101 protein-coding genes and 1 riboswitch (2 of these 102 only partly in view) are annotated in these 114,833 nt (G+C 68.4%); of the genes, 50 read left to right on the top strand and 51 right to left on the bottom strand.

Going from position 1 to position 114,833, the window contains the following annotated elements:
- The 3 genes in view from WS64_RS31685 to WS64_RS31675 are tightly spaced (each overlapping or abutting the next) and all read right to left on the bottom strand, a layout consistent with a single transcriptional unit that may run on beyond the window.
- Positions 1–738: the 5' portion of a cytochrome c gene (locus tag WS64_RS31685; protein WP_060968902.1), read on the bottom strand. It extends 525 nt beyond the left edge of the window; 738 of the gene's 1,263 nt are visible here — the first part of the coding sequence; its start codon is at positions 736–738; its stop codon lies beyond the left edge, outside the window.
- Positions 735–1,433, bottom strand: coding sequence for a (2Fe-2S)-binding protein (locus tag WS64_RS31680; protein ID WP_060968901.1), 699 nt, complete (start codon positions 1,431–1,433; stop codon positions 735–737). Before WS64_RS31680 ends, WS64_RS31685 begins: the two co-directional genes overlap by 4 nt.
- Positions 1,430–4,306, bottom strand: a complete 2,877-nt coding sequence (locus WS64_RS31675) for a xanthine dehydrogenase family protein molybdopterin-binding subunit (RefSeq protein ID WP_060968900.1) — start codon at positions 4,304–4,306, stop codon at positions 1,430–1,432. The genes WS64_RS31680 and WS64_RS31675 overlap by 4 nt, the downstream gene beginning before the upstream one ends.
- A 466-nt stretch (positions 4,307–4,772) precedes the next feature.
- On the opposite strand from WS64_RS31675, the gene WS64_RS31670 reads away from it, so the two are divergent.
- The 3 genes from WS64_RS31670 (at position 4,773) to WS64_RS31660 (ending at position 8,119) form a co-directional block, all read left to right on the top strand.
- Positions 4,773–6,323 (top strand): sensor domain-containing diguanylate cyclase, encoded by a 1,551-nt coding sequence (locus tag WS64_RS31670; RefSeq protein ID WP_060968899.1) that lies wholly within the window; start codon positions 4,773–4,775, stop codon positions 6,321–6,323.
- A 242-nt stretch (positions 6,324–6,565) separates the two neighbouring features.
- On the top strand, positions 6,566–6,841 hold the full coding sequence (locus WS64_RS31665; protein WP_059574372.1) for a hypothetical protein: 276 nt from the start codon (positions 6,566–6,568) through the stop codon (positions 6,839–6,841).
- Between the two features lie 243 nt (positions 6,842–7,084).
- Complete coding sequence (locus WS64_RS31660) at positions 7,085–8,119, top strand: succinylglutamate desuccinylase/aspartoacylase family protein (RefSeq protein WP_060968898.1); 1,035 nt, start codon at positions 7,085–7,087, stop codon at positions 8,117–8,119.
- 61 nt (positions 8,120–8,180) lie between these two features.
- On the opposite strand, the gene WS64_RS31655 is transcribed toward WS64_RS31660, so the two are convergent.
- Together WS64_RS31655 and WS64_RS31650 are read right to left on the bottom strand one after the other, a co-directional pair.
- Positions 8,181–9,248: a zinc ribbon domain-containing protein gene (locus WS64_RS31655; RefSeq protein ID WP_060968969.1), complete on the bottom strand. Its 1,068-nt coding sequence runs from the start codon at positions 9,246–9,248 to the stop codon at positions 8,181–8,183.
- A gap of 454 nt (positions 9,249–9,702) precedes the next feature.
- The gene (locus WS64_RS31650) at positions 9,703–10,314 is read right to left on the bottom strand and encodes a C39 family peptidase (RefSeq protein WP_059639496.1); all 612 of its coding nucleotides are present in this window, start codon (positions 10,312–10,314) and stop codon (positions 9,703–9,705) included.
- Positions 10,315–10,599: 285 nt separating this feature from the next.
- Between WS64_RS31650 and WS64_RS31645 the strand changes: the two genes are divergently transcribed.
- Entirely contained in the window at positions 10,600–11,523 is a 924-nt protein-coding gene (locus WS64_RS31645) for a recombination-associated protein RdgC (RefSeq protein ID WP_059608908.1), read from the top strand.
- Here WS64_RS31645 and WS64_RS34790 read toward each other — a convergent pair.
- On the bottom strand, positions 11,502–11,711 hold the full coding sequence (locus tag WS64_RS34790) for a hypothetical protein (RefSeq protein WP_155720523.1): 210 nt from the start codon (positions 11,709–11,711) through the stop codon (positions 11,502–11,504). The genes WS64_RS31645 and WS64_RS34790 overlap by 22 nt on opposite strands.
- Before the next feature lie 295 nt (positions 11,712–12,006).
- Here WS64_RS34790 and WS64_RS31640 point away from each other — a divergent pair, with 295 nt between their 5' ends.
- The 6 genes from WS64_RS31640 (at position 12,007) to WS64_RS31610 (ending at position 18,884) form a co-directional block, all read left to right on the top strand.
- Positions 12,007–12,567 (top strand): GNAT family N-acetyltransferase, encoded by a 561-nt coding sequence (locus WS64_RS31640; RefSeq protein WP_059574368.1) that lies wholly within the window; start codon positions 12,007–12,009, stop codon positions 12,565–12,567.
- A gap of 66 nt (positions 12,568–12,633) precedes the next feature.
- A complete protein-coding gene (locus WS64_RS31635; RefSeq protein ID WP_060968897.1) occupies positions 12,634–13,587 on the top strand; it encodes an ABC transporter substrate-binding protein in 954 nt (317 codons plus the stop codon).
- Positions 13,588–13,640: 53 nt separating this feature from the next.
- Complete coding sequence (locus tag WS64_RS31630) at positions 13,641–14,690, top strand: LLM class flavin-dependent oxidoreductase (protein ID WP_060968896.1); 1,050 nt, start codon at positions 13,641–13,643, stop codon at positions 14,688–14,690.
- 10 nt (positions 14,691–14,700) lie between these two features.
- Complete coding sequence (locus tag WS64_RS31625; protein WP_060968895.1) at positions 14,701–16,056, top strand: LLM class flavin-dependent oxidoreductase; 1,356 nt, start codon at positions 14,701–14,703, stop codon at positions 16,054–16,056.
- Between the two features lie 61 nt (positions 16,057–16,117).
- Complete coding sequence (locus WS64_RS34070) at positions 16,118–17,917, top strand: amino acid ABC transporter permease/ATP-binding protein (protein ID WP_081103989.1); 1,800 nt, start codon at positions 16,118–16,120, stop codon at positions 17,915–17,917.
- Between the two features lie 34 nt (positions 17,918–17,951).
- Complete coding sequence (locus tag WS64_RS31610; protein ID WP_060968894.1) at positions 17,952–18,884, top strand: ABC transporter substrate-binding protein; 933 nt, start codon at positions 17,952–17,954, stop codon at positions 18,882–18,884.
- A gap of 75 nt (positions 18,885–18,959) precedes the next feature.
- Here WS64_RS31610 and WS64_RS31605 read toward each other — a convergent pair whose 3' ends face one another.
- Together WS64_RS31605 and WS64_RS31600 are read right to left on the bottom strand one after the other, a co-directional pair.
- On the bottom strand, positions 18,960–20,054 hold the full coding sequence (locus WS64_RS31605) for an LLM class flavin-dependent oxidoreductase (RefSeq protein ID WP_060968893.1): 1,095 nt from the start codon (positions 20,052–20,054) through the stop codon (positions 18,960–18,962).
- 70 nt (positions 20,055–20,124) lie between these two features.
- The gene (locus WS64_RS31600; protein WP_059574362.1) at positions 20,125–21,093 is read right to left on the bottom strand and encodes an ABC transporter substrate-binding protein; all 969 of its coding nucleotides are present in this window, start codon (positions 21,091–21,093) and stop codon (positions 20,125–20,127) included.
- 297 nt (positions 21,094–21,390) lie between these two features.
- Here WS64_RS31600 and WS64_RS31595 point away from each other — a divergent pair, with 297 nt between their 5' ends.
- The 3 genes from WS64_RS31595 to WS64_RS31585 all read left to right on the top strand — a co-directional run bounded on the left by WS64_RS31595 (position 21,391) and on the right by WS64_RS31585 (position 24,635).
- Positions 21,391–22,308, top strand: a complete 918-nt coding sequence (locus WS64_RS31595; RefSeq protein ID WP_060968892.1) for an alpha/beta hydrolase family protein — start codon at positions 21,391–21,393, stop codon at positions 22,306–22,308.
- Positions 22,305–22,736: a MarR family winged helix-turn-helix transcriptional regulator gene (locus WS64_RS31590; RefSeq protein ID WP_059574360.1), complete on the top strand. Its 432-nt coding sequence runs from the start codon at positions 22,305–22,307 to the stop codon at positions 22,734–22,736. Before WS64_RS31595 ends, WS64_RS31590 begins: the two co-directional genes overlap by 4 nt.
- 453 nt (positions 22,737–23,189) lie before the next feature.
- Positions 23,190–24,635 (top strand): sialidase family protein, encoded by a 1,446-nt coding sequence (locus WS64_RS31585; protein WP_059639505.1) that lies wholly within the window; start codon positions 23,190–23,192, stop codon positions 24,633–24,635.
- 60 nt (positions 24,636–24,695) lie between these two features.
- Here the strand turns inward: WS64_RS31585 and adhP are convergent, their stop codons facing one another.
- On the bottom strand, positions 24,696–25,724 hold the full coding sequence (gene adhP / locus WS64_RS31580; protein ID WP_060968891.1) for an alcohol dehydrogenase AdhP: 1,029 nt from the start codon (positions 25,722–25,724) through the stop codon (positions 24,696–24,698).
- A gap of 413 nt (positions 25,725–26,137) precedes the next feature.
- Here adhP and WS64_RS31575 point away from each other — a divergent pair, with 413 nt between their 5' ends.
- Entirely contained in the window at positions 26,138–28,222 is a 2,085-nt protein-coding gene (locus WS64_RS31575; RefSeq protein WP_244166691.1) for a TonB-dependent receptor, read from the top strand.
- Between the two features lie 432 nt (positions 28,223–28,654).
- Positions 28,655–30,061, top strand: a complete 1,407-nt coding sequence (gene otsA / locus WS64_RS31570) for an alpha,alpha-trehalose-phosphate synthase (UDP-forming) (protein ID WP_059574355.1) — start codon at positions 28,655–28,657, stop codon at positions 30,059–30,061.
- A 125-nt stretch (positions 30,062–30,186) separates the two neighbouring features.
- Here otsA and ftsH read toward each other — a convergent pair whose 3' ends face one another.
- Entirely contained in the window at positions 30,187–32,163 is a 1,977-nt protein-coding gene (ftsH, locus tag WS64_RS31565; RefSeq protein ID WP_060968889.1) for an ATP-dependent zinc metalloprotease FtsH, read from the bottom strand.
- Between the two features lie 472 nt (positions 32,164–32,635).
- Here ftsH and WS64_RS31560 point away from each other — a divergent pair, with 472 nt between their 5' ends.
- Positions 32,636–34,300, top strand: a complete 1,665-nt coding sequence (locus WS64_RS31560; RefSeq protein ID WP_060968888.1) for an acid phosphatase — start codon at positions 32,636–32,638, stop codon at positions 34,298–34,300.
- Positions 34,301–34,398: 98 nt separating this feature from the next.
- Here WS64_RS31560 and WS64_RS31555 read toward each other — a convergent pair whose 3' ends face one another.
- Positions 34,399–36,264 carry a phosphoenolpyruvate carboxykinase (GTP) gene (locus WS64_RS31555; RefSeq protein ID WP_060968887.1) on the bottom strand — a complete coding sequence of 622 codons (1,866 nt, stop codon included), beginning with the start codon at positions 36,262–36,264 and terminating at the stop codon, positions 34,399–34,401.
- Positions 36,265–36,887: 623 nt separating this feature from the next.
- Positions 36,888–38,474 (bottom strand): isocitrate lyase, encoded by a 1,587-nt coding sequence (locus tag WS64_RS31550; protein ID WP_059574351.1) that lies wholly within the window; start codon positions 38,472–38,474, stop codon positions 36,888–36,890.
- Positions 38,475–38,877: 403 nt separating this feature from the next.
- On the opposite strand from WS64_RS31550, the gene WS64_RS31545 reads away from it, so the two are divergent.
- The 7 genes from WS64_RS31545 (at position 38,878) to WS64_RS31520 (ending at position 45,404) form a co-directional block, all read left to right on the top strand.
- A complete protein-coding gene (locus WS64_RS31545; protein WP_060968886.1) occupies positions 38,878–39,399 on the top strand; it encodes a YbaK/prolyl-tRNA synthetase associated domain-containing protein in 522 nt (173 codons plus the stop codon).
- On the top strand, positions 39,396–40,034 hold the full coding sequence (locus WS64_RS31540) for a helix-turn-helix transcriptional regulator (protein ID WP_060310914.1): 639 nt from the start codon (positions 39,396–39,398) through the stop codon (positions 40,032–40,034). Before WS64_RS31545 ends, WS64_RS31540 begins: the two co-directional genes overlap by 4 nt.
- Positions 40,035–40,084: 50 nt before the next feature.
- Positions 40,085–41,059, top strand: coding sequence for a threo-3-hydroxy-L-aspartate ammonia-lyase (locus WS64_RS31535; protein ID WP_060968885.1), 975 nt, complete (start codon positions 40,085–40,087; stop codon positions 41,057–41,059).
- Between the two features lie 120 nt (positions 41,060–41,179).
- A complete protein-coding gene (locus tag WS64_RS34785) occupies positions 41,180–41,344 on the top strand; it encodes a hypothetical protein (protein ID WP_155720522.1) in 165 nt (54 codons plus the stop codon).
- A 19-nt stretch (positions 41,345–41,363) separates the two neighbouring features.
- A riboswitch (cobalamin riboswitch) is annotated at positions 41,364–41,556 on the top strand.
- Between the two features lie 215 nt (positions 41,557–41,771).
- Entirely contained in the window at positions 41,772–43,700 is a 1,929-nt protein-coding gene (locus tag WS64_RS31530) for a TonB-dependent receptor domain-containing protein (protein WP_060968884.1), read from the top strand.
- Between the two features lie 107 nt (positions 43,701–43,807).
- Positions 43,808–44,380, top strand: a complete 573-nt coding sequence (locus WS64_RS31525) for a TetR/AcrR family transcriptional regulator (RefSeq protein ID WP_060968883.1) — start codon at positions 43,808–43,810, stop codon at positions 44,378–44,380.
- A gap of 22 nt (positions 44,381–44,402) precedes the next feature.
- Positions 44,403–45,404 carry an alpha/beta hydrolase gene (locus WS64_RS31520; protein WP_060968882.1) on the top strand — a complete coding sequence of 334 codons (1,002 nt, stop codon included), beginning with the start codon at positions 44,403–44,405 and terminating at the stop codon, positions 45,402–45,404.
- A 125-nt stretch (positions 45,405–45,529) separates the two neighbouring features.
- Here the strand turns inward: WS64_RS31520 and WS64_RS31515 are convergent, their stop codons facing one another.
- Positions 45,530–46,162 (bottom strand): LysE family translocator, encoded by a 633-nt coding sequence (locus WS64_RS31515; protein ID WP_060968881.1) that lies wholly within the window; start codon positions 46,160–46,162, stop codon positions 45,530–45,532.
- Positions 46,163–46,278: 116 nt separating this feature from the next.
- Between WS64_RS31515 and WS64_RS31510 the strand changes: the two genes are divergently transcribed.
- A complete protein-coding gene (locus tag WS64_RS31510; protein WP_060968880.1) occupies positions 46,279–46,740 on the top strand; it encodes an Lrp/AsnC family transcriptional regulator in 462 nt (153 codons plus the stop codon).
- A gap of 173 nt (positions 46,741–46,913) precedes the next feature.
- Here the strand turns inward: WS64_RS31510 and WS64_RS31505 are convergent, their stop codons facing one another.
- From WS64_RS31505 to WS64_RS31490, 4 genes are all read right to left on the bottom strand, one after another.
- The gene (locus tag WS64_RS31505; protein WP_060968879.1) at positions 46,914–47,705 is read right to left on the bottom strand and encodes a DUF2182 domain-containing protein; all 792 of its coding nucleotides are present in this window, start codon (positions 47,703–47,705) and stop codon (positions 46,914–46,916) included.
- Complete coding sequence (locus tag WS64_RS31500; protein ID WP_060968878.1) at positions 47,702–48,346, bottom strand: DUF1326 domain-containing protein; 645 nt, start codon at positions 48,344–48,346, stop codon at positions 47,702–47,704. Before WS64_RS31500 ends, WS64_RS31505 begins: the two co-directional genes overlap by 4 nt.
- Positions 48,347–48,513: 167 nt before the next feature.
- Entirely contained in the window at positions 48,514–48,723 is a 210-nt protein-coding gene (locus WS64_RS31495; protein ID WP_060968877.1) for a hypothetical protein, read from the bottom strand.
- Positions 48,724–48,941: 218 nt separating this feature from the next.
- The gene (locus tag WS64_RS31490; RefSeq protein ID WP_059585077.1) at positions 48,942–49,190 is read right to left on the bottom strand and encodes a hypothetical protein; all 249 of its coding nucleotides are present in this window, start codon (positions 49,188–49,190) and stop codon (positions 48,942–48,944) included.
- A gap of 102 nt (positions 49,191–49,292) precedes the next feature.
- Here WS64_RS31490 and WS64_RS35735 point away from each other — a divergent pair, with 102 nt between their 5' ends.
- A complete protein-coding gene (locus WS64_RS35735; RefSeq protein ID WP_143328753.1) occupies positions 49,293–49,514 on the top strand; it encodes a hypothetical protein in 222 nt (73 codons plus the stop codon).
- Positions 49,515–49,685: 171 nt separating this feature from the next.
- Positions 49,686–51,056: an MFS transporter gene (locus WS64_RS31485; RefSeq protein ID WP_060968876.1), complete on the top strand. Its 1,371-nt coding sequence runs from the start codon at positions 49,686–49,688 to the stop codon at positions 51,054–51,056.
- A 185-nt stretch (positions 51,057–51,241) separates the two neighbouring features.
- Here the strand turns inward: WS64_RS31485 and infA are convergent, their stop codons facing one another.
- From infA to WS64_RS31470, 3 genes are all read right to left on the bottom strand, one after another.
- Entirely contained in the window at positions 51,242–51,505 is a 264-nt protein-coding gene (infA, locus tag WS64_RS31480) for a translation initiation factor IF-1 (RefSeq protein WP_006483034.1), read from the bottom strand.
- 464 nt (positions 51,506–51,969) lie between these two features.
- The gene (locus WS64_RS31475) at positions 51,970–52,173 is read right to left on the bottom strand and encodes a cold-shock protein (RefSeq protein WP_006483056.1); all 204 of its coding nucleotides are present in this window, start codon (positions 52,171–52,173) and stop codon (positions 51,970–51,972) included.
- A gap of 281 nt (positions 52,174–52,454) precedes the next feature.
- Positions 52,455–52,808 carry a type II toxin-antitoxin system VapC family toxin gene (locus WS64_RS31470; RefSeq protein ID WP_244166690.1) on the bottom strand — a complete coding sequence of 118 codons (354 nt, stop codon included), beginning with the start codon at positions 52,806–52,808 and terminating at the stop codon, positions 52,455–52,457.
- Positions 52,809–52,969: 161 nt separating this feature from the next.
- Here WS64_RS31470 and WS64_RS31465 point away from each other — a divergent pair, with 161 nt between their 5' ends.
- Complete coding sequence (locus WS64_RS31465) at positions 52,970–54,010, top strand: acyltransferase family protein (RefSeq protein ID WP_059585075.1); 1,041 nt, start codon at positions 52,970–52,972, stop codon at positions 54,008–54,010.
- Positions 54,011–54,328: 318 nt separating this feature from the next.
- Here WS64_RS31465 and WS64_RS31460 read toward each other — a convergent pair whose 3' ends face one another.
- Together WS64_RS31460 and WS64_RS31455 are read right to left on the bottom strand one after the other, a co-directional pair.
- Entirely contained in the window at positions 54,329–54,745 is a 417-nt protein-coding gene (locus WS64_RS31460; RefSeq protein WP_179231777.1) for a type II toxin-antitoxin system VapC family toxin, read from the bottom strand.
- Positions 54,732–54,968: a FitA-like ribbon-helix-helix domain-containing protein gene (locus WS64_RS31455; protein WP_059585143.1), complete on the bottom strand. Its 237-nt coding sequence runs from the start codon at positions 54,966–54,968 to the stop codon at positions 54,732–54,734. Before WS64_RS31455 ends, WS64_RS31460 begins: the two co-directional genes overlap by 14 nt.
- Positions 54,969–55,458: 490 nt before the next feature.
- Here WS64_RS31455 and WS64_RS31450 point away from each other — a divergent pair, with 490 nt between their 5' ends.
- Together WS64_RS31450 and WS64_RS31445 are read left to right on the top strand one after the other, a co-directional pair.
- Positions 55,459–56,736: an acyltransferase family protein gene (locus tag WS64_RS31450; RefSeq protein ID WP_060968875.1), complete on the top strand. Its 1,278-nt coding sequence runs from the start codon at positions 55,459–55,461 to the stop codon at positions 56,734–56,736.
- A gap of 100 nt (positions 56,737–56,836) precedes the next feature.
- Positions 56,837–58,225, top strand: coding sequence for a DHA2 family efflux MFS transporter permease subunit (locus WS64_RS31445; protein WP_060968966.1), 1,389 nt, complete (start codon positions 56,837–56,839; stop codon positions 58,223–58,225).
- A gap of 9 nt (positions 58,226–58,234) precedes the next feature.
- On the opposite strand, the gene WS64_RS31440 is transcribed toward WS64_RS31445, so the two are convergent.
- A complete protein-coding gene (locus WS64_RS31440; RefSeq protein WP_060968874.1) occupies positions 58,235–58,615 on the bottom strand; it encodes a DUF4377 domain-containing protein in 381 nt (126 codons plus the stop codon).
- Positions 58,616–58,911: 296 nt separating this feature from the next.
- Between WS64_RS31440 and WS64_RS31435 the strand changes: the two genes are divergently transcribed.
- Positions 58,912–60,108: a tyrosine-type recombinase/integrase gene (locus tag WS64_RS31435; protein WP_060968873.1), complete on the top strand. Its 1,197-nt coding sequence runs from the start codon at positions 58,912–58,914 to the stop codon at positions 60,106–60,108.
- Between the two features lie 133 nt (positions 60,109–60,241).
- Here the strand turns inward: WS64_RS31435 and WS64_RS31430 are convergent, their stop codons facing one another.
- The 7 genes from WS64_RS31430 to WS64_RS31400 form a co-directional block, all read right to left on the bottom strand.
- A complete protein-coding gene (locus WS64_RS31430; RefSeq protein ID WP_060968872.1) occupies positions 60,242–60,460 on the bottom strand; it encodes a YXWGXW repeat-containing protein in 219 nt (72 codons plus the stop codon).
- A gap of 58 nt (positions 60,461–60,518) precedes the next feature.
- Positions 60,519–61,676 carry a DUF1501 domain-containing protein gene (locus WS64_RS31425; RefSeq protein ID WP_060968871.1) on the bottom strand — a complete coding sequence of 386 codons (1,158 nt, stop codon included), beginning with the start codon at positions 61,674–61,676 and terminating at the stop codon, positions 60,519–60,521.
- Positions 61,677–61,678: 2 nt separating this feature from the next.
- Positions 61,679–63,073: a DUF1800 domain-containing protein gene (locus tag WS64_RS31420; RefSeq protein WP_060968870.1), complete on the bottom strand. Its 1,395-nt coding sequence runs from the start codon at positions 63,071–63,073 to the stop codon at positions 61,679–61,681.
- 219 nt (positions 63,074–63,292) lie between these two features.
- Positions 63,293–63,796, bottom strand: coding sequence for a periplasmic heavy metal sensor (locus WS64_RS31415; RefSeq protein ID WP_060310889.1), 504 nt, complete (start codon positions 63,794–63,796; stop codon positions 63,293–63,295).
- Positions 63,793–64,212, bottom strand: a complete 420-nt coding sequence (locus WS64_RS31410; protein ID WP_060310888.1) for a hypothetical protein — start codon at positions 64,210–64,212, stop codon at positions 63,793–63,795. Before WS64_RS31410 ends, WS64_RS31415 begins: the two co-directional genes overlap by 4 nt.
- Positions 64,209–64,994: an RNA polymerase sigma factor gene (locus WS64_RS31405; RefSeq protein WP_081059141.1), complete on the bottom strand. Its 786-nt coding sequence runs from the start codon at positions 64,992–64,994 to the stop codon at positions 64,209–64,211. The genes WS64_RS31410 and WS64_RS31405 overlap by 4 nt, the downstream gene beginning before the upstream one ends.
- Positions 64,995–65,220: 226 nt before the next feature.
- A complete protein-coding gene (locus WS64_RS31400) occupies positions 65,221–65,520 on the bottom strand; it encodes a YXWGXW repeat-containing protein (RefSeq protein ID WP_059639951.1) in 300 nt (99 codons plus the stop codon).
- Between the two features lie 320 nt (positions 65,521–65,840).
- Between WS64_RS31400 and WS64_RS31395 the strand changes: the two genes are divergently transcribed.
- Positions 65,841–67,526 carry a purple acid phosphatase family protein gene (locus WS64_RS31395; protein ID WP_060968869.1) on the top strand — a complete coding sequence of 562 codons (1,686 nt, stop codon included), beginning with the start codon at positions 65,841–65,843 and terminating at the stop codon, positions 67,524–67,526.
- 72 nt (positions 67,527–67,598) lie between these two features.
- Here WS64_RS31395 and WS64_RS34775 read toward each other — a convergent pair whose 3' ends face one another.
- Positions 67,599–67,931: a hypothetical protein gene (locus WS64_RS34775; RefSeq protein ID WP_155720521.1), complete on the bottom strand. Its 333-nt coding sequence runs from the start codon at positions 67,929–67,931 to the stop codon at positions 67,599–67,601.
- Positions 67,932–68,093: 162 nt separating this feature from the next.
- Here WS64_RS34775 and yddG point away from each other — a divergent pair, with 162 nt between their 5' ends.
- Positions 68,094–69,038: an aromatic amino acid DMT transporter YddG gene (yddG, locus tag WS64_RS31390; protein WP_060968868.1), complete on the top strand. Its 945-nt coding sequence runs from the start codon at positions 68,094–68,096 to the stop codon at positions 69,036–69,038.
- Positions 69,039–69,103: 65 nt separating this feature from the next.
- Here yddG and WS64_RS31385 read toward each other — a convergent pair whose 3' ends face one another.
- Entirely contained in the window at positions 69,104–69,736 is a 633-nt protein-coding gene (locus WS64_RS31385) for a LysE family translocator (protein ID WP_060968965.1), read from the bottom strand.
- 117 nt (positions 69,737–69,853) lie between these two features.
- Positions 69,854–70,750: a LysR family transcriptional regulator gene (locus WS64_RS31380; protein WP_060968964.1), complete on the bottom strand. Its 897-nt coding sequence runs from the start codon at positions 70,748–70,750 to the stop codon at positions 69,854–69,856.
- Between the two features lie 221 nt (positions 70,751–70,971).
- Between WS64_RS31380 and WS64_RS31375 the strand changes: the two genes are divergently transcribed.
- Both WS64_RS31375 and WS64_RS31370 read left to right on the top strand, forming a co-directional pair.
- Positions 70,972–71,229, top strand: coding sequence for a hypothetical protein (locus WS64_RS31375; RefSeq protein WP_006478949.1), 258 nt, complete (start codon positions 70,972–70,974; stop codon positions 71,227–71,229).
- Positions 71,230–71,518: 289 nt separating this feature from the next.
- Positions 71,519–71,818, top strand: a complete 300-nt coding sequence (locus WS64_RS31370) for a DUF4148 domain-containing protein (protein WP_059585061.1) — start codon at positions 71,519–71,521, stop codon at positions 71,816–71,818.
- A gap of 83 nt (positions 71,819–71,901) precedes the next feature.
- Here the strand turns inward: WS64_RS31370 and WS64_RS31365 are convergent, their stop codons facing one another.
- From WS64_RS31365 to WS64_RS31355, 3 genes are all read right to left on the bottom strand, one after another.
- Positions 71,902–73,671 carry a GGDEF domain-containing protein gene (locus WS64_RS31365; protein WP_060968867.1) on the bottom strand — a complete coding sequence of 590 codons (1,770 nt, stop codon included), beginning with the start codon at positions 73,669–73,671 and terminating at the stop codon, positions 71,902–71,904.
- Positions 73,668–74,798: an ABC transporter substrate-binding protein gene (locus tag WS64_RS31360; RefSeq protein ID WP_059585059.1), complete on the bottom strand. Its 1,131-nt coding sequence runs from the start codon at positions 74,796–74,798 to the stop codon at positions 73,668–73,670. The genes WS64_RS31365 and WS64_RS31360 overlap by 4 nt, the downstream gene beginning before the upstream one ends.
- Before the next feature lie 159 nt (positions 74,799–74,957).
- Positions 74,958–75,680 (bottom strand): FadR/GntR family transcriptional regulator, encoded by a 723-nt coding sequence (locus WS64_RS31355; RefSeq protein ID WP_059585058.1) that lies wholly within the window; start codon positions 75,678–75,680, stop codon positions 74,958–74,960.
- 269 nt (positions 75,681–75,949) lie between these two features.
- Between WS64_RS31355 and uxuA the strand changes: the two genes are divergently transcribed.
- The 4 genes from uxuA to WS64_RS31335 all read left to right on the top strand — a co-directional run bounded on the left by uxuA (position 75,950) and on the right by WS64_RS31335 (position 80,444).
- Complete coding sequence (uxuA, locus tag WS64_RS31350) at positions 75,950–77,011, top strand: mannonate dehydratase (RefSeq protein WP_179231779.1); 1,062 nt, start codon at positions 75,950–75,952, stop codon at positions 77,009–77,011.
- Positions 77,012–77,083: 72 nt separating this feature from the next.
- On the top strand, positions 77,084–78,394 hold the full coding sequence (locus WS64_RS31345; RefSeq protein ID WP_060968866.1) for an MFS transporter: 1,311 nt from the start codon (positions 77,084–77,086) through the stop codon (positions 78,392–78,394).
- A 129-nt stretch (positions 78,395–78,523) separates the two neighbouring features.
- Positions 78,524–79,957 carry an aminotransferase-like domain-containing protein gene (locus WS64_RS31340; RefSeq protein WP_060968963.1) on the top strand — a complete coding sequence of 478 codons (1,434 nt, stop codon included), beginning with the start codon at positions 78,524–78,526 and terminating at the stop codon, positions 79,955–79,957.
- A 97-nt stretch (positions 79,958–80,054) separates the two neighbouring features.
- A complete protein-coding gene (locus WS64_RS31335) occupies positions 80,055–80,444 on the top strand; it encodes a hypothetical protein (RefSeq protein ID WP_059639535.1) in 390 nt (129 codons plus the stop codon).
- A 66-nt stretch (positions 80,445–80,510) separates the two neighbouring features.
- On the opposite strand, the gene WS64_RS31330 is transcribed toward WS64_RS31335, so the two are convergent.
- The 4 genes from WS64_RS31330 to WS64_RS31315 all read right to left on the bottom strand — a co-directional run bounded on the left by WS64_RS31330 (position 80,511) and on the right by WS64_RS31315 (position 86,238).
- The gene (locus WS64_RS31330) at positions 80,511–81,791 is read right to left on the bottom strand and encodes a virulence factor family protein (RefSeq protein ID WP_060968865.1); all 1,281 of its coding nucleotides are present in this window, start codon (positions 81,789–81,791) and stop codon (positions 80,511–80,513) included.
- Positions 81,788–84,382, bottom strand: a complete 2,595-nt coding sequence (gene mprF, locus WS64_RS31325; RefSeq protein WP_060968864.1) for a bifunctional lysylphosphatidylglycerol flippase/synthetase MprF — start codon at positions 84,380–84,382, stop codon at positions 81,788–81,790. Before mprF ends, WS64_RS31330 begins: the two co-directional genes overlap by 4 nt.
- 426 nt (positions 84,383–84,808) lie before the next feature.
- Positions 84,809–85,243: a hypothetical protein gene (locus tag WS64_RS31320; protein WP_059639537.1), complete on the bottom strand. Its 435-nt coding sequence runs from the start codon at positions 85,241–85,243 to the stop codon at positions 84,809–84,811.
- Between the two features lie 80 nt (positions 85,244–85,323).
- The gene (locus WS64_RS31315; RefSeq protein ID WP_060968863.1) at positions 85,324–86,238 is read right to left on the bottom strand and encodes a LysR family transcriptional regulator; all 915 of its coding nucleotides are present in this window, start codon (positions 86,236–86,238) and stop codon (positions 85,324–85,326) included.
- Positions 86,239–86,345: 107 nt separating this feature from the next.
- On the opposite strand from WS64_RS31315, the gene WS64_RS31310 reads away from it, so the two are divergent.
- Entirely contained in the window at positions 86,346–86,783 is a 438-nt protein-coding gene (locus WS64_RS31310; RefSeq protein ID WP_059639538.1) for a GlcG/HbpS family heme-binding protein, read from the top strand.
- Positions 86,784–86,787: 4 nt separating this feature from the next.
- Complete coding sequence (locus tag WS64_RS31305; RefSeq protein ID WP_060968862.1) at positions 86,788–87,564, top strand: SDR family oxidoreductase; 777 nt, start codon at positions 86,788–86,790, stop codon at positions 87,562–87,564.
- 48 nt (positions 87,565–87,612) lie between these two features.
- Here WS64_RS31305 and WS64_RS31300 read toward each other — a convergent pair whose 3' ends face one another.
- Genes WS64_RS31300 through WS64_RS31285 form a run of 4 tightly spaced genes read right to left on the bottom strand, consistent with a single transcriptional unit; the run spans position 87,613 to position 96,122 of the window.
- Positions 87,613–91,800, bottom strand: a complete 4,188-nt coding sequence (locus WS64_RS31300) for a bifunctional nitrate reductase/sulfite reductase flavoprotein subunit alpha (protein ID WP_060968861.1) — start codon at positions 91,798–91,800, stop codon at positions 87,613–87,615.
- A 16-nt stretch (positions 91,801–91,816) separates the two neighbouring features.
- Complete coding sequence (nirD, locus tag WS64_RS31295) at positions 91,817–92,161, bottom strand: nitrite reductase small subunit NirD (protein ID WP_059585049.1); 345 nt, start codon at positions 92,159–92,161, stop codon at positions 91,817–91,819.
- Between the two features lie 37 nt (positions 92,162–92,198).
- Positions 92,199–94,772, bottom strand: coding sequence for a nitrite reductase large subunit NirB (nirB, locus tag WS64_RS31290; protein WP_060968860.1), 2,574 nt, complete (start codon positions 94,770–94,772; stop codon positions 92,199–92,201).
- A 21-nt stretch (positions 94,773–94,793) separates the two neighbouring features.
- Positions 94,794–96,122, bottom strand: a complete 1,329-nt coding sequence (locus WS64_RS31285; RefSeq protein ID WP_060968859.1) for an MFS transporter — start codon at positions 96,120–96,122, stop codon at positions 94,794–94,796.
- A gap of 655 nt (positions 96,123–96,777) precedes the next feature.
- Here WS64_RS31285 and cobA point away from each other — a divergent pair.
- The 6 genes from cobA to WS64_RS31255 all read left to right on the top strand — a co-directional run bounded on the left by cobA (position 96,778) and on the right by WS64_RS31255 (position 101,884).
- Positions 96,778–97,542: a uroporphyrinogen-III C-methyltransferase gene (gene cobA / locus WS64_RS31280; RefSeq protein WP_060968858.1), complete on the top strand. Its 765-nt coding sequence runs from the start codon at positions 96,778–96,780 to the stop codon at positions 97,540–97,542.
- 120 nt (positions 97,543–97,662) lie between these two features.
- Positions 97,663–98,259, top strand: coding sequence for an ANTAR domain-containing response regulator (locus WS64_RS31275; RefSeq protein WP_059639544.1), 597 nt, complete (start codon positions 97,663–97,665; stop codon positions 98,257–98,259).
- Between the two features lie 5 nt (positions 98,260–98,264).
- Positions 98,265–99,314: a CmpA/NrtA family ABC transporter substrate-binding protein gene (locus WS64_RS31270; RefSeq protein WP_060968857.1), complete on the top strand. Its 1,050-nt coding sequence runs from the start codon at positions 98,265–98,267 to the stop codon at positions 99,312–99,314.
- Between the two features lie 133 nt (positions 99,315–99,447).
- Positions 99,448–100,047: a uracil-DNA glycosylase family protein gene (locus WS64_RS31265; RefSeq protein ID WP_060968856.1), complete on the top strand. Its 600-nt coding sequence runs from the start codon at positions 99,448–99,450 to the stop codon at positions 100,045–100,047.
- 80 nt (positions 100,048–100,127) lie between these two features.
- Positions 100,128–101,069, top strand: a complete 942-nt coding sequence (locus WS64_RS31260; RefSeq protein ID WP_059585042.1) for a helix-turn-helix transcriptional regulator — start codon at positions 100,128–100,130, stop codon at positions 101,067–101,069.
- A 116-nt stretch (positions 101,070–101,185) separates the two neighbouring features.
- Entirely contained in the window at positions 101,186–101,884 is a 699-nt protein-coding gene (locus WS64_RS31255; RefSeq protein WP_060968855.1) for a fumarylacetoacetate hydrolase family protein, read from the top strand.
- 52 nt (positions 101,885–101,936) lie between these two features.
- Here the strand turns inward: WS64_RS31255 and WS64_RS31250 are convergent, their stop codons facing one another.
- From WS64_RS31250 to WS64_RS31225, 6 genes are all read right to left on the bottom strand, one after another.
- Positions 101,937–102,476 carry a DUF4303 domain-containing protein gene (locus WS64_RS31250; RefSeq protein ID WP_060968962.1) on the bottom strand — a complete coding sequence of 180 codons (540 nt, stop codon included), beginning with the start codon at positions 102,474–102,476 and terminating at the stop codon, positions 101,937–101,939.
- A gap of 126 nt (positions 102,477–102,602) precedes the next feature.
- Positions 102,603–103,814 carry an MFS transporter gene (locus tag WS64_RS31245; protein WP_060968854.1) on the bottom strand — a complete coding sequence of 404 codons (1,212 nt, stop codon included), beginning with the start codon at positions 103,812–103,814 and terminating at the stop codon, positions 102,603–102,605.
- Between the two features lie 240 nt (positions 103,815–104,054).
- Complete coding sequence (locus WS64_RS31240; RefSeq protein WP_060968853.1) at positions 104,055–105,641, bottom strand: trypsin-like peptidase domain-containing protein; 1,587 nt, start codon at positions 105,639–105,641, stop codon at positions 104,055–104,057.
- A 363-nt stretch (positions 105,642–106,004) separates the two neighbouring features.
- Positions 106,005–106,907 carry a hypothetical protein gene (locus WS64_RS31235; protein WP_060968852.1) on the bottom strand — a complete coding sequence of 301 codons (903 nt, stop codon included), beginning with the start codon at positions 106,905–106,907 and terminating at the stop codon, positions 106,005–106,007.
- 45 nt (positions 106,908–106,952) lie between these two features.
- Positions 106,953–107,798 (bottom strand): CPBP family intramembrane glutamic endopeptidase, encoded by an 846-nt coding sequence (locus WS64_RS31230; protein ID WP_060968851.1) that lies wholly within the window; start codon positions 107,796–107,798, stop codon positions 106,953–106,955.
- 367 nt (positions 107,799–108,165) lie between these two features.
- Complete coding sequence (locus WS64_RS31225) at positions 108,166–109,644, bottom strand: MocR-like pyridoxine biosynthesis transcription factor PdxR (protein WP_060968850.1); 1,479 nt, start codon at positions 109,642–109,644, stop codon at positions 108,166–108,168.
- Between the two features lie 180 nt (positions 109,645–109,824).
- Between WS64_RS31225 and WS64_RS31220 the strand changes: the two genes are divergently transcribed.
- On the top strand, positions 109,825–111,027 hold the full coding sequence (locus WS64_RS31220; protein WP_060968849.1) for a GNAT family N-acetyltransferase: 1,203 nt from the start codon (positions 109,825–109,827) through the stop codon (positions 111,025–111,027).
- A 23-nt stretch (positions 111,028–111,050) separates the two neighbouring features.
- Here WS64_RS31220 and WS64_RS31215 read toward each other — a convergent pair whose 3' ends face one another.
- Positions 111,051–111,533 carry a DUF3331 domain-containing protein gene (locus WS64_RS31215; protein ID WP_060968848.1) on the bottom strand — a complete coding sequence of 161 codons (483 nt, stop codon included), beginning with the start codon at positions 111,531–111,533 and terminating at the stop codon, positions 111,051–111,053.
- 201 nt (positions 111,534–111,734) lie between these two features.
- Between WS64_RS31215 and WS64_RS31210 the strand changes: the two genes are divergently transcribed.
- The 3 genes from WS64_RS31210 to WS64_RS31200 all read left to right on the top strand — a co-directional run.
- Positions 111,735–112,475, top strand: a complete 741-nt coding sequence (locus WS64_RS31210; RefSeq protein WP_060968847.1) for a GNAT family N-acetyltransferase — start codon at positions 111,735–111,737, stop codon at positions 112,473–112,475.
- Between the two features lie 345 nt (positions 112,476–112,820).
- Positions 112,821–113,885, top strand: coding sequence for a 2,3-butanediol dehydrogenase (locus WS64_RS31205; protein WP_059585032.1), 1,065 nt, complete (start codon positions 112,821–112,823; stop codon positions 113,883–113,885).
- A 331-nt stretch (positions 113,886–114,216) separates the two neighbouring features.
- Positions 114,217–114,833 carry the 5' portion of a VC0807 family protein gene (locus tag WS64_RS31200; protein ID WP_059585133.1) on the top strand. It continues 40 nt past the right edge of the window, so the window shows 617 of its 657 coding nt (coding positions 1–617); it begins with the start codon at positions 114,217–114,219; its stop codon lies beyond the right edge, outside the window.

Genomic DNA, 114,833 nt, shown 5'->3' with positions numbered 1-114,833 from the left:
GCGCGCGGCGAGGCCGCCCGGCGTGATGTCGGGCGCGGCCACGCGGCCGAGCGCGGCCCCCGCGAACGGCTTCGCCCCGTCGAGCTGGCCCGTGAACGCGCGCGGCGTGTGGCATTCCGCGCAATGGCCGAGCGCGCCCGCGAGATAGCGGCCGCGCCGCCAGTCGGCGGATTGCCCGGCCGACGCATCCGGCAGGCTGTCCTTCAGGAACAGCATGTCCCAGAAGACCATGCCGAAGCGCAGGTTGTACGGGAACTTCAGGTCGTGCGCGCGGTTTTCCTGCGCGACCGGCTTCACCGTCTTCAGGTATGCGTACATCGCATCGGCGTCGGCGCGCGTGAGCTGCCGGTACGACGTGTACGGCATCGACGGATACAGGCGCTTGCCCGGCGCCTTGCCGTCGTGCAGCGCGGCGTAGAAGTCGTCCGCGCTCCAGTTGCCGATTCCGTGTTCCTTGTCGGGCGTGATGTTCGAGCCGTAGAACGTGCCGAACGGAGATTCGAGCGCCGCGCCGCCGGCGAATGGCGCGCCGTCCTTCGCGGTGTGGCACGCTGCGCAGTCGGCAGCCTTGACGAGATAGCGGCCGCGCGCGACCGCATCGGCGCCGGGCGCGCCGGACGCCGCGCTCGACGCCGGCGCGTCGTGGCCGCCGCAGGCGGCGAGCAGCAGCGCGCAGGCCGCGGCGAGCGCGGGCAGGCCCGCGGCCCGCGCGACACGATGAGCGAGAGTGCGTTTCATGCGGCGTCCTTCACGAGTCCCGGCGTCGTCAGCACCACGTCCTTGACGGCTTGGTAGTAGCGGACGTAGCCCGTGCAGCGGCAGAGGTGCGCATCGAGCGCGTCGGTGATCGTGCGTTCCACGTCGGCCTTCGCAACCGGCTCGCGCTTCAGGCGTTCGATCAGCACGGTCGCCGCGTTGACGAAGCCGGGCGTGCAATAGCCGCACTGGAAGCTGAAGTGCTCGAGGAACTTCTGCTGGATCGGCGACAGCTCGACGACCTCGCCCGCCTCGTTGCGCTTCGCGTGGCCTTCGATCGTGCGGATCGAACGGCCATGAAAGAAGTGCGCGCCGGTGATGCAGGTACGCATTTCCTCGCTCGTGCCGTCCGGCTGGTCGACGATCACGACGCACGCGTGGCAGATGCCCTGCCCGCAGCCGAGCCGCGAACCGGTGAGGCCCACGTACTCGTGCAGGAACTCGATCATCATCAGCCCTTCCGGCACCTGCATCGGGCCGACGGCGTTGCCGTTGATCCTGACCGACAGCGGCTTCTGCTGGAACCGAACGAGCGGACGTTCGACGGCAGCCGGTGCCGGTGCAGCCGGCGTGGCGGGAGCGGACGCCGGGGCGGCCGAAGCCGCCGCCGGCACGGAAGCGCCGGTCGCAGCCGCGCTGGCGCTCGCGGCCGAAGCCGCGGTTTGGGCGGTCGTCATGCGAGCACCTCCTGAATCTTTTGCGGGGTCACCGGCAAGTCGGTGAAACGATGGCCGATCGCGTGCGCGATGCCGTTCACGATCGCGCCGACGACGGGGATCATCACCACTTCGGCGACACCCTTCGGCGGATCGGTCTCGGACAGCGGCGGCAGCACGTCGCCCGTTTGCGTCCAGACGGCGACGTCGGACGCGCGCGGCAACCGGTAACGGTTGAAGTTCCACGTGCCGTTGCCGGGGCCGTCCTCGTAGAGCGGCAGGTACTCGTGCAGCGCATGGCCGATGCCCATCGCGAGGCCGCCCTGCAACTGGCCCGACACGAGTTGCGGCGAAATCTGGTTGCCGCATTCCATGATCGAGTGGTGCGTGAGCAGTTCAACCTTGCCGGTCGCTTCGTGCACGGCCAGCTCGACGAGCGTGCCGACCGCCGTGTAGTACGTGACGGCCGCGTTGTTGCGGCTCGTCGGCGGGATGAACACGCGCTTGCGGTCCAGCACGCGGTAGCCGTTCGCGGTCGGCGGCAGCGTGCCACGCAACGCGGTCGCGCCGGCCGGGGCGGCGGTGCCCGGGATCGGGCCGTCGTCGCCCGTCTTCGGCGCGCCGACACGCAGCGACAGCCCGTCGATCGGCAGACGCTCGACCGTGCCGCCCACCTCGAACTCGGCGTCGGTCCACTGCCAGCGGTTGAACACGTGCACGACGGCGCCGGTCGGCAGGCCGAGCGCATGCGCCTGCTTCGCGAGCTGCTCGAACGTCAGCGGCTCGAGGCCGTCGGCGGTCAGCTTGCCGTCGACCCAGCGCGCATCCTCGATGCGGATCGTGTACGGCGCGGCCTGGCCGCCGCCGAGGCCGCGCGTCCAGATCGACATCGCGGCCGGCCACAGCCCGTAGCGGAACACGGCGCGCGCGGCTTCGCGCGTGCTGTGCGTGAAGTAGTACGCCGAGTTCGTCGCGCTCGACGGCGATGCATAGCCCGGCGACCAGCGCGGGTTCGCGCTCAGCCGATCCTGGTCGGCCTGCGACATCAGATACGGATCGCCGCTCGTCTCGATCGGCAGGTCCGGCCATTCGGTCAGCGCCACGCGGACGTCGGTCGCCGGGCGGCCGAGCCATTTCGCGACCGCGACGGCCTGTGACGTCGACATCCCCGTGCCGATCTCGGCCGCCGTATGCTGCAGCGACACCTTGCCGTGCTCGTCGAATTCGACTTTCGCGAACGACGCTTCCGCGCCCGTGCCGAAATCCTTCTGCACGCACGCGAAGCCGACGCCGTAGCGCTTGCCCGGATGCGCGGCCTCGAACTCGGCCTTGCGCGCGGCACGGCGCGTCCACAGCGGATGCTGCTTCGCCCGTTCGAGCACTTCGTCGACGCGCAGCGCGCCGGCGGGAATCGCGCCCTGCGTGTTCTTCATCCCCGAACGCAGCGCGTTGCGCAGCCGGAAGTCGATCGGGTCGATGTTCAGTTGCGCGGCGATCTCGTCGATCGCCATCTCGGTCGCGGCCATGCTCTGCAGCGTGCCGTAGCCGCGTGCGGAACCGGCGTCGATCGCGCGCGACGCGATCGCGACGGCCGCGAGATCGCTCTTCGGGAAGTAGTAGATCGATTGCGCGGCCGTGGCGCCGACCATCGCCACCGACGGCGAGAAGTTCGAGCGCCCGCCGCCGTTCGCCTCGAAATCGCCCTTGAACGACTGCAGCAGGCCCGTGTTGCGGTCGACCGCGATCCGGTAATGCATCTTGAACGCGTGACGCTTCAACGAGGTCTGGAACTGCTCGTAGCGGTCGTTCGCGAAACGCACCGGGCGGCCGTCCGCGTACAGCGCGCAGACGAGGCCGTAGAACGGCACGTTGAAGTGATCCTTCGAGCCGTAGCCGACCGTGTAGCACGGATGCACGAACAGCTTCTTCACCGGGAAGCGGCATTTCGCGACCATCGCGGCCGCGTTCTCCGACACCTCGAGCGGCGACTGGGTCGGCACGACGAGGTGCAGCGATTGCGTTGCAGCGTCGTACCAGCAGTTCGCGTTGTCCGGTTCGAGTGCGGCCGTATCGACCGACTGCGTGTTGTATTCGCGGTCGAACACGAGCCACTCGGCGGGCGGATGATCGAGTTCGGCACCGATCTGCCCGGCGAGGAACATGCCCTGCTCGTCCAGCTTGCCGTGCGCCTTGCCGTCCGGCCAGACCGGCAGGTGCTTGCGCATCATGCTCGGGAAGATCGGCGCGTCCTTCAGGCTCGAATAGACGTCGTCGTCATAGGCTGTCTTGCCGCCCACGCGCACATAGCGGAAGGTGCCCCACGGATCGCGTTCGAGCGGGCCCGTGACCGCGCCGTAGCGAATCACGTCGTCGCGAAACTTCAGCGCGTTCTTCGCGAAGCGGAAGCGCGCGAAGTCGTGATAGATCAGGATCGCGACCGCATGGCCGAGATACGCGGGCGTCTTGCCGGCCGGCAACAGCATGTCGTCGCCGTAGAACGCCGGGAATGCGACGCCGTCGCGCGCGAGATCGTCGGCCGTGACCACGCGGTCCGGTTTCAGCTCATCGCCGAGCAGCGACAGGTCGAAGCCCTCGTACGTGCGGTCGGCCTGCGTGACGCGCAGGATCAGCGCGTGCGACTGCTGGTGCGGCCAGTGCGGCATGTCGGCGGCGCGCACGTCGCGGGCAAACACTTTCGAGCCCGTGACCTTCGCGATTCCGTCGATGCGGAATTGGGGGATGCCGGTGACGCTATCCCATTTGACGGGGGTGAGGAGTTTTTCTTCGAAGAGCGCCGCGAACGCGCGGCTGCCGATGGGCGCGACATACACCGCGACGCCCGCCAGCACGCTGGCTTTCAGAAAACCCCGCCGTGACAGGCCGTGGTTTTTCATTTGGGGGGAACCTCCTGAGGCGGCTCGGACGGCGATCGGGTGTCGCGGCGTTCGGAGCGGCGCGCATTCTGGCATTGTTTTTGATATATCGCCTATAGTATTTCCCGCATGAAATACTTATTGAATTTCTTATAACGGGTTTCAGCCGGCCGCGCCGGGCAATCGCGGGGGCGATTCGCATGCCGTTTGCGTGCGGCTCGATACCGTTGTGCCGGCCTCGCCAGTTTCCGCGTGGCAGCCGCACATCGTTCCGTTCGCAACGATGCCGCCTCCGCGCCGCCGAATCCGCGGGCCGTTCGCAACCGGGGTTGACGACTCGTGCTCGCAGCGATGCGCCGGGGCTGCCCGCTGCCCCGCACTGCCGGTTTTTCATGGTAATGTCGTGCGCATCCGGCTAGGCCGGGCCTCCGCCACGTGCCGTGCGGGCGCCGCCAGCCATCGAGACATCGTGTCGAGGTCGACAACCATGGCAGTCAGGGCATCTCTCCTGAACTCCGTTCTCGCCACTCCCCCCTCCGGTAACCACCGCGTGACGGCCGCGCTGCGTCCGTCGATGCTCGTGACGCTGTTCGAGGACGTGCGCCCGATGGCGCTGTCCGGGCTCGCGAGCGGCTTCGTCGCGGCCGTTGCGCTGATCCGGCTGCAGCAGCTGTGGTGCCTCGCGTGGCTCGTCGTCGACGTCGGCCTGCTCATTGCGCGCCTGTCGATCGTACGGGCCTACACGGTGCGGCGCGACGCCGGCGACGATCGCACCGAATACTGGGCGAGTCGCTATGCGCCGGTGTCGCTCGTCGCGTGCTTCGTGCTCGGCCTCGGCGTGATGGGCTGCGTACAGGCCGCCGACGTCGAGCTCGGCACGCTGTCCGTGATGGTCGCGGGCGGCGTGTTCGGCGGGATCGCATCGCGCAATTCGGCGCTGCCGCGGCTCGCGATGACGCAGGTCGTGCTCGGCGTGCTGCCGATCGGCGTCGGCGCGCTGCTGGCCCCTCGGCCGGGCGCGTGGCTGCTGGTGCCGCCGATCGCGATCTATCTCGCGGCGATGCGCACGGTCGTGCAGCGCCACTACCGCGTGCTCGTCGCGCTGATCGCCGCGCGCCAGCGCAACGCCGAACTCGTCGCGCGCTTCGACGCCGCCCTCACCTACATGCCGCACGGCCTGTGCATGATCGACGGCGACAGCCGCGTGATCGTCGTGAACCGGCGCACCGCGCAACTGTTCGGCTCGGCGCGCGAGGTCATGCTCGATACGCCGCTGCCGGCCGTCGTCGCCGCGCTCGGCGCGAACGCGGCCACCGATCCCGCCGGCGCCGGCCTCGCCGCGCAATGTGCCGCGTGGCTGAGCCGCGCCGAGCCCGTGCCGCTCGACATCGCGCTCGCTGACGGGCGCCAGCTCGAACTGACGCGCCACCGCGTACCGGACGGCAACGCGGTGATCATCGTCGAGGACGTCACCGCGCGCCGCCAGACCGAACAGCACATCCGCCACCTCGCGCGGCACGACGCGCTGACGGGGTTGCCGAATCGCCATGAACTGCATGCGGAGCTCAAGCGGCTGCTCGCGCGCCGGCCGCGGCTGCCGAGCCCCGCGTTCGCCGTCATGTATCTCGACCTCGACGGCTTCAAGTCGATCAACGACCGCTTCGGCCACCAGGCCGGCGACGAAGTGCTCACGCAGGTCGCCGAGCGGCTCGGCAAGACGTTGCCGCGCGGCGAGCTCGCGGCGCGCATCGGCGGCGACGAGTTCGTCGTCGCGATCGACGACACGACGATGGACGCGTGCTCGATCCTCGCCGCGCGGATCATCCGGCAGATTTCGGCGCCGTACGTGCTGTCGATCGGCGAGACCGTCTGCATCGGCATCAGCATCGGCATCGCGCTCGACGACGGGCACGGCTCGCCCGACGAGCTGATCCGGCAGGCCGACAGCGCGCTGTACGACGCGAAGTCGGCCGGCAAGGGCATCTACTGCTTCTATTCGAGCGGCAGCCGCCGCGTGGCGCCGGTTGCCGCAAGCTGAGCCGATCGCGCGCCGCGCCGCGCATTCCTTTTTCCTACCCGCCGCATCTTCCCGACGATTCAATTCCGAAACGCTTTGCGGCGCCGCGCGTTCGCATGTCACGTGACGTGTTCCGTAACATCGCCGTCCGGCACGCAGCACGATGACGGCAGAAGCCCGCACGATCGAGGCCGGGAGCGGCGTTTCGCGACTGGCACCCTTATTGCTCCTTGATACGGAAAGAACGTTTCAGGGAGCCCAACATGAATACCGTCGACGTCCTCGCACGAACCGAAATCATCGACGAACAGGCGGTGATCGACGGCGCATCGCTGATCCGCCGGCTCGTGTCCGACCGCCGGATGCCGGCCGCATACGAAGCCGCATGCGTCGACAATCCGCCGCTTACGCTGTACGGCGCGTTTCGCCAGGGCATCGCCGATTACGCCGCGCGGCGCGCGAATCCGTATCGCGCCGGCAGCCGTTTCTGGGCGCTGTGGGAAGAAGGACGTCTCGAAGCTGAAACATCCGGCCGGTAAGCCGGTTGCACGCGCCGGCCCTGTCGCGACAAGGGCCCGGCGCGACATCCGGCGCAAGAACCGGCCGGCTGGCGCGCCGGCATGCGTTCATCGCTGCAACATCGCGCGCGGTCGCGCGTATCGGCACCGCAACGCACGACAACGCGCCCGTCCGCCGTCACGCGCACCCGGTTGAGCCCGCCCGCCGCGCGTTGCCGCTTTCCCCTATAAGATGGCAAATTCCGTTCATCGAACGATACCGCCATGACCGCCTCTTCCTCTTCCCGAAATCCCATTCACTGCGAAATCGATCTCGACGCGCAAGGCAAGCACGCGGGCTACCTGCGGCTGCCGCACTCCGTGCACCGCTCCGCGTACGGCTGGCTGCCGATCCCGATCGCGTCGATCCGCAACGGCGACGGCCCGGTCGCGCTCGTGATGGCCGGCAACCACGGCGACGAGTACGAAGGCCAGATCATCGTGTCGCAACTGATGCGCGAGATCGAGCCGGAGATGGTCAGCGGCCAGTTGATCCTGCTGCCGATGGCCAATTTCCCGGCGGCGGATGCGGGCCTGCGCGTGTCGCCGCTCGACGAGGGCAACCTGAACCGCAGCTTCCCCGGCGATCCGACCGGCACGCCGACGCAGATGATCGCCCACTACATCGAACACGCGCTGCTGTCGCGCGCGCAGTATCTGGTCGATCTGCATTCGGGCGGCAGCTCGCTGCTGTACCAGGGTGGCAACATGCTCGCGATCGATCCGCTCGACGCGGACGAAGCCGAGAAGCTCAACGGGCTGCTGGTCGCGTTCGGGTTGCAGAATGCGCTGCTGCACGCGCCGAATCCCGTGCATTCGGCGTCGGCCGCGCGTCGGCAAGGCGCGATCTCGATCGTGACCGAACTCGGCGGCGCCGGCATGGCCGATCCGTCGCTGATCCGGCTCGGCCGCCACGGGCTGCTGCATTACCTCGGCTATATCGGGCTGCTGCACGGCGCGCTCGTGCCCGACGCACCGCCCGCCGTCACGCGCTTCATGCGCGTCGACGGCGATCGTCATTTCGTCTATGCGTACGAGCGCGGGCTGTATGAGCCGCTCGTCGAACTCGGCGACCAGGTGAAGGCCGGGCAGCCGGCCGCGTGGGTGCATTTCCCCGATACGCCGTTGCGGGAACCGGTGCTGCACCGGTTCAACGGCGACGGCGAAGTGGTGTGCAAGCGCGTGCCTGCGCAGGTGCGGCGCGGGGATTGCCTGTTTCAGTTGGCGGAGCTGTCGACGCCGCCGCGTGTCATCCGGTGATGAACCCGACCGACGCGTTCACGACCGTCGTACGCCGATGCCGGTACGTACACTCGGGCCGTCAGTCGGATGACACCGGCGACGCGCTTCCCTGCGCAACGCCGCATTGATGGCAATGCGGGAAGAAGAAGAAATTCCGGCCGCCGCATTCGCAGACATTGAAAAGCCTCAATCCGCAATGCACGCAAAACGTGGAGTCGTCGCCGCCGAGATTCCACTGTTTGTCGCATGACGGGCAACGCTTTTTCTCGAGCGACCGAACGGCTTTTTCGTATCCGATCGTACGCGCGCGTTCGCCCTGATCCTGCTGCAATTCGAGCCGCTTGCGTTCGGCATAGCGCTGAAAGGCCTTCATCATGTAAAGACCGGCGAATACCGTGAGCACGATGCCGACCAGGACCCGGACATAGCCGCCGAAATTCGGCAAGTACGGAACCAGTTCAATGAAAAACGCACTCAACGCAAACAGGCCGAAACCGTACACGAACGGCCAATAACGCGCCTTGCGGTAGCGGATGAACAGCCAGGTCGCGACCAGCAGGATCGGTAACGTCAGCGCGAGCCGCAGCCCGAACACCTGCATCTCGTAGCGCCGGGTCGCCTGGTCGAAGCGCCGTTCGGCTGCTGCGTCCGCTTCGGCGATTTGCGTGTCGACTTGCGTCAGTTGCGATGCCAATGCCCGTTGCTGATCACCGACCGCATCGATCTGATGCTGCCAGTTGACCACGCCTGCCTGGAGCGTATCCAGCTTGCGCGTCCTCGCCACAATGTCCGGGTCCGTCGCACCGTCTCCCGTCACCGCGCGGGTGGCCAGCCAGTTGCGGAAACTTTCCTTCTCGGCCGCGTACTCCTTCGCGGCGCGGCCGCGCGCCACTTCCATCGTGTCGACCTTCTCGGCAAGCGCGTCGCGCTGCGCCTGCAGTTGACGTCGCGCCGCGTCCAGCCGCGCTTTTACCGGCGCATCGGCGAATTGCTCGACGACCGGCGGCCCGCCGCTCGGCGCGAACGCCATGTCGCGGATCACGAGGCTGCCGAGCATGTTCAGAAAGACCGCGAAAACGATCGCAATCGCCCAGGAGGCGAGCCGCAGGAGCCGCGCCGGGCTGGTCAGGCCGTCGCCGGAAGTCATCATTGTTTTTACCCTCTTGTTGGAATGGTTTCCATTGTCGTCAATCTTGATGCAACCGTCGATCGTCTCTATTTCGATGGCGGATAGTCACCTCGACATTTGCGGAGAAACGTGCGGGTTTAGCTCGATGAGGTCTCGGGCTAGCCTGATAGTCGGCACAACGCCGCAACCCGGACAAACGCTATTGTCGGTCTGCTCGCCACAACATGGACAAAACCACTACCCCACGTCGGACCGCGACGGTAGAACGGATGTTACGCCGGTGCCGAGTGCTTCGCACTGCATTCGAACGGAGCGGATAAAGAGTGCGCCCGTCAATGCACATTGAAGTTCTCCTCCCGCGACTATGACCCGTTCAGCGGAGCAACAGAGGCAATGCATTGGCTCGGTAGACTCCGGTTAATGTAGTGGCAACGTTAATACGTTCTACGCGAGCTGAGCGCCTTTTTCGCGTTTATGGCGCAATCAAAATCCCCCTGTTTGCGAAATAACGATCGAATGTACCGCGCTGCATCGCTACGTTCTCCTGCGTGTCAGGTTCAAAGCCTGACGGATTGTGGAAAATCCACTCGTCGGTCGCGGGATTGACGCCAAGCACCAGGACAAGGTGCCCGCCACGAGAGGGAGGCTCAAAACCGGCATGCCGGATGCCAGGATGAACGGACGCCATGAACATATATCCGTCACGCAAACTGCGCTCGACCGTGGACGATTCCATATGCTCGACGACACGACCTTCAATCTGAAAGCGTTCGCGGATCCAGTTTACGAATGGACGGTAGAGCAGGCGCTTTCCTTTGTCGCCCATCTCTGGTTGATAAACACCGAAGGTTACGGCGTCGCGCACGAGTTCCAACAGCGGGACCACTCGCGCGGTGCGATGCGCCAGCAACATCTTCAGGCACGCGATGCCGCAAATATGTGGGCTCCATTGCGCATATTCGTCCGGGCTGCTGGCACCAGAGTTACGCCAGAGCGGATCTTCCTCGGCGCGCAGTTCGCGCGATAGAAATCGTGAGATCAGGGCCCTGGATTCCCATTGGGAAAAATACGGTACATCAATCATTTGTCATCCCATGAACAAAAGTGCAACACCTACGGCCGCCACTGCGCCAAAAGCAAGTTGCTCGCGAAGCTTGCCTTCGTTGTAGAGAATGGCCGAGACGCCCAACAACAACGGAACACGGAGCGCAGCCAAATGCAACGGGCAGGATCGTCGGAGCGAGGCCATGGCCGTCTGCATTCGTTGATTGTGCGGAATTGTCGACGATCTGAATCAGGGTGTCGAACAGCTCTTCCTGCCCACCCGCCATCCGCGTCAGCTAGAATGACGCGCTTTGCCCGTCCTCCCATGTGGTTCAAGAACCTTCAGCTTCATCGTCTTCCGGCCCCTTGGGCCGTCACGCCCGACCAGATGGAAAAATGGCTGGCGCCTCACGCGTTCCAGCCCGGCAGCAGCGTCGAAATGCAGCGCGTCGGATGGGCGTCGCCGCGTGACGACGGCGCGCTCGTCTATTCGATCAACCGGCAGATGCTGCTGGTGTTTCGCGCCGAAAAGAAGCTGCTCCCGGCGTCGGTCGTCAATCAGGTCACCAAGGCGCGTGCGCTCGAGGTCGAGGAGCAGCAGGGCTTCAAGGTAGGCCGCAAACAACTGCGCGAACTCAAGGAGCAGGTGACCGACGAACTGCTGCCGCGCGCGTTCAGCATTCGCCGCGATACCCGCGTGTGGATCGACACGGCGAACGGCTGGCTCGTCATCGATGCGGCGGCACAAGCGCTTGCCGACGACGTTCGCAGCCTGCTCGTCAAGTCGATCGATCAACTGCCACTCGCCGGCGTTCAGGTGGCGCGTTCGCCTGTCGCCGCGATGACGGACTGGCTCCTGTCCGGGGAGGCGCCGGGCGGATTCACCGTCGACCAGGACGCCGAGTTGCGTTCGACCGGCGAAGGCGGCGCCACGGTGCGATACGTCGGCCACGCGCTGGAAGCGAGCGACATGCGCCGGCACATCGAAGCAGGCAAACAGTGCATGCGCCTCGCGATGACCTGGGATGATCGAATCTCGTTCGTGCTGACACCGTCGCTGACGATCAAGCGTGTCACGCCGCTCGACGTGATCAAGGAGGCGGCGGATCCCACCGCGCAGAATGACGACGAGCGCTTCGACTCGGACTTCACGCTGATGACGGGTGAACTGGCGCGGATGCTGACCGGTCTCGTCGATATTCTGGGTGGCGAACAGCACGACGCGATTCAGCAGGCGGCAGCGGCCTGAACGCCGTCGTTGTCGAGAATCGTCGCCCACGACGGCGGGGATTCGCGATGACGCGACCATTCGAGGAGGTCCGTCGCCACGCTGGCGGCGGGCCGCGACCGGCCGCTCGCGACCCTGACGAGCCAGCCGCGAATCGGCATGGCCCGTCGGCCATCGAAATGACAGTGCTCCCAATCCTCGGCGATCATCTACGTCGTACACACCTCGAACGGGCACCGCCCCCACCACGCCCGTTCGTCGACCCCACTCCCCCTGCAAGCCTTCTTCCACCGCCCGCGAAATCCTTATCGAAATTGCTTCGTTCGCCTTTCCCGGCCGCGCCGCTAACGTGTTCAAAACGGCGGCGGCGCGCCGAATGCCTCGCACGCAGCACGACAGCCGCCGCCATCACGACAACCGCGTCGCGATAACGGAACAGACCGGACGGGCCGCGTGCCCGCACCCCGCCGGGAACATCCGCATCGCGCGCCATTCGCGATGCCCATGGCCACGAACGACCGCATCATCGACACGACGCCGCTCGACGTCCGCGCGCAGCCGCTGATCGACGCGCTGATCGACGAATATTCGACCCGTTACGACGCGTACCGCCCGGACAGCCGAGCGTCGGCCCGCGACGAACTCGCGCGCTACCCGGCCGAATTGTTCGCGCCGCCCGAAGGCGCGTTCGTGCTCTTGCTGCGCGACGGCGAGACGATCGGCGGCGGCGCGTTCAAGCGCTACGACGCGCAAACCGCCGAACTGAAACGCATCTGGACGCGCACCGACCTGCGCCGCCAGGGCCTCGCGCGGCGCATCGTCGAAGCGCTCGAACTGCGCGCCGTGCAACAGGGCTATCGCCGCCTCTACCTGACCACCGGCTTTCGCCAGCCCGAAGCGTGGGCGCTGTACGACCGCACCGGCTATACGCGGCTGTTCGATTCGTCGATCGATCCCGAAGCGTATTTCCACCTGCGCTTCGGCAAGGATCTCGTCGATCCGTCGCGCACGTCGACGCTCACCGACTTGTGGGCGCCCGTGCCCGAAGCGGCGCTACCGCGCTGAGCGCACGGCGTCCCGCATTTCACCTCGCCCATTCCGCCTTCCACGCTTCCACGACAGGACGCTTTCATGCATCGAGCCGTATCGCTTTCCTCCCGTGCCGCGCGCACGCTGGCCGCCGCGCTGATCGGCCTGACAGCCTTCGCCGCCGCCACGGCCGCCGCCACCGCGACGTTCGACCTGAGCCCCGAGCAGCGCGGCCGGCCGCGTGGCACAGCCGATGCGGCAGTCGAGCGCGCGGTGCCCGCGTCGTTCAAGTTCGCCGAGCCCGGCACGCTGACGATCGGCATCGCACCGAGCCTGCCGCCGATCAGCTCGTATGCGACCGACGCGCGCACGGTGGTCGGCTTCGACGCCGATATTGGCCAGCTCGTGTCCGACAGCCTCGGCCGCAAGCTGAAGATCGTCGCGCTCGCATGGGCCGACTGGCCGCTGGCGCTCGAATCGGGGAAAGTCGACGCGGTGATCTCGAACGTGACCGTCACCGAGGAGCGCAAGCAGAAGTTCGATTTCTCGACCTACCGCAAGGATCAGGTCGGCTTCTACGTGCGCAACGACAGCAAGATCCAGGCGATCCGCGAGCCGAAGGACGTCGCCGGGCTGCGCATCGTGACCGATGCGGGCACCAACCAGGAAAAGATCCTGCTCGCGTGGGACCGCGAGAACGTCGCGCACGGGCTGAAACCGGTGCAGATCCAGTACTACGACGACCAGGCGATGCGCATCGTCGCCGTGCAGTCGGGCCGCGCCGACGCGGTGTTCAGCGTGAACTCGGTGCTCGCGTATCAAAGCGCGCAGCAAGGCAAGACGCGGCTCGTCGGTGCGATCAGCGGCGGCTGGCCGCGCACGGCCGACATCGCGATCGCGACGCGCCGCGGCAGCGGCCTCGCCGATCCACTGACCGTCGCGCTGAACGGGCTCATCAAAAGCGGCCGCTACCAGCAGGTGCTCGATCGCTGGAACCTCGCATCCGAAGCGATCGACCAGTCGCGCACGAATCCGCCCGGGCTGCCGAAGAGCTGAGCGCCGCGCGCCCGCAACCGTCCATCCACGCTCACGCAGGAACGTCGCTCACCATGTCTTATTCGCTTTCGCTGCTGGACAAGAGTCCGATTGCCGACGGCGCGACCGCCGCCGATGCGCTGCGCTTCACCACGGCGCTCGCGCAACGCGCGGAACAGCTCGGCTACGCGCGCTTCTGGGTCGCCGAGCATCACGGCACGCCGGGTTTCGCCAGCTCGGCGCCGGAGATCGTCGTCGCGCACCTGCTCGCGCACACCTCGCGCATCCGTATCGGCTCCGGCGGCGTGATGCTGCAGCACTACAGCCCGTTCAAGGTGGCCGAGACATTCAAGCTGCTGGCCGCACTCGCGCCGGGCCGCGTCGATCTCGGCATCGGCAAGGCGCCCGGCGGGCTGCCGCTGACCACGCGCGCGCTGCAGTGGTTCCACGACAAGGCGCGCAAGCCCGATTTCGCGGGGCAGCTCGCGGAGCTCGACGCGTTCCTCGGCTGGGGCGTGGCCGAAGATCATCCGCTCGCCGGCGCGGTGGCGATGCCGGCGCCGCCGCAGTTGCCCGAACGCATCCTGCTCGGCGGCTCGCCGGACAGCGGCGCGCTCGCCGCGCGCAACGGCTGGCGCTTCTGCTACGCAGGCCATTTCAACGGCGACGACGCGAATCTCGAACGCTCGCTCGACGCGTACCGCGGCGCGGGCGGCGAGAAGCCGCTCGTCGCGCTGTACGCGGTCGCCGCGCCGACGCGCGACGAGGCCGAGCAACTGATCGGGCCGCTGAAGATTTTCAAGCTGCAGTTCGCGGGCGGCCAGAGCTTCAACCTCGCCAGTGCACAGGCGGCCGCGGAATTCGCGCGGCAAAGCGGCGCGTCCGACTACCGGATCGACGAGTTGCGCCCGACGGTACTCGCCGATACGCCCGAGCGCATCCACCGCGCACTCGACGCATTGAGCCGGCGGCTCGACGTCGATGCGTTCGTGATCGATTCGCCGGTCACCGACTACGCGGCGCGGCTCGCGTCGGTCGAATGGCTGGGCGGCGCGCTGTCCACCACCCCGTTGCAGGCGGCCCTCACGGCCGACCGCTCCCTCTCCCCCGACCAGAACGCATGACGCTCCCATCATGACGACCCGACGATCGATCCCCTTCGGCCTGATGCTGCAAGGCGCAGGCAGCCACATGAACGCATGGCGGCATCCGAGCAACCCGCCGGATGCCAGCATCAACCTCGACTTCGCGATCGGCGTCGCGCGCAAGGCGGAAGCCGCCGGCATCGCGTTCGCGTTCGTCGCGGACGGCCTCTACATCAACGAGAAGTCGATCCCGCACTTCCTGAACCGCTTCGAGCCGCTGACGGTGCTGTCGGCGCTCGCGGTCGCGACGAAGAAGATCGGGCTCGCGGGCACGATCTCGACGTCGTACAGCGAGCCGTTCACGGTCGCGCGCCAGCTCGCGTCGCTCGACGCGATCAGCGGCGGGCGCGCGGGCTGGAACGTCGTGACGACGCCGCTCGAAGGCACCGCAAAGAATTACGGCAAGGCGCATCCCGATCACGAACTGCGCTACGAGATCGCCGACGAATATCTCGAGGTCGTGCAGGGGCTGTGGGACAGTTGGGACGACGATGCCTTCGTGCGCGACCGCGCGACCGGCCGCTTCTTCGATCGCGACAAGCTGCATACGCTCGATCATCACGGGCGCTTCTTCCAGGTCGCGGGCCCGCTGAACATCCAGCGCTCGCCGCAGGGGCAGCCGGTGATCTTCCAGGCCGGCTCGTCCGATACCGGCATCGGCCTCGCGGGCAAATACGCGGATGCCGTGTTCACGCATTCCCCGTCGATCGAGGAAACGGCCGCGTTCACGCGGCGCGTGAAACAGAGCGCGATCGAGCACGGGCGGCAGGCCGACGACGTGAAGATCTTCCCCGGCGTCGGGCCGATCGTCGGCCGCACGGCCGCCGAAGCGGAGGACAAATACCAGGCGATCCGCGACCTGCTGACGATCGACGAGGCGCTCGCGTACCTCGGCCGCTATTTCGATCACCACGATTTCACGCAGTACGCGCTCGACGCCCCGTTCCCGGAACTCGGCGAGCTCGGCCGCAACAGCTTCCGCTCGACCACCGACCGGATCAAGGCCGATGCGAAGCGCAAGGGCCTGTCGCTGCGCGAGACGGCGCTCGCGGTCGCGACGCCGCGCCCGAACTTCATCGGCACGGCGGAGCACGTCGCCGACGAGCTGATCCGCTGGCACGACGCAGGCGCGGGCGACGGCTTCATCCTCGGCTTTCCGGTGCAGGCGCAGGGCGTCGACGATTTCATCGAGCTCGTGATCCCGGTGCTCGAGGCGCGCGGCCGCTACAGCCGCGACCTGCCCGGCGCCACGCTGCGCGACCACCTCGGCCTGCCGCGCAAGGCGAGCCGCTACGCGACGCCCGGCACCGCCGCCCAGGAAACGGCCGCCGTAGCGCACGCCTGACGCGCCGCGCCGCCCGTGCGCGGCGCGCCCGCCGATCGACCGATTCGAGGATGCCAACGACATGAGCGACACGACCCACCTCGGCGGCGCGCTGCCGCCGCTCTCTTCCCCCGGCGCACGCGAGCCCGGCACGCGTTTGCGGATCGTGCCCGCGCGCCACCGGTCGCGCACGGCCGGCACCGTGCTCGCGCTCGCGCTGATCGCGATCACGCTGCATTCGATCCTCGGCAACCCGCAATGGGGCTGGCCGGTGTTCGCCGAATGGTTCCTGTCGCCGCCGGTGCTGTCGGGGCTCGCGCGCACGCTGGTGCTGACGCTGCTCGGCGCGGTGTTCGGCTTCGTGCTCGGCGCGTTCGTCGCGCTGGCGCGGCTGTCGCGTTCGCGCCTGCTGTCCGCCAGCGCGTGGACCTTCGTGTGGCTGTTCCGCTCGATTCCGCTGATCGTGCTGCTGCTGATCCTGAACAACCTCGGCTACCTGTACGAGCACGTGCGGCTCGGTGTGCCGTTCACCGACATCGTGTGGTTGGACACGCCGACGACCGACCTGATCAGCCCGTTCCTCGCGGCCGTGCTCGGCCTCACGCTGAACCACGCGGCGTTTTCCGCGGAAGTGATCCGCGGCGGCATTCTCGCGGTCGACCAGGGCCAGCTCGAAGCCGCCGCCGCGCTCGGTCTGCCGCGCGGCCGCCAGACCTCGCGGATCGTGCTGCCGCAGGCGATGCGCGCGATCCTGCCGACCGCGTTCAACGACCTGATCACGCTCGCGAAAGGCACGTCGATGGTGTACGTGCTCGCGATGCCCGAGCTGTTCTACACGGTGCAGGTGATCTATCGCCGCAACCTCGAAGTGATTCCGCTGCTGATGGTCGCGACCGTCTGGTACCTGATCATCCTGACCGTGCTGTCCACGATCCAGGTGCAGGTCGAGCGGCACTATGCACGCGGCGCGCTACGCAATCCGCCGCCGTCGGTGGTCACGTTCGCGCTCGCGCGCGTCGGCGGGCTGTGGCGGCGTGTCGCGTCGCGCCGCGCGGCGGCGATCGCTCGTGCACACAGCAATGCCGGCACGCCTGCCGATACCGCTGCGGCCGTCTCGCGCACCGGCGGCGAAGTGGTCGTGCATGGCGTGTCGAAGCAGTTCGGCATGCAGCGCGTGCTCGACAACGTGTCGTTCGTCGCGCCGCGCGGCAGCGTGACCGTGATCGTCGGGCCGTCGGGCTCCGGCAAATCGACGCTGCTGCGCACGATCAACCATCTCGAACGCGTCGACGACGGTTTCATCGACATCGACGGCGAACTGATCGGCTATCGCCGCGACGGCGACGTGCTGCACGAGCTGAAGGAGCGCGACGTGCTGAAGCGGCGTACGGCCGTCGGCATGGTGTTCCAGAACTTCAACCTGTTCCCGCACCTGACGGTGCTCGAGAACCTGATCGAAGCGCCGGTCGCCGTCGCCGGCGTGACGCGCGATGCGGCCGAGCACACCGCGCGTACGCTGCTCGCACGGGTCGGCCTCGCGGACAAGGCCGACGCGTACCCGCGCCAGTTGTCCGGCGGCCAGCAGCAACGCGTCGCGATCGCGCGGGCGCTTGCGTTGCGTCCGAAGGTGCTGCTGTTCGACGAGCCGACGTCGGCGCTCGATCCCGAACTCGTCAACGAAGTGCTCGACGTGATCAAGGAACTCGCGCGCTCGGGCACGACGCTCGTGATCGTCACGCACGAGATCGGCTTCGCGCGCGAAGTCGCGGACAACGTGCTGTTCATGGAGCGCGGGCGCATCGTCGAGGCCGGGCCACCCGCCGTCGTGCTCGACGCGCCGGCGCATGCGCGCACCCGCGCGTTCCTGTCGCGGGTGCTGTGATGCGCGCCGCTCCCGACTCGCGAGGTGCCGCACGATGACCGATCGACGCCAGTTCATCGTGGCCGCGCTGGCCGCGGCATCGGGCCTGCCGTGGCATGCGGCGCGCGCGGCGGCCGCCACGGCCGACTTCGACCCGCGCCAGGCCGGCCGGCTGCGCGCCGGCCCCGACGACGCGGCCATCCGCGCGGCCAGCGGCTACCGCTGGGTGCGCGACGGCGCGTTCACGGTCGCGATTTCACCGCACGCGCCGCCCGTGTCGACCTATGCGACCGACGCCCGCACCGTGGTCGGCGCCGATCCCGACTATGCGCAATTGGTCGCGGACACACTCGGCCGCACGCTCGTGCTGGTGCCGATCGCGTGGGCCGACTGGCCGCTCGGGCTGACGTCCGGCAAATACGATGCCGTGATCTCGAACGTCGGCGTGACCGAGAAGCGCAAGGAGAAATACGATTTCACGACCTACCGGCTCGGGCTGCACGGCTTCTACGTGCGCACCGGCAGCCCCATCGCGAAAATCGCGGAGCCGAAGGACGTCGCGGGTTTGCGCATCATCACCGGCGCCGGCACGAGCCAGGAGCGCATCCTGCTCGAATGGAGCAAGCGCAACGTCGCGCAGGGGTTGAAGCCGGCCGAGCTGCTCTATTTCGACGACGATGCGACCGCGCGCGTCGCGCTGCTGTCGGGCCGGGCCGATGCGGAGCTGAACCCGAACGCATCGCTCGCGTACGAGGCCGCGCGCACGGGCAAGATCCGTCGCGTCGGCGTCGTCAATGCGGGCTGGCCGGCGAATGCGGACGTCGCGATCGCGACGCGTCGCGGCAGCGGGCTCGCGCCCGCGCTGACGCTCGCGACCAACGCGCTGATCGGCAACGGCCGCTACGGACAGGCGCTCGCGCGCTGGGGTTTGCAGAGCGAGGCGATCGCGCGAGCGGAGACCAATCCGCCGGGGTTGCCGTCGTTCTGAGCGTTTCGTTCAAAACCATCGCCCCGGCATGTCGTCACGGACATACCGGGGCGATTCGATTGACTTGTCGTTCCCCTACGCGGGCACCGCGGACCGGGAGCGATCGAGTTTCGCAATGTGCGCGTGAATCGCCGGGATCAGGTCGCGCCCGTAGGCCAGCGCATCGTCGAGCGGATCGAAACCGCGAATCAGGAACGTCGAGACGCCGAGCCGGTAATACGCGCCCAGCGCTCGCGCAACCTGTTCCGGCGTGCCGACCAGCGCGGTCGAATTCCAGCGTGCGCCGGTCAGGTTCGCGACACCCATCCACAGCCGCTCGTCCAGCACGTCGCCCTGCGCGGCGGCCGCCATCAGCCGCTGCGAGCCCGCATTCTGCGGCGCGTGGCCGTCGATCGGCTGGCCGTTCGCGAGCCGCGCCGCACGCACGCGCTCGCGGATCGCCTCCGCTTTCTCCCACGCGGCCGTCTCGGTATCGGCGACGATCGGCCGGAACGACACGCTGATGCGCGGCACACGCCCGAACGGCGCGGCGGCGGCCCGCACGCGCGCGATCTGCTCGCGCACCGCGTCGAGCGGCTCGCCCCACGTCATGTAGACATCCGCATGCTCGCCCGCGACCGCGAGCGCAGCCGGCGACGAGCCGCCGAAATAGATCGGCACATGCGGTCGTTGCGTGCCTTTCACGACCGGCGACGCACCGCGCAGCCGATAGAACGGGCCGTCGTGATCGACCGGCGCATCGGCCAGCCAGATCCGTTTCAGCACGTCGAGATATTCGCCGGTGCGGCGGTAGCGCGCATCGTGCGGCACGAAATCGCCGTCGCGCTGCAGGTCCGCATCGTCGCCGCCGGACACCACGTTCAGCGCGAGCCTGCCGCCGCTGAACACGTCGAGCGTCGCTATCTGCCGCGCGGCGGCCGACGGCACGATCACGCCGGGCCGGTGCGCGAGCAGCAGGCGGATGCGTTCGGTCGCGGCGGCCGCGAACGACGCGACGATGAAGCCGTCCGCCGCGTTGCTGAAATGGCCGATCAGGATCTGGTCGAAACCGGCGGCCTCATGCGCCCGCGCGAAGCGGCGCACGTAGTCGGGCTGGACGGCCGCGCCGCCCGGTACGTCGACCTCCGCGCCGGGTGTCGCGGTGATCATGCCGATGATGTCGACTGGCATGTCGGGATGTCCTTGGGTATGTCGATCAGGAATCGCGGGAATCGCTGCAATCGTGAAGCGGTCCGCCCGGTCACTGCGCGGCGGCCGTCTTTTGCGCCGGCGCGGCGAACGCGCCCGCATACGAGCGATCGAGCAGCTTCGACGTGTCGTACGCGGCCGGAATCACGCCGGCCTTGTACAGGAAATCGGCCGTGTTCTGCGCATCCTTCGCGGCCGTTTCGTCGACCGGGCCGACGCGCTGTTTCGCGTTGTCGAGCCAGCGATACGCGACGTCGGGTTCGAGCTTCGCGCGTTTCGCCCACAGGTCCGCGTACTCGCGCGGATGAGTGTCGACCCACTGGCGCGCCACCACCACGCGCCGCAGGAAATCGGTGATCTCGGCGCGCTTGCCCGACGCTGCCTGCTCGTTCGCGGCGACGAAGCTCAGCGCCGGCATCAGCCCTTGCGCCGTGGCCACGGGGCGCGCGCCTTGCCGCAATGCGAGCGTGCTGACGAACGGCTCCCACAGCGACACCGCGTCGACCGAACCGTTCGCGAGCGCGTTCGTCGCGTCGATCGGCATCAGGTACGCGTACTTCACCGAATCGGCGCGCAGGCCCGCGTGTTCGAGCGCGCGCAGCACGAGCTGCTGGCTCCAGGCGCCGCGCCATACCGCGATGGTCTTGCCCTGCAGGTCGGCCACGGTCCGCACCGGCGAGTGCTTCGGCACGAGGATCGCGACGCCGTCGAGGCTCTGCCGCGACACCGCGACGACCTTGACCGGCGCGCCGCGCGCGGCCAGCGTGAGCAGCGCGGAATCGCCGAGGAAGCCGAGGTCGATCGCGTTGCCGTTCAGGCTTTCGGCCACCGGCGCGGCGGCCTGGAAGTGCTTCCACTCGATCGTGTAAGGCAGGTCCTTCAGCACGCCGGACGCCTCCATCGACGCCTGGATGTTGAAGTAGTTCTGTTCACCCACGCGCAGCGTGACGGTGTCTTTGGCGATGCCCGGCTGCGCGGCGAGCGCCAGCAAGAGCGCCGTGACGATTCGGCTCGGCAACATGATCTCCCGGAAGGTTGGCGGGCGGCCTTGCGACGGCGACGCCCTATGGTCCGCCGTGCGAAACCGCCGGCGCGACGGATGGAACCGGTGAAGATACGTCGATCTACTTCATGACACAAACGCAATATTCTTCTATGCAAAGATGCAAATATTTTATGAATTCCGCGTGCATGCCCGGGGCTCGCCGCACCACCGCCGCCACGTGAAGTTCGAATGATTCCTCGATAGATATTTCGTGCACGAAATAAATCCCGCACTATATTTCGCATCCGAAACAACTGCCCGAACGAGGACGCCATGACCGCCCGACCCATCGAGTTTTCCGCCGCCGACGGCTATGTGCTGCACGGCACGCTGTGGTCGCCGCATGCGCCGCCGCGCGCGCTGGTGTTGATCCATCCGGCGACGGCCGTGCCCGAGCGGCTGTATGCGGGCTTCGCGCGCTTCCTGACCGAGCGCGGTTTCGCGGCGCTGACGTACGACTATCGCGGCATCGGCGCATCGCGGCCCGCGCGTCTGGGCGCGCTGCAGGCCCGCATGCGCGACTGGATGGAGCTCGACGTCGGCGCGGCGACCGCTTGGGCCCGGCAGACGCATGAAGGGCTGCCGCTGCTGGCGGTCGGCCATAGCGTCGGCGGACATGCGATCGGGCTGTCCGGCGCGACGCCGCATCTGCGCGCGGCCGTGCTGGTCGCCGCGCACGCGGGCAGCACGCGGCTGATCGCGCGGGCGGCCGAACGCCTGAAGGTGCGGCTGATCCTGCGCGTGCTCGGCCCGCTGACGTCCGCGGTGCTCGGCTACGTGCCCGGCAAGCGGCTCGGGCTGGGCGAGGATCTGCCGGCCGGCGTGTTCCGCGAATGGAGCCGCTGGACGACGCTGCCGCACTACTTCTTCGACGATCCGACGCTCGGCGCGGCCGAGCGCTTCTCGAAGCAGCGCTTGCCGATCCTCGCGCTCGGCTTCGACGACGATCCGTGGGCGAATCCGGCCGCGATCGGCCTGCTGGTAAGCTATCTGACCCGCGCGAAGGTCGAACGCCGCCAGATCGATCCGCGCGCGGCGGGCAGCGGCCCGGTCGGGCACATGGGCTTCTTTCGGAGCCGGCCCGGCGCGGTGCTGTGGCCCGACGTCGCCGACTGGCTCGCGCAGGCGCTCGACACGCCGCGCACCGCGGGCCGCCCCTCCCTTTCCATTGCAGCCGGGAACCCAGCTTGAGCGAAGACCGACGACTGTTTTTCCTGTTGAACATCGGCCAGCGGCGCGTGCAGCGCTGGATCGACCGCAAGGCCGAAACCGACACGCGCGCGAGCGCCGCGCAGGCCGGCGCGCTGTTCTGCCTCGCGAAGCAGGACGGCGCGCTGATCGGCGAAGTCGGCGCCGCGCTGCAGCTCGCGCCATCCGCGATGACAGGGCTCGCCGACCGGATGGCGAAGGCCGGCCTCATCACGCGCCATGCCGATTCGGACGACGGCCGCGCGACGCGGCTGTACCTGACCGACGCAGGCCACGCGGCCCTCAAGCGTGCGCGCGTGCTGCTGCGCGAACTCAACGGCAAGCTCTGCGACGGGTTTTCCGATGACGAACTCGACGTCGTCGCGCGCTGGCTGCACGCATTGCAGGAGCGGTTTCCGGCGGAGCGCTGAACGGCGCTTCACGCGCGCGCGACCGGCTCGTGCCGGCATCGATCGCAAGCGATTGCGATTCGCGTTTTCGATTCGATTTTCATGCCGCCGCAACGGCAAATCTTGCGTGCCGGACGCCCGCTTCCGGCAACGCTTTCCGGCTACGTCCTGTTACAAAAAACCGCCTGTCGCGCGACATTCGAATCGCCTACATTGCAATCCACTTCGACACATTCGTCGCATGCCCGGACTGGCTTTCCCGACGGGTCGACATCGCAGACACAGCCGACAAGCAAGGAAAACGAAGAGGAGTCTTGACCGAAGCGCTGGCGGCATCCAGCGCACGCGGATCGCGATGGCTGAAACGGCATGCTGAACGGCACGTAACGACGCGTGCGGCACGACCGGCCGCACCGGTTCGCGTCGTCTCGTCGTGCCCCGCCATCGCCTCCGCACCTCACCGAGGAGTCGTCCATGCGACGCATGATCGTGTCCCATCCGCTTGTTACCCGCCTGTCCGCCGCGATGGCGCTGGCCGCCGCCGCCGCGGCGCACGCCGAGCCCGTCGTCGTGTCCGGGCCGAGCCCGTTCGCCGCGTGCACCATCGGCGGCCCGGGCACCAACTACGTGAATGCAGAAGTCGAACCGTGGCTCGCGGTCAATCCGGCGAACCCGAACAACATGATCGGCGTGTGGCAGCAGGACCGCTGGTCGAACGGCGGCGCCCACGGGCTCGTCGCCGGCTATACGTTCGACGCCGGCGCGACCTGGGCGCGCACGCCGCAGCCGTTCAGCGCCTGCGCGCCGGGCGGGCTCAAGTACGAACGCGCGTCCGATCCATGGGTCTCGTTCGGGCCGGACGGCACCGCGTACTCGGTGTCGATCTCGTTCAACCAGTCGAACAACGGCAACGCGGTGGGCGCGTCGGTGTCGACCGACGGCGGACAGACGTGGAGCAGCCCGGCCGTGCTGATCGCGAACGACGAGCCGACGACGCAGTTCTTCAACGACAAGGAATCGGTGACGGCCAACCCGGTGAAGGCCGGCACCGCATACGCGGTATGGGACCGTCTCGAACTGCCGAACGGCAACCCGTACGCGAACCTGCACACGCAGGCGTACCGCGGGCCCACGCTGTTCTCGAAGACGACCGACGGCGGCAAGACGTGGAGCGCCGCGAAGGTCATCGTCAACGTGCCGTCGCGCCAGCAGACGATCGGCAACCAGATCGTCGTCGATCCGAAGAGCGGCACGCTCTACGATTTCTTCGACCTGATCCAGCCGCCGTTCGGCAAGGCGGCCGGCAAGGTCGCGTTCGTCAAGTCGACCGACGACGGCGCGACGTGGACCAAGCCGCGGATCATCGCGGGGCTGCAGACGGTCGGCGTCACGGATCCGAACACCGGCGAACCCGTGCGCACCGGCGACATCATTCCGGAACCCGCGATCGACCCGGCATCGGGCCAGCTCTACGTCGTGTGGCAGGACAGCCGCTTCAATGGCGGCACGTACGACGAGATCGCGATATCGACGTCGAAGGATGGCGGCGCGACGTGGAGCGCCCCGCAACAGGTGAACACGCCGACCGGGCGCCCCGCGTTCAATCCGTCGGTGCGCGTCGACAATGCGGGGGCGGTCATGGTCACGTACTACGACTTCCGCGACCTGCAGGCCGGCAACACGACGACGCTGCCGACCGGCTTCTGGCGCAAGATCTCGCACGACGGCGGCGCCACGTTCGCCGACGAGCGGCGCGTCGGCGGTCCGTTCGACATGAAGCTCGCGCCCAACGCCGGCGGGTTCTTCATCGGCGACTACCAGGGGCTCGACGTCATGCCGTCGTCGTCGTTCCATCCGTTCTTCGTGCAGACGAGCGCGGGCAATCTGACGAACCGCACCGACGTGTTCTTCGCGCCGTGATGCGCGGATGACCGTCACGCCGCCGCGACGCGATGCGTCGCACGGCGGCGTGCGCGGGCATCAATGCATGTCGGTGAGCACGATGCGCCCGTCGACCTTCCCTTCCCGCAGCTTCGCGAACACGTCGTTGATGTTGCCGAGCCGATCGCGATGGATATGCGCGCGCACCAGGCCGTCCGCCGCGAAATCGAGCGACTCCTGCAGATCGCGGCGCGTACCGACGATCGACCCGCGCACGGTGATGCCGTTCAGCACGGTCGAGAAGATCGGCAGCGGGAAATCGCCGGGCGGCAGCCCGTTGAGCGCCACCGTACCGCCGCGGCGGACCATCCCGAGCGCCTGCGCGAACGCGCTGCGCGACACGGCCGTGACCAGCACGCCGTGCGCGCCGCCGATTTCCTTCTGGATCACTTTCGCGGGATCGTCGACCGACGCATCGATCGTCAGATGCGCACCCAGTTGCCGCGCCAGCGCGAGCTTGTCGGGTGAAATGTCGATCGCTGCGACGTGCAGGCCCATCGCACGCGCATACTGCACGGCCACGTGCCCGAGGCCGCCGATGCCGGAGATCGCGAGCCACTGGCCCGGGCGCGTATCGGTGACGCGAATGCCCTTGTAGACCGTGACGCCCGCGCACAGGATCGGCGCGATCTCGTCGAATGCCGCCTGCGCGGGCAACTGGCCGACGTAATCGGGATCGGCCAGCACGTATTCGGCGTAGCTGCCGTTCACCGAATAGCCGGTGTTCTGCTGGCCATGGCACAGCGTTTCCCAGCCCGTGCAGCAGTACTCGCAATGGCCGCAGGCCGTGTAGAGCCACGGCACGCCGACGCGATCGCCCTCGCGCACGTGCGTGACGCCCGCGCCGACCGCCGCGACGATCCCCACGCCTTCGTGGCCGGGGATGAACGGCAGCGACGGCTTGACGGGCCAGTCGCCGTCGGCCGCGTGCAGATCGGTATGGCAGACGCCCGACGCCTTGATGTTGACGAGAATCTGGCCGGGCCCCGGCGTCGGGACCGGCACCTCCTCGATGCGCAACGGCTCGCCGAACGCGTGTACCACGGCCGCTTTCATGGTCTGGGTCATGCGTTGCTCCTGTCTGGTCGATGAGCGACCCAGTATCCGGCTTCGGAATCGGAGCGCGTTGATACGCGTCAACGCATTGGAACGGATACAGCGGTCGACGCGGCTTCGGCACGATCGGCGTCGTTTGACGCGAAAGCGCGAGCCGGCGGTTGCACGCCGCCCGCCGCTCCCGCCGCGCTTTCACCGTTCCAACGGAAAGCCGACGAGATCCCGTCATCCGGCTTGGAATTTGACATGATATAACATATCATTTCGCGTGCTCGTCTCCCTGACACCGTTCCAGTCAGGGAGCCGCGCGTCGCCGAGCCATGTTCCAACGGGTCACTGCGCGTCACTGACGCAACAATATATCGTATCTATCCGTGACCTGCATCGCTCGTTATCCGATCCCGATTCCAACCGATTCACCGACCATGCGCGACCTCCCTCGCTTACCGCTTCGCCCGCTCTCGTCCCTGTCGCTGATGCTGTTCGCCGCCGTCGCCCACGCGCAGACCGATGCGCCCGCCGCATCCGGCGCGCCAGCCGCCTCATCGTCGCCGCTCGCGCCGATCTTCGTGACGGCGAACCCGCTCGGCGACGCCGAACCGATCGCACCGACCGTCCAGCTTTCCGGCGATGCGCTGACGCGCCGCCAGGCCGATTCGCTCGGCGAAACGCTCGACGGACTGCCCGGCGTGTCGACCACCACCTACGGGCCGATGGTCGGCCGTCCGATCATCCGCGGTATGGACGGCGACCGGATCCGGCTGCTGCAGAACGGCGTCGCGGCGTATGACGCGTCGTCGCTGTCGTACGACCACGCGGTGCCGCAGGATCCGCTGTCGATCGAGCGCGTCGAGATCGTGCGCGGCCCGGCCGCGCTGCTGTACGGCGGCAATGCGGTGGGCGGCGTGGTCAACACGATCGACAACCGGATTCCGCGCGAAGCGATCCGGGGCGTGACCGGCGCGCTCGACGCGCGCTATGGCGGCGCGAATTCCGTGCGCGCCGGCGCCGCGCAGGTCGAAGGCGGCAACGGCCGCTTCGCGTTCCACGTCGACGCATTCGATCGCGAAACGAGCAAGCTGCGGATTCCCGGCTACGCACGCAGCAGCCAGCAACGCGCGATCGACGGCCCCGACACGCCGCAGCCGGAAGGCAACGTGCCGAACAGCGACGGCCGCGTGCACGGCGGTGCGGTCGGCGCGTCGTATACGTGGGCGGACGGTTTCGCGGGCCTGTCGTACAGCGGCTACGAATCGAATTACGGCTCCGTCGCGGAGAGCGACGTGCGGCTGCGGATGCGCCAGGAACGCCTCGCGCTCGCATCCGAGGTGCGCAACCTGAGTGGGCCGTTCACGAAGCTGAAATTCGATTTCGCCTACACCGATTATCGCCACAAGGAAGTCGACAACGGCGAGACCGCGACCACCTTCCGCAATCGCGGCTACGAGGCGCGCATCGAGGCGCGCCATCGCAAGATCGGGCCGTTCGAAGGCGCGATCGGCGTGCAGTTCGGCCAGAACACGTTCTCGGCGCTGGGCGACGAAATGCTCGTGCCGTCCACGCGCACCAACAGCGTCGCGCTGTTCGGCCTCGAGGAATGGCAGGTCGTCCCGGCGCTGAAGCTGAGCTTCGGCGGCCGCTTCGAGCACGTGAAGGTCGATCCCGATCCGGCCGGCGTGGAGAAATTCGCGCTCGCGCAGCCGCGCGACTTCAACGCGGGCAGCCTGTCGGCCGGCGCGCTGTTCTCGCTGACGCCCGTATGGTCGGTCGCGGCGAACGTCGCGTACACCGAACGCGCGCCGACGTTCTACGAGCTGTATTCGAACGGCCCGCACGATGCGACCGGCCAGTTCCTGATCGGCAACCCGAACGCGTCGAAGGAAAAGGCCGTATCGACCGACCTGTCGCTGCGCTATGCGAGCGGACCGAACCGCGGCAGCGTCGGCGTGTTCTACAACCGCTTCTCGAACTACCTGACCGAATACAACACCGGCCGCGTGGTGGACGACGACGGCGAACCGGTCGCGCCCGGCACCGACGGCTCGCTCAACGAGGCGATCTATCGCGGCGTGCGCGCCGAGTTCTACGGCATCGAGCTGGACGGCAAGTGGCGTGCCTTCGCGCGACGCGGCCATACGGTCGATCTCGAACTGACGGCCGACTACACGCACGCGCGCAACGTCGATACGGGCCAGCCGCTGCCGCGCATCGCGCCGCTGCGCGCGACGCTGGCAGCCGACTACGGCTACGGCCCGTTCGGCGCGCGTGCGCAAGTCACGCACGCGTGGTCGCAGCATCGCGTACCCGACAACGACTTCTCCACCGACGGCTACACGTCGCTCGGCGTGATGGCGACGTACAAGTTCCGCGTCGGCCCGACGCACTGGCTCGCGTACCTGCGCGGCGACAACCTGACGAACCAGGAGATTCGCTACGCGACATCGGTCGTGCGCGGCTTCGCCCCGCAAGGCGGCCGCAGCGTGATGGCCGGACTGCGCACCACGTTCTGACCTTCGTACGGCCCGCGGCGGCGGCCGCCGCGGGCGAGCATCCCTGATTCGGGTCGCGCATTCGCGGCATGCGTACGGACACGCCGACGCATCGCGCGCGATTCACCCCCACCCGCCGCGGAGCCTTGCGCACACTGCGTTCGCCGTGCGGCGCAATTTTCGGTCCCGCTCGGGCATCGCCCGTTACCGTATCGCTGCCATGGATACCGCGCGGCAGGCACGCCCGCTCCGTCCGTCGACGCGGACTTTTAAAACGCACGAATGACGAGTATCCTAAAAAAAGCACTTTTCGACCGGACGGCGAATCGCGTGCCCTGACTCCCGTCCGATCGCCATGCGGCCCCGTCGTATGCGCACCGCGCGCCGACGGCGGCGTCTGCCTCTCGCGCCTTGGCCGCACGAACCTTCCCCCAACAATCGTCAGGAGAGCTGGTGAGCCGACTCGTCGTCGTATCCAATCGCATCGCGGACCCTCGTAAAGCCGCGGCCGGCGGCCTCGCCGTCGCCGTGAAGGACAGCCTGCAGGAAACCGGCGGCGTCTGGTTCGGCTGGAGCGGCAGGCTACGCGGCGGCGACGATCAGCCCACGCATGGCGACGACGTGCAGGTCCAGAACGTCGGCGGCATTCAGCTCGCGACGGTCGATCTCGATCCGCAGGACTACGACGCTTACTACCTCGGATACTCGAACAACGTGCTGTGGCCGGTGTTTCACTACCGGCTCGATCTCGCGCAGTTCGACCGGCGCTTCGCCGACGGCTACCGGCGCGTGAACCAGTTGTTCGCGCGCAAGCTGCGCACGCTGCTGCGGCCCGACGACGTGATCTGGGTGCACGACTATCAGCTGATTCCGCTCGCCGCCGAGCTGCGCGCGATGGGCTGCACGAATCCGATCGGCTTCTTCCTGCACATTCCGATGCCGCCGCCGCCGATCATGGCCGCGATCCCGGAACACGAATGGCTGATGCGCTCGCTGTTCGCGTACGACCTCGTCGGCTTCCAGACCGAATCGGATCTGCTCCACTTCGAGCATTACGTCGAGGCGGAAGCCGGCGCGGCGCGGCTGCCGGACGGACGGCTGCGGGCATTCGGCCGCACGCTGTCGGCCGGCGCGTTCCCGATCGGCATCAACGTCGACGAATTCGAGTCGCTCGCGCGCGATCGCGACGGCCTCGACATGTTCGAACGCATGCGCGACGAATATTCGCGCCGCCAGTTGCTGGTCGGCGTCGACCGGCTCGATTACACGAAAGGGCTGCCGCAGCGCGTGCATGCGTTCCGCGAGCTGCTCGAACAGTATCCGGAGAACCGCGACCGCGCGACGCTGATCCAGATCGCCGCGCCGAGCCGCGAGGATCTCGGCGCCTACGACGACCTGCGGCGCGAGATGGACAGCCTGTGCGGCGCGATCAACGGCGACTACGGCGAGCTCGAATGGATGCCGATGCGCTACATTCACCGCACCGTCGCGCGCAAGCGCCTGCCCGGCCTTTACCGCGCGAGCCGGGTCGCGCTCGTCACGCCGCTGCGCGACGGGATGAATCTCGTCGCGAAAGAGTTCCTCGCGGCTCAAGACGCGGCCGACCCGGGCGTGCTCGTGCTGTCGCGTTTCGCGGGTGCGGCCGAGCAACTGAAGTCGGCGCTGCTCGTCAATCCGTACGACACGCAAGGCACCGCGCAGGCGATCCAGCGCGCGCTCACGATGCCGCTCGAAGAGCGCCGCCAGCGTCACGCGGCGCTGATGGCGATCATGCGCAAGACCGACGTGCACTGGTGGCGCACGCGCTTTCTCGAAGCGCTCACCGAAGCGGCCGAAGTCGCGGCCGCGACCGAATCCTGACGCGCCGACGCGCGCTCACGCGCCTGCCGCCGCGCATGCGAGCACGACGCCGCTCGACCGATACGTGCGCGTCGCTCATGGCGACTCCGTGCCGGGAAAGAACGGAAAGAGAACGCGCGACGACTTTAGCGATCGGTTTCGTGCGGCCGGCCGTACGCGACGAAATCGCGCTCGACCGCCGACGCCTGCTCCGTTTCGATCGCACCGCCGCGCGCGCTCGTCTCGTCGCCGGGTAATACCGGCGTGGCCGACGACGGTTCGATGCGCGCGTCGATCAGCGCCTGCAGCACATCGCGTTCGAGCACCTCGCATTGCAGCAGCCGTCGCGCGATGCGTTCGAGCGCGTCGCGACGTTCGCCGAGCGTCGCCGCGACCCGCGCATGCGCATCGGCCAGCAGCGTGCGCACCTCGTCGTCGATCATCCGCGCGGTGTGCTCGCTGCAGCGGCCGTCGCCCGCATGCCATGCGCCGGGCAGCCCCTGGCGCGCGTCGCCGTCGTCGAACGTCGCGAGCCCGATCTTCTCGCTCATTCCATACTGCATGACCATGTGCCGCGCCATCGCGGTCGCGCGTTCGAGATCGTTCTGCGCGCCGGTCGACACATCGCCGAACACGAGTTCTTCCGCCACGCGCCCGCCGAGCAGCGCGTCGATCCGGTCGAGCAGCTCACTGCGGCGCAGGACGTAGCGATCCTCGGTCGGCACCTGCTGCGTGTAGCCGAGTGCGGCGACGCCGCGCGGAATGATCGACACCTTCTTCACCGGGTCGCAATGCGCGCGGCTTTCCGCGACGAGCGCATGGCCGGCTTCGTGATACGCGATGGTCAGCTTCTCCTGCCCGTTCATCACGCGGCTCTTGCGCTCGAGGCCCGTCAGCGCGCGGTCGATCGCCTCGTCGAAGTCGGCCATGCCGACTGCCGGCTTGCCGAGTTCGGCCGCATGCAGCGCGGCCTCGTTGACGACGTTCGCGAGATCGGCGCCGACGAAGCCCGGCGTGCGCGACGCGAGCTCGCCGAGATCGACGTCGGCCGCGAGCTTCACGCGCTTCACGTGCACGCCGAGGATCTGGCGGCGGCCGTTCACGTCGGGCCGGTCGATCGCGATGTGACGATCGAAACGCCCCGGCCTCAGCAGTGCAGGATCGAGGATCTCGGGCCGGTTCGTCGCGGCCATGATGATCACGCCGGAGCCGGCCTGGAAACCGTCCATCTCGACCAGCAACTGGTTGAGCGTCTGTTCGCGTTCGTCGTTGCCCGACATCGGGCCGACGCCGCGCACCTTGCCGAGCGCATCGAGCTCGTCGACGAACACGATGCACGGCGCCTTCTGCTGCGCCTGCTCGAACAGGTCGCGCACGCGCGCGGCGCCCACGCCGACGAACATCTCGACGAACGCCGAGCCGCTGATCGAGAAGAACGGCACGGCCGCCTCGCCCGCCACCGCGCGCGCGAGCAGCGTCTTGCCCGTACCCGGCGCGCCGACGACGAGCACGCCTTTCGGAATCTTGCCGCCGAGCCGCTGGTAGCGATCGGGGTTGCGCAGGAATGCGACGAGCTGCTGCAGTTCGGCCTTCGCTTCGTCGATGCCGGCGATGTCGTCGAACGTGATGCCGGTTTCCTGCTGCACGTACACGCGCGCGCGGCTCTTGCCCATGCCGGTGAAGTCCTGCAGCCCGCCGCGCTTGCGCAGCATCATGTTCCATACGAACACGAGCAGCATCAGCGGCAGCAGCCACGACGCGAGCGATGTGAGCCAGCCTGTGTCGGGCGTGCCGTGATAGCGGATGCCGGCGGCGGTCAGCGTGTCGATCAGGTGCTCGTCGGTCACGCGGCTGGTCGTGAAGCGCCACGGCGCGCCCGCCTGCCGCACGACCGCGGCGTCGGACGCAGGCAGGATCGTGCCGGCCTGCGGCATCTTCAGCGTGCCCGAGATCGACGCCGGGCCGACCTCGAGATCGTCGACGAGCCGCGCCGCGACGAGCCGGTGGAAATCGCTGTATGCAATCGGCGCCGAGGTTGGGCGCAGCATCAGCAACTGCGCGGCGAACAGCACGAAGAAGCCCGCCGCGATCAGCAATCCCGGGTAGTCGAATTTCCTGTCCATGGCATCGGGCCGGCCCTGCCTGCTGCGCGGCGTGCGCTCACGCCGGCACGCGCGCGCATCCGGTATGCGGCCGCGGCAGCCATGCGAAAACGGCATGCATCCGCGCCATCGTCGCCTCGCTGTGTCGCGTCGTTCGTCGCATCGATCCCGCCTCGGCAACCCATCGGCCGGCGTCGCCAGGCGGTCCTCGCCCGGGCAGCGCGCCGCGACGCACCGCCCATGGTTCAAGTCTAGTTCGCGCACGGACGTCGCGCATCGCTCGCCGCGCGAGCGTCGAATCGTCAGACGAACGGCTTTCATCCGCCCCCTTGCCGCGTTATAGTCGCGTGCATGACATTTTCGTGACAGCCGCAGTGCGCCGCCTCGCACGATGCCGGCCGTTGCATTTTTTCGCCCTGCGTCGCGGCAGTCCGCGCGATGCCGGCGCGCATCGAACGACAACACCCACCCGCCCACCCGAGGAGCCCACGACGTGAACGACACCCCCGATCGCCCCGACGACCTTCCCGCCGATCCCGACCGCCGCCGTGTGCTCGGCGGCCTCGCCGCGATCGGCGCCGGTGTCGCGCTCGCCGGCTGCGAAACCACCGCGGGCAACGCGCCGCGTTCGGCCGCCGACCTGCGCATCGACGAAGCGTTGCGCCAGCGCGTGCGCCACATCGTCGTGATCTATGCGGAAAACCGCAGCTTCGCGAACCTGTACGGCGATTTCCCCGGCGTGCGCTACCCGCTGAGCGAAGTGCGGCCCGAGCACGCGCAGCAGCTCGATCGCGACGGCAAGACGCCGCTGCCGGTGCTGCCGAAGATCTGGGGCGGGCTCGTGCCGCAGGCGCAGGAGGTGGACGGCAAGCGCTACGCGATCGCCGAGCGCGACATCGACAAGCTGCCGAACGCGCCGTTCCGGATTACCGACGCGCAGGGCCAGCCGCTGCCGAACGGCGTGATCACGCGCGACCTGTGGCATCGCTTCTACCAGAACCAGATGCAGATCGCGGGCGGGCGCAACAACCAGTTCGCCGCGTGGGCCGATTCGGGCGGCCTCGTGATGGGTCATTACCGCAATTCAGCCGACACGCTGCGGCTGTGGAATCTCGCACGGCAATACACGCTGTGCGACAACTTCTTCATGGCGGCCTTCGGCGGCTCGTGGATGAACCACATGTTCCTGATCTCCGCGCAGCCGCCGCTGTATCCGGACGCGCACAAGCATCCGCATGCGGCGAAGCTGTTGTCGAAGGTCGAAGGCGACGATCCGGCCGGCACGCGCCTGAAGCTCGCCGACGATTCGCCCGCGTCCGCGCTCGACGGCCCGCCGAAATTCGCGGTCGACGGCCCGCTGACGCCGGACGGGTACGGCGTGAACACGATGGCGCCGCCGTACCAGCCGAGCTACGTGCCGCCGCCCGATCCGGGCAACGCCGCGTATGCGGATCCGGCCGACCATCGCGTGATGCCGCCGCAGGGCTGCGCGACGATCGGCGACCGCCTGTCGGAGAAGAACATCGACTGGGCGTGGTACAGCGGCGCGTGGCAGTACGCGCTCGATCATCGCGACACCGGCACGGTGCCCGACTTCCAGTATCACCACCAGCCGTTCAACTACTTCGCGAACTACGCGCCCGGCACCGAAGCCCGCCGCAAGCATTTGCGCGACGCGGGGCTCGGCGACGAACCGTCGACCAACCACTTCATCGCCGACATCGACGCGGGGCGCCTGCCTGCCGTCACGTTCTACAAGCCGCAGGGCAACCTGAACATGCACGCGGGCTATGCGGACATCGAATCGGGCGACCGACACATCGCGACCGTGATCGACCATATCCGGCGCGGGCCGCAATGGGAACACACCGTGATCGTGATGACGCACGACGAGAACGGCGGCTGGTGGGATCACGTCGCGCCGCCGGTCGGCGATCGCTGGGGCCCCGGCTCGCGGATCCCGGCGCTCGTGATCTCGCCGTTCGCGAAAAAGGGCTTCGTCGATCACACGCTGTACGACACGAACTCGATCCTGCGCTTCATCAGCCGCGTGCACGGCCTCGCGCCGCTCGACGGCGTGGTCCGGCGCGACAACGCGTTTGCCGCGCGCGGCGCGACGCCGCCGGGCGATCTGACGAACGCGCTCGATCTCGGCTGACAACCGGTCGATCGCGTGAAACGACGACGCCCCGGGCCACGCGACGGTGGCCCGGGGCGTTCATGGCGCTTGCAGAGCGGTGACGTCGATGCCGCTCGTCAGCCGCCGATACGCTGCTCGATCCTCTTCATCGTGTCGGTCATCTCGGCGGGCAAGCGCAGCTTCAGCATGTCGAACAGCGCCGCGTGCAGCTTCAGCTCCTCGCGCCATTCGTCCGCGTTCATCGACGTCACCGCATCGAATTGCTCGCGCGTGAAATCGAGGCCGTCCCAGTGCAGGTCCTCATACGCAGGCGACACGCCGAACGCATGCTCGCCGCCACCGCCCGTGCCTTCGAGACGGTCGAGCATCCACTTCAGCACGCGCATGTTCTCGCCGAAGCCCGGCCACACGAACTTGCCGTTCGCATCCTTGCGGAACCAGTTCACGCAATAGATCTTCGGCAGCGTCGCGCCGGCGGCCTGGAGCTGCCGGCCGAGTTTGAGCCAGTGCGCGAAATAATCGCTGACGTTGTAGCCGCAGAACGGCAGCATCGCGAACGGATCGCGGCGCACGACGCCCTGCTCGCCAACGGCTGCCGCGGTCGTCTCGGAGCCCATCGTCGCGGCCATGTACACGCCTTCGACCCAGTCGCGCGCTTCCGTGACGAGCGGCACCGTCGTCGAGCGGCGGCCGCCGAAGATGAAGGCGTCGATCGGCACGCCGGCCGGGTTTTCCCAGTCGTCGTCGATCGACGGGCACTGCGCGGCCGGCGCGGTGAAGCGCGAATTCGGATGCGCGGCCTTGCGGCCGGTTTCCTTGCCAATCTCGGGCGTCCACGGATTGCCCTGCCAGTCGGTCAGCTTCGCGGGCGGCGTGTCGGTCAGCCCTTCCCACCACACGTCGCCGTCTTCCGTCAGCGCGACGTTCGTGAAGATCACGTTTTCCTTCAGCGTGGCGATCGCGTTCGGGTTGGTCTTCACGCCGGTACCCGGCGCCACGCCGAAGAAACCGGCTTCCGGATTGATCGCATACAGGCGGCCGTCGCGGCCCGGCTTCAGCCACGCGATGTCGTCGCCGATCGTCGTGACCTTCCAGCCGTCGAAGCCCTGCGGCGGGATCAGCATCGCGAAGTTGGTCTTGCCGCACGCGGACGGGAACGCGGCCGCGACGTGATACTTCTTGCCGGCCGGCGACGTCACGCCGAGGATCAGCATGTGTTCCGCGAGCCAGCCCTGATCGCGGCCCATCGTCGACGCGATGCGCAGTGCGAAGCACTTCTTGCCGAGCAGCGCATTGCCGCCGTAGCCCGAGCCGAAGCTCCAGATCTCGCGCGTTTCGGGAAAGTGCACGATGTACTTCACCGGATTGCACGGCCACGGCACGTCCTGCTGGCCGGCTTCGAGCGGATGGCCGACGCTGTGCACGCACGGCACGAAATCGCCGTCCTCGCCGAGCACGTCGTACACGTCGCGCCCCATGCGCGTCATGATCCGCATGTTCACCGCGACGTACGGGCTGTCGGACAACTCGACGCCGACGTGCGCGATCGGCGAGCCGAGCGGGCCCATCGAGAACGGCACGACGTACAGCGTGCGGCCGCGCATCGCGCCGCGGAACAGACCGTTGAGCGTCTCGCGCATTTCGGCCGGATCGATCCAGTTGTTGGTCGGGCCGACGTCGTCGCGCGAAGCCGCGCAAATGAACGTGCGATCCTCCACGCGCGCGACGTCCGACGGATCGGATTGCGCGAGATACGAGTTCGGGCGCTTCGCCGGGTTCAGGCGCGTGAGCGTGCCCTGGTCGACCATCGCCTGGCACAGCGCGTCGTATTCTTCCTGCGAACCGTCACACCACACGACGCGCTCGGGCTCCGTGAGCGCCGCGATGCGCGATACCCAGTCGATCAGCTCGCGATGCTTGACGAAGGCCGGCGGAGCGATCAGCTGGCCATGTGTTGCTTCGGCCAAAGTGTTTTGCGACATGGGGATGTCTCCAGATTATTGGGCAGGGAATGGGGGATGCGGGGTGAACCCGCGAGATGGGAATGCGTGCGGAGCGCAGGGAGCGGCAGCGCGCAGCAGAACGGGACGCGCGAGCGGAGCGCGCGTCGATGCCGCGATGCGGGCGAGAGAAGGTGATGTCTCGTATATAAGCGTGCGAACGCGAGTTTCGCCATGCAAGCAACCTGCCATACAACTCCATGTCGGCCAGCATACCATCGCCGTTATTGGGCGGGCGTTGCGTTGCAGCAAGAAACCCGCTGCGCCGGCGCGCCGGCATGCGCGTTGCAGGCAGGTTCTTTTTACGGCGTCGTCGCACACGCTTTGGGGACGAAACGCGTGTGACGACCGCCCTGCAAGGGTTTCGCACGAGCGGCAATTTCAACCTGCCGCTTGGGCAAACGAACAACGCGAACACACGCCGTGCGAATCAGCGTTTTCGCTACTCAGGCAAACCCTGAATCAGGTTGCGTACACAAACATCCTGTCCGAATCGCGATAGACGCCCCCGCTCGAAACGAGGTGCCGGGCAATCACGCGCTCCACGCGTCGAATGAAAAAAAGCCAACCCGTCACGGATTGGCTTTCTGCCGCGGATATGACGATTACGCGAACTGGTTCATCGTGTTGTCCTTGCCCGCCGCCTTCAGCGCCGCTTCGCCGCTGAAGTATTCCTTGTGATCGTCGCCGATGTCCGAACCGGACATGTTCTGGTGCTTCACGCACGCGATGCCCTGACGGATTTCCTTGCGCTGCACGCCGGCCACGTAGCCGAGCATGCCCTGGTCGCCGAAGTATTCCTTGGCCAGGTTGTCGGTCGACAGCGCGGCCGTGTGGTACGTCGGCAGCGTGATCAGATGGTGGAAGATGCCTGCTTCACGCGATGCATCGGCCTGGAACGTACGGATCTTCTCGTCGGCGAGCTTGGCCAGTTCGGTGTCGTCGTATTCGACGCTCATCAGTTGCGCACGGTCGTAAGCCGACACGTCCTTGCCTTCGGCCTTCATCGCGTCGTAGGCCTGCTGACGGAAATTCAGCGTCCAGTTGAACGACGGGCTGTTGTTGTACACCAGCTTCGCGTTCGGGATCACCTTGCGGATCTCGCTGACCATACCGCCGATCTGCGCGATATGCGGCTTTTCGGTTTCGATCCACAGCAGGTCGGCGCCGTTCTGCAGCGACGTGATGCAGTCGAGCACGCAACGCGCTTCACCCGTGCCGGCGCGGAACTGGAACAGGTTGCTCGGCAGGCGCTTCGGACGCAGCAGCTTGCCGTCGCGCTTGATGACGACGTCACCGTTGCCCAGCTGATCGGCCGACAGCTCCTCGCAGTCGAGGAACGAGTTGTATTGATCGCCCAGGTCGCCCGGCTGGTTCGTCACGGCGATCTGCTTGGTCAGGCCGGCGCCCAGCGAATCGGTACGCGCGACGATGATGCCGTCGTCCACGCCCAGCTCCAGGAACGCGTAGCGAATCGCGCGGATCTTCGCGAGGAAGTCCTCGTGCGGCACGGTGACCTTGCCGTCCTGGTGGCCGCACTGCTTCTCGTCCGACACCTGGTTCTCGATCTGGATGCAGCACGCACCCGCTTCGATGAACTGCTTGGCCAGCAGGTAGGTCGCCTCCGCGTTGCCGAAGCCGGCGTCGATGTCGGCGATGATCGGCACGACGTGCGTGACGTGGTTGTCGATCTTTTCCTGGATCGCGGCCTTGGCAGCCGGGTCCTTCGCCGCATCCAGCTCGCGGAACAGGCCGCCCAGCTCACGGGCGTCGGCCTGGCGCAGGAACGTGTACAGCTCGCGGATCAGCGCGCTGACCGAGGTCTTTTCGTGCATCGACTGGTCCGGCAGCGGGCCGAACTCCGAGCGCAGCGCGGCGACCATCCAGCCCGACAGATACAGATAGCGGCGTTCGGTGCTGTTGAAGTGCTTCTTGATCGAGATCATCTTCTGCTGACCGATGAAGCCGTGCCAGCAACCCAGCGACTGCGTGTACTTGGACGGATCGGCATCGTACGCGGCCATGTCGGCGCGCATGATCTTCGCGGTGTACTTCGCGATGTCCAGGCCGGTCTTGAACTTGTTCTGGGCACGCATGCGGGCCGCATACTCGGGGCTGATGGCGTTCCACGCGCTGCCGTGGTTTTCCTTCAAGCCAGCCACTGCCTTGATGTCGTCTTGATATTGGGACATGTCTATCTCCTGGGAACGAAGCGCATTTGAGTAAAGAGTTCAGCGTGCCCGCCGCGTGTGACGAAGCGAACTGCATGGACTCAATAGTAATCCCGTCCGGCAACATTTCGGTCAAGTCTTATATAAGACATAAGATATAAATTTTTGTTGGTTTTCAATGAGATAGCCACGCGTTTTTGCGATGCAAAACACGGTTTCAAGCGGCGGTAAAACGCGACGGCGGGAAACCGATGCGAATTCCGCGATATGAAATCTCCTTTCGGCTGCTGGAGAACGGGCCGCGTCGGCAAGGCCGGACAGCGATGACTGCTCTTCCCTTTGTCATGGCTGCGACAAAACGTCTATACTTGGACAATTCTTTGATTCACGCGCGTCTGCGCCTCTGCCCGCCTCCCGGAGCGCCATGAACGACTCTCCCGTTTTCGACACGCTTTGCGAACTGCTGACTACCTCCGGCGCGCGTTTCCGCGTGCTCGAGCATCCGGCGGAAGGCAAATCCGAAGCGATCGCCGCGCTGCGCGGCACGCGCCCCGAACAGGGCGCGAAGGCGATGCTCTGCACGTTCAAGGACGGCGGCGACGCCACCGCGCTCGCGGTGATTCCCGGCCACCTGAAGATCGACTTCCGCAAGGTCGCCGATGCGGTCGGCCGGCGCAAGGCGACGCTCGCCTCGCCCGACGTCGCGGCCGCCGTCACGCGCTGCGTGATGGGCGCCGTGCCGCCGTTCGTATTCGATGCGAACGTGACGCTCGTCGTCGATCCGGCGCTGGTCGAGCGCAACGCCGAGATCGCGTTCAACGCGGGCCGCCTCGACCGCTCGGTCGTGCTCGACACGGCCGACTACGTCCGGATCGCGCGCCCGCTGCTGGCCGACATCACGCGCCCCGAGACGACGGACGCCCCCGCCCCGCAGGAGCACGCATGAGCACGAACCGCAAACCGCTGCTGTCGGAGCAGGCATCGCTGATCGAGCAGGTGCAGCGCATCGCCGAAGGGCTCGGCGAGATGTTCGCGCCGTTCACCGAGGTCGTCGTGCACGACCTGCGCACGCCCGAGCACGCGATCCTCGCGATTCACAACAACCTGTCCGGGCGCGCGGTCGGCGACCCGGCGACCGAACTCGGCCTCGCGCGCATCGCCGACGACGATTTCCCGCAGGTGCTCGCGAACTATCCGAACCGCTTCGCCGACGGCCGCACTGCGAAAAGCACGTCGATCGGCATCAAGGATTCGACCGGGCGCTACGTGGCCGCGCTGTGCCTGAATGCCGACGTCACGCTGTTCCGCGGCTTCCAGGGCATGCTGAGCCAGTTCTGCCGCACGGACGGCGAAGCCGTCGTCGAGACGCTCGACCCGGCCGGCGCGGACGCGATCCGGCAGCGCATCGACGCCTTCGCGACACGCCTCGCGACGACGCCGCGCGAGCTGAAGACCGACCAGCGCCGCGAGCTGATGCAGACGCTGAAGGCGGACGGCTTCCTCGAGGTGCGCCGCGCGATGGAAATCGTGTCGCAGCATCTCGGCGTGTCGCGCGCCACCGTCTACAACGATGCGAAGTGACGCGGCGCGCCCGCATTCCAATTGACTGACTTTTTCGACCCCGAGCGACCATGAATTCTCCAACTCTCCCCACGTACGACGACGTCGCCGCCGCCGCGGCCCGGCTCGAAGGCCATGCGCACCGCACGCCGGTGATGACGTCGCGGACGATCGACGACGCGCTCGGCGCACAGGTGTTCTTCAAGTGCGAGAACCTGCAGCGCATGGGCGCGTTCAAGTTCCGCGGCGCGTTCAACGCGCTGTCGCGCTTCAACGCGGAACAGCGCCGCCACGGCGTCGTCGCGTTCTCGTCGGGCAACCATGCGCAGGCGATCGCGCTGTCGGCGCGCATCCTCGGCATTCCCGCGACGATCGTGATGCCGCAGGACGCGCCGGCCGCGAAGATGGCCGCGACGCGCGGCTACGGCGGCAACGTCGTGACCTACGACCGCTACACCGAGGATCGCGAGCAGATCGGGCGCGAGTTCGCGGAAAAGCACGGGCTCACGCTGGTTCCGCCCTACGATCACCCGGACGTGATCGCCGGCCAGGGCACCGCGGCCAAGGAACTGTTCGACGAAGTCGGCCCGCTCGACGCGGTGTTCACGCCGCTCGGCGGCGGCGGGCTGCTGTCGGGCACCGCGCTCGCCACGCGCGCGCTGTCGCCGCACGCGAAGCTGTACGGCGTCGAGCCCGAAGCCGGCAACGACGCGCAGCAATCGTTCCGGTCCGGCACGATCGTGCACATCGACACGCCGCGCACGATCGCCGACGGCGCGCAGACGCAGCACGTCGGCAACCTCACGTTCCCGATCCTGCGCCGCGACGTCGACGACATCCTGACCGCGACGGATGCGGAACTGGTCGACTGCATGCGCTTCTTCGCCACGCGCATGAAGCTCGTCGTCGAGCCGACCGGCTGCCTGGCGTTCGCCGCGGTGCGACGGATGAAGGACGCGCTGCAGGGCAAGCGCGTCGGCGTGGTGATCAGCGGCGGCAACGTCGATCTCGAGAACTTCTGCGCGCTGGTGTCGGCACCGGCCTGAGCGTCGCGGCGCGCATGAAGATCCTGTCATGCGCGCACCGCCCCGCCTCCACGTCGCGCCAGGTTTCGCGCCCCGGACTGATTACGTCGTCGTCCCGAAGTCGGTCGTGAAGGCGTCTTCATGAATACGCGCGCGATCGCCGCCGCCCGGGCGCGACGGCATGCGTTGGAACCCGACCGTTTCTTCAGACCTGAAACACCGCCCGGGCACCTCGAACGCAAGCATCCGGAAAGCCGACACCGGGTAATGACGTTTTTTCGCATCCGCGCGCGCCCGGACGATTGACGTGCCCGACCGCGCGCCATTACCCTTGCGCGCTGATGGTTCCCAGGGATGGGATCAAAAGGGAACGCAGGCGAGGCGACGTCTCGAATCTGCGGCTGCCCCCGCAACTGTGAGCGGCGAATCCGTGCCACCGCATGCCACTGGGAAACCGGGAAGGCCCGCACGGATGGCGACCCGCGAGCCAGGAGACCTGCCATCGACCCGAGGTCCAGCAGCCGCACCGGGCGGGGTGTCCCGATGTGCAAGCACCGCCGTTGGCGGCCGCCCGTTGCATGGACGACCCGACCTCAGGATCCGTCAGATGTCCATCGTTCCCGAATCCGCTTCCCGGCCGGAAGCGTCGCCCCGACACGCCGTCGGCATGCATCCCCTGCCGGCCCCCGGCTCACGGTCGCCGTACACGTCACACGCTTTGTCCCGCTGTCTCATGAACCTTCGTCACCTGCTTGCCACGTCCGCCGCCACCGCGCTGCTTTCCCCGCTCGCCCATGCGGCCGGCGACGCGGCGCCTGCGCAGCCCGCGGCACCGGCGTCAGGCGCGGACCTGCCCGCGATCAGCGTGACCGACACGCGGCACCTGCCCGAATCGTTCGACCGGCGCTATGCGTCGACGCAGGTGCTCACGCGCGAGGATCTCGACCGGCTGTCGCCGGCCGACCCGAGCATCACGCAAGCGCTCGCGACGCTGCCGGGCGTGACCGTCTCGCAAAACGGCGGGCCCGGCTCGTCCGCGTCGGTCAGCATCCGCGGCTCGTCGGCGAGCCAGGTCGCGGTGTTCATCGACGGCATCCGGATCGGCTCGCCGACCACCGGCATCGCGCCGTGGGCCGACCTGCCGACCGAAGCGTTCGAGCGCGTCGAGGTGATCTCCGGCCCGGCCGCCGCATCGTTCGGCAACAACGCGATGGGCGGCGTCGTGCAGCTCTTCACGCGCCGCGCCGCCAACCAGCCGAACCAGACCACCGTGTCGTTCGGCGGCGGTTCGAACAAGACGTTCGACACGCAGTTCCGCACGTCGGGCACGGTGCCGTCGACGGGGCCGCTGGCCGCGCTCGGCGGGCTCACCTATTCGCTCGGGCTGCACGACTACAACACGGCCGGCATCGATGCGACGCGGCCCTTCTTCTACGGCCACGAAGACGGCCGCAATCCGTATCACGCGCAGGATCTCGACGCGCGGCTCGGCTATGCGCGCGACAACTGGTCGATCTCGACGTTCGCGCTGTACCACCGCTCCGATCTGTCCTACGACAACAGTGGCTACGCGAATCGCGAGCGCGATCACCAGTTGACGACCGGCGTTGCATTCCATCTCGACATCACGCCCGATACGCAGTTCGACCAGTCGTTCGGCTATGCGAACGATCGCCAGTTCATCTACGCAGACAACCCGGCCCTCGCGACGGACCAGATCAATTCGCAGCGCATCAGCACGTCGACGTCGCTGACCCATCAGGCGCACGGTTTCCACCTGTTCGGGCTGCCGCTGGCGGGCGAATCGAAGCTCGCGTACGACTTCACGCGCGAACAGGCGTTCCTGCCGGTCGACATTCCCGGCGGCGTGCCGACGCGCAACGATTCCGCGTTCTCGCTGCACCAGTCGGCGACGCTCGGCAACGTGACGATGTTCGTCGCCGGCCGTCACGAGATCATCGCCGGGCAAGCGGTGAACACCGGCAACGCCGCGCTGTCGTGGGCGATCACGCCGGTGTACACGGCGCGCGTGTCGTACGGCAATGCGTTCCGCCTGCCGACGTTCAACGACCTGTACTACCCGGGCTACGGCAATCGGAACCTGAGCCCGGAACGCAGCACGTCGGTCGAGGCCGCGCTCGACGCGAACACGGCGTACGGCATGTTCACCGCGGCGATCTACGACACGCGCGTCAACAACCTGATCGCGTACAACCCGGCGACGTTCTCGCCGATGAACATCGGCCGTTCGCACATTCGCGGCATCGACCTGTCGTACAAGGGAACGATCGGCCGCTCGACGCCGGTGAGCGTCGCGGTCGGCATCCTGAATCCGCAGGACGAGACCAACCAGACCTGGCTCAGCCGCCGGCCGCGCCAGACGGTCAGCCTGAACGTCGACCACACGTGGGACGAACTGAAGCTGCACGCGCTGAGCACAGGCGCGTCGCTGCTGTACGGCGGCTCGACATTCGACGACCCGGCCAACCGGCAGTATCTGGCGTCGTACCTGACGGTGAGCCTGCGAGCGTCGTACCGGATCAATTCGCACTTGACGGTGTCGGCGTCGCTGTCGAACCTGTTCGACCGGCAATACATGACCGCGTACGGCTACAACACGCTCGGGCGCACCGCGTTCGGCAAGGTGAGCTATACGTTCTGACGGCCCCACGCAGCGGCGCGACGCACCACACCGGCACGCGCGGAAAATTGACAGCGCGGCAAAAGCTAATAGAATTAGTTTTTTGACTAACCCGCATAGCATTCGTCATGGCACGCGCCGGCATTACCGTGGACAAGCTCGTCGAAGCCGGCGCGCAGCTCGCCGATGAAACCGGCTTCGAGCAGCTCACCGGCGCGGCGCTCGCGCGGCATTTCGACGTCAAGCTGGCGAGCCTGTATTCCCATGTCGCGAGCTTCGACGATCTCAAGAGCCGGATCGCGCTGTTCGCACTGCAGGAGCTGGCCGAGCGCGCCGCCGACGCGCTGGCCGGCCGCACCGGCAAGGACGCGCTGGCCGCGCTCGCCAACGTCTATCGCGACTACGCACGTGCGCATCCGGGCCGCTTCGCGGCCGCGCGCCATCCGGTGAGCGGCGGGCGCGCCACGGCAAGCGCGGGCGGGCAACTCGTCAGGATGACGGCGGCGGTGCTGCGCAGCTACGGCTTGCCCGATAGCGAACAGGCGCATGCGATCCGCCTGCTCGGCGGTTTCTTCATGGGCTACGTGACGCTCGAAAGCGCCGGCGGCTTCTCGCACAGCGCGCCGGATTCGGACGTGTCGTGGGCACGCAGCCTCGATGCGCTCGACGTGATGCTGCGCCACTGGCCTTCGGCCGCATGACGTACCGAACGGAATCCAAGCAATGAAAGACAAACCCGACGGCGTCGTGCTGCCGAGCCGTGTCGTGCCCTTCCCGACCTCGATCAGCGACGAAGCACGCGCCGCGCTGCAACGCCTGACCGGCGACGACGGGGTGCCGCTGAATGCGTTGCACGTGATGCCGGCGCCGGACGACATCGACGCATGGATGCGCGTGAAGGCCGGTGCCGACGCGCATTACGCGGCCGCGGTCGAGCAGCTCGCCGGCTATTTGCGCTCGAGCGTCGAGACGATCCGCGTCGGCGATGCGGACGTGCATGTCGCGACACCCGACGCCGCGGCCTCCGGCGCCTGCGCGTACATCGATCTGCATGGCGGCGCGCTGGTCGTCGGCGGCGGCGCCGCGTGCCGCGCCGGCGCGCAGATGCAGGCTGACCGGCTCGGCGTCCGCTGCTACGGCGTCGACTACCGGATGCCGCCGGAACACCCGTATCCGGCCGCGCTCGACGACTGCATCGCCGGCTATGCTTACGTGCTGGCGCGTCACGCACCGGAAAACGTCGTCATCGGCGGCCGCTCCGCCGGCGGCAATCTCGCCGCCGCGATGGTGCTGCGTGCCCGCGACGAAGGCTTGCCGCTGCCTGCCGCCGTCGTGCTGCTGTCGCCGGAAGCCGACCTGACCGAATCCGGCGACAGCTTCGAGACCAACCGGCTCGTCGATGTCGTGCTGCCGGCGCCGCTGATGGCGAACAACCTGCTCTACGCGAACGGCGCCGATCTCGCGCATCCGTACCTGTCGCCGCTCTTCGGCGATTTCGCCGCCGGCTTCCCGCCGACCTTCATCCAGAGCGGCACGCGCGATCTGTTCCTGTCGAACGCCGTGCGCCTGCATCGCGCGTTGCGGCGCGCGCAGGTGCCGACGGAGCTGCACGTGTTCGAGGGCATGCCGCACGGCGGGTTCATGGGCGCGCCGGAGGACATCGAGCTGAGCCAGGAAATCGCGCGCTTCGTGCACGCGCACTTGAATCCGCACGGATCGAATTGAGCCGGCGATCGACGGGCGAGCACACAAGGACGACATCGGCATCGGCCGGATCGCTGGCTCCCCGGATCGAATGCGGCAAATCTGGCGGGTGACGCGATCCGGTCACCCCGCGCCGCGCCGTGCACCTAGATCAGCCCGCGCACGCCCGCGGCGAGCTGGATCGCGCCGAATACCGCGACGACGGCCGCCGACGCGCGCGACAGCCCGTGCATGAACGCGAACGACAGCTTCGTGCGCAGCGCGGCGGTCGCGCTGCTCAGGCACAGCCACCACGTGGCCGAGCCGACGAACACGCCGGCGACCATCCATGCCACCGTCGCCCACATCGCGCCTTCCCGCGCACCCGGCAGCGGGCCGAGCGCCGCGAAGATCCCGACGAACGACACGATCGTCATCGGGTTCGACAACGTGAGGCCGAACGTCGTCAGGAAATCGCGCAGGACGGTCGTCCGCGGCAAGTCGCGTGGCCCGGCCGGTGCGGCCGGCGCCTGGCGCGCGATGGTCCACGCGAGCCACACGAGAAACGCGCCGCCGCCGATTTTCAGGCCGACGGTCAGCATCGGAAATGCGGTGACGATGCCCGCGACGCCCAGCGCGCCGAGCAGGCCGTAAATCGCGTCGGCGCACGCGGCGCCGATGCCCGTCGCGAATCCCGCCTGGAAACCGCGGCTCAGGCTGCGCTGAATGCACAGCATGCCGATCGGGCCGACCGGCACCGCGATCGACAGCCCCATCACGACGGATTTGATGAACAGCATCGCCTGCTCCTTGCGACATTCGGTGGATCGAACAGGCATCGTAGGGAAAGTCCCGCCCTCGCTGAATGGGATTTTTAAGGAAAAATGGCGGCTCTACCTTAAAAACGCCCGCCGCGATGGACGATCTGGACTGGAAGATACTGGCGCTGTTGCAGGACAACGGGCGTATCAGCTATACGGAGCTCGCGCGCCGGGTTCACCTGTCGGTGCCGGCGGTGACGGAGCGCGTGAAGCGTCTTGAAGCAGCCGGCGTGGTCGAAGGCTACACGGCCCGGATCAATCCGTCCGCGGCCGGCTATCCGGTGAGCGCGCTGATCGGCATTACGGTGCCGCAACCGGCAAAAGCGAAGTTCCTCAAGCTGCTGGAGACGATTCCCGAAGTCGTCGAATGCCATCACGTGACGGGCGCGGATTCGTATGTGATGCGGTTCGTCGCCGTCAGCATGGCCCATCTCGAACAGTTGATCGAACGCATCAACCTGTACGGCGAAACGCGCACGTCGATCGTGATGTCGACGCCGCTGCCGGCGCGCGGGCTGGCACGGCCCGCGGCAAGGGCCGATATCGTCAGGAAGTGAACGAGCGCGGGCCGCCCCGCCGCCCGCGGCGGCTCCGGGACCGTTGACCACGGTCGCCGGTGTGGCACCGACGACACGGGCGACCATGCCGGAAATCGGCGCCGCGCTGGCCCTCGGTTACGTAGCACGTGCAGAGAAAAACCGACGGCGTCGCTCCGTGCACGCGCCGCACCTCACACGATCAACGTCACACCGGCCCACGCGATCAGCACGACACCCAGCACACGGCCGATACGATCGCCGCCGGGCAGGACCTTTTCCACGAACACGAACAGCGACAACGCGACGATCCACACGACGTTCATCACGCCGCCGACGAACAGCAGCGCCATCAGCAGCCAGCAGCAGCCCACGCAAACCGCACCATGCCGCGCGCCCAGCAGGAAACTGCCGGCAGCGCCCGGGCGCCAGTGCGCGACCAGGAACGCAGCCGGCGCGCGGCATTGCCGCAGACACGCGCGTTTCAGCGGGGAGAATTGATAGAGCCCGGCCAGCGCCAGCACGATGGCGGAAAGGCGCGCGCTCTTCGACCACAGCATCATCGCGGAGATCAGGCCAGCCGGCTGCAGCACCGCCTGCAGCAGCGCCGCGCCGATCGAGAACGCCAGCCACGTCGTCAGATAGCCGGCCAGCAGCGCCACGGACGTGAACGCCGATCCCGCCGCCCCGTCGCCGTGCTGCCGCAGCACGCGCCGGTACAGCATCACGAGCGGCGCGGCGCCGGGCGTCATCATCGCGATCATCATCACCCACCACATCGCGATCACGGTCGGCAGCGACGGATCCATGCTGCCCATGCCGTCCGCCAGCCGATGCGGAAACAGCGCGACGGCCGTCATCTCCCGCGCCGACATGCCGGTTCCCGCACCCGTCCACAGATAGAACCAGCACAGGCCGACGAGCGCGGCCATGCCGAGCAGCGTGACGGCTCGCTCGCGCGCGAGCCAGGTATCGACCGGCGTCATGCCGCGGCGCGATGCCGGACCAGCCCGTGGTTGTTCAGATGCAGCCGCGCGAATTGCGCATAGGTTCCGTCGAGATTCAGTGCGATGTTGCCCTGCGAGCGCCCCGTGCCCGAACCGATCTCGGCCAGCTCGTATTCGAAGCCGTGCGGCAGGTCGATCCGCACGCGGTGCTCGTCACCGGTCACCGGATTGCGGATGGGTTCGCCCGCGGCATCGAACACACCGTCCACGTGGATCCGGCCGCGCCGCGCATCGACATCGACGTCGAAATCGATCTTCGTGAAGATCGGCTCGAACGCGTGCTCGAGCGTCGACGCATACACGGAAAACATCGTCGCGAACGGATCGGTATCCTGACCGGTCATGATCCTCAACACGGCGTCGCGCTGCGCCGGACTGGTGCGCTCGTCGACGATCGGCTGGCACTTGCCGTGGCCTTCGTGAACGGCGCCCGGCCACTGGAACACCACCGCGATCCTGACGCCGTCGAGCACCACGTCGCCGTAATGTCCGCTGTCGATCGAAATTGCCCCCATCGCTTCGCAGTTGCCGTTGGTCGGCAGCGCATTGAACTGGCAAGGGCAACCGTATGAGCAATTGCAACTGATCATTTCGGTGCCCTGAATCTCCCACGGCGTCATGGCTCCACCTCGCGCTCTGAAACAAACGAACGCTTCGAATCTAGTGCACGCAATGGGGGAAAGCAACGCGGTCATGGCGGCGTGAAAACCCTGCGTTCCGGCCTCACGTAAGACGTTTCAAGAGGCACTCGCCGGGCTGTGCCGAGAGCCGTCGCGTCACCCCGTTCTCACACGAACAGCGACGCGGCGATCGCACACCACACCGCGCCCGCGCCGCACGGAAACATGCGTCGCGCGACGAACATTCGCGACTCGTCGTCGGGCGTCTTCATCGGCGATGTCGCGAGAAACGGCACGCGGGCGAGGCACGCGAAACCCGCGAGTGCGGGCACGATCACGACGAAGCCGCCGAATCGCCAGGGCAGCGCTTCGTGCAATCACGTCCCGTCGCGCAGTGCGCGATGCGACGCCCGTCGCCGAAGATCGCCACGATGTCGCCCGCCGGCCGCGGAATCAGGCGTTCGTTTCGGGCCCGAATGCGTCGAGCGCGCCGGCTTCGCTCGCGAGCCCATGCGCGTTGTCACGAATTGACAGATTCGATCCGGTCGAGCGAGATGTCGTGCCTGCTCGATCGAGCAGCACGTGCATGACGTCGCTAACCGGGCTTCTTCGCGCCCTGCGCAACGGAAATCCACCCGACCACCGCCGCGGCGACCCAGCAACAGGTGATCATCAGGTCCAGATCCATCCAGCCCTCGAAATTCGTGCTGTTTTCGAAACTGCAGCGCTGATGGCCCCTGACCCACATGCAGCCGCTGATCAACTGCTGGATGTGCATGTAGACGCTGTACACGGCAACGGCGGAAGCGATGACGGCGACCCGCAGGCTTATGCTCTTTTTCATTGACGCTGAAGGCGTGGGATGATCTCGCGACGATCTTAAGCCAATGGCGATGCGTGACGCAATCGATCGGTATCGGCGCCGGTGGTGTACGCGGTGTCATGCATGCAATCGGCCGCGTACGGCGAAATCGTCGCAACGGAGTCGTCGCGCGCGATCGAGCCGGTCACGCTCGGGAACATCGACGCATTCGCTGAAGCACGATTGCGCGTCCGACGGCAATCGCGCATCGTTGTTCATCAAAACCGATGGGCTCGGCGATTATCTTGCCGAAGTACGCGGACGACCATGCCGATGAAGCGCTCGCCGCGGTATGCGACCGGATGAGGATCGACGCAGGCCGTTGACGCACTCGCGACCCGAACGCGGAGTGGCGACCTGAGCGCATGCGCAGGTGCGGGCATGGCGCTTGCACCGCCTGATGCCCTCGCCTGCTGACATGACGCTGGCAGCAGGCGGCGCTCAAAGTTGCACGAGCGCCTGCCGAGGAACGCCGCCATGACCGATACCGCAGCACTCGCCGACCACGCCCTCAAACGCCGCGGCGTGACGCTGATCGCGCTATGCATCGCCGTGCTCGTCGCCCAGGTCGATACGGCCGTCGTCAATCTCGCGACGCGCGCGATCGGCGCCTATTTCCATGCCGGTGTCGGCGCATTGCAGTGGGTCGTCGACAGCTACAACCTCACTTACGCGGTGCTGCTGCTGACGGGTGGCCTGCTCGCCGACCTGTACGGGCGCCGCCGCATCTTCATGGCCGGCACGACGATCTTCACGATCGCGTCGCTGCTGTGCGCGTTGGCGCCGTCGGTGTCGGTGCTGATCGCCGCACGCGCGCTGGCCGGCGTCGGCGCCGCGTTGTTGCTGCCGGCATCGCTTGCGATCGTGCGCGTCGTGTGGCGCGACCCGGTCGAACGCGGACGCGCGCTCGGCATCTGGGCCGCATGCAATGGCGTCGCGATGGCGATCGGCCCGACGCTCGGTGGCGTGTTGATCCGGCACTTCGGCTGGCGCAGCATCTTTTTCGTCGTCGTGCCGCTGAGCATCGCCGCGATGCTGCTCGCGATCCCGGCCGTGCCCGAGTCGTCCGATCCGCACGGCCGGCATTTCGACGGCGCCGCGCAAGTCGCGGGCGCCCTCGCGCTCGGCGCGCTCGCGTATGCGGCGATCGTGTTCCGCGAAGCGCCGGCCGCATGCGCGATCGCCGGCTGCATCGCGATTGCGTCGTTCGTCGCGTTCGTGGCGATCGAGCGCCGCCACGGCGGAGCCGCCCTGGTACCGCTCGATATTTTCCGGATCGGCGCGTTTCGCGGCGCGATCGCCGCGACCACCGGCATGACGTTCGGAATGTACGGTGTGCTGTTTCTGCTGCCGCTGACGTGGCAGAGCGTCGGCCGCCTCGATTCGATCGGCGCGGGCCTTGCGCTGTTGCCGATGGCGCTCGTGTTCGTCGTCGTATCGCCGTGGTCGGGGCCGCTTTCCGAGCGCATCGGCACGCGCGCGACGACGGCCGGCGGTGTCGCGGTGATCGCAAGCGGACTCACCGCGATCGGCGCGTCGGCGGACGCGTCGAGCCTGTTCGGCGCAGAAATCGGCCTCGCGCTGACGGGGCTGGGGATGGGAATCGCGACGGGCCCGTTGATGACCGTTGCGGTCGGCGCCGTCGACGCGGCGCGCTCGGGCACCGCCAGCGCGCTCGTCAACGTCGCGCGGATGACTGGCGCGACGCTCGGGATCGCGGTGCTCGGCACGGCGTTCGCCGCCATGCACGGCGGCGCGACCGGCCTGCGGGTGGCGATGTTCGCCGGCGCGGCGGTTCAATTGACGGGCGCGGCGGTGGCGACAGTTGCCGTACAGCGGTCGGCATGACGCGTGACATGTGCGCTCGGCACACGCGGCGGCGGTAAAGGCGGGGGAAACAGAAGAAGCCGCGGCGCGACAGCGCCGCCGACTACCGACGAACGGCACACGATGTGCCGTTCAGCCGGTTCGTCCGGCCACGAGGCCGGACGGGGAACGATCGCTGCGCGCTGCCGCGCGCCGATCGTGGCCGCTTAGCGGCGCGGCTGGCCGCTTCGCGGCGGACGCGGGGAATTCGCGTCCTTGTGCCGGAAGTTGATGCGGCCCTTGGTAAGGTCGTACACCGACAGTTCCAGCGTCACGCGATCGCCCGCGAGAATGCGGATGTGGTTCTTGCGCATGCGGCCCGACGCGTACGCGCCGACCACGACACCGTTTTCCAGCGTGACACGGTATTTGCTGTCCGGCAGCACTTCGTCGACGATTCCGTCCAGTTCCAGCAGTTCTTCTTTTGCCAAACCAATTCCTCCAGACAAGGTGATTGACCGCGGCCGCGGCGACTGCCCGGCGCCGACTCCCGCAAACGGGACGGCGGCCGGCAAGCGGCCGGGATCGGTTCGTTCAGACGGGCCTCGGGCCAGTCTTGCGATCGGTGCCCGGCGCGTTGCGACGTTCGGGCGGTCGGTGGCTGCGGCGCCAGCGGCGCCGCGCAAGTCGGGACCGCGCCAGCTACGGCATGGCGGCGGTCTGCTCGGGTTGATGCGTTCAAGCGGTGATGCGCTCGCGAAACGGCATGCATTTCACGAGGGCGTTGCGTCGCATGCGGTCAGGCATGCGGTGAGGGAGGCGTCACGACCGATGCATCGTGAATGTCGCGATGCATCGGTCGTGCGCATCGGAACGCACAGGCTGCCGTCGAGCGGCGCCCGCGCGATACGCTATCCGGCAGCGGCCACCGATGGGCGGCCGATGCCGATGCGGCTTACTGCGGCGTGATGTTCGACGCTTGCAGACCCTTCGGGCCACGCTTCACTTCGAAGCTGACCTTCTGGCCTTCGGCCAGGGTCTTGAAGCCCGTGCCGCGAATTTCCGAGAAATGGGCGAACAGATCGTCGCCGCCGTTGTCCGGGGAAATGAAACCAAAGCCCTTGGTTTCGTTGAACCACTTGACGGTACCGGTATCCACAAATACTTCCTTAATACAAATGACGAATGATGAAGATGCGCCCGTGACGGGCACAGAAAGAATCAAAGAGGGAGAGACCAACGACTGCCGCACGGTGTGCGGCCAATGATGAGCAATCGAACTTCTTGACGACTTCGGTCTCGGACACTACGCGGTCGCGGCCGTTTCGTCAAGTTCTTTTGGTGCAGCGCACAAGCGCGGACCCTCGGGCGCTGCGCAGGATGCCGGCCGGCCAAGGGCGCTACATCGTCTGTTGGGACGGGAGGACCGCCCCTGCGACGCTAGTCGAATGGATTCAGCCGCCGGACGCCGGTGCGAGCGAAATCGTCGACGTTGCGCGTGACGACCGTCAGATCGTTGATCAGCGCGGTGGCCGCGATCAGCTTGTCGAGCTCATGCGTCGGATCCGGTACGCGCAAATGCCCCCACATCTGGCTGGTCTCGACATCGACCGGCAGGATGTTCGGCGCATAGCCGGACAGGATCATCGCCGCCCAGGCCTCGAGCGCCGACGCCTGACTGTGATCGCCGCGATGACGGATCAGGTCGACACCGCGCCGCAGTTCGGCCACCGTCACGACCGACAGGTAAAGCGGGCTCGCGTCGGCTTCGGCCTGCCTGAAGAACGCCCGCACGCCCCGGTTGGTTCGCTTGCCCTTCCTGTGATGTCGTCTTGGCTCAAAAATTCCAGTCGGACACTGCGCCTTGCAGTCAGTAAAATCAAGCATTTGTCATATGCTTCTGAACGGCATGCCTGCTGGTTACCATACGTGCCGGAAAGACCGGAAACCTTACCATGAGCTCCAATAACCAAAACGCCTTCACCTTCCTGCGTCTGTTGGCCGCATATGCAGTGATCGTCACCCACAGCTACGTCGTGCTCGGACTGCCGCATGACTGGCTTGAGGCGCATGGCTTCCCGCAGTTCAGTGAGTTCGGTGTGAGCGCGTTCTTCGCGATCAGCGGGTACCTTGTGTGTAAGTCGCTGCAACGGAACCCGAATTCGATCGTCTATCTGCGCAACCGCGCGCTGCGCATCTTCCCGGGCCTGGCGGTTTTGCTACTGCTGACGATCTTCGTCGCCGGCCCGATCATGACGCATACGTGGTTGCCCGAGTGGCTCGAATACATGACAAACCTGTCGATGTACCAGCTCGTCCCGACGCTCCCCCACTTCTTCGCGACGAACCCGGTTCCCGTCATCAACGGGTCACTCTGGACGTTGTCGCTCGAGGTAACGTGCTATCTGATGCTGCTTGGCGTATCGTGGGCCGGAGCATTGAACTGGAAGGGGCTATTGCTGATGCTGATCGGCTGTTACGTGGCGCTGATGGGTGATTTGCTCTGGCAAGGGAACAATCTGATCGGCGTGAACACCTTCCAGCTTTCTCGCCTTGGCGTGTTCTTCTGGGGAGGAGCGTTTCTCGCGACCGTAACCTTGCCGCGTAGCTGGATCCTGTGGACAGCTTCGGTCTTGCTGGCCCTGCTGCCCTTCTATCTGTTCGCGTCCCATTCAGACTGGAAGATCAGGGCGTACGCCTTCAACCTGCTGCTGCCGTTCGTTGTCATTTTCGCGGCGGAACGCCTGCCCAGGCTGGCCTTCCTGAACCGCTTCGACATTTCGTACGGCGTTTATATCTACGCGTTCCTCGTGCAACAGATTCTGGTATGGCACTTCGGAACCGGCATCGGCCCGACCAAGCTATCTCTTTTCACCGTCGCGATCGTCACCCCACTCGCCGCTGCTTCGTGGTTCCTCGTAGAGAAGCCAGCGCTCGCGCTGAAAAGCAGATTCGCCGGCTTTCGGAGGAAAGACGTGCAAACGTCTTCTGCATAGCAGTGCCACGCATTGACACGCGACACCTCGACGACATAACCCGCGCACGGACGTCGATCATGCCGGCCGCCTCCTGATTCATATCCGTTGTTCGTGAAGGATTCTGGCCGGGCCGATGCGGCGTTAGATCGTCTGTCGGGGACGAGGAAAGCGAGCGCTAAAAGACGAGGATTGCTGCGCGAAAGGCACGCCGGAGGCGTTTCGATGCTCGGAGCGTGACATGTAGCTGCCGTGTTGGCCCTGCCACGGGAGCCGGCGTCGGGCGGGCCGACCGCCGCCCGTCCCGGCTTCTCGGGATGGTGGACCGCCCCTGCTACGCTAGTCGAATGGATTCAGCAGCCGGACGCCGGTGCGAGCGAAATCGTCGACGTTGCGCGTGACGACCGTCAGATCGTTGATCAGCGCGGTGGCCGCGATCAGCTTGTCGAGCTCATGCGTCGGATCCGGCACGCGCAAATGCCCCCACATCTGACTGGTCTCGACATCGACCGGCAGGATGTTCGGCGCATAGCCGGACAGGATCATCGCCACCCAGGCCTCGAGCGCCGACGCCTGACTGTGATCGCCGCGATGACGGATCAGGTCGACACCGCGCCGCAACTCGGCCACCGTCACGACCGAGAGGTAAAGCGGGCTCGCGTCGGCTTCGGCCTGCCTGAAGAACGCCCGCACGCCCCGGTTGGTTCGCTTGCCCTTCCTGATTTCGCTGATGACGTTCGTATCAATCAAAAACACGCCCGACCTCGCCTGAATCCTGAACACGTTGGAAATCCGCGTCTTCGCCAACCTCCGGCATGCTCATCAGCACCTGCGCGAACGTCCGCCGCTTCGGCCGGCCGAGCGCTTCGGCCAGAATGGCTCGATGTTCGGCCTCGGCGCTCCTGCCGTTGGCCGCTGCCTGCTCACGCAGGCTTTGAACGATAGTGTCATCCACGTTACGCACCAGAAGATTTGCCATGAGTACCTCCATCCAGATTTGCTATCAATGATAGCGTCACGAGGGTAAATTGCAAGCATTGCTATCACCCTTGTAACCGGATGGACACGGGAGTCGACGCGAACCGGCGGCAACGGACGGCGAGCATCCGCCCCCTTTCGCCGCTGGCCCGACGCATCGACCTGCTGTCGCCCAAGGTAAGCCGGAGCGGGACGATGTGGAAGCCGGCCGAACGGCCAGTGTGGCGCCCATCGATCGCGACGCACGTCGGCCGGCGAGGAACGCGATTTGCGGCGCAGCCCCCGTCGGCGACATGCGCGACGACCGCGGCCGTCGCGCCGATTCGCGCTGAAACATCGTGTTGCATAACCGGCCGCGGGCATCGCTATCGTTTGATACCATCAGACCACAAGACCGGCGATCGAACGCCGTGCGAAGCGCGCAGAAGACCTTGCATCGACGCGGACCCTCCGTGCCTGAAATCCCGATCCAAGACACGAGACGCTCTTCAGTGGACCTTGTTACGCCAACGCTGGAAACCCTCTTCTCCCCGACACCCGACAAACTCTACTTCCCGGCCTGCCTTGCAGCCGTGGCAATCATCGCGTGGCTCGTCGCCCGACACGTACCGTTCTACCGATCGGCCGTCGACAAGTCGCTGTCGATGCGCTATCGCAATCTCGACGGTTTCCGCGGCATCCTGGCCACCTCCGTGGTCTTTCATCACTTCGCGTGCAACCAGGCGTTGCTGTCGACCGGCGTCTGGGGTGCCGGCACCGAATTCCTGCGCAATCTCGGGACGATCCCCGTCGCGATGTTCTTCATGGTCACCGGGCTGCTGTTCTGGGAACGTGCATGCCGAGGCACGCTCGACGTGCGGACTTTCTTCGTCGGACGCGTGCGGCGCCTCGCGCCGCTCTATCTGTTTTACGCGGCCGTCATCGTCGCATGCACGCTTTACTGGTTTCCCCGCAACGCCGTCGGCGCACCGACGCAGTTGCTGGCCGACCTGCTCAAGACCGTTTCGCTCGGCTGGTTCGGCGCGTTCCCGATCAACGGAGCGGAGCGCACGCCCTATCTGAGCGGCGTCTGGTGGACCCTCGCCTACGAATGGCGGTTCTACGTCGCCGTTCCGTTTCTCGCGTGGTTCGTCGCCACCCGTGCGTGGCGCAAGCTGCTCGCGCTCGCGATCGTCACGGCCTGCGCCGCGCTGTACGGGCCGCCGGGCGGCATGGCGCTGCTGTTCGCGTTCGGCGCCGTGGCCTACGAGGTGTCGCGACATCCCGCGATCCGCGCGCGGCTCGCCACGAAACCGGCGGCAACCGTCGCGCTACTGATCCTCGCGACGTCTCCGTCCCCGGCCGAACGCTATTCGATCGAAGGCGCGCTGCCGCTGCTTCCGGTGTTTCTCTGCATCGCCAGCGGAAACACGTTCTACGGCGTGCTCAAGACCCGGCCGCTCGCGCTGCTCGGCACCACCAGTTTCAGCATCTACATGATCCACATGGTGATCGTGTACATGATCATCCATGCGTTCAACAAGTTCGTTTTCCCGATCAATTCGGCCGGCGACTCGGGCATCTGGGCGCTCGCATTCGCATGCGCGCTGATTGCCGTCCTGTGTGCGCTGCTGACTTACCGCTACGTCGAGCATCCGTTCATCGCCACGCGCAACGACGCACGCCCGGCGCGCCGCGCGCCCGAGCGAACGCGCGTCCGCCGCGTCGAGCACCGTTCGTCCGACGAGGAACATGTCGTCGATGCAGTCGGCGAAACCGCTTCCCGATGACGAGCGGAATCGGTACCATCGGGCGATCGACGTCCGGCCGCCGCCGTCCGACCATGCAGCGGCGCCGCTCACGCCGGACTTCCGTACCACCGATTTCGCCATGTCCCGGGAACCCACACATTCCGCGCTGCTCTGGATCGTCGCTGCTGCCTTCTTCATGCAGTCGCTCGATACGACGATCGTCAACACGGCGCTGCCTTCGATCGCCCAAAGCCTGCATGCGTCGCCGCTCGCGATGCAGCCCGTCGTGGTCGTCTACACGCTGACGATGGCGATGCTCACACCGGCATCCGGCTGGCTCGCCGACCGGTTCGGCACGCGCCGCGTGTTCTCGGTCGCGATCCTCGTGTTCGTGCTCGCGTCGATCGGCTGCGCGGCGTCGCACACGCTCGGCCAGCTCGTCGTCGCGCGCGCCGTGCAGGGCATCGGCGGCTCGATGCTGCTGCCGATCGGGCGGCTCGCCGTGCTGCGCCGCGTGCCGGGCGAACAGTACGTCGCGGCCATCGCGTTCGTGTCGATCGCCGGGCAGCTCGGCCCGATCGTCGGGCCGACGCTCGGCGGCTGGCTCACACAGGCGATTTCGTGGCACTGGGTGTTCATCGTCAACGTGCCGGTCGGTGTGGTCGGCTTCATCGCCGTGCAGCGCTATCTGCCGCACGACCAGGCGACGCAGCCGCCGCCGTTCGACTTCGTCGGCTGTGCGTTGCTGTCGGCCGCGATGATCGCGCTGTCGCTGGCGATCGACCCGCCGATGTCCGCGCATCGCGCCGCGTGGGCGGCCGCGCTCGCCGGGCTCGGGCTGGCGAGCGCGCTCGCGTACCTGCCTCACGCGCGACGACGCACGCAGCCGCTGTTCCGCCTCGGGCTGTTCCGCGAGCCGAACTTCGGGTCGGGGCTGCTCGGCAACCTGCTGTGCCGGATCGGCACGAGCTCGGTGCCGTTCATGCTGCCGCTGCTGATGCAGGTGCAGCTTGGCTATACGCCGCTGCGATCGGGGCTGATGATGCTGCCGGCCGCGATCGCGGGCGTCATCGCGAAGCGGTGGATCGCGCCGCTCGTGAAGCGCTTCGGCTATGCGGCGTTTCTGGTCGTGAATACGGGGATCGTCGGCTGCGCGATCGCAGGGTTCGCGCTGGTGTCGGCGCGGCCCGCGCCGATGCTGGAAGGTGCGCTGCTGATCGTGTTCGGCGCCGCGAATTCGATGCAGTTCGCGGCGATGAACGGCGTGACGCTCAAGGGGCTGTCGCATGCCGACGCCGGCAGCGGCAACAGCCTGTTCACGATGATGCAGATGCTCGCGATGGGTTTGGGCGTGTCGATCGGGGGCGGGCTCGTCAACCTGTTCGCCACTTATCGGGGCTCGACGGCGCACGGGTTCATGCTGTCGTTTGCCTGCATGGGTGCGGTGACGCTGCTGTCGTCCGTCGTGTTCCGGCGGATCGATACGGCCGCGCCGGCGGCCGGTACCGCGGCGCGCCGTTCCGCGTGATCGCGGCCGTCAGTTCACCTGGCGGCGCTCGACGACGCGCTTGAGCACCCAGCGGATCGACGAAGCGTCGGCCGGCGGCCGCGCGACGCGGTATTCGTCCACTTCGAGCGTGTACAGGTAGCCGGGCTGGTACGCAAACCCCTCGATTCCCGCGTACCACAGGCTCCATGGTTCGCCCGGGCTGCCGCGCACCTGCAGACACTCCATCGGCGCGACGCCCGTGCAGCGCGCGGACTGCGGCGCGACATAGACGATTTTGGTCACCGGCTTGCCGTCGGCCGCGCGAGCGGCATTCGACGCGGTAGCCGCCGCGTCGGTCTGGCATCCGGCGACGAGCATGCTGCCGGCAATGGCGGCCGCGCCAAGCTGCGTTCGGGTCTTGTGAATCATCTGGCATGCCTCTGGGAGCGTTGGAGGGCCAATTAGACGAGCCACCCGGCGAGAAGGTTCACCAACACCTTGCAGAACGCGTTCGGCCATTCCGGTTTGTCGGATGTCGCGTGCGAGCCGATACGTTACCGTGTGCCGGCTCCGCGGCGTGCATCGTCACCGGCCACGCGATCGCCATCGACGGCCGCTTCACCGGGTAGTGATCGTGTACCATCGACGCTTCCCGATACGCTTTGGCGCGCTGCCTTCGTTCGCCCGGCCACGCCCGCGCGGCTCGCGCGGCGCGTTTCCTTCGCATGACGTCATCCGCTTCGTCCGACACCGCGCTGCGCCCGCTGCCGATCGATACGCTCGCCGTGCCGGCCGCACTCGACGGACGCACGGGCACCAACCGCTCGGGCAGCGCGCATCCGCAGATCGCCGCGACCAACGACCTCGACGCCGTGCGCGCGTGGCTCGCCCGCTTCGTCGATACGCCGACCACCTTCCAGAACTACCGCAAGGAAGCCGAGCGCCTGCTGTTGTGGGCCGTGATCGCGTGCGGCAAGCCGCTGTCGTCGCTCACGCACGAGGATCTCGTCGTCTACCGGCAATTCCTGCTCGCGCCTGCGCCGGCCGACCTGTGGTGCGCGAACGGCGGCCGCAAGCATCCGCGCGACGATCCGCGCTGGCGGCCGTTTTACGGGCCGCTGTCGGCGGCCAGCCAGCGACAGGCGCTGGTGATCCTGAACGTGATGTTCTCGTGGCTCGTGCAGGCCGGCTATCTGGCCGGCAACCCGCTCGCGTTGTCGCGACAGCGGCAGCGCCGGCCCGCGCCGCGGGTCACGCGTCATCTCGGGCAGCCGCTGTGGCAATCAGTGAAGGACGCGATCGCCGCGATGCCGCGCGACGATGCCCGCGCATGCGTCCATGCGGATCGCGCACGGTGGCTCTTCACGCTGCTGTATCTCGGCGGGCTGCGCATCACCGAAGCAGCCGATACGACGATGGGGCAGTTCTTCTGCCGGCGCGATGCGAGCGGGCACGAGCGCTGGTGGCTCGACGTGACGGGCAAAGGCGGCCGGCAGCGGCTCGTGCCGGCCACCGACGAGATGATGGCCGAGCTGGCGCGCTACCGGCGCACGCACGGCCTGCCCTCGCTGCCGTTCGACGGTGAGCCGACGCCGCTCGTGCTCCCGGTCGGCCAGACGCGCAAGCCGCTCACGCGCGCGGCGCTGCACCGGATCGTGAAGCAGGTGTTCCGGCACGCGGCCGACCGGCTGCGCGCGAACGGCGAAGCCGGCGAACAGGCGGCGCGCGTGCTCGAACAGGCGTCCGCGCACTGGCTGCGCCACAGTGCAGGCTCGCACATGGCCGACGGCCGCGTCGACCTGCGGCTCGTGCGCGACAACCTCGGGCATGTGTCGCTCGCGACGACGAGCCAGTATCTTCACGCGGACGACGACTGGCGGCATCGCGAGACGGAAGAGAAGCACCGGATCGGGTGGGACTGAACACCTGGCCGGCGCACCGCGACTCGGTGAACGAGGTCGAGCCCGCCCCAAACGCGTCGTGGCTGCACTTCGCACGATTGCTTGCCGCACGCATGTCGAGCTCGCCGCGCGACGCGTCGACACGCGTGCTGTGTCAGTACACGGCGACCCAGTGCCCCGGCACCCACGCCCAGTGATTGCCGGCCCACCGGTAATGCCCCTTCGCCCAGCGATAGCCGGGCGCGGGCGGCGGCGGCGCCACCTCGACGACGGGCGCGGGCTGGGGTGGCCGCACGGGCTCGACCACGCAGGCGGACATCAGCGCGGCACTTGCGCTCACCAGCATGGCCAGCGGAACGGATCGGATCTTCATTGTCGATTTCTCCCTGTTGTGTAATGAGTTGATCGGGCCGCGCACGGCATGCACCGCGTCACGCGACCCCGCGAATCAGGCCGCTCATCGGCCGTATCGCGCCGCTTTCCGCGAACAACGCGGACGCGGCGCGGCGCGGGTCGAGCCCAAGACTGTCGGCGGCCGCGCCCGCGATCAGCGCGTCGAGCGACGCGGTCGGTTTCAGGTCGCGCCCTTCGTACAGGTCGCCGGGCCGCAACCCCGGCCAGTCGGCGATCACACGCCCGCCTGCGACCGCGCCGCCCGCGAGCATCGCGACCGACGCCTGCCCATGATCGGTGCCGCCCGTGCCGTTCGCCGCGGCCGTGCGGCCGAACTCGGTCGCGACCAGCACCGTGGTCTGCTGCCATGCCGGCCCGAGGCCGTCGCGCAGTGCGGCGAGCATCGTATCGAGCGCCTTCAACTGATTCGCGAGCCGCGCGTTCTGCGCGCTGTGCGTATCCCAACCGCCCGTCTCGATCATCGCGATCCGCGGCCCGTCGTCGCGCGCGAGAAACGTCGCGGCGAGCTTGCCGACGCCGGCCGGGTCCTGCCGCGCATGCGCGTCGCCTGCGAGGCCGCGTGCTTCCATCGCCGATTGCCACAACGGGCCGAGCTGCGCGTCGGCTTCGTAGAGTGCCGACACGCGCGTCAGCAGATCGTCCGGCGCGGCCGGCAAGCCGGACGGCGCATACGACGCGGCCTGCACCGTGCCGCGCAGCGCGAGCGGCACGGTCGGCGCGAACGCGATTGCGCTGTCGCGCGTCGCCGGCAGCAGCGCGGCGAGCCGGTTCAGCCAGCCGTCCTTCACCTGGTACGGCGCACGGCCGCCCGTTTCGAGCACGTTCTGACCGTCGAAATGCGAGCGGTCGCGATACGGCGACGCGATCGCATGGACGAACAGCGCGTGGCCGTCGCGGTACAACTGCGCGGTCTGCGCGAGCGACGGATGCAGCGCGAACGTGCCGTCGAGCCGCGTTGCCGCCGCCGTGTCGATCGCAAGCGGGCCGCGCAGCGACGCATACGCGGGCTCCGCATACGGGACGACGATGTTCAGGCCGTCGGCCGCGCCGCGCTGGATCACGAACACGAAGCGCCGGTCGGTTTCGACATTCGCGAATACGATCCGCGGCGCGACGAGGATCGCGCCCGCGCCGGCGGCGGCAACGCTGAGGAATTGTCGGCGGGACAGTGCCATGGTCATCTCCGTTGGAAATCGGGCGACACGAGCAGCAGCGCGAGCGACGTCGTCGCGCTTTCGGCGCGCGCGAGCGCGGTCGCGGTCGGCGCGCTCATCGAACCGGCGAGCAGCGTGTCGCCGAGCGTGCGCGGGTCGAGCCGGTCGCCCGTACGCGCGGCGAGACGCTGCGCGATCTCGACGCGGCGCACGAGCGCGTCGGGCGCGGCCCAGCTCGCGGCGACGTCGTCGTAGCCGGCCGGCGAGCCCGGCCGCCACACCGGCTGGCCGAGCTGCGCGAGCAGCGGCGCGGCCTCGAGATCACCCGTGTCGCGCCACCCGAGCCCGCGCAGCGACGATACGGCCCACTCCCACGGCGTCTTGAACTTGCGGTTGACCGGCGCCCACGCATCGGGCGCATCGACGAGCGCGCGATAGACGGTCGGCAGATCGCCGCCGCTCGCGGCGAATGCGCGCGCGAGCCGGTCGGTCAGCGCGGGCGGCGGGTTGTCGGCGACGAAATGACGAGCAAGCTGGAACGCGATGTGCCGGCCCGTCGCCTCCGATCGCGCGAGGTCGTGCAGGATCGCGCGCGCCTGCGCTTCGCCCGGTTGATCGTAGGTGCGGCCCATCACCGTGCGCGTGCCCGGTTCGTGCAGATTCGGGCGAAACACGAATGCGCCGGGCGCCGCATCGCCCGGCTGCGGCCCGCGCCCGCCGGCGATGCTCCAGCCGGTCAACGCACGGGCGAATTCCGTCACGTCGGCTTGCGTGTAACCGGTACGCACGCCGAGCGTGTGCAGTTCCATGATTTCGCGCGCGAGGTTCTCGTTGAGCCCGCGCTTCGCCGACGGATTGCGTGCCTGCGCACGCAGCGCGGCGGGGCTGTCGGGGCCGACCGAGCGCGCCTGATCGAGGAACACCTGCATCGCGGGATGCTGCTCGACGGCGACGAGCATGTCCTCGAACCGGCCGAGCACGTGCGGACGGATCGCGTCGCGTTCGAACGCGCCCGCATACGCGGCCACCTGCCCCTTGTCGACCGATACCGCGAAATGGTTCGCCCAGAAATGCACGAGACGTTCGACGAACGGCGCGGACGTGGTCAGCGCGCTGTTCATGCGCGCGGCGACGGCACTGCGATACGCGTCGTAGCCGTCGCGGCGGATCGATTGCGCGGTCGCGCGCTTCGCGGCCGCGTCGTCGCCCGTCATCGCGTTGCGGATGTTCGCGAAGCGCGTGGCAAGCGTGACCGCGTCCGGCTCGCCGGCCCATGCGGCGGGCCGCGCGTCGTAGCGGTCGAATTGCGCGACGAGTGCCGCCTTCGGCTCGGCGGGCGGTGCTTCGTCGGCCCGTGCGCCGAGACCGAAACGGTTCAGCGCGATCGCGGCCGGCGTGGCGTCGTTCGGATGGTCCATGACGGGCTCTCATGCGGTGCGTACTCACGTTCAACGCAAGCGCACCGGGAAATCCGTCGCGGGGCGGGAAAATATTTTTCGTGATCGGGAAACGGCGGGCGGAAATCTCGCCGCACGGCGGCGCACATCGTCGACGGACAACGCCCGGGCGATGCGCCGGAACCGGCACACGCATGACGCGCAAGCAATACGCGGAGTCGCGTGCCGCCCGCGCGCGGCTTACTCGCTCGCCGATGCGTCCGGCTTCTTCCGCAGCTTCGGCGGCAGACGCCAGTTGCCGCTGTGCTGCAACCCGTCGACGAACTTCACGCGCTCGTCGGGCGTCAGCGTTGCCGCGAAATCGACGACGCTGCGCTCGACCTGCGCACGCATCGCGGTGTCGGCCGCGCGCGTGCGCTCGAGCGCCGCATCGATCGCCGCGCGATCGAGTTGCGGCGCGGCGAGCAGGTCCAGCACGGTAATCCGGCCGTCGCGCCCTTCGCGCGCGAAATCGCGGCCGCTCTTGCGCGCCGCCTTCAGCGCGGCGGCGAACTCGCGCTGCCGCGCATCGGGCAATTCGTCCGCCGCGAAACGCAACGCCGTGCGCTGCGCGGGCGTGCCGCCCGCATGCAGGTCGCGATGCGTCGAGAACCATTGATATGCGCCGCCGCCGATCGCGCCGAGCATGAACACGTTCAGCACGACCGAGCCGACGAGGGTGAGTTTCCAGCCGCGTTCGGTCATTCGTCGCTCCCGTCCACGCTAGGGCTGCCGAACGTCGTCGTCAGATAGCCCGGCTCGTGCGGCGCCGGCGGCGCGCTGCCGAGCATCAGCATCGACACGGCCACCGCGCCCGCGAGCGCACCGGCGAGGCCGACGCCCGCGAACGCCGCGCCCGACCACCATACGGCGCCGCGCCGGCGTGCGCGCCGCGGCGCGGGCGCCGTCGCGACGATGCGCTCGACGAGCGACGGCGCGGGCGGCTCGACCGTATCGCACGCGAGCCACGCATCGAGGTCGGCCGCATCGTCGAGCGCCAGCAGCGCGTCGCGCGGGTTCGCGTGCGCCCACGCCTCGGCGGCCGCGCGCTCGGCGGCCGGCCAGCGCCGCGCGTCCGAACCGTACGCGGCGACGATGGTGCGAAATCGTTCGGGTGTCATCGCTTGTCCTCGCTAGGTGGGTCGCCGGCCAGTTGCGCGCGCAGATTGCGCCGCGCACGGGCGAGCAGGCTTTCCAGCGCATCGACGGTGATGCCCATCAGGTTGGCCGCTTCCACGTTCGACATTTCCTGATAGTACTGGAGCACCAGCGCTTCCCGCTGCCTCGGCGGCAATGCAGCCAGGGCCTGGCGCACGCGCGCGTCGCGCGAACGCAGTTCCGCATGCGCGGCCGGCTCCGGTTGCGTGTCGGGCACGTCGGGCAGCGTATCGACGGGCTCCTCGCGCCGGCCGCGCAACCGGTCGTAGCACAGGTTCAGCACGACGCGATGCAACCACGTGTCGAAGCGGGCTTCGCCTTCGCGCCAGCGCGGCGCCTGATTCCAGATTCGCAAGAACGTCTCCTGCGCGACGTCCTCGGCTTCGTTCCGGTCGCCGAGCATGCGCGTCGCCAATGCGAGCAGCCGCGGTAGCTTGCGCGCGACGAGCACGCGCACCGCCGATGAATCGCGCGCGCCGACGCGCGCGACGAGTTCCGCGTCCGGATCGCGGTCGCCGCGATCGCTCAACGCCGCCGGCTCCGTCGACCGGCGCGCGAGCGCTGCACTGTCACGGCAGAGGGAACCGCCGCCCGGCTGAAGCTCATCGTGGTGCTCTCCTTGCATGCGTCGGGCCGGCGCCGGACGGCGCCATGCCGACCGTTCGTCAACGCCGCGCGCGTCGCGCCCGGCATGGCACACGGTGTCGGCCATATCCGTTTCATCGACGTCCGGTTCGCGCCGCATGTCGATCCCATCAGCCGGCCGCGCGAGCGTCGGCCGGCGCGCTCAATATACGACGACCGGCGCGGGCCGGTAATACACCGGACGGGCCGGCACCACGACGCAGCCGGCCAGCACGATGGCGGCCGCCGCCAGTATCACGATGGTTCGAAAAGGCATCGCTTCGACTCATGATGTTGCGTGAAAAATCCGCTGCGCCGCCATTGCGTGCCGCGCCGCTGCCTGCGCGTCAGGCCCAGTGCCCCGGCACCCAGCGCCAGGCCGGGCCGCGCGCGGCCCAGTGTCCGGGCACCCAGTGGTAACCGACCCGCACGACCTGCCAGTGGCCCGGAATCCATACGTAGCGGCCTTGCCGCCAGTGCCAGTGGCCCTGATCCCATACGTAACCCGCACGGGGCGCCGGCATCACTTCGACGCGCGGCGGTGGCGGCGCGTAAGGCGCGACGATGACGGCCTGCGCGAATGCCGCCGACGCCGCAAGCGCGGCCACGCATCCGGCAGCCAATCGCAACGGAACGGAAAGTTTCATGAAAGACTCCGAAATAACGGGCATCGACCAGAAGCGGTCGTTCATGCGTTAAACGGAGCAGGCAGGAGAAATCCGTCGCGGTGTCGTCAAATAAATTTCGGGTGCGCCCCGGCACCGATGGTGACTGGAGGCGCGCAACGCGCGGTTGTCCGCACCGGCCACCACGCATGCCGGGTCGCGGTACTGTCACACCGCGGCAAAACTGCCCTTCGACAATGCATGCGACCGGGATCCCGCTCGTTTCCGGCCCAGGCCCCGGCCGTGCTCGCGCATGGCCGCACGGTTCCCCACCTCGCGCCCCATCAACAAAAACACCGACCATGTCGAACCAGGACACTCTCCCTGACCAGCCGAACGAGCCGGCCGCGTCCGTGTCGCGTCGCGGCTTCCTGAAACTCGCCGGCGTGTCCGGCCTCGCCACCGCCGCCGGCGGGCTCGCGGCTGCCCGCGCCGCGGCGTCGAACCCGGACGGCACGCCCGAACAGGTTCACCTGACGTGGGGCAACGACCCGACGTCCGAAGTCGTGATCTCGTGGGCGTCGCTCGCGCCGGCCGTGAACCCGCGCGCGCGCATCGTCGCCGACGGCGAGCCGGCTCGCACCGTGCACGGCGTCCAGCGCCTGTACACCGACGGCCTGAACGGCGAAACGGTGTTCACGTACCACGCGCGCGTGCACGGGCTGAAGCCGGATACGCGCTACCGCTACGAGATCACGGCCGACAACGACAGCCATGCCGCACAGCCGTTCTCCGCGAATTTCTCGACCGCGCCGCGCGGCCGCGCACCGTTTCGTTTCACGAGCTACGGCGATCTCGCGACGCCGAACGGCGCGTGGGTGCTGTCGTCGCCGCAGAGCCGCTTCGCGGTGCAGGCCGTCGAGCAGTTCCAGCCGCTCTTTCACCTGCTGAACGGTGACCTCTGCTACGCGAACCTGAACCCCGCGCACCAGCCCGACGTGTGGCGCGATTTCGGCAACAACAACCAGACGTCGGCCGCGAATCGCCCGTGGATGCCGTGCCCCGGCAATCACGAGATCGAATTCAACAACGGTCCGCAGGGGCTCGACTCGTACCTCGCCCGCTACACGCTGCCGGAGAACGGCACGCACTTTCCGGGCCGCTGGTACAGCTTCCGCGTGAGCTCGGTGCTGTTCGTGTCGCTCGACGCCGACGACGTCGTGTACCAGGATGCCGCCGCGTTCGTCGGCGGCCCGGCGCCGCTCGTGCCGGCCGCGAGCACCGGCCGCCCGCCGATCGAGCCCGGTACGTCGTTCTATGTGCGCGGCTACAGCAACGGCGAGCAGACGCGCTGGCTCGAACGCACGCTGCGGCACGCCGCGCATGACGACGACATCGACTGGATCGTCGTGCAGATGCACCAGGACGCGCTCAGTTCGTCGAAGACGGGCAACGGGTCCGACAAGGGCATTCGCGAAGCGTGGCTGCCGCTGTTCGACCGCTACGGCGTCGATCTCGTACTGTGCGGCCACGATCACGACTACGAGCGCAGCTATCCGGTGCGCGGCTGCAATCACCGCGCGGGCGTCGACGCGAAGACCGGCGAAGTGGTCGAAACGCTGCAGCCGCGCCCGGTCGGCTCGAACGATCCCGACCGCACGACGTTCGACACGAGCCACGGCACGATCCACCTGATCCTCGGCGGCGGCGGCACCAGCGCGCCGCTCGACGTGTACGGCGAAAACCCGTCGACCGGCTTCGCGCAGGCAAAGGTGTTCACGAAGCCGAACCGGCCGGTGCCGGGCACCGCGCCGAACACGTTCGTGCGCCAGCCGGCCGATGCGCTCGAGGATGCGATCTGGTCCGCGCGCCGCGATACGGGCACCGGCTACGGCATCGCGGTGTTCGACCACGATCCGGGCAAGCCGGGCGGCCACACGACGATCACGATGCGCTACTACCACGCGCCGGGCGCCGATCAGCAGCCGACCGCGCAATACGAACTGTTCGAGACGATCGAGCTGAGCAAGAAGCGGCGCGAGCGGTGATCGACGCGTCGGGCGCCCGCTGCGGCGGGCGTCCGACGCGTCGCCGTCGAGAACGGAATACCCCGGCGCGGGTTAGACTGCCCGCCTCGCATACAGACCCATGCAGATGAGTTTCGAATACCGCATTCGCACGCCGCCTTCGGCCGCCGCATTCGATGCCATCGCCATGTGCCGCGACAAGCGCATGGCGACGTCGACGTCGATCCACACGAACGGCGGCTTGAAGTTCGCGATGCGGCCGGCGGCTGGCCGCTGATCGATCTGTCGATCGACGAAGCCGGTTTCCTCCTTGTCACCACGCTCGGCCCGATGCGGAACGCGATGCTCGACTCGATCGACCCGTGTTGTCGGAAATCGGCGCGCCGTGGCGCATCGACGACGCGTGATCGGTTCGCGCGACTGCATCGGTCATACAGGTGCGGCTGCAACGCCGCAACGGCCGCGCCCCCGTAAAATGCGCGTTTCCGGCGGAACCCCTCGCTTGGTACCGCTGCTCGCGACACCAGCACGCGCGAGCCGACCCGAATCATCCGAAATCGAATGGGCATGTTGAAACACGCAGCAAGCATGAAACGCAAGAACCAGGCAACGCTCATCGGGCTCGGCGCGGTGCTGTTGTGGGCCTCGGTGGTCGCGCTCGTTCGCGGGGTCAGCGAAAGCCTCGGCGCGACCGGCGGCGCGGCGATGATCTATACGGTGGCGTCCGTGCTGCTGCTGTTCTCGATCGGCTTCCCGGACCTGAGCCGATTTCCGAAAAACTATCTGCTCTGGGGCGGGCTGCTGTTCGTGTCGTACGAGGTATGCCTGTCGCTGTCGATCGGCTATGCGCGCAACGGTCAGCAAGCGATCGAAGTCGCGATGGTCAACTATCTGTGGCCGAGCCTCACGCTGGTCGCCGCCATCGTATTCAACAAGCAGCGCGCGAATCTGCTGGTCGTGCCCGGCGTCCTGCTGTCGATGCTCGGCATCTGCCGGGTGCTCGGCGGCGACCAGGGGCTCGATCCGGCCGGCATGCTGCGCAACGTCGCGGACAATCCGCTGAGTTACGGGCTGGCATTCTTCGGCGCGCTGATCTGGGCCGGTTATTGCACGGTGACCGCGCGCCTCGCCGACGGCAGGAACGGCGTCACGCCGTTCTTCATGCTGGTCGCCGCGGTGCTCTGGATCAAGTTCGCGATCGAAGGCGGCGGCGCCATGACGTTCAGCTGGCACGCGGTCGCGTATCTCGTGCTGGCGGCGTCGGCGCTCGGCTTGGGCTATGCGGCCTGGAACACCGGCATCATGCACGGCAACGTGACGGTCATCGTCGGCGCATCGTACTTCACGCCGGTGCTCGCCGCCGCCCTCGCCGCGATGCTGCTCGATGCGCCGCTGTCCGCCGAATTCTGGCAAGGCGCGTCGATGGTGTGCGGCGGGTCGATCCTGTGCTGGCTCGCGACACGCGGCCGGCGTCGTGACAAGGCCGAGCCCGTGCGGACGAGCAAGCAGGCCGAGGGCAATTGCCACGGGTGACGATGGCCTGGCATTGACGGCAGGCCGGATCGCGACCGGCCGTGCTCGGAGCCGCGTCCACCGCGCTAGCTTTGCGATTCGAGCGCGATCCGCATCGCCAGCCCGGCCAGCACCGTCCCCATCAGCCAGCGCTGAATCGCCGCCCAGAGCGGCCGCCCCGCGAGAAAGCCCGCGATCGAACCGGCCGCGCACGCGATCAGCGCGTTGACGCTGACGCTCACCGCGATCTGCACGCAGCCGAGCGCGAGCGATTGCGCGAGCACGCTGCCGTGCCCCGGCACGATGAACTGCGGCAGCAACGACAGGTACATCACCGCGATCTTCGGGTTCGCGAGGTTCGTGACGAAGCCCATCGCGAACAACCTGATGCGGCTGTCGTGCGGCAACTCCCTGACCTGAAACGCGGAGCGCCCGCCCGGCTTCAGCGCCTGCCACGCGAGGTAGGCGAGATACAGCGCGCCGGCAACGCGCAGCGCATCGTACGCATACGGCACGGTCATCACCAGCGCGGTAATGCCCACGGCCGCGCACACCATGTAGAACACGAATCCCAGCGCGACGCCGCCGAGCGACACCAGCCCGGCGCGGCGGCCCTGGCAGATCGAGCGCGAAACCAGGTAGATCATGTTCGGTCCGGGCGTCAGCACCATGCCGAGCGACACGAGTCCGAACGCAAACAGGGTGGGCAAGGCAGGCACGGCACGCTCCTTCAGGGCGACGATCACGAGGTGCGAACAATGTATTGCATCGCGGCCGTCATCGGCATGAAAAAACTGCAAGCGGCCCATGAGCGCCGTTCATCTTGCGGTCGGCCGCTACCTGCCCTTTTTCGCGCGCGTGCGAATCGTCTTTTCCGCTTTCGCACGTTGCGCGTCGACGAGCCGCACGAACGCGTCGGCGACCGCGTTGCCGGCGGTATTCCACGCCAGCCGCACGGACCGATGCAGCCGCGGCGACAGGGCCAGCACGCGGCCGCCGAACGGTGTGTACGTGAGCGTGATGCGCGGCACGATCGACACGCCCATGCCGGCTTCGGCCATCGACAGGATGGTGCGCATCTCGACCACGTTGAACGCCGCCCGAAGCGGCGCGCCGCCGCGCGCGAAGTAATCCGCGATCACCGGCCCGCACCCGGCCTTCGAGAAGATGAACGGCGCCGCGGCCAACTGCCTGGCCGACACGCTCTTGCGGCCGGCGAACATGTCGGCGGCCGCCACCGCGACGAAATCCTCGTCGAGCAGCGGCAGGTTGTGCGCGAACGTCTTCGTGCCGGCCACCACGCCGACGTCGGCCGTCCCGTCGTCGATCCACCCTTCGACTTCGCTGTCCGTGCCTTCGAGCAGCACCGCCGATACGCCCGGGTGCATCGCCTTCAACGCCTCGAGCGCGGGAACGACGAACGCCAGCGACACGCTCGGCAGCGACGCGACCACCAGCTTTCCTTCGAGCTTGCCGCGCGCCAGGCTGAACTGCTGACGCAGCAGCTGCGCTTCCCGCACCACGCTCTGCACATACGGCCACAGGCGTTCGCCGGCCGCCGTCAGGACGACCGGCTGCCGGTCGCGCCAGAGCAGCTTGACCTGCGTGATGTCCTCCAGCTCCGTCAGCGCGTGGCTGATCGCGGATTGGCTGCGGCTGAGCCGGTCTGCCGCGGCCGTCAGCGAGCCGAGTTCGACCACCGCAGCCAGGGCCTGCAACTGGGCAAGCGTCATCGGGTTTCCTTGTTCGAGGGCATGTACTTCGTGCATGGTGCGCCGCGTTCTCTTGAATTATATTGAACCGGCCCTGCGGTCAGGCAGCGGACACCCACGCGTCGCCACGCCGCACCATTCGATGATGCACTTCAATCCGACTGAAGGACTGCCACGCCCGGCGCCGCCGGCGTCCGGCACCACGTCCTGCTCCATTCCCGAAGACGCGCTAGACTAGCCGGATGGAACAATGCCGTTATTGCCAGAGAATCCGCGATGAATGGGATTGCCACGGCGACGAATGCCGCCGGGCAATCGCCAAGGCGCTGCGCCGGCAGCGCGCGGGCCTGCCGATGGTCCCCGATCGCATCCGCAACGAGTTGCCGTCCGGCGCGCCGACCCAGCAAGTGATCGCGGTCCTGTCGCGCCAGCGGCTGCGCGCGCGTCGCGGCAACGAGGAACGCCGCGAGCGCAAGGAAATCGACGACGACGGGGTCTGATCCGGCACCCTGGCGCGAGCCGTGCCGCCGCCCCGACGGTCGCCGGCCCTTCGACGCTCCGGCGCCCGCGGCTGCGGAGCATCCGGCCCTTTCACTCTCCCGCCACTCCGTTCAATCCCCGTAATACAGCATGGGGACAGAAGGCGTTCGGTCGCGGCATTGTTACCGCGAAAGCAACGATCTTTCGCTCAAATTCACGTTTACCCTAGGTGACCCGGCGCCTACGATGTATTCAACCGCTGACGACATGGCGTCGAACGCGGAAAGCCAATAAACACCGGAGGTCATCATGAAATCGCTCGTTTCCGCAGTCGCAGCCGCCGTCGCCCTGTCCGCCTCGTTCGGCGCATTCGCACAAAGCACCGTGACCCGCGCCCAGGTGCGCAACGAACTGGTCCAGCTCGAAAACGCCGGCTACAAGCCGAGCCAGTCGAGCCCGTACTACCCGGCCGACGTCCAGGCCGCGGAAGCCCGCGTGCGCGGCGTCGACAACAGCGGCTTCGGTTCGCAACCGGCCGCGACCGGCGAGAGCGGCGCACCGGCCGTGCGGGTGCAAAGCCGGCACGACTCGGTCTACTTCGGCCATTAAGCGCGCCGCCGCGCGCCCTGCGCGCGCAGCCCGCACGGCGAAGAGCCCGTCCCGCGACGGGCTCTTCGCGTTTCGGCCCGCCGTCAGCGGCCGCCCGACGCGACGCGGCCGGTCTCGTCCGGCGCGCTGCCCCGAATCAGATCCTGGTAGCGCACGCATGCGCGCTGCGCGGACGCCTTGGCCGCGTACATCGCCGCGTCGGCCTTGACGAGCAGTTCCTCGGCCGACGCGCCGTCCGCGGGGAACTCGCTGACACCGATGCTCGCCCCGACGGCCACGCGCCGTTCGTCGAACTCCAGTTCCTCGGCCATCACGATCTGGATGCGCGTCGCGACATCGCCGATCACCGCCGGCGAATGCACGTCCGAGAGCAGCACGATGAATTCGTCGCCGCCGAGCCGGGCCACCATGTCGCCGCTGCGCAGCACGTGGGTCAACCGCTTCGCAACGGTGACCAGCGTGCGATCGCCGGCCGAGTGTCCGAGCTGGTCGTTGATCTGCTTGAACCCGTCCAGGTCGACGAACATGACGGCCAGTCCTTCGCGTACCGCGGCCGCGTGCCGGATCGCGGCGTCCAGATGCTCCATGAACAGCATACGATTCGGCAGCGCGGTCAGCGGATCGTGGCCGGCGAGATGCGTGAGCTCCTGCTGCTTCGCGCGCAGCATCGCGACCTGCGTGCGGATCTCGACGCGCATGCTTTCGAAACAGCGCGCGAGCACGCCGATCTCGTCGGCACGCTCGACCGGCAGCCGTTCGGCGGCCGGATCGTCGAACACATGCGTCGCCGCGCGCGCAAGCGTCTGCAACGGCCGCGTGATCGCACGCGCGAACAGGATCGCAAGGATCACCGCGAGCATGCTCGATACGAGCACCATCCTGACGATCCGTTCGCCCAGCATGCCGGCCGGCGCGAGCACGTCGCCCAGCGGGCGGGCCATCCCGAGCACGACGAAGCGGTTGCCGTCGTCGTGCCCGAACGGCGTACGCACGAACGCGAACATCTGGCCCGGCGCCTCGTCGGGCTGCGCGAGGCCGTTGAGCGTCACGTTCGTGCGCGCACTGTCGAACAGCGCGCGCGTGGCCGCGAAGCGATCCTGCATCAGCACGCGCCGGCCGCGATCGAAGCCGAACGTCTGTGACGAATCGGGATGCACGAGAAAGTCGCCCCACTCGTTCGCGAGATAGACCCCGTAGTCTCGCGGCAGGTCGCGTTCGAGCCGGTCGAACACGCGCGACAGCTCGACGTCGACGACGAGCGCGCCGACCGTCTGGCCCGACGCGTCGACCACCGGCGTCCCCACGCGCAGGATCGGCAGCCCTTGCGCCGCATGCGCGCCCGTCTCGTGATTGATCGCGATCGGCGACAGGTAGATATGACCGGGCGCCATCGCGAGCGTATCGAATACGTAGGAAAACTGTCCTTTCTCCTGGAATACGCTTTCGGGCAGCACGACGATGCCGCGCGCATCGCGATCGAGGCGAATGCGTTCGATCCCGAAATGCCCGCTCGCGATCAGGCGGATCTGCAGGTATTCCGGATGATTCCTCATGAAGCTGTAATACACCTGCTCGAGCCGCATGCGGCTCGCGTTGTCCGGGTGGTCGGCGCCCGCGACGAACGCGGACGACGGCAACTGCGCGAGCACGAGCGCATCGTCGGCCACGTCGGCGAGCGCGGTCGTGAAGCGCTGGCCGAGCAATTGCGTCGACATCAGCAGGCTGTGCTGCGCTTCCTGCACGAGCATCGCGCGGTTGGCGCGATACGCGTAGTAGCCGGTCGTGCCGGACGCGATCACGCCGATGCATGCGAACAGCACCGACAGCTTCGACGTGAGCCCGAGCCGGATCATTTTCCGAACTGCTCCGGCCGGTCGCCCGACACGATGCGGCTCCACAGCGATTCGCGGCGCGCGATGTCCTCCACGGGCTGAATCCAGACGAGATGCTGGCGCCCGGTCTCCACGCCGCGAGGCGGCTCGAGCGTGTTCGCGAGACCCTGGCGCTCGGTGAGCAGCGTGCCGATCGCCGGTTCGAGCATGTAGTTGATCCACGCGAACGCGAGCTGGGGACGTTGCGCGCCGCGCGTGACGGCCCAGCAGTCGAGCCATGCCAGCGCGCCTTCGTCCGGGATCACGTAGCCGACGTCCGCGCCGGCGCGACGCAACTGCTCGACCTGCTGCGTGCCGTAGTTGCCGAACATCAGCGCTGCGCGATGCTGGACAAAGAGCGCGGTCGCCTCCTCGGGCAGCGTGTAGTACGTCAGCAGGTTGCGGCGCAGGTCGATCAGCTTGCGGGCGACGGCAAGCGTCTGCGCAGGCGACAGGCGGAACGGGTCGGGATAGCCGAGCGCCAGCGCCGTAAACGAGAAATTGTGCTGCGCGCTGTTGAAGTCGAGCACCTTGCCGCGATAGCGCGGATTCCACAACTCGCGCATCGAGCGCGGCGCGGCCGGCACCTGCTTGCGGTCGTAGATCAGCCCCATCGACGAATACGTGAACGGAATCGCGTAGGACGCGCCGTCCTGCACGAGGCCGCCGATCGTCGCGAGCTGCTGGAAATTCGGCAACTGCCGCCGCCGGTTCGGGACGCGCGGCAGGTCGATCGGTGCGAGCAGGTGTTCGTGCGCATAGCGCTGGATCTCGGCCGTATTCGCGGCCAGCACGTCGTACGGGGGCGGCGATGCGCTGTGCATGCGCGCCCACAGCGCTTCGTCGGAATCGACCAGCGTCACCTCGACGCGCACATGAAACTGCGCCTCGAATGCGCTGACGATATCGCTGTCCGCATAACCGGGCCACGCCAGCACGCGCAGCACGTTGTCGTTGGCGGTTTCGGGAGAGGCGGCGAAGGTGGGCGGCACGGGCGCCAGCAAGCCCAGCGTCAATATGACGAGCAGCGCGCGCACGGCGCCGCGTGCGCGCCTGGGTGCGCCAATTCCGCTGATCAATGGGACCCCGTGTGAATCGCCCGGCTGCATTCGACTGTCCTTTTTCGAGTCGATGCGATATCCCGCAACGAGACCATAAAACGCACGGTCGCGCAATTGGAACAAGCCGCACACGGCGCGCGTTCGCGGGCCGCGGACGGCAAATGCGACGCGATTACACAGGCCCGTGTCGGGTCGCGAAGACGAACGTCAGCGCCAGGCCTGCGTGAATTCCGCGATCACGCGCGACAGGTGCGCGCGCATCGCGTCGCGCGCACCGTCCGCGTCGCGCGCCATGATCGTCGCGAAGATGCGCTGGTGATCGTCCTGCGACGCCTCGCGCAGCGCGGTCGAGTGAAAGTGCTCCTCGATCTTGTCCCACAGCGGATCGCTGCGCGCACAATCCCACATCGCCGTGACCATGTGCAGCAGCACCGTATTGCCGGTCGATTCCGCGATTCGCAGATGGAACTGGCGATCGGCCGCGTCATAGGCGGCCTTGTCGTTCATCTGCTCGCGCATCGTCGTCAGCGAGAAAAACAGGCGGTCGAGATCGGCATCCTTGCGTTCGGTCGCCGCGAGCGCCGCGACTTCCGCCTCGATCAGCCCGCGCGCGCGCAGCGTCTCGATCGGCCCCGGGCCGCGCGGTACTTCGAACGTCACAGGCCGCGCGGCATCGGCCGCCGACACATAGATGCCCGAGCCGATCCGCACCTCGACGATTCCCTGCACCTCGAGCGCGATGATCGCCTCGCGCACCTGCGTGCGGCTCACGCCGAACTGGTCGGCCAGGCTGCGCTCCGACGGCAGCCGCGCGCCGGCTTCGAACGCGCCGGCGGCCACCATCGCGTGAATCTGTCGCGCGAGGCCGATATAGGAGCGGTCCGCGGCATCGGTGTCGCGGCTGGCGGGCAGGCTGGAAAGATCGGTCATCGGAAGGCTCGCAACAGGCTGGCCGGCGCCGCTGCGGCGCCGGATCGTCAAAATGGTACACCAATTTGTACGACACCCCCGGTTCGACCGTCGGCCGGCCTTGTCTGGCGCTTCCGGAAACGTCACACGGGCCAGCGTTCGCCCGAACAACTGGTAAACCACTATCCCGTACAACTGGCATACCAATCATAATCCGCATACCGACGACGGGCCGGCACGCTGCCGCCCCAGCCGTCCGACGCATGAACCGCCAGCCAGGAGCCGCTCCAGTGAAGATGTCTTTCCGTTGGTACGGCGAGTCCGATCCGGTCTCGCTGCAATACATCCGCCAGATCCCCGGCGTCACGCATATCGTGTCCGCGATCTACGACGAACCGGTGGGCGAGGTCTGGCCCGCGCACAAGATCGAAGCGCTGAAGGCGACGATCGAACGCGCCGGCCTGCAGTTCGACGTCGTCGAGTCGGTGCCCGTGCACGAGGACATCAAGCTCGGCAAGCCGGGCCGCGACCGCCTGATCGACCACTACCGGCAGACGATCCGCCATCTCGGCGCGGCCGGCATCCGCGTCGTCTGCTACAACTTCATGCCCGTGTTCGACTGGACGCGCACCGAGCTGTCGAAGACGCTCGACGACGGTTCGACCTGCCTCGCATTCAGCACCGACGCGGTCGACCGGATCGATCCGAACGACGGCATCGCGCTGCCCGGCTGGGATTCGAGCTACCGGCCCGAACAGTTGCAGGCGCTGCTCGCCGACTACCGCGACGTCGACGAGCACGCGCTGTGGGCCAACCTCGAATACTTCCTGAAGGCGATCATTCCGGTCGCCGAGGAAGCCGGCGTGAAGATGGCGATCCACCCCGACGATCCGCCGCGACCGATCTTCGGGCTACCGCGCATCGTGAAAAACCGCGACGATCTCGCACGGATCGTGCGCCTCGTCGACTCTCCCGCGAACGGGTTGACGCTGTGCTCGGGCTCGCTCGGCGCGGGCCCCGAGAACGACGTCGAAGCGCTCGTGCGCGAGTTCGGCGCGATGGGCCGCATCCATTTCGCGCACATCCGCAACGTGAAGGTCGATGCGAACGGCGATTTCGAGGAAACCGCGCATCTGTCGAGCTGCGGCTCGCTCGACATCGCCGCGATCGTGAAGGCGTACCACGACACCGGCTTCACCGGCTACGTGCGTCCCGACCATGGCCGCATGATCTGGGGCGAAACGGGCAAGCCCGGCTACGGCCTCTACGACCGCGCGCTCGGCGCGGTCTACCTGAACGGCCTGTGGGAAGCGCTGACGAAGTTCGACCGCGCACCGCAAGCGTCGCGGTAATCCGCCCTTCGAGGCGGCCGGCGCAGCGGATCGCCGGTCGCCCGCCACGACATTCCGCATGGAGACACCTGCATGCCACGCATCCGATGGGCCATGATCCTGATGTGCTTCCTCGCCAACGTCATCAACTTCATCGATCGCGCGAACCTCGCGATCGCCGCACCCAGCATCCGTGCCGATCTCGGCCTCGACGCGGTCGGCATGGGGCTCGTGCTGAGCGCGTTCTTCTGGACCTATGCGTTCCTGCAATTGCCGGCCGGCTGGTTCATCGACAAGGTCGGCGTGCGCGTGAGCCTCGCGCTGGCCGTCGGCTGGTGGTCGGTGTTCACCGTCGCGACGGGCGCCGCGCGCGGCCTCGCGCAACTGGTCGGCGTACGGCTGATGCTCGGCGTCGGCGAAGCGGCCGCGATCCCTTCGTTCGCGAAGGTCGCGTTCAACTGGTTCCCGCGCAGCGAGCGCGGGCTGGCCAGCAGCATCTTCGACAGCGGCTCGCGCGTCGGCTCGGCGTTGTCGCTGCCGCTCGTCGCGTGGCTGATCTCGCTGGTCGGCTGGCGCGGGTCGTTCGTGATCACGGGCGGCATCGGCATCGTATGGGCGCTGGCGTGGTGGTTCGTCTATCGCGATCCGGAACGCTATCGCGCGATCGCGCCGGACGCCGTCGACGCGCTGCTCGCGCAACGCGGCGCGCCGACGGTTGCGGCCGCAACCGACGGCCCGAAGGTGTCGTGGCTCGACCTGTTCCGCTACCGCACCGTGTGGGGGATGATGATCGGCCTGTTCTGCCTGAACTTCGCGATCTACTTCTTCATCACGTGGTTCCCGAGCTACCTGCTGCAGTCGCGCGGCTTCTCGCTCGCGTCGCTCGGCACGTGGGGCATGCTGCCCGCGCTGCTCGCGATTCCCGGCGGCTGGCTCGGCGGCTACGTGTCGGACAGCCTGTTCCGCCGCGGCTGGAGCGCCACCGCCGCGCGCAAGACCTGCCTCGTGTTCGGCATGCTGCTGTCGTCGTCGATCGCGCTGTCCGCGTTCGTCGAAAACGACTGGGCCTGCCTCGGCCTGTTCGCACTCGCGTATGCCAGCCTGTCGTTCGCCGGCGCCAACGTGTGGACGCTCGTCGGCGAAGTCGCGCCGACGCCCGCGCACGTCGCCTCGCTCGGCGGCATCCAGAACTTCGCGGGCAATCTCGCGGGCATCTTCATCACGACCTTCACCGGCGTGATGCTGTCGATCACGAAAGGCTCGTTCGTGGTGCCGCTCGCGGTGGCCGGCGCGCTATGCGTGGTCGGTGCACTGTCGTACCTGTTCGTGGTCGGCAAGGTCGAGCCGTTGCCGCCGCTGCGGCGCGGCGGCAGCGGGCGCAACGTCGAGCCGAACGCGGCCTGACGCCGCGGGACGGCGCGGCCGGAACAGCCGCGCTTTCCTTTTCGGGCCGCGCATCGGACAATGGGCCGCGCCCGCCGGCGCGGCGCCGCTGCGGCCCGCGTGCGGCGGCGACGCACTCCGCCCACGCCGATGAAACGCTACGAAACCCTCGCCCACACGATCGCCGACGACATCCGCAACGGCAACCTTGCCGTCGGCACGCGCCTGCCGTCGCTGCGGCAGATCATCGCGCAGCATGGCGTGAGCCAGTCGACGGTGTTTCGCGCGTATTACCTGCTCGAACAGTGGGGGTTGATCCGCGCGCGCGAACGCTCCGGCTACTACGTCGCGCCGGGCGCGCAACCGGCCGCGAGCCCGGCGGCGAAGCGCCGTACGCGCCGCGTCGGCGCCACGCGCAAGGTCGACATCAGCAACCTCGTGTTCTCCGTGCTCGATGCGGCCACGCAGCCCGGCATCGTGCCGCTCGGGTCCGCGTTCCCGGCGCCGCAACTGTTTCCGCTGCCGCGTCTGGCGAAGTCGCTCGCGCAAGCTGCGCGGCTCGTGAGCCCGTGGAGCACCGTCGTCGACCTGCCGCCCGGCAGCGAAGCGCTGCGCCAGCAGATCGCGCGGCGCTATCTCGCCACCGGCATCGCGCAGCCGATCGACGAAATCGTCGTCACGAACGGCGCACTCGAAGCACTGAACCTGTGCCTGATGGCCGTCACGCGGCCCGGCGACGTCGTCGCCGTCGAAGCGCCCGGCTTCTATGCGGCGCTGCAGGCGATCGAGCGGCTCGACCTGCGTGCGGTCGAGATTCCCGTCGATCCGCGCACGGGCCTCGATCTCGATGCGCTCGCGAACGCGCTCGACCGGCACGACATCCGCGCGTGCTGGTTCATGACCAATTTCCAGAATCCGACCGGCGTCACGCTGTCCGCCGAAAAAAAGCGCGCGCTCGTCGACCTGCTCGCGGCGCGCGAGGTGCCGCTGATCGAAGACGACGTGTACGGCGAGCTGCATTTCGGCCCGCACTACCCGCTGCCCGCGCGCGCGTTCGACCGTCATGGCCTCGTGATTCACTGCAGCTCGTTCTCGAAGACGCTCGCGCCCGGCTACCGGATCGGCTGGGCCGCCGCCGGCCGGTTCGCGGAGAAGGTGCAGCGGCTCAAGCTGATGACGACGCTGTCGGCCAGCATTCCGGCGCAGGCCGGCATCGCGAACTATCTCGAGCACGGCGGCTACGACCGGCACCTGCGCAAGCTGCGCGGCGCGCTGCACGCGCAGCTCGACCGGATGGACGACGCGCTGCGGCGCTGGCTGCCGGCCGGCGTCGAATGGGTACGGCCCGACGGCGGGTATTTTCTGTGGCTCGCGTTTCCCGACGCGATCGACGCGATGGAACTGCATCGCCAGGCGATCGCCCGCGGCATCAGCTTCGCCCCGGGGCCGCTCTTTTCGGCCGCGCACGGCTTCGAGCGCTGCGTGCGCGTGAACTTCGGCCACCCGTGGAGCCGCGACATCGAGCGCGCGATCCGCGTGCTCGGCGAACTGGTCGCGCAGCCGCCCGTCCGCAAGGCAGGCTGATCGCACACGATGCGCGCGGCGCGGGGCGCGTCACGGCCATGCAGCCAGGCCGCACGCGGGTTACATTGCAGGTCCTGCCGCCCTTTCCCGATTGCCCATGAGCCCACTGCCTTACGTCGATCACGACGCGCTGCTGAAACTGACGGCCGAAGCCGCGCATGTCACGCAGCCGTGCGCATGCACGAGGACCTCGCTCGCCGGCTGGACGACCCTGCCGCTGTCGCTGCCGGACACGCAACTGACCGAAGTGGCCACGCTCGTCGCGCCGGGCGAGGCCGAGCCGACCTATGCGGAATATCATCCGGCCGGCACGCGCTACGCATCGGACGACGCACCGATCGCGCCGCGCCATTTCCCGTACAACCGCTGCACCGTCAACCGCTGCCGCACGTGCGGCCGCCTGTTCCTGCGCTACCAGGAAGGCGGCGGCTACTTCATCGACCAGCGCATCCGCGCACTCGATCCGGCGCTCGTCGTCGACGCTTGACCTCGGAACGCGATGAACCGCAAGCAAACCGGCCGGCGCCCGACGTCACGCGGGCGCCGCCGGCGTTCAGCGCGCCGCCGTCGCCTTGCCGAACCCGCCGAGGATCTTCTTCTCGAGCGCGATGTAATCGCGGCCGAAGTGGTGATCGCCCTGCGTCTTGATCACGTCGGCGCCCGTGTTCGCGAGCGCCGGGCACATCGTGTCCGTTTCTTCCGCGCCATAGAAGCACTGCACGAGCGCCGGCGGCACCTTCGCGATCTCCGGCGCGACCTTCAGCGCGTTGTCGCTGGCGGGCATGCCGAGCCAGCCCGTCACGCGGATCTGGAAATCGGCGGACGGCGCGAAGCCGAGCAGCGACATCACCACGACCTTGTCGCGCAGGTCGGCCGGCAGCCGGTTGTACGCGAACGGCATCACGTCGGCGCCGAACGAGTAGCCGACCAGCGCCACGCGGCTCGCATGCCAGCGCGCCATGTAGGTGCGCATCACGCGGGCCAGATCGCGGCTCACCTGCGCGGGCGGCTTCTCGCTCCAGAAATAGCGCAGGCTGTCGATGCCGACCACCGACACGCCGTCGCGCCGCAACGCCTCGGCGATCGTCTTGTCGAGATCGCGCCAGCCGCCGTCGCCCGAGATCACGATCGCGAGCCGGTCGCTGCCGCCCTTGGCCGGCAGCTCGACGAGCGGCAGGTCCGACACGTCGAGCTCGTCGCTGCTGGTGGTGTCGCGCAGGTGCGACGTGACGAGCGACACGAGCTTCGCGGTGTCGCCCGCCGCCGCCGTTTCGACGAAGCCCGGCATCGCGCGGCGCACGATCGTCGGATCGGGCGGACACGGCTTGAAGCGCGGATCGAGCTTCGCGGCCGGACCGACCGCGACGACGCCGGCGATCGTGTTCTCCGGCGCCATCGACAGGATCTGCTTCGCGATCGCGCCGCCCTGGCCCACGCCCGCGACGATCGGCGTGAAATAGCGCGACGACTGCGCGAGACGTTCGAGCTGATGGCTGACCGCCTCGGCGTCGCCGTCGAGGTGGTGGCAGGCCTCCTGCTTCGCGGCGAGATTCGCCGCGTAACGCGCGGAATCGACGCCGACCGTCATCGCACCGGCTTTCGCGAGCGCGTCGGCCGCCTGCTGATCGGCGGCATGCCAGCCGGCCTCACGCGAGAACAGCACGACGAAACCGCGCAGCGGCCCGCTTGGCTTCGTCACGATCACGGGCCCATAGCGGCCGCCGGACACGGTTTCGGCTTTCACTGCGGCCGGCTGCGCCGCGCAGGCAGCGCCGGCCAGCATCATTCCCGCGCAGGCGGCTGCCGCCCGCGCGATTCCCTTCGTCAACATCATGAACGCCGACCTCCAGCCAGCAATGAGAGATCCGCGAGCGTGACGAACACGCCGACCGAGCCCGAGGCCGCGAGATAACGCGGCTCCCAGTGCGGTTCGAACTTGCTCTTGAAAGCGCGCAAGCCGCGGAAGTTGTAGAAGCGGCCGCCGAAGCGCCAGACCATCAGGCCGAGCCGGTGGAACGGCGACGGCATCTTCGCCGCGCCCATCCCCGAGAACGGCGCGATACCCAGGCTCAGCTTGCGGAACCCCGCTTCCTTCAGATGCAGCGCGAGCTGCGTAAACAGATACTCCATCGCGTACGGCGAAGCGTCCGGCAGATGGCGCATCACGCCGACCGTCGCCTCGGTGTTGAGGTCGGTCGTCATGAACGTGACGAACGCGATCGGCTTGTCGGCCTGCCGCACCAGCATCACCGATTGCGTCGCGAGATAGCCGTCGTGGAACGCTGCCACCGAGAAGCTCTTCTCGCGCGCATCGCGGCTGTCGAGCCAGCCGTCGGAGATGTCGCGCAGCGCGGGCAGCGCGGCCGGCACGTCGTCCGGCGCGATCACCTCGACCGTCAGCGCATCCTTGTCGCCGCGGCGCAGCGCGTAGCGCAGGTGCGAGCGGTTCGATCCCTTCAGGTCGAACCGGTCGAGCGCGATATGCGCTTCCTCGCCCAGCTTCATCAGCGTGAGCCCCGCGTCGAGATACAGCGGCAGCGCGTTCGCGCGCACCTGGTAGAACGCCGCGCGGCCGCTGTGCGCATGCGCGAGCGCGATGAACTTGCTGATCAGCGCCGGCCACTCTTCGCGCGGCCCGACCGGGTCGTGGAGCGCGGCCCACGTGCGGCCGTTCTTCGCGTACATCAGGAACGCGCGCCGCGACTCCGAGAACAGGAACGACTTGTCGCCCATCAGCGCGAGGCCCGCGTCGCTGCATTCCTGCGCGCGGATGATCTGCTCCGCGTCGACCAGATCCTGCGCCGCGGGCTTCACGAAACGCCCGGGCGCCGGGCGCAGCAGTTGCCACAGCGCGAACAAGGCAACGAACACGCCGGCGGCGAGCGTCGCGCGCAGCGCCCGCGGCGCGCGCGCATCGAACGAGAAATGCGACCACAGCTCGCGCGTGTACGGCACGTCGCGGAACGCGAAGAACAGCACCCACACGGCCAGCATCAGCACCAGCGCCACCGACACGAACCAGCTCACGGTGAAGCGCTCGGCGAGCAACGACGAATGACGGTTGAACCGGCGGCGGCTGACGAGCAGCAGCACGAGCAGCGTGCCGAGCACGCCGGCCTCGACGAACGCGAGGCCCTTGGCCAGCGACAGCGCGAGGCTCGCGAGCGTCAATGCGAAGGTCATCCACCACGCGCCGTCGAGCCGGCGCAGCAGCCCGCGCGCGACGAACAGCAGCGCGACGCCGAGCACGCTGCAGATCACCTGCGAGCCTTCGAGCACCCACAGCGGCACGATGTGGCGCAGGATCGCGATCCGGTGCCAGAACGCCGGCGTCGCGCTCGAGATCACCAGCATCCCGCCGACCGCGAACGTCACGAGGCTCAGGAACACCGGCGCGAGCTGCGACACGCGCGCGGCCTGCCGCGTGACGAGCCGGCGCCGCAGCGCACGGCCTTCGAAGCCGGCCAGCAGGCCGGCCGACAGCACGAGCGGCACGCCGAAATAGATCGCGCGATACGCGATCAGCGCGGCGACCATTTCGTGCGCGGGCACTTCGCGGCCGAGCGTGAAGACCATCGCCGCTTCGAACACGCCGATCCCGCCCGGCGTATGGCCGATCATCCCGAGCAGCAACGCGGCGGCATAGACGGTAATGAAGGTCGGGAAGCCGACGGGCGCCGCCGGCAGCAACACCCACAGCGTCAGGCCCGCGGCGACGACGTCGAGCACCGCGTAGACGACTTGCGCGACGAGATCGCGCCGCGCCGGCACGTCGAACGACAACCATTTGAAACGCGTGACGACCGGGCGCGCGGCGTTGCCGCACAGCACGACCAGCGCGGCGAGCACGACGAGCAACGCGGCCCCCGTCCACGTGAGCACGCCGGGCGCGACGTGCAGCATCGCGGCGAGCGCCTCCGGCACGCAGACCATGCCGACCGCCGTCATCAGCACCATCGCGAGCGCCAGCGTGCCGCTCGTGAACACCGTCATCCGGCCGATCTGGGCGGGCGTGACGCCCGACACGCCGTACACGCGGGCGCGCACCGCGCCGCCCGTCAGCGCGCCGAAGCCGGTCGCGTTGCCGAGCGCGGAGCCGGCGATCGCGCCGATCCACAGCGCGACGCGCGGCACCCTGGCCGCGACGTAACGCAGGCCGACCGCATCGCGGGCGACGAGCGCGAGATAGCTGAGCGCCGTCGCGGCGAGCGACGCGCTCCATTCGACGACGGACATGTGACGCAACTGGCGCATCACCGACCGGTAGTCGACGGATTCCGACAGGTGCTGGAAAACCACGATCAGCAGCAGGCCGATACCGAGCGCGAGCAGCGGCGACAGCACGCGCTCGTGGCGGATCAGCGCCCGGGCACGGGCGATCACCGCCGCGGCAGGGCCGGGCGAACCAGGGTGGCGGGAAGACATAACGTGTTCAGTGGTGGTGCATAGCGTGTCGCGGCGCGGGTGGGCCGGGCGGCGACGAAAATCTCGTTGTTCTGCGTGGGCGGCCGGCCAGGACGAGGGCGGGCGGCGCCGAAACCAGAATTTACGAGTATACGGAACTTATATTACAAAATCTTTCATGTTCGCTTTGTGCGAATTTGTGATGTCTTGCGCATCAAAACCGCATAGAAATACGGCGCTCCACGAACGCAGGTGCGCATCATACCGGGAACCGGGGCGGTTTTTTCATCGGATGAACGCGTTGTGATCCATTTCGGAGAAATCTGCCGCGCCAAGCGCGGACGGTGAGGACGAAAACGCGACGGCGCCGCGCGTTTCGGAATGGGAACGAGTCGATCCGGTGCGCCCGCGCGGCGCACCGTCGGTGCGGAACTACGCTCCCGTACGCTATTTCGCCCGCTCATGCTCGCCCAACCCGATCGCCTTGTAATCGTAGGTCGGGTAGAACTCCGTCCGGTACGCGCCCCAGGCCGTGTCCTCGAGCACGCGATTGACCTCGCGCAGCCGCGACGCCGGCAGCCGCAGCACGACGATCTGCCCGATGCCCATCGTGACCGTCCAGCTCACCACCTCGACGCCCGGCGGCGGGAATGCCTTGTAGAACCCCTGCTTCGCGAGTTGCGCATTCAACTCGGCGAGCGGGCGGGATTGGTCGTGTTTCAGGAACACCGTCAGCAGAACCGCATTGTCGGGCGTCGCGACAGCCGTGCCGGCCGGCACCGTCGACGTCTGGCCGATGGCCGGTGCGCTGGAAATCGTGGCGGCCGCCAACGCCGCGGCAATCACGAGCGTTCGAATCGGAAAATGCGGAAATATGGTCATCGCGCGACTCCATGGCTTCGTGGTGGAGCCGCCATCATGCGCCGCCGGATCAATCGTTGCAGCGGGCCCGGCCGCTGCGATTACGCCGCGTCCGCGCCGTCACGCTCGCGCAGCACGTCGATGAACGCGCGCAGCTTGGCCGGCACGTGCTTGCGGTTCACGTAATACAGCCACATCGGCGGCAGCGTCCGGCACGCACCGGGCAGCACCTCGACGAGCGTGCCGTCGCGCAGGTCCTGCTCGATCCGCTCGCGCACGAACGCGAACGCGATGCCGACTCCGGCGCGCGCCGCGTCGATCACCGCATCGTCGTCGTTCGTCACGAACACGCCGTCCGGGTCGAGATCGACGTCGTGCCGCCCGTCGCGCAGCAGCCATTTGTGCAGGCGGCCGCTTTCCGAAAACCGGAAACGGATGCACGCATGCCGCGCGAGCGCGGCGATCGACTCGGGCGTGCCGTGCCGGGCAAGATAGGCCGGAGACGCGACCAGCGCACACGTCAGCGCAGGCGCGATCCGCACGCCGATCATGCCCGGCTGTAGCCGGTCGGCCAGGCGGATTCCCGCATCGAAGCCCTCCTTCGCGATGTCGACGAGTTCGTTCTCGTAGCGAATTTCGAGCCGGACTTTCGGATAGCGCTCGCGGAACGTCGCGAGCACCGGCGCGATCACGAGCAAGCGCGCGAGCGGCAGCGCGGTCACGCGCAGCAGCCCGTTCGGCTCGCTGCGCGCATCCTTCAGTTCGTCGCGTGCCTGCATGACCTGCCGGTACGCGGGTTCGGTCTGCCGCCAGTAGCGCTGGCCGGCTTCCGTGAGACTCACGCCGCGCGTGCTGCGGTTGAACAGCTTCACGTTCAGTTCGCCCTCGAGCTGCCCGATCGCAAGGCTGACGGCGGCCGGCGTCAGGCCCAGCGCAGCGGCGGCGCGCGTGAAGTTGCCGGCCGTCGCGACGCTCATGAACACGTGCAGCCCGGCCATCGGATCGCGTCTGCTCATCGCCTGCCTCATCATTAAAAAAACTTGAAACTGCTTCCAGCGGAATGCGGATTCTCCCATATACCGCGACTGCCTACACTGGCCCTGTCGTCCCACAGGAGCCTCATATGGACTCGCTCACCGCCGCACTGCCGCTCGCCGTCGCCCGCCGCACGATCGACGCGGCGCTCGCGCATGCCGCATCGCTACAGATGGCCGGCGTCGCAATCGCCATCGTCGATGCCGGCGCGAACCTGCTCGCGTTCGTGCGCACCGACGGCTGTTTTCTCGGCGCGATCGATCTCGCGCAGCGCAAGGCGCTGACGGCCGTGCGCTTTCGCGCGTCGACCGGCGCGCTCGGCGCGATGTCGGGCGACGGTCCGCTGCGCGGCATCGAACACAGTCACGGCGGGCTCGTCACGTTCGGCGGCGGCGAACCGCTCGTCGACGGCGACGGGCGCTGCGTCGGCGCGATCGGCGTCTCGGGCGGCAGCGTCGACGAAGACACCGCGATCGCGCGGCACTGCCGCGACCTTTTTCAGGCAACCCTTCACACCACAAGGTAAGCAGATGGCACAGAAACGCATCCTCATCACCGGCGCGGGTACCGGCTTCGGCCGCGAAGTCGCGCTGCGGCTCGCCGCGCGCGGCCACGACGTGACGGCCGGCGTACGCACGGCCGTCGAGCTCGACGCACTGGCGGACGATGCCGCGCAGCGCGGCGCCGCGTTGCGCGCGGTGAAGCTCGACGTCACGTCGGCCTACGATCGCGCCCGCGCCGCCGAATTCGACATCGACGTGCTCGTGAACAACGCGGGGGTGGGCGAAGCGGGCGCGCTAGTCGACCTGCCGGTCGAGATCGTTCGCGAGTTGTTCGACGTCAACGTATTCGGGCCGCTCGAACTGACGCAGCAGATCGCACGCGGGATGCTCGCGCGCAAACACGGCAAGATCGTGTTCGTGTCGTCGATCGCCGGGCTGATCACGGGGCCATTCACCGGCGCGTATTGCGCGTCGAAGCACGCTGTCGAATCCGTGGCCGAGGCGATGCATGCGGAACTCGCGCCGCACGGAATCCAGGTCGCGGTCGTGAACCCCGGCCCGTACCGCACCGGCTTCAACGACCGGATGATGGAAACGATACGTCGCTGGCACGATCCGGCCGCGCACACGGTGACCCCCGAGCGGCTGACGTTCCCGCTCGAACAGCACGACCCGGAGGAAATGATCGCGAAGATGGTCGACGTGATCGACGGCGACGGCGGCGCGTTCCGCAACCTGCTGCCGGCGGCGTCGGAAGCGTTCGTGCGCGCCGAGCAGGCGCGTGCGTGGGAGCGGCGGCAATAACGTGCCGCCGACGCGGCGGGCGGGCGTTGGCCGCTTCGCTCACGCGATTCAGTACACGTCGCGCATGTAGCGCCGCGCCTTCGAAAGCCGCGCGACGTAATCGTTCGCGGCTTCGTCCGACATGCCGCCATGCTCGGCGACGATCGCCTTCAGCGCCGTATCGACGTCCTTGGCCATCCGCGCGGCGTCGCCGCACACATAGAAGTGCGCGCCCTCCTCCAGCCATGCGAACAGCTCGGCGCCCTGCTCGCGCATCCGGTCCTGCACGTAGACCTTGTCGGCCTGGTCGCGCGAGAACGCGAGATCGAGCCGCGTCAGGAAGCCGCTTTCGTGCATCTCGCTCAGCTCGTCGCCGTAGTAGAAGTCGGTCCGCGCATGCTGCTCGCCGAAGAACAGCCAGTTGCGCCCCCGCGCGCCGCGCGCCCGCCGCTCGTGCAGGAAGCCGCGGAACGGCGCGACGCCGGTGCCCGGGCCGACCATCACGATCGGCACGTCGCCGTTCACCGGCGGCCGGAAATGCGCGGACTTCTGCACGAACACGGGCACGCGGCCGTCGTCCGCGCGATCGGCGAGGAACGTCGACGCGACGCCTTTGCGCGCGCGCCGGCCGTTGTGATAGCGCACGGCCGACACGGTCAGGTGAATCTCGCCCGCGTGCGCGCTCGGGCTCGACGCGATCGAATAGAGGCGCGGCTGCATGCGCTTGAGCATGCCGACCAGCTCCGCGCCCGACAGTTCGATCGGGTATTCGTGCAGCACGTCCGCAAGCTGTTGCCCCCACAACCATTGCTTCAGGTCGCTCTTGCGATCGTCACCGAGCAGCGACTTCAGCGCGCCGTTCGCGCTGCGCGACGCGATGAAGGCCAGCGTGTCCGGATGCGGGCGCGTGATGTCGAAGTGGCGCGCGAGCGCATCGCCGAGCCGGATGTCGCCGACGCCCGGCACCGACACCGGCGCATCGGCCTTCAGCGCGGTGACGGACAGCAGTTCGTCGACCAGTTCGGGGCAGTTGGTCGGCCATACGCCGAGCGCGTCGCCGGTTTCGTATTCGAGATTCGCGCCCTGGGTCGACAGCGACACGTAGCGCGTGTCCTTCGCGGCGCCCGGACGGTTCAGCCGCAGGTTCGCGACGAGCTTCGACGGCGCCGGATGCGCCTTCGTCGGCACCAGCCCCGACGGACTCATCCCGCCGGACGGCACCGCGTGCAGCGCGGCATCGGCCTCCTTGATGCGCGCGACGACGCGTTCGAGCCACTGATCGGCATCGTGCTGAAATTCGACGTCGCAATCGACCCGCGCGCACAGGCGCGCCGCGCCGAGTTCCGCGAGGCGCGCGTCGAGCCGGCGGCCGTGGCCGCAGAACTGGTCGTAGTTGCGGTCGCCGAACGCGAGCACCGCGAAATGCACGCCGTCGAGGCGCGCGGCGCCGCCGGCCTGCAACGCGTCCCAGAATTCGCTGCCGTTGTCGGGCGCATCGCCGTCGCCGAACGTGCTCGTCATCAGCAGCACGTATTGCGCACCGGCGAGCGACGCGACCGGATAGTCGGACATGCACGCCGTGCGGATCTCGAAGCCGGCGTTCATCAGCTTCGTCGCGTAATCCTCGGTCAGCGATTCGATGTTGCCGGTCTGCGACGCCCACAACAACGTGACCTTCGGGCGCGGGCGCACGATGCGCACGCCGCCGGCCGCGGCGGCGTCGGCCGGCAGCGCGGGCGCCGCCGCGCTCTGCGCGCCGGCAGGCAGCGCGCGGCTGAACAGGCCGGCGAGCATCCCGTCGAGCCAGAACCGCACGGGCGGCGTCAACGGCGCGCCGGCCGGCAGCACGGGCACGCCGCCGTCGCGACGGCCGACGCTCGCCTTCAGCCCGCCGACGAGGCCGGCCACGTACAGCCGCTCGGCGTCGGTCAGCGGCGGCGGCGCGAGATCGGCGACGCCGAGCGCGGCCGCGAAAGTGTCGATGTCTGCCATGTCGAATTCCTGTGAAGCCGCGATCGGCGAGATCGCAGGCGCGGGCGGTGCATCGTCCGCGCCTGCGTCGACGCGCGCCGTGTCATCGTCGGCCGACGCGAACGCGTCCGTGTCGACGCGCGTGAGCGCGACCGCGCAGTATTTCAGTTCGGGTTGCTGCGATTCCGGGTCGATCGCGTCGTTCGTCACCGCGTTGATGCACAGGTCGTCGCCGTACACGTCGTTCCAGTGCATCGGCGCGAAGCAGTTGCCGCGCCGCACGCGCTCGGTCACGACGGCCGGCAACACCGCGCGGCCGCGCGCCGAACGGATCTCGACGCTGTCCTTCGCGGCGATGCCGAGCGCGCGCGCATCGTCCGGGTGCAGTTCGACGAATGGACGCGGGTTGAGCTTGTTCAGCATCGCGACCTTGCCCGTCTTCGTCATCGTGTGCCACTGATGCTGCAATCGCCCGGTGTTCAGCACGATCGGGAACGTGCCGTCGGGCAGTTCGGCCGGATCGACGTGCGGTCGCGCGAAAAAGCGCGCCTTGCCCGACGGCGTCGGGAACGCGAGGCGCGGCGCGGCGCGGCCGTCGGCCGCCGCGCGCGGCGTCTGGCTCACACCGTCGTTCAGGTAACGGATCGGGTGCCGCTCGCGCGCGGTGCCCGGCGCGACCGGCCATTGCACGGGCCCGTCGCGCAGCGTCGCATGGCTCGCGCCGCGCAGGTCGTAGCCGGTCGCCGGATTCGAGAAACGGACGATCTCGTCGAACACGTCGGCCGCCGACGCATAGTCGAACGCGTCGCCAAAGCCCATCGCGCGCGCGACTTCCGCGACGATGCGCCAATCCGGCAGCGCATCGCCGGGCGGCGCGACCGCCGCGCGCATCAGCGTCATGTTGCGCTCGGAGTTGATCATCACGCCGTCACCCTCGGCCCACAGCGCGCCCGGCAGCAGGATGTCCGCATAGCGGTTGGTTTCGGTATCGAGGAACGCGTCCTGCGCGATCACGAGCTCCGCCGCCTGCAGCCCGGCGATCACGTTGCGCCGGTTCGGCACGGTCGCGACCGGGTTCGTGCAGACGATCCAGCATGCCTTGATGTTGCCGGCCGCCATCCGCTCGAACAGGTCGACCGTACCGTTGCCGGTGTCCTTGCGCAGCGTGCCGGCCGGCACGCGCCACAGGTTCTCGACGAAGCGGCGGTCGTCGTCGGACGCCACCGAGCGCTGGCCCGGCAGCCCCGGGCCCATGTAGCCCATCTCGCGCCCGCCCATCGCGTTCGGCTGGCCGGTCAGCGAGAACGGCCCGCTGCCCGGGCGGCAGATCTTGCCGGTCGCGAGGTGCAGGTTGCAGATCGCGTTGGTGTTCCACACGCCGTGCGTGCTCTGGTTGAGCCCCATCGTCCAGCAGCTCATCCATTCCTGCGCGTCGCCGATCCATTGCGCGGCCGTGCGGATGTCGGCCTCGGCAAGCCCCGTGATCGCGGCGACGCGCTCGGGCGTGTAGTCGGCGAGGAACGCGGGCATCGCGTCCCAGCCTTCGGTGTATGCGTCGATGAACGCGGCATCGGTGCGCCCGTTCGCATGCAGCAGGTGCAGGAGCCCGTTGATCAGCGCGAGATCGGTGCCGGGCCGGATCTGCAGGAACAGGTCGGCCTTGTCGGCCGTGCCGGTGCGGCGCGGATCGACGACGACGAGCTTCGCGCCGGCCTTCACGCGATCCATCATCCGCAGGAACAGGATCGGGTGACAGTCGGCCATGTTCGCGCCGATCACGAAGAACAGGTTCGCGCGATCGAAATCGTCGTACGACCCGGGCGGCCCGTCCGCGCCGAGCGACTGCTTGTAGCCGGTGCTCGCGCTCGCCATGCACAGGCGCGAGTTCGACTCGATGTTGTTGGTGCCGACGAAGCCCTTCGCGAGCTTGTTGACGAGATACTGCGCCTCGATCGACATCTGCCCCGACACGTAGAACGACAGCGCATCGGGCCCGTGCGCGTCGAGCACCGCGCGCAGGCGGCGCGCGGTCTCGGCGATCGCGTCGCGCGCCGGCAGCGGCACGAGGTCGTCCTCGCGCGCGCGGCGCACGAACGCACGGTCGAGCCGGCCCGAACGGCGCAGCGCGACGTGCGCCGACGAACCCTTCGTGCACAGCCGCCCGAAGTTGGTCGGATGGTCGGCGTCGCCGGATACCTTGACGACTTCGCCGTCCTCGACGTGCAGCACCATCCCGCAGCCGACGCCGCAGTACGGGCACACGCTCTTGACGGGGGTGGCGGTCATGCGTGCTCCGGCGGGCTCAGGCCGCGACCCACACGAAACCGTCCTCGACCCGCGACGGATACGCGCTCACCGACTGCTCGGGCGCTTCCAGGCATTCGCCGGTACGCAGGTCGAAGTGCTGCTTGTACAGCGGCGACGCGACCACGACGCGTTCGCCGAGGCTGCCGATCAGCCCGCGCGACATCACGGCGGCCTGCGACACGGGATCGACGTTGTCGATCGCGAACACGCCGCCGTCGGGATGCGCGACGTGAAACACCGCGACCTGCTCGCCGTTGACGAGCGCGCACACGCCGGTGTTCGGCACGATGTCGTCGAGCGGACACACGCGGGTCCAGGACAGCGGAAGACGGTCGTTCATGATGGGCTCCTTGCTCGGTTACGGATGTCGGTCGTGGTCAGACGGTCGCCGGCTCGGCGACGACCGGAATCGCCACGGGCTTGCCGCCCGCGCGCTCGGCGGGCGTCGCGGGCCGGATCTGGCCGCGCGTCTCGACGAATTCGATCGTCGTGTCCGGCGCGTCGCTGTTCACGAAGTGGCGGAAGCGCTTGCGCGTGTCCGGATCGGTGACGGCCCGCTTCCATTCGCACTCGTAGGTGTCGACCACGTGCTGCATGTCGGCCTCGAGCTCGGCCGCGATCGCGAGCTTGTCGTGCACGACGACGTCGATCAGGTAGTCGAGGCCGCCTTCGAGGTTGTCGCGCCACACGCTGGTGCGCTGCAGACGGTCGGCCGTGCGCACGTAGAACATCAGGAAGCGGTCGATGTAGCGGATCAGCGTCGCGCGATCGAGGTCGGACGCGAGCAGTTCCGCGTGGCGCGGCTTCATCCCGCCGTTGCCGCACACGTACAGGTTCCAGCCCTTCTCGGTCGCGATGATGCCGACGTCCTTGCCCTGCGCCTCCGCGCACTCGCGCGTGCAGCCGGACACGCCGAACTTGATCTTGTGCGGCGCGCGCAGCCCCTTGTAGCGATTCTCCAGGTCGATCGCGAGGCCGACCGAATCGTCGACGCCGTAGCGGCACCACGTCGACCCGACGCACGACTTCACGGTGCGCAGCGCCTTGCCGTACGCGTGCCCCGATTCGAAGCCGGCCGCGATCAGTTCCTCCCAGATCGACGGCAACTGCTCGACGCGCGCACCGAACAGGTCGACGCGCTGGCCGCCCGTGATCTTCGTGTACAGCCCGTATTTTTTCGCGACCTGGCCGACCGCGATCAGCCCTTCCGGCGTGACCTCGCCGCCCGGCATGCGCGGCACGACCGAGTACGTACCGTCGCGCTGGATGTTCGCGAGGTAGTAGTCGTTCGAATCCTGCAGGCCCGCGTGCTCCTTCTTCAGCACGAACTCGTTGAAGCACGACGCGAGGATGCCCGCGACGGCCGGCTTGCACACGTCGCAGCCGAGCCCGCGGCCGTGCCTGGCGAGCAGTGCGTCGAACGTCGTGATGCGCTCGACGCGGATCAGGTGGAACAGCTCCTGCCGCGAATACGGGAAGTGCTCGCACAGATGGTTGTTGACCGCGAGGCCCTGCTTCTTCATCTCGGCCTTCATGATCTGCGTGACGAGCGGCACGCAGCCGCCGCACGACGTGCCGGCGCCCGTGCAGGTCTTCAGCGCGCCGAGGCTCGTCGCGCCGTCGGCCACGGCCGCGCAGATCTGCGACTTCGACACGTTGTTGCACGAGCAGATCTGCGCACCTTCCGGCAGCGCGTCGACGCCGAGCGCCGGCTTCGCCGCGCCGTCCGACGACGGCAGGATCAGGAATTCCGGCGACTCGGGCAGCTCGATGCGGTTCAGCATCATCTGCAGCAGCGTGCCGTACTCGGCCGCGTCGCCAACCATCACCGCGCCGTGCAGGAACTTGCCGCAGTCAGATACCACGAGCTTCTTGTAGACCTGCCGGCGCTCGTCCGCGTACTGGTAGGTGCGGCTGCCGGCCGTCGTGCCGTGCGCGTCGCCGATGCTCGCGACGTCGACGCCCATCAGCTTCAGCTTCGTGCTCATGTCGGCGCCGGCGAACGCGGCGTCCGCCGCTTCGGCGGCGTCGCCCGCGAGCTGTTTCGCGACCACGCGCGCCATGTCGTAGCCGGGCGCGACGAGGCCGTACACCGTGCCGTTCCACGCCGCGCATTCGCCGATCGCGTAGATGTCGGCGTCGCTCGTGCGGCACGCGTCGTCGATCGCGACGCCGCCGCGCGGGCCGATCTCGAGCCCGCACGCGCGGGCCAGTTCGTCGCGCGGCCGGATGCCGGCCGAGAACACGATCATGTCGGTGTCGAGATGCGAGCCGTCGGCGAACACCATCCGGTGCGCGCCTTCGTCGCCGTCGACGATCTCGAGCGTGTTCTTGCCGGTATGCACGGTCACGCCGAGCGCCTCGATCTTCGCACGCAGCATCCGGCCGCCGCCGTCGTCGACCTGCACGGCCATCAGCCGCGGCGCGAATTCGACGACGTGCGTGTCGAGCCCCATGTCGCGCAGCGCCTTCGCGCATTCGAGGCCGAGCAGCCCGCCGCCGATCACGACGCCGCGCTTCGCGTGCGCGCCGCACGCCTGCATCGCTTCGAGATCCTCGATCGTCCGGTACACGAAGCAGCCCGCGCGATCGCGGCCCGGCACCGGCGGCACGAACGGACGCGAGCCGGTGGCGAGCACCAGCTTGTCGTACGCGAGCGTTTCGCCCGACGCGAGCGTGACCGTATGCGCGGCGCGGTCGATCGACGCGACTGGCGCGTTCAGGCGCAGGTCGAACCGCGGATGGCGCTCGAAGAAGCCGGGTTCGACGAGCGACAGGTCGTCCGCCGACTTGCCCGCGAAGAATTCGGACAGGTGCACGCGATCGTAGGCCGCGCGCGGCTCCTCGCCGAGCACGGTGACGTGCGGCGCGCCCGCCGTGCCGGCTTGCGCCGCGACGCATTCGAGGAGCTTGTGGCCGACCATGCCGTGGCCGATGACGATGAGTTTCATGATGACGGTTCCTTCGGTCGATCAGTTCGCGGCGTTGGCGGCGGCGGCTAGCGCGCGATCGCGCAGCTCGGCTTCGCGCGCCTTGTGTTCTTCGCTGAAGCGCACGGCCATCGCGCAGAGCGCGGTCGCGGTGACGGCGAGGCCGAGCAGGCTCAGCGTGTGCTGCACGTCGCCGACGCCCTTCAGCAGGAAAGCCGCGGCCACCGCGCCGACGTTGCCGCCCGCGCCGACGATCCCCGCGACGCCGCCGAGCGCCTTGCGGTCGATGAACGGCACCAGCGCGTAGGTCGCGCCGCAGGCCATGTGCGTGAAGAGGCCGAAGGTCAGCATCGCGACGAGTGCGATGCCGACGCTTTGCGCATGCGAGAACCAGATCAGCCCGAGCCCTTCGCCGACGATCAGCGCGCACAGCAGCGCCGCCCGCACGTCGAGGCTGCGGCGCGCCGCGATCTTGTCGGACAGCCAGCCGCCGAGCGCGCGGGCGAACAGCGCGAGCAGCCCGAACATGCCGGCCGCGAGGCCCGCGTCCTTCAGCGACAGGCTGAAGTGATCGACGTAGTACAGCGCGGCGATGTTGTGGATGAACACCTCGACGCCGAAGCACGCGCCGTACGTGACGAACAGCATCCACACGCGATAGTTGCCGCACGCGGCGAAGAAGCTCGCCCAGCCGCCCTTCTTGCCGCTGTCGACCGTCACGCCTTCCTTGCGCAGCGCGACGAAATCGCCTTGCGGGCAGTCCTGCGTGAAGCGCCAGTACGCCCAGGCCATCACGAGCATCGCCACGCCCGGCACGATCAGCGCGACGCGCCACGACGAATCCTCGCCGAAGCCGAGCATCAGGCCGGCGGCGACCAGCAGCGGCATCAGCGCCTGCGTCGCGCCCGCGCCGGCATTACCCCAGCCGGCCGTCGTCGCGTTCGCGGTGCCGACCACGTTCGGCGCGAACATCACCGACGTGTGGTACTGCGTGATCACGAAGCCCGCGCCGATCGCACCGATGCCGAGCCGGCAGATCAGGAACCACAGGTAATCGTGCGTGAACGACACGGCGAACACGGGGAGCGCACCGAGCAGCAGCAGCCCGGCATACACGCGGCGCGGGCCGAAGCGGTCGCACAGCGGGCCGACCAGCAGCCGCACGGCGATCGTCGCGGCCACCGCGGCGATGTTGATGTTGGCGACTTGCGCCGCCGTGAGATGGAATTCGCGTGCGATCAGCGGCATCAGCGGCGCGCACGCGAACCACGCGAAGAAGCATACGAAGAACGCCATCCACGTCAGGTGGAACGCGCGCATCGGCGCGGTGCGGAGGCTGAAGAGATCGATACGGGTAGCTTTGTCGGTCATGTCATCCGCCAAACGAAAAACGGCGTCCTGCGCACCGGTCTCGTCGAGACCCGATGCGTAGGACGCCGTTGCCCATGAAGCCCGTTGCCGGGCGCGTCGGTATTCGGTGCTGCAAGCGAATCGCCGTTGATCCGCCCGAACCAGCTTACGCAAGCGACGTGCCATGTCTGCGTCAATCGCGCCGCGAGCCCCGCCGTACAAGGCGCACCGGGCATCGGGCACGTCACCGCGGCGCGCGGCGCGCTCTCCGTCGCGATGCACCGAGGCACAGATGTGGTGCGCTGCAGCACTGTCGCCGTGCGGGACGCGGTGCGCGCCGACGGGGCACGATGCACGCCGATGCGGCATGGCGACTGCTCGCGCGCAGCGAGCGCATGCATGCCCGCGGCCATCGCACGGTGCGCCGCGTCGCGCGAAGGCCGCCTCGTCGCGCCGGCTGGCCCGGATATTGCTGAACCTTCGTCACACCGGCAACGGCGCCGGTGGGCAGTCCCCGCAAACCCGGCCCGCCGCTCACGGCGGGCCCGTCAGGACAACGGCGTCCCCTCCGTGCACGGCACGGCCGGATGCCGGTGCGTTTCGACCGCCCGCCGCCGCCGAGCAACAACGCGACATCAGACCGCCGCAGCGATGCGATGCGGCACAGGAACACGACATGACGACAGGCAAAGTCACGCTGCTGGGCGCCGGGCCCGGCGATCCCGATCTCCTCACGCTGAAGGCGGTCAAGGCGCTGGCCGCCGCCGACGTGCTGCTGCTCGACGATCTCGTCGCGCCCGGCATCGTCGAACTCGCGCCGCACGCGCGCGTGATCCGCGTGGGCAAGCGCGGCGGCTGCCGCTCCACGCCGCAGGCGTTCATCGAGAAACTGATGCGCCGCTACGCGCTGCGTGGCGCGCACGTGGTGCGCGTGAAAGGCGGCGACGCGCTGCTGTTCGGACGCGCCGGCGAAGAGCTCGCGACACTGCGCGCGGCCGCGATTCCGGTCGAGATCGTCAACGGCATCTCGTCGGGCTTCGCCGCCGCCGCGAGCCTCGGCATCTCGCTCACGCACCGCGAGCACTGCCAGGGCGTCACGTTCGTCACCGCGCACCGCCAGGACCACGGTGAACCCGACTGGGCACGGCTCGCGGCGACCGGCACCACGCTCGCGATCTACATGGGGATGAGCCGCGTCGACCGGATCGCGGCAGGCCTGCTCGCCGCGCTCCCCGCGTCGACGCCGGCGGCGGCCGTGCAATGGGCCGGCACGCCCGACGAACGCCGCTGGACCGGCACGCTCGGCACCCTCGCGCGCGGCGTCGAAGCCGCGCGGCTCGGCAGCCCGGCCGTGATCCTCGTCGGCGGCGCGATCGGCGAAGCGGCCGCGCAGGGCGCGGACGCCGAAGCTACCGACGCGGCGCTGGCACGGGCAGCCTGACATGCGCGGCCCCGCGCGGCTTCGGCCGCTCCCCGTTCCGTTCACCACCGGCCGCGCGCGCGGCCGGCATGCATCGTTCGCCCCTCGCGCCGATGCGTCACTGCTCCTGTTGCCCGCCTCATGAGTTCGTCCGCCCCGCCCGCCCGCCTGCGCGTGCTGCTCGTCACCGATACCGACAAGCCGATCGGCGAACTCGGCGACGCGCTCGCGCGCCTCGGCTACGAGATGCTGAACGACGTCGCGACGCCCGCGCGCCTGCCGGCGGCCGTCGAGGAGCAACGCCCCGACGTCGTGATCATCGATACCGATTCGCCGTCGCGCGATACGCTCGAGCAACTCGCGGTCATGCATGCGACCGCCCCGCGCCCCGTGCTGATGTTCAGTCACGACGCCGACCAGGAACTGATCCGCGCGGCGGTCGGCGCGGGCGTCAGCGCGTATCTCGTCGAAGGGTTGTCGGCCGAGCGTCTCGCGCCGATTCTGGAAGTCGCGCTCGCGCGCTTCTCGCACGACGATGCGCTGCGCCGCCGGCTGGCCGACGTCGAGCGCGAACTCGAGGAGCGCAAGCTGATCGACCGCGCGAAACGCGTGCTGATGGACCAGCGCAAGCTGTCCGAACACGATGCGTATGCGGCGCTGCGCAAGCGCGCGATGGATCAGGGCCTGCGCATCGTCGACGTCGCGCGACAACTGCTCGACGCGTCACCCCAGTCATGAGTGCCATGAATACCTCACCTCCCGCCGCGCCGGAACGCGCGCATCTTCGCCTCGGGTTCGTCGCGCTCAGCGACGCGGCCCCGCTGATCGTCGCGCAGCGCCTGAACCTCGGCACGCGCCATGGCCTCACGCTCGAATTGAGTCGCCAGCCGTCGTGGGCGGCCGTGCGCGACAAGCTGCTCAGCGGCGAACTCGACGCCGCGCATGCGCTGTACGGGCTCGTCTGCGGGCTGCAGCTCGGCATCGGCGGCCCGCAGGCCGACATGGCCGCGCTGATGGTGCTGAACCGCAACGGCCAGGCGATCACGCTGTCGCGCGGCCTCGCCGACGCTTACCGCGAAACCGCCAGCGTGCGCACCGCGTTCGCGACGCTCGGCCGCAAGCCGCTGCTTGCTCAGACTTTCCCGACCGGCACGCATGCGATGTGGCTGAACGCGTGGCTCGTGTCGCACGGCATCGATCCGCTACGCGACGTGCGCAGCGTCGTGATTCCCCCGCCCGAGATGGTCGCGGCGCTCGCGGGCGGCGAGCTCGACGGCTTCTGCGCGGGCGAGCCGTGGCACGCGGTGGCCGAAGCATGCGGCGCGGGCCGCACCGTCGCCGTCACGAGCGAGATCTGGCCCGATCATCCGGAGAAGGTGCTCGCGACCCGGCGCGACTTCGTCGCGCTGTATCCGGCCACCGCGCGCGCACTGGTCCGCACGCTCGTCGATGCATGCGCGTGGCTCGACAGCGCCGCGCACCGCCGCGAGGCGGCCGACTGGCTCGCGTCGCCCGACGCGCTCGGCGTGCCGGCCCGGCTGATCGCGCCGCGCCTGCTCGGCGACTACGGCGCGGGGCCGTTCGCCACGCCGCCGCTGCCGATCCGCTTCCACGACGGCGGCACGGTGAACCGGCCCGATCCGCGCGAAGGCGTGTGGTTCCTGTCGCAATACCGGCGCTGGGGCATGCTCGACGGTTCGCACGACGACGCGCGTATCGCCGCGGCGATCGCGCAGACCGCGTTGTATGATGCTGCGGTCGCCGAAGGCGCGGCAGGCCCGTCGCGGGCGTGAGGTCCGAAGCCGGACGCACGAGGCGGGCGGCGCGCCCGCCCGGGCCGTTCCACGCCGGGCCGGCCGTCCGGCCGCTGCCTGCCCGTGCCGCGCAGCCGACACCGCGTTGCTACTCCGTCCCCGCTCCGAATCGATGCCGAAACCCACGCGCACGCCGCTCGACGTGCTGCTCACCGAAATCCGCGCGTGCCGTGCATGCGAGGCCGACCTGCCGCTCGGCCCGCGCCCGGTCGTGCGCGCTCATCGCGACGCGCGCATCCTGATCGTCGGGCAGGCGCCGGGCGCGCGCGTCCATGCGAGCGGCATCCCGTGGGACGACGCGAGCGGCAAGCGGCTGCGCGACTGGCTCGGCGTCGACACCGACACCTTCTACGACGAGACACGCTTCGCGATCGTGCCGATGGGCTTCTGCTACCCGGGCCGCGGCGCGAGCGGCGACAACCCGCCGCGCCCCGAATGCGCGCGACTGTGGATCGACCGGCTGCTGGCCGAACTGCCGTCGATCCGGCTCACGCTGCTGATCGGCCAGTACGCGCAGCGGCATTTCCTGCGCGACACGCGCAAGGCGACGCTGACCGACACCGTGCAGGCCTGGCGCGACTACGGCCCCGCCCTCCTGCCGCTGCCGCATCCGTCGCCGCGCAACCAGGCGTGGTTCAAGCACCATCCGTGGTTCGACGCCGAGGTCGTGCCCGAACTGCGGCGCCGGGTCGCGCGGCTCGCTGCGGGCTGACCGCGCGAGCGCCCGTGCCCGTCGCGCCCGGTTCGCTGTACCATCGCGGCTCAACCGCGTCACGAACAGCAGAATCCTTCATGCCCTCCACCGCCCCGCCGCGCCTGTACGGGATGCCCGAACGCAGCGACCGGCTCGATTTCTACATCCGCGACCAGGCGTCGCGCCAGGCGATCACCGAGCCGCACCGGCACGCGTATTTCCAGATCCAGTTCAACCTCGGCGGCGACACCGAGCAGCGCATCGGCGGCGTCACGCGGCCGTTTCCGCGCGGCGCGCTCGCGTTCGTGCTGCCGCACCGCGAGCACCTGATTCCGCATCCGGAAGGCGCGCACTTCATCGTGATCAATTTCAGCCAGGCGTTCCTGCGCGCCGATCTCGACGTCGATCCGCTCGATCTCGAGGACGTGCCCGCGCACCGCTTCCCCGAGCTGACGCCGTTCCGCTTCCAGGAGCACCTCGATTTCATCCTGACCGGCGACACGTACGACGAAGCGCGCCGCCTCGCGCTGTGCATGCTCGATGCCGATCGCGTGCGCACGTTCGGCTCGACCACGTTGCTGCGCGGCTACCTGCTGCAACTGATCGGGCTCGTCTGCACGCAGTACGCGGGCGCGCTCGACAAGCTCGCGCAGCGCGGCGCCCAGCGCGCCGGCCGGCGCGACGCGCTGGCCCGCGTGCTGCGCCACGTGCGGGCGAACCTGACCCGCGAGGACCTCACGCTCGCGGCGACCGCCGAAGCCGCGTTTCTCTCCCCGAACTACCTCGCGCACCTGGTCCGCAAGGAAACCGGCAGCACCTTCACCGATCTGGTGACCGAGCGCCGGATCGCGCTCGCGCAATCGCTGCTGGCCCACACCAGCCGGCGCATCGCGGACATCGCGCGCTCGGTCGGCTTCCGCGACGAAGGGTATTTCGCGCGGCGTTTCCGCGCGCGGGTCGGCGTGTCGCCGAAGGCGTACCGCGACGCGAACGCCGCGCCGCCCGGCGGCGACGACACGCCGCCGGCCGCCGACGCGTAGTTTTGTCCCGGTAAAACGCAGTTGCGTCGCATCCGCACGCACGCGCGTCGGGTATCGTTGCACGCATGCCGGCCGGTGTGCCGGCCCTCCGTCTTCCTACCGAACGAGGCCCTCCGATGTCCGCCTATGTCATCGACGCCGCCGAGCGTCCTTCCGTCGAAATCGAACAGTCGTCCGCGCGCTTTCCGGTGCGCCGCGTATTCTGCGTCGGCCGCAACTATGCCGACCATGCCCGCGAAATGGGCGCCGACCCCGACCGCGAACCGCCGTTCTTCTTCACGAAGCCGGCCGACGCGATCGTCCCGGCCAGCGGCACGGTCGCCTATCCGCCGCTGACGAACGATCTCCATCACGAAATCGAGCTGGTCGTCGCGATCGGCAAGGACGGCCGGTCGATCGACCCGGCCGACGCGCTGTCGCACGTGTGGGGCTACGGCGTCGGCGTCGACCTCACGCGCCGCGACCTGCAGGCCGACGCGAAGAAGCTGAGCCGTCCGTGGGACTGGGCGAAGGGTTTCGACGCGTCGGGCCCCGTGACCGCACTGCGGGCGGCGGCGGCCACCGGCCACCCGGCGACTGGCCGGATCTGGCTCGCGGTCAACGGCGACACACGCCAGCAAGGCGACCTCGCCGACATGATCTGGCCCGTGCCCGACGTCATCGCGTACGTGTCGCGCTCGGTCGAGCTGAAGGCCGGCGACCTGATCTTCACCGGCACGCCGGCCGGCGTCGGCGCGCTGCAGCCGGGCGATCGCGTGACGGGCGGCGTCGACGGCGTCGCGACGTTCGAATTCGTGGTCGGCGCGAAGCCGTAATGCCGTTTACAGGGCGGCCCGCCCGGGCCGCGCCGCGAGATCCCGATGCCGGTCAGTCGTAGCGGCGCAGGAAGGCGTCGGCGACGGCCGGCGGATTCAGCGCTTTCGCCGACGCGTTTTCCAGCGCCTCGGCCGCGTCGTCGTCGCTGATCGACACGAACAGCGTGATGGCCGCCCTGGCGTCGCCCGTGCCGAACACGCCGTCGCGATCGAGCAGCCGCAATGCCGCGATCATGTCGGCGTGCAGTTGTCGGGAAAATTCCGGGAAGCGCGACTGGACGAACTGCGGGCTCAGCACTTCGTCGGCCAGCCTGCCGCAGATCGCGTTGAACGGCGACGCCTCGGCCGCCGCGTACGCCCACTCGGACACGCCCCACACGAACCGCGGATCGTCGTCCGCGACCGCCTGTTGCGCGCAAATCCGGCGCAGCCCTTCGACCGAATTGGCGGCCGGCACCACCGTCATCGCGCCGCTGTCGGTGTACAACGCAAACGCATAGAAATGCTCGTCCGGGTGCAACGCGCGGAGCGCCCGGAAGGTCGCCCTCGCGGCATCGGCAATGTCCCGCTGGAAATCAGAAAAGTCGCTCATCGCATCCTCGTCCAGTCGCCCTTCTCGCTCGCCGGGACACGCGGCGCGCCGATCGTGCGTCATCTCCCGGCATGCGGCGGATTGTCCGCCATTCGGCCGCGCGCCGGTACCGGGGCGCACCCGCGCTCACCGCGCGGCGTCCCGTCCGTCGAATGCGCGCACGCACACGGCGGCCGCCAGCGCGATCGCCGCCGACAGCAGCATCATCGCGAGCGGCAGGTAGCCCGCGTTGGCGGGGGTCAGCAGCGCGCCCGTCAGCGACGACAGCGCGGCGCCGCCGCCGATCGTCATCGCGCCGGCCAGCCCCGACGCGCTGCCCGCCAGCGCCGGGCGCACCGACACCGCGCCCGCATGGGCGCCGGGATTGCTCAGTCCGTTGCCGAAGCCGACCAGCACGCACGGCCCGAACCACGCAAGCGCGTGCGTCGCGCCGCCGAGCATCAGTGCAAGCCCGATCAGCGGGCCCGCACACGCGACGACCCGCCCGCACAGGATCGTCGTGGCCAGCGCATGGCGGCGCGCGACCCGCGCGGCCAGCCAGCTGCCGCCCACGAAACCGGCCGTGATCGTCCCCATATAAAAGCCGAGTTCCGCCGGCGCGATGCCGAACCGCGTTTTCGCGGCGAGCGGCGCACCGGCCAGGAATGCGTAGAACGCCCCCGTCGAAAACGCCATGCACAGCGCATAGGCCCAGAAACGGCGCGCACGCAGCAGCGCCGGATACGCGCGAAGCTGCTGCGCGAAGCTCGACGGCCGGCGCGTATGGGTTTCGACGAGATCGAGCGTGCACCAGCCGAACAGCGCGATGCCGACTGCGCCGAGCAACCAGAAGCTCGCGCGCCAGCCGACCGTCTGGTCGAGCGCGCCGCCGAGCGTCGGGCCGAGCATCGGCGCGAACGCGGCGGCCATCGCCGCATAGCCGATCCGGCTCGCCGCGCGCGCGCCGCCGACGGTATCGCGGATCGCCGCCATCGACACGGGATAGACCGACGTGATCGCCGCCTGCATCAGCCGGCAGACGAGAAACACGCGGATATCGGCCGCCATCGCGCAACCGAGCGAACCAAGCGCGAACAGGGCGACGCTCGCCAGCACGACCGGCCGCCGCCCGAACCGGTCGGACAGCGGCCCCGTCACGAATTCGAGCGACGCGGCCACCGCCGCATACCCGCCGAGCGACAGCGCGACGAGCGCATAGTCGGTGCGCAGGTCGCGCACGATCGCCGGCAGCGACGGCAGGAACAGGCTCAGCGGCAGGACCGACAGCGCGCACAGCATGATCAGCGTGGCGTGCCGCGGCGACGCCGCGGCAGAAGCGGTCGACGGGTTCGATGGCAAGCGGATGCCCTCCCGCGCACGGGCCGCACGGCCGTGCGCAACGCAAAAAAAAGCCCCCGAACGAGTCGGGGGCGCATGGGTACCGGCGCGATCCCGCTACCGGGCCCTGCGCCTGTGGGCTACTACGATCAAGCAAGCCGTTTTCATGCCGAATGGCTCCTGAATGTCATGAATGCGTGGCGGCGAACCGCCAGCGATATCGGCTGATGTTAGGCGGACCACACCAGCCGCGTCAACGCCCTAACGCGTGCGCACCGAGACGAACTTCCGCGCGTTGTTGCGCTGGATCAGCACGGCGATCACGCTGCCGCCGTTCGCTTCGAGCGACGGCACGTCGTCCGGCGTCTCGAGCAGCGTGTCGTTGAGCGCCAGCACGACGTCGCCCGGCTGGATGCCCGCGCGCGCGGCCGGGCCGTGCACCGCGTCCACCATCATTCCGACCGCGAGCCCCGTCGAACGGCGCTCGTCATCGCTCAACGCGTGCATCGTCAGCCCGAGGCGGTCGCCGTGGTCGCCTGCTTCGCCCGCGGCCGGCCCCGGCCCCAACCGTGCAGCGGCCTTCGGCGCGGCCGTGCCGATTGTCGCGGCCGGGCTGCCGGCCGCATCGTCGGCGCCGACGATCGTCAGCTTCACCGGCGCACGGTTGCGGATCACGCGCAGCGGCGCCTTCGCGCCGGGCGGCAGCGCGGCGGCCAGGTCGTCCAGTTCCGCCGAGCGGCCGATGGCCTTGTCGCCCATCTTCACGATCACGTCGCCGGGCTTCAGCCCGGCCGCGGCGGCCGGCGAGCCGGGCGCGACGCCGTTGACGAGCGCGCCGGCCGGACGCGGCAGCCCGAACGCCGCGGCCAGACCGACGCCAACGTCCTGCACGTCGACGCCGAACGCATTGGCCGACGGCGGCGCGCCCGGGGCGGGCGCCTGAGCCGGCTGCGCCTGCATCTGCGCCTGCTGTTGCGCGCGCAACTGGGCGCGCACCTTGGCCGCGAATGCGATCGGGATGGCGAACGTCGTGCTCGCGTAGCGGTCGGCGCCCGTATAGACCTGCACCGCGATGCCGATCACGTCGCCCGCGCGATTGAACACGGGGCCGCCCGAGTTGTCCGGATTCGGCGCGATGTCGGTCTCGAAGAACGGAAACGCGCTGCCGTCCGGCAACCGGCGAGACGTCGCGCTGACGATGCCGGCCGTGACCGTGTTGCCGGATCCGTCCGGCGCGCCGATCGTCATCACCGGCTCGCCCGCGCGGACTTTCGACGAATCGCCGACGCGCACGAACGGCAGCTTCGTCGCGTCGACGTGCAGCACGGCGACATCGCTTTGCGGATCGACGGCCAGCACCGTCGCCTTGAATTCGCGGCGGTCGGTGAGGCGCACCGTCACGTCGGTCGCCTCGTCGACCACATGGGCGGACGTCAGGATCAGGCCATCGGCGCTGACGATGAAACCCGAGCCGCTGCCGGACACCGCGCGCGGCGCCGGATCGGGCGCCTGCGCCTGCGGCCCCTGCGCGGCCGGCGGCGCGCCATGCCGGAAGAACGCGGCGAGCGGATCGTCGGGATCGAGGGCGGCAAAGGCCGGGCCGCCGGTTTGCGGATCGGGGGTGGCGGCCATGACGGTCACGACCGCCGGGCCGTAGCGCTCGACGATCGCCGGGAAGTCGACCGGCATCGCATAAGGCGCGGCGGGCGGCCGCGCCTTCATCGGCGGCGGTGCGGCGTGCGGCGCGAGCGTGCCGGCAACGGCGGCGGGCGACGGCAGGATTCCGGCGAACACGCCCCCGATCAACGCGGTGCGAAGCACGGCGCGAGCAAGCGTCTGGCAAACCACGGCGCACCTCCCCCGGCAGCCGCGACGCCGCCCTGCGCGAGACGCGCAGGCGTCCGACAAGCACCGGTACACCCAACCATTTATAGCCCAAGCGCCGGTTGGGACATACGAATCGAAACCCGTATGCCGGAAGGTGTCGCGGTGGTGGAACCGCGACGGCGTTCGTTTCGAACAAACTGCGCGGTTCGTCAATCCGAATATTCACCACGCATCGCTCACTGTGCGCGTCGCCGCCACCTCATCGTCGTGGTCCGCGGCCACCCATTTGCCGGTCGCGCATTGCCGACAGACCGCATGCGGCGCGCAAACAACAAACGGTTCGTCATCGGCCTCCTTCCGTCGACGAACCGGCATCGACTCGAGTCAGTGGCACGACAACACAGCGACCCCGCCAACGCCTTGCGTGGTCGGCACCGCCGCCGTGTAGCCGACGGCAACGAGCGGCTGAGCCGCGTCATGTCCGACGACGATCGATTGAATCGTCGCCGGCCCGGCGGTCTTCAACACGCCGTTCAGCGGCACCTGCGTGTACGTCAACCCGTATTGCGCACTCCCGAGCTTGATCGACAGGTCCAGCGTGGTGAGCATGCGCGTGACCGGATCGAGCGTGGCCGAAGCCGACACGAGCGTCCCGCTCGTGTCGCCGTTGTTGCTCGCCACCGTGTCGGCGATCACCTGCGTACACGAAAGCGGGCCGCCCGTCGCGGGCAACGACAGCGGCGTGCCGACCGCGTAGTGCACGCCCTGCGTATCGGCATAGGTATTGCCGTCGGTGTCCATCGCGCGATTCCACCGGCCGATCGCCACATCGGTGCCGATGCCCTGGATCTCGGTCACTGCCCCATGGTCGAGCCCGAGGCAGTCGGTCGCCGCCGCCGACGACGCCAGCGTCGTAAACGCGCCGCTTCCCTGCTGAACCAGGCTCGTTGCCGGCACATCGGCCGCCGTCATGTTGCGATTCCTCGCCCACTCGCTCGGCAAATTCGGCACCACGAGCACCGCCAGCTGGCCGTTGTTCGCCGCGACCGGTGACGCAGCGCCCGAATAGCTGAAGCTGCCGTTCGGCCGGCAGGCCGTGGGGACGGACGGCTGGGCAGGCGCACCCGGCGCCGGCGTGGCGGGCGACGGGACCGTCGGCGTTCCCGCCGTGTCGTTGTTCGACGCGTTGCTGCCCGTTTTGGCCGCGCCACCGTCATCGCCGCCACATGCCGTCAGCATCAACACAGTACTCGCCAGCCCCACCAGACAGACTTGCTTGCCCCGCATGCTTCACCTCGTTTTCTCGTTGTACAAACCCGTCACCGCCGGCGTTCAGTTCGCGCCGTCGTTGTTTGCCATACTGGCCGGCGCCATTCGCAGCGCATCGACCGACTTGACCAGCCCCCATGCGCCGACACCGCCCAACGCAAGCGCGCCGAACCACCAGGAAGCCGGCCAGATCTCGAGCAGGCTCTCCTTGGCAAGGACGAACGGCGATTTCAGCGCGACGATCACCACGGCCGTGTTGTAGCAGGCATGAATCAACATGCCCGGCAACAGCGATCGGGTAGCCGCATAGAGTTTTCCGATCAGCAAGCCGAGTCCGAATGCGAGCACGAACTGATAGACGTTCATATGCGCAAGACCGAACACCGCGGCCGAATGGGCGATAGCCGTTCCCTCCGGATACTGTCGCAGGAAGCTGCGCAGCATCACGCCGCGAAACAGCATCTCTTCGAGTAGCGGCGCAATCACGCAGGTCAATACGATCAGGCCGAGCCCGCCGTTGACATACACTTCCCGGGCTTCATCGCGGCTGCCGCTCCACGAGAAAAACTGCCCGATACCGACTTCCAGCACGCTCATCGCCACCACCAATGCCGGCGTAATCAGTACGACGGGCACGAGAAATCGCCGGATCGTCGTTCGCCAGGAATCGACGCCATCGTGCAGCAAGCGACGGTAGGTGAATTTGCCGTGATGAAGCAGCACCGTAAATACGAGCCCATTGGCGAGCACGCGCCCGATACTGGCGATCGCCATCGGTTGCAGGCCGGCGCCGCGACCGGCGGACCAGATGATCGAGTTCGTCACATACTCGACCATGTTCAGCACGACGACGATAAAAAACGCTTCCAGCAGATTCGGGAAGCAATAGCGGCTTGAATCCGATTTCATGTCGTTCTATACGGTTTCGCAGGCGGCATATGCGGTGGTCGCGCACTCGGATGCCTGCGGCCGATCTCGTCCCGATCGGCATTGTTATTTATTGGAGCACTCGGCCGACGCGACTCATCGCGGCCTGCGTTCTCCGATATCCAGTGACGGCACAAAAGTAACCGTTTGTTACGGAGCGAAATCGTCGCTCATCGCAGGAGCCGTGACAAGCGACATTGACCATTTTTTGCGATGGAAAAGACAAAACTTTCGATTCAGGCTGCGCGGTCGGAAATCGACAATATCGAGATATCGGCCGGATTCTTAAAATATTGAATGATTCGCGGCCCGCCATGGCCTTTAAAGCGCCGGGTATTGAATCCACCCGTCACGCATGACCCGCGCCCACCCGCTCCGCGATCGCCGACACCACCCGCAACATCGGCTCGAACGCATCCGCGGACGTATTGCCGAAACCGAGCACGAGCCCGTTGCCGGCCCGCGCCGCATCGATCGCGAAACCCGACAGCGGAAACGGCCCGATGCCGTGCGCGCGCGCCGCTTCGACGATCGCGCGATCGCGATAACGCGCCGGCAGCCGCAGCGCGAGATGCAGCCCGCAGGGGCCGCCCTCGACCTGGTGCGGCACGCTCAGGCTGCTGTCGAGCGCGGCGAGCAGCACACGCCGCCGGTCGCGATACAGCCGGCGCATCCGGCCGAGATGCCGGCCGTACTCGCCCGTCTCGATGAAATCGGCGAGCGCGAGCTGCACATGGCGCGTCCCGCCGCGCAGCATCTCCGGCAACGCCGGCCGCACGGCGGCCAGCAACGTGTCGGGCAGCACGAGAAAACCGATCCGCAGCGCCGGAAACATCGTCTTGCTGAACGAGCCGAGATAGACGACCGGCGAATCGGGCGCGAGCCCCTGCATCGCGCCGATCGGCTCGCCGGTGTGACGGAATTCGCTGTCGTAGTCGTCCTCGATGATCCATGCGCGATGGCGGCGTGCCGCATCGATCAGCGCCAGCCGGCGCGAGATCGACAGCACCGCGCCGGTCGGGAACTGGTTCGACGGCGTCGTGTAGACGAGGCGCGGCGGCCGCTCGCGCCAGTCGTCCGGTTCCGCGCGCAGCCCTTCCGCGTCGACGGGCATCGGCACGACGTCGAGGTCGGCCGCCTGCATCGCGGAGCGCGCGCCGCGATAGCCGGGCTCCTCGACCCACACCGTATCGCCCGGATTCGTCAGCAACTGCGCGCACAGCGCGATCGCGCCCTGTGCGCCTTCGGTGATCACGATCTGCTCGGGATCGCAACGCACGCCGCGCGTGACCGCCAGGTGGCGCGCGATCGATTCGCGCAACGCGGGCTCGCCGAGCGGATCGCCGTACGCGAGCAGGTCGCGGCCGGCGCGGCGCAATGCGCGATCGATCGCATGCCGCCACGCGTCCACCGGGAAATGCGACAGCGCGGGCACGCCCGGCCGGAAGCCCTCCGATTCGCCGGTGCCGACGAGGCTCGGGCGAATCCGGCCGAGCCGCTGCGCGACGGCTGGCGGCGCGGCACGCCGGCGCGGCGGCGCCGGCCGCGACAGCCCGACGACCCGCGTGCCGCGACGGTCCGACTGCAGGAAGCCTTCGGCGACGAGCTGCTCGTATACGGCGGCCGTCGTATTGCGCGACACGCCGAGCGTGTCGGCCAGCGCGCGCGTGCCGGGCAGCCGCGTGCCGGCCGGCATCGCGCCGCCGAGAATCGCGTCGCGCAAGCGGCGCAGCAGCTGGCGCTGCAGCGACGGGGCGCCGGGCGTACGGGCCAGCGGCGCATCGAGCGGCAGCAACGGCGTGTCGCCGGGAAGAAAGGCAGTCGTCATCGGAACATCGCGGCGTGAAGAGGTCGGAACGGGACGGATGGTGAGCGGCGTGCGGCCGGCGGCCACCGACCGTGGCACCATAAATTTGCCGCACGCTGGCGCTTCTCATGGTACCTCGCCGCGACTACGATCGTCTGCATGCCGGCATGTCGCCGGCCGCCAACCGAAGCGAGATCGACCTTGCCCACGCTCACCAACGCTTTCCAGCAGCCCATCGGCCGACCCGTTCCCGACTGGTCCGCGCGCCCGCGCCCCGAGCGCATCGCGCTCGAAGGCCGCTACTGCCGGCTCGAACCGCTCGACGCCGAACGCCACGCGGCCGATCTGTACGCCGCGTACGCGCAGGCGCCCGACGGCCGCGACTGGACCTATCTGGCGCACGGCCCGTACGCCGACGCGTCCAGCTACCGCGACTACGCGCGCGGCGCGCAAGCGAGCGCCGATCCGCTGCACTACACGGTGATCGATCGCGCCACGGGCCGCGCGGTCGGCACGCTCGCGCTGATGCGCATCGATCCGGCCAACGGCGTGATCGAGGTCGGTTCCGTCACGTTCTCGCCGCTGCTCAAGCGCACGCCGGTATCGACCGAAGCGCAGTTCCTGCTGATGAAGTATGCGTTCGATACGCTCGGCTACCGCCGCTACGAATGGAAGTGCGACGACCTGAACGCGCCGTCGCGCAAGGCGGCCGCGCGCCTCGGCTTCCGCTACGAGGGCACGTTCCGGCAGGCGATGGTCTACCGCGGCCGCAATCGCGACACCGCGTGGTTCTCGATCATCGACGGCGAATGGCCGGACGTCCGCGCCGCGTTCGAAGCCTGGCTCGCGCCGGAGAACTTCGACGCCGAAGGCAACCAGCGCCTGTCGCTCACCGCGATCCGCCACGCGCAGTCCAGCGCGCGCGACGCGGCCAGCCGCGCGAACGACGCGACGCGCGTCACGGTGCGCCCGCTCGTCGCCGCCGACGAAGCCGCGTGGCGGCCGCTGTGGCAGGGTTACCAGACGTTCTATGACACCGCGCTGAGCGACGCGGTGTTCGCGACCACATGGGCGCGCCTGATGGATCCGGACGAGCCGATGTTCGTGCTCGGCGCGTTCGATGCGTCGGGTGCGCTGGTCGGGATCGTGCACGCGATCTACCACCGCTCGTGCTGGACCGAAGGGCCGTACTGCTACCTGCAGGATCTGTACACGGCGCCCGACGCGCGCGGCCAGGGCGCGGGCGGCGCGCTGATCGAGGCCGTGTACGAACGGGCCCGGGAAGCCGGCGCGAGCCGCGTGTACTGGCTCACGCACGAGACCAACACGACCGCGCGCGCGCTGTACGACAAGCTCGCGAACAACGCCGGCTTCATCCAGTACCGGCACGATCTGAAGAAATGACGTCGCTCCCCGACGGCCGATGTTCAGCCATGAGCATCGGCCGGATGGCGTGCGCCACCGTCTTCCGGCGCGCCATCGTGCGCCGCACCGGCCACGCCCGGCACCGCGGCCGGACAGATCATCTCGTCGCCATTGGCCGGCACGGGCCGCCGCACCGGCCGGAACACCGGCTCGCCCGGCTCGATCGGCTGCCCGGACAGCGCGCAGCGCCCGGGCTGCAACGCGACGCGCAGGCGCCAGCGCTGCTCGCCGTAATGACACCGGCCGCTGTCGACCCAGCGCACCAGCAGCGCGTCGTCGCCCGCCTCCAGCACCGTGACGAACAGTTGCGGGCGCAACGGCGACGCCGCGGCGGCCGCGTGCTCCGGAATCGGCGTACGGCCGATCGTCACGAGCGGATGCGCGACCGCGCCGCCGCGCGACGGCATCGCATCGTCTTCGTCCAACGCCGACGCGTCGCACGACAGGTCTTCTTCGCAGATCGGGCTTTCCATGGTGTTGAGCATGCTTGGCGGCCGCGTGCAACGGGATGCCGCACGCGAGCGCAATCGGACTGGCGCACATGATACAAATTGAAGTCAACTTCAAGTAAAGGGGTAGCGTGCGCAACGATCCGTTTCGGCGATCGCGGCAATGGCCGGCGCGACACGCGACGGCATCCTGGTCTAAGCTGGCGCCTTCCCCCTGACAACGCCGCGCCCCTACGCATGCCGACCGCCTCCCCCGCCCCGGCCACGCTGTTCCCGCTCGACGAAGCCTGGTCCGATTTCCCCCGCCGCAAGGCGGCCGTACGCGCGTTCATCGCCGGGTACTGCGCCGCGCGCGACCGGCGCGACGCGCCGCTGCACGACGGCCCGGACGGCCATGTCGTGCAGTTCGACCGCGCGATGGGCCGGCCTTTCGAGCATTTCATGATCGAGGGTGCGCCCGAATCCGGCGCCGGCCCGTTTGCCGTCGGCGCGTGGATCACGCGTTACGGCGCGGCCCCGCTGCCGCCCGCGCTGCGGGGCAGGACGCGCCGGCTGACCGACGAGCATTTCATGGCCGCCGATATCGACGGGCTGTCCGGCGACGACGCGCTCGCGCAAGCGCTCGCCTGCGACACGCCGGACGCGATCCAAGCGTTCAACACGAGCGGCGCCTTCCCGCCGTTCCAGCCGAATCCCGCCGCGTTCCTGTTCGCGCACCGGCTCGACGGGCAGATCGCGGCCACCGCGCGCTACGGCTTCGCGTCGCCCCGCGATATCGTCGTCGACCGCGTCGGGACGGCGGACGCATACCGGCGCCGCGGCCTCGCGACGCAACTGCTCGCCGCGATCGTCGCGCACGCGCGGCACCGCGGTGCGCGCCGCGCGTGGCTCATCTCGACCGAAGCCGGTCAGCCGCTGTACCGCGCCGCCGGATTCACGTCGCTCGCCGCGGTTGCCGTGGACGAAGTGCTCGCCTGAACGCGAAGCGGGCAACGCCCCCGTCACGTTCGTCTCGCGATTCGTCTCATCACGGTGAGACGAACGTCCCGCCGTCTCACCCCGCCCGCCGTTTCGCTATCGCAGCAGAGCCGACGCTCCGTTTCTTCCGAATCGTTGCCGGCCGCCGGAAAGCGACATGGTGCAACGCACGCCACGCGTGCTTCCGCTTGCCACGCACCGCCCTGATTCACGCTGGCCCCGTTCCTGCATACCGGTCGATCGCGCAATCGCGCGACGGGCGCACCGGCAGCATTGCCGCGCACCCGACGACAACCCGACGGAGACAGCAACGTGAGTACACCGGCATCGATCACCCCGCCCAGCATGAAGGCCGCCGTCTGGCATGGCCGCCACGACATCCGCGTCGAAGAGGTTCCCGTTCCGCAGCGCCCGCCCGCGGGCTGGGTGACGATTCGCGTGCATTGGTGCGGCATCTGCGGCTCCGACCTGCACGAATACGTCGCCGGGCCCGTGTTCATCCCGGTCGACGCGCCGCACCCGCTGACCGGCCTGAAGGGCCAGTGCATCCTCGGCCACGAGTTCAGCGGCGAGATCGCCGAGTTGGGCGCGGGCGTGTCGGGCTTCGCGGTCGGCGACCGCGTGACGGCCGACGCGTGCCAGCATTGCGGCACCTGCTGGTACTGCCGGCACGGGCTGTACAACATCTGCGAGAACCTCGCGTTCACCGGGCTGATGAACAACGGCGCATTCGCCGAATACGTGAACGTGCCGGCCGAGCTGCTGTACAAGCTGCCCGACGATTTCCCGACCGAGGCCGGCGCGCTGATCGAACCGCTCGCGGTCGGGCTGCACGCGGTGAAGAAGGCCGGCAACATCGTCGGGCAGACCGTCGTCGTGGTCGGCGCGGGCACGATCGGCCTGTGCACGATCATGTGCGCGAAGGCCGCGGGCGCCGGGCGCGTGATCGCGCTGGAAATGTCGGCCGCGCGCAAGCAGAAGGCGCTGGAGGTGGGCGCGAGCGTCGTCATCGATCCGAAGACGTCCGATGCGATCGCCGAAGTCCGGGCGCTGACGGGCGGCTACGGCGCCGACGTGTCGTTCGAATGCATCGGGCACACGGCCACCGCGAAGCTCGCGATCGACGTGATCCGCAAGGCCGGCAAGTCGGTGATGGTCGGCATCTTCGAGGAACCGGCGCCGTTCAACTTCTTCGACATCGTGTCGACCGAGAAGGAAGTGATCGGCTCGCTCGCGTACAACGGCGAATTCGCGGACGTGATCCGCTTCATCGCGGACGGCCGCATCGACGTGCAGCCGCTCATCACCGGGCGCATCGCGCTCGGCGACATCGTCACGCGCGGCTTCGAGGAATTGGTCAACCACAAGGACCGCAACGTGAAGATCATCGTCCAGCCGGCCGTCTCCTGACCGCACGCGCGCGCTCGCGGCATCCGCGGCATCGATTCGCGCCGCGGCGCGCAGGCCGCCGCTCCGCCGTCGAGCGTCGCCCCAGCACGGGCGGCGCGCGTGATTCCGCCTCCCTTTCCCGCGTGGCGTGGCGCGCAACCCTCATCACCCCGGTCCGGGGCAGCCGCCACGCCGCGTTCCATCCGGACGCGGCACGCGGAAACATTCACAACCCCGAGCCCCGCGCGATTCTTCGATATACTGGACCGAACCCTTTTCAGGGCATTGTCGGGGCAACCGGGGCGACCACGCCTTTCGCGCGTTCGCCCCGACCTGCGTGGGATGGCGCACCGTGAAACCGCGAGCCGGACTGATACTCGAACTCTTCGTCAACCTCGTGCTGCCGTGGGTAGCCTATCGGGTCGCGCATCCGTATTTCGGCGAAACCGGCGCGCTGTACGCGTCCGCGGTTCCGCCGATCGTCTGGTCGATCGTCGAATTCATCCGCTCGCGCCGCATCGACGCGGTGGCGGCCATCGTGCTGCTCGGCATCACGCTGTCGATCGTCGGGATGGCGTTCGGCGGCAGCCCGCGCACGCTGCTGATGCGCGAATCGATCGGCTCGGGCACGATCGGCATCGTGTTCCTGCTGTCGCTGTTGCGCGAACGCCCGCTGATCTACTATCTGGCCCGCGCCACCGTGGCCCGCGAGATGGACGGCGGCGCCGCGCACTTCGAAGCCGTCTGGGACGCGCAGCCGGGCCTGCGGCAGATGCTGCGGCTGATGACGTTCGTGTGGGGCGCGATCATGACGCTCGAGATGCTGCTGCGCTGGTGGATGGTCGCCAACTGGCCGGTCGAACGCGTGCTCGTCGTGTCGCCGGTGATGGGCTACACGGTGTTCGGCTGCCTGCTGCTGTGGACGTTCTGGTATCGGCGGCGGATGCGCGTGCGCAACAGCGTCGACAT

Origin of the sequence: Burkholderia anthina, assembly GCF_001547525.1 — a bacterium.
Lineage (GTDB): Bacteria > Pseudomonadota > Gammaproteobacteria > Burkholderiales > Burkholderiaceae > Burkholderia > Burkholderia semiarida.
Note: the sequence above shows the minus strand (reverse complement) of the source record. Positions and strands in the feature narration are given on the sequence as shown.

What these genes read in the sequence shown, in the direction of transcription:
- WS64_RS31250 (WP_060968962.1), bottom strand. Translation starts at nt 102,476, where the DNA reads ATGAGCGACTTTTCTGATTTCCAGCGGGACATTGCCGATGCCGCGAGG.
- WS64_RS34785 (WP_155720522.1), top strand. Translation starts at nt 41,180, where the DNA reads ATGAATACGCGCGCGATCGCCGCCGCCCGGGCGCGACGGCATGCGTTG.
- WS64_RS31370 (WP_059585061.1), top strand. Translation starts at nt 71,519, where the DNA reads ATGAAATCGCTCGTTTCCGCAGTCGCAGCCGCCGTCGCCCTGTCCGCC.
- WS64_RS31630 (WP_060968896.1), top strand. Translation starts at nt 13,641, where the DNA reads ATGTCTTATTCGCTTTCGCTGCTGGACAAGAGTCCGATTGCCGACGGC.
- WS64_RS34775 (WP_155720521.1), bottom strand. Translation starts at nt 67,931, where the DNA reads ATGCAGTCGCGCGAACCGATCACGCGTCGTCGATGCGCCACGGCGCGC.
- WS64_RS31255 (WP_060968855.1), top strand. Translation starts at nt 101,186, where the DNA reads ATGTCCGCCTATGTCATCGACGCCGCCGAGCGTCCTTCCGTCGAAATC.
- WS64_RS31650 (WP_059639496.1), bottom strand. Translation starts at nt 10,314, where the DNA reads ATGATTGATGTACCGTATTTTTCCCAATGGGAATCCAGGGCCCTGATC.
- WS64_RS31575 (WP_244166691.1), top strand. Translation starts at nt 26,138, where the DNA reads ATGCGCGACCTCCCTCGCTTACCGCTTCGCCCGCTCTCGTCCCTGTCG.
- WS64_RS31225 (WP_060968850.1), bottom strand. Translation starts at nt 109,644, where the DNA reads ATGACGACTGCCTTTCTTCCCGGCGACACGCCGTTGCTGCCGCTCGAT.
- WS64_RS31365 (WP_060968867.1), bottom strand. Translation starts at nt 73,671, where the DNA reads ATGATCCGGCTCGGGCTCACGTCGAAGCTGTCGGTGCTGTTCGCATGC.
- WS64_RS31490 (WP_059585077.1), bottom strand. Translation starts at nt 49,190, where the DNA reads ATGAAAAAGAGCATAAGCCTGCGGGTCGCCGTCATCGCTTCCGCCGTT.
- WS64_RS31420 (WP_060968870.1), bottom strand. Translation starts at nt 63,073, where the DNA reads ATGGACCATCCGAACGACGCCACGCCGGCCGCGATCGCGCTGAACCGT.
- WS64_RS31550 (WP_059574351.1), bottom strand. Translation starts at nt 38,474, where the DNA reads ATGTCCCAATATCAAGACGACATCAAGGCAGTGGCTGGCTTGAAGGAA.
- WS64_RS31410 (WP_060310888.1), bottom strand. Translation starts at nt 64,212, where the DNA reads ATGACACCCGAACGATTTCGCACCATCGTCGCCGCGTACGGTTCGGAC.
- WS64_RS31320 (WP_059639537.1), bottom strand. Translation starts at nt 85,243, where the DNA reads ATGACCATATTTCCGCATTTTCCGATTCGAACGCTCGTGATTGCCGCG.
- cobA (WP_060968858.1), top strand. Translation starts at nt 96,778, where the DNA reads ATGACGACAGGCAAAGTCACGCTGCTGGGCGCCGGGCCCGGCGATCCC.
- WS64_RS31330 (WP_060968865.1), bottom strand. Translation starts at nt 81,791, where the DNA reads ATGATGTTGACGAAGGGAATCGCGCGGGCGGCAGCCGCCTGCGCGGGA.
- WS64_RS31300 (WP_060968861.1), bottom strand. Translation starts at nt 91,800, where the DNA reads ATGACCGCCACCCCCGTCAAGAGCGTGTGCCCGTACTGCGGCGTCGGC.
- WS64_RS31215 (WP_060968848.1), bottom strand. Translation starts at nt 111,533, where the DNA reads ATGCTCAACACCATGGAAAGCCCGATCTGCGAAGAAGACCTGTCGTGC.
- WS64_RS31205 (WP_059585032.1), top strand. Translation starts at nt 112,821, where the DNA reads ATGAAGGCCGCCGTCTGGCATGGCCGCCACGACATCCGCGTCGAAGAG.
- WS64_RS31680 (WP_060968901.1), bottom strand. Translation starts at nt 1,433, where the DNA reads ATGACGACCGCCCAAACCGCGGCTTCGGCCGCGAGCGCCAGCGCGGCT.
- WS64_RS31340 (WP_060968963.1), top strand. Translation starts at nt 78,524, where the DNA reads ATGAAACGCTACGAAACCCTCGCCCACACGATCGCCGACGACATCCGC.
- WS64_RS31670 (WP_060968899.1), top strand. Translation starts at nt 4,773, where the DNA reads ATGGCAGTCAGGGCATCTCTCCTGAACTCCGTTCTCGCCACTCCCCCC.
- mprF (WP_060968864.1), bottom strand. Translation starts at nt 84,382, where the DNA reads ATGTCTTCCCGCCACCCTGGTTCGCCCGGCCCTGCCGCGGCGGTGATC.
- WS64_RS31360 (WP_059585059.1), bottom strand. Translation starts at nt 74,798, where the DNA reads ATGCAGCCGGGCGATTCACACGGGGTCCCATTGATCAGCGGAATTGGC.
- WS64_RS31485 (WP_060968876.1), top strand. Translation starts at nt 49,686, where the DNA reads ATGACCGATACCGCAGCACTCGCCGACCACGCCCTCAAACGCCGCGGC.
- nirD (WP_059585049.1), bottom strand. Translation starts at nt 92,161, where the DNA reads ATGAACGACCGTCTTCCGCTGTCCTGGACCCGCGTGTGTCCGCTCGAC.
- WS64_RS31530 (WP_060968884.1), top strand. Translation starts at nt 41,772, where the DNA reads ATGAACCTTCGTCACCTGCTTGCCACGTCCGCCGCCACCGCGCTGCTT.
- WS64_RS31375 (WP_006478949.1), top strand. Translation starts at nt 70,972, where the DNA reads ATGGAACAATGCCGTTATTGCCAGAGAATCCGCGATGAATGGGATTGC.
- WS64_RS31335 (WP_059639535.1), top strand. Translation starts at nt 80,055, where the DNA reads ATGAGCCCACTGCCTTACGTCGATCACGACGCGCTGCTGAAACTGACG.
- WS64_RS31545 (WP_060968886.1), top strand. Translation starts at nt 38,878, where the DNA reads ATGAACGACTCTCCCGTTTTCGACACGCTTTGCGAACTGCTGACTACC.
- WS64_RS31605 (WP_060968893.1), bottom strand. Translation starts at nt 20,054, where the DNA reads ATGCCAGTCGACATCATCGGCATGATCACCGCGACACCCGGCGCGGAG.
- WS64_RS31645 (WP_059608908.1), top strand. Translation starts at nt 10,600, where the DNA reads ATGTGGTTCAAGAACCTTCAGCTTCATCGTCTTCCGGCCCCTTGGGCC.
- WS64_RS34070 (WP_081103989.1), top strand. Translation starts at nt 16,118, where the DNA reads ATGAGCGACACGACCCACCTCGGCGGCGCGCTGCCGCCGCTCTCTTCC.
- WS64_RS31655 (WP_060968969.1), bottom strand. Translation starts at nt 9,248, where the DNA reads ATGACTTCCGGCGACGGCCTGACCAGCCCGGCGCGGCTCCTGCGGCTC.
- WS64_RS31610 (WP_060968894.1), top strand. Translation starts at nt 17,952, where the DNA reads ATGACCGATCGACGCCAGTTCATCGTGGCCGCGCTGGCCGCGGCATCG.
- WS64_RS31425 (WP_060968871.1), bottom strand. Translation starts at nt 61,676, where the DNA reads ATGGCACTGTCCCGCCGACAATTCCTCAGCGTTGCCGCCGCCGGCGCG.
- WS64_RS31260 (WP_059585042.1), top strand. Translation starts at nt 100,128, where the DNA reads ATGCCCTCCACCGCCCCGCCGCGCCTGTACGGGATGCCCGAACGCAGC.
- WS64_RS31405 (WP_081059141.1), bottom strand. Translation starts at nt 64,994, where the DNA reads ATGCGGCGCGAACCGGACGTCGATGAAACGGATATGGCCGACACCGTG.
- adhP (WP_060968891.1), bottom strand. Translation starts at nt 25,724, where the DNA reads ATGACCCAGACCATGAAAGCGGCCGTGGTACACGCGTTCGGCGAGCCG.
- WS64_RS31555 (WP_060968887.1), bottom strand. Translation starts at nt 36,264, where the DNA reads ATGTCGCAAAACACTTTGGCCGAAGCAACACATGGCCAGCTGATCGCT.
- WS64_RS31445 (WP_060968966.1), top strand. Translation starts at nt 56,837, where the DNA reads ATGTCCCGGGAACCCACACATTCCGCGCTGCTCTGGATCGTCGCTGCT.
- WS64_RS31515 (WP_060968881.1), bottom strand. Translation starts at nt 46,162, where the DNA reads ATGCTGTTCATCAAATCCGTCGTGATGGGGCTGTCGATCGCGGTGCCG.
- WS64_RS31275 (WP_059639544.1), top strand. Translation starts at nt 97,663, where the DNA reads ATGAGTTCGTCCGCCCCGCCCGCCCGCCTGCGCGTGCTGCTCGTCACC.
- WS64_RS31395 (WP_060968869.1), top strand. Translation starts at nt 65,841, where the DNA reads ATGTCGAACCAGGACACTCTCCCTGACCAGCCGAACGAGCCGGCCGCG.
- WS64_RS31535 (WP_060968885.1), top strand. Translation starts at nt 40,085, where the DNA reads ATGAATTCTCCAACTCTCCCCACGTACGACGACGTCGCCGCCGCCGCG.
- WS64_RS31525 (WP_060968883.1), top strand. Translation starts at nt 43,808, where the DNA reads ATGGCACGCGCCGGCATTACCGTGGACAAGCTCGTCGAAGCCGGCGCG.
- WS64_RS31505 (WP_060968879.1), bottom strand. Translation starts at nt 47,705, where the DNA reads ATGACGCCGGTCGATACCTGGCTCGCGCGCGAGCGAGCCGTCACGCTG.
- ftsH (WP_060968889.1), bottom strand. Translation starts at nt 32,163, where the DNA reads ATGGACAGGAAATTCGACTACCCGGGATTGCTGATCGCGGCGGGCTTC.
- WS64_RS31265 (WP_060968856.1), top strand. Translation starts at nt 99,448, where the DNA reads ATGCCGAAACCCACGCGCACGCCGCTCGACGTGCTGCTCACCGAAATC.
- WS64_RS31315 (WP_060968863.1), bottom strand. Translation starts at nt 86,238, where the DNA reads ATGAGCAGACGCGATCCGATGGCCGGGCTGCACGTGTTCATGAGCGTC.
- WS64_RS31380 (WP_060968964.1), bottom strand. Translation starts at nt 70,750, where the DNA reads ATGACGCTTGCCCAGTTGCAGGCCCTGGCTGCGGTGGTCGAACTCGGC.
- WS64_RS31270 (WP_060968857.1), top strand. Translation starts at nt 98,265, where the DNA reads ATGAATACCTCACCTCCCGCCGCGCCGGAACGCGCGCATCTTCGCCTC.
- WS64_RS31500 (WP_060968878.1), bottom strand. Translation starts at nt 48,346, where the DNA reads ATGACGCCGTGGGAGATTCAGGGCACCGAAATGATCAGTTGCAATTGC.
- WS64_RS31415 (WP_060310889.1), bottom strand. Translation starts at nt 63,796, where the DNA reads ATGACCGAACGCGGCTGGAAACTCACCCTCGTCGGCTCGGTCGTGCTG.
- WS64_RS31430 (WP_060968872.1), bottom strand. Translation starts at nt 60,460, where the DNA reads ATGAAGATCCGATCCGTTCCGCTGGCCATGCTGGTGAGCGCAAGTGCC.
- WS64_RS35735 (WP_143328753.1), top strand. Translation starts at nt 49,293, where the DNA reads ATGCAATCGGCCGCGTACGGCGAAATCGTCGCAACGGAGTCGTCGCGC.
- WS64_RS34790 (WP_155720523.1), bottom strand. Translation starts at nt 11,711, where the DNA reads ATGATCGCCGAGGATTGGGAGCACTGTCATTTCGATGGCCGACGGGCC.
- WS64_RS31595 (WP_060968892.1), top strand. Translation starts at nt 21,391, where the DNA reads ATGACCGCCCGACCCATCGAGTTTTCCGCCGCCGACGGCTATGTGCTG.
- WS64_RS31210 (WP_060968847.1), top strand. Translation starts at nt 111,735, where the DNA reads ATGCCGACCGCCTCCCCCGCCCCGGCCACGCTGTTCCCGCTCGACGAA.
- WS64_RS31665 (WP_059574372.1), top strand. Translation starts at nt 6,566, where the DNA reads ATGAATACCGTCGACGTCCTCGCACGAACCGAAATCATCGACGAACAG.
- WS64_RS31305 (WP_060968862.1), top strand. Translation starts at nt 86,788, where the DNA reads ATGGCACAGAAACGCATCCTCATCACCGGCGCGGGTACCGGCTTCGGC.
- WS64_RS31440 (WP_060968874.1), bottom strand. Translation starts at nt 58,615, where the DNA reads ATGATTCACAAGACCCGAACGCAGCTTGGCGCGGCCGCCATTGCCGGC.
- WS64_RS31635 (WP_060968897.1), top strand. Translation starts at nt 12,634, where the DNA reads ATGCATCGAGCCGTATCGCTTTCCTCCCGTGCCGCGCGCACGCTGGCC.
- WS64_RS31455 (WP_059585143.1), bottom strand. Translation starts at nt 54,968, where the DNA reads ATGGCAAATCTTCTGGTGCGTAACGTGGATGACACTATCGTTCAAAGC.
- WS64_RS31660 (WP_060968898.1), top strand. Translation starts at nt 7,085, where the DNA reads ATGACCGCCTCTTCCTCTTCCCGAAATCCCATTCACTGCGAAATCGAT.
- WS64_RS31235 (WP_060968852.1), bottom strand. Translation starts at nt 106,907, where the DNA reads ATGCGGGGCAAGCAAGTCTGTCTGGTGGGGCTGGCGAGTACTGTGTTG.
- WS64_RS31230 (WP_060968851.1), bottom strand. Translation starts at nt 107,798, where the DNA reads ATGAAATCGGATTCAAGCCGCTATTGCTTCCCGAATCTGCTGGAAGCG.
- WS64_RS31510 (WP_060968880.1), top strand. Translation starts at nt 46,279, where the DNA reads ATGGACGATCTGGACTGGAAGATACTGGCGCTGTTGCAGGACAACGGG.
- nirB (WP_060968860.1), bottom strand. Translation starts at nt 94,772, where the DNA reads ATGAAACTCATCGTCATCGGCCACGGCATGGTCGGCCACAAGCTCCTC.
- WS64_RS31520 (WP_060968882.1), top strand. Translation starts at nt 44,403, where the DNA reads ATGAAAGACAAACCCGACGGCGTCGTGCTGCCGAGCCGTGTCGTGCCC.
- WS64_RS31600 (WP_059574362.1), bottom strand. Translation starts at nt 21,093, where the DNA reads ATGTTGCCGAGCCGAATCGTCACGGCGCTCTTGCTGGCGCTCGCCGCG.
- WS64_RS31310 (WP_059639538.1), top strand. Translation starts at nt 86,346, where the DNA reads ATGGACTCGCTCACCGCCGCACTGCCGCTCGCCGTCGCCCGCCGCACG.
- WS64_RS31285 (WP_060968859.1), bottom strand. Translation starts at nt 96,122, where the DNA reads ATGACCGACAAAGCTACCCGTATCGATCTCTTCAGCCTCCGCACCGCG.
- WS64_RS31585 (WP_059639505.1), top strand. Translation starts at nt 23,190, where the DNA reads ATGCGACGCATGATCGTGTCCCATCCGCTTGTTACCCGCCTGTCCGCC.
- WS64_RS31400 (WP_059639951.1), bottom strand. Translation starts at nt 65,520, where the DNA reads ATGAAACTTTCCGTTCCGTTGCGATTGGCTGCCGGATGCGTGGCCGCG.
- WS64_RS31640 (WP_059574368.1), top strand. Translation starts at nt 12,007, where the DNA reads ATGGCCACGAACGACCGCATCATCGACACGACGCCGCTCGACGTCCGC.
- WS64_RS31540 (WP_060310914.1), top strand. Translation starts at nt 39,396, where the DNA reads ATGAGCACGAACCGCAAACCGCTGCTGTCGGAGCAGGCATCGCTGATC.
- WS64_RS31345 (WP_060968866.1), top strand. Translation starts at nt 77,084, where the DNA reads ATGCCACGCATCCGATGGGCCATGATCCTGATGTGCTTCCTCGCCAAC.
- WS64_RS31465 (WP_059585075.1), top strand. Translation starts at nt 52,970, where the DNA reads ATGAGCTCCAATAACCAAAACGCCTTCACCTTCCTGCGTCTGTTGGCC.
- yddG (WP_060968868.1), top strand. Translation starts at nt 68,094, where the DNA reads ATGAAACGCAAGAACCAGGCAACGCTCATCGGGCTCGGCGCGGTGCTG.
- WS64_RS31675 (WP_060968900.1), bottom strand. Translation starts at nt 4,306, where the DNA reads ATGAAAAACCACGGCCTGTCACGGCGGGGTTTTCTGAAAGCCAGCGTG.
- WS64_RS31435 (WP_060968873.1), top strand. Translation starts at nt 58,912, where the DNA reads ATGACGTCATCCGCTTCGTCCGACACCGCGCTGCGCCCGCTGCCGATC.
- WS64_RS31625 (WP_060968895.1), top strand. Translation starts at nt 14,701, where the DNA reads ATGACGACCCGACGATCGATCCCCTTCGGCCTGATGCTGCAAGGCGCA.
- WS64_RS31355 (WP_059585058.1), bottom strand. Translation starts at nt 75,680, where the DNA reads ATGACCGATCTTTCCAGCCTGCCCGCCAGCCGCGACACCGATGCCGCG.